This window comes from Staphylococcus sp. NWU MKU2, assembly GCF_033283605.1.
Classification (GTDB): Bacteria; Bacillota; Bacilli; order Staphylococcales; family Staphylococcaceae; genus Staphylococcus; species Staphylococcus haemolyticus.
Genome location: NZ_JAVSMH010000002.1, coordinates 1 through 115,343 on the forward strand (window position 1 = coordinate 1; position 115,343 = coordinate 115,343).

A 115,343-nucleotide genomic window follows, 5' to 3' on the forward strand; every position below is an offset into this window, starting at 1 on the left:
GGGGGCTTAGCTCAGCTGGGAGAGCGCCTGCTTTGCACGCAGGAGGTCAGCGGTTCGATCCCGCTAGTCTCCACCATATTAAATTTACAAACTAGATAACGGCGGTGTAGCTCAGCTGGCTAGAGCGTACGGTTCATACCCGTGAGGTCGGGGGTTCGATCCCCTCCACCGCCACTACTTATTAGTTGTAGAATTATAATTTGGACCTTTAGCTCAGTTGGTTAGAGCTAACGGCTCATAACCGTTCGGTCGCAGGTTCGAGTCCTGCAAGGTCCATATAATTTTGGAGGAATACCCAAGTCCGGCTGAAGGGATCGGTCTTGAAAACCGACAGGGGCTTAACGGCTCGCGGGGGTTCGAATCCCTCTTCCTCCGTATTTTATTGGTCTCGTAGTGTAGCGGTTAACACGCCTGCCTGTCACGCAGGAGATCGCGGGTTCGATTCCCGTCGAGACCGCCATTTAATAATTTTATAGTAATTTACATTTAATTAGTGGAGGAATACCCAAGTCCGGCTGAAGGGATCGGTCTTGAAAACCGACAGGGCCTTAACGGGCCGCGGGGGTTCGAATCCCTCTTCCTCCGCCATTAATTATTATCGCGGGATGGAGCAGTTCGGTAGCTCGTCGGGCTCATAACCCGAAGGTCGGTGGTTCAAATCCGCCTCCCGCAATTTATCTTTTAGGTCTCGTAGTGTAGCGGTTAACACGCCTGCCTGTCACGCAGGAGATCGCGGGTTCGATTCCCGTCGAGACCGCCATTACAAATTATGGTTCAGTAGCTCAGTTGGTAGAGCAATGGATTGAAGCTCCATGTGTCGGCAGTTCGACTCTGTCCTGAACCATTTTGTTATGCCGGCCTAGCTCAATTGGTAGAGCAACTGACTTGTAATCAGTAGGTTGGGGGTTCAAGTCCTCTGGCCGGCACCATCTCATGGAGGGGTAGCGAAGTGGCTAAACGCGGCGGACTGTAAATCCGCTCCTTCGGGTTCGGCAGTTCGAATCTGCCCCCCTCCACCATCTTAAATTAGGGACATAGTTCAACGGTAGAATAGAGGTCTCCAAAACCTTTGATGTGGGTTCGATTCCTACTGTCCCTGCCATGGCGGTTGTGGCGAAGTGGTTAACGCATCGGATTGTGGTTCCGACACTCGAGGGTTCGATTCCCTTCAACCGCCCTTAATTTTATTAATGGGCTATAGCCAAGCGGTAAGGCAACGGACTTTGACTCCGTCACGCGCTGGTTCGAATCCAGCTAGCCCAGTTATTGGCGGCATAGCCAAGTGGTAAGGCAGAGGTCTGCAAAACCTTTATCACCGGTTCAAATCCGGTTGCCGCCTCCATGCACGATGCGGGAGTAGTTCAATTTTAGAACACATTCCTTCCCGGAATGAGGTATAGGTGCAAGTCCTATCTTCCGCTCCATAATTTTTAATAATGCGGGAGTATTTCAACTCTTAGAATATGTTCCTTCCCGGAACAAGGTATAGGTGCAAATCCTATCTTCCGCTCCAATAATTTTTAATAATAATGCGGGAGTATTTCAACTTTTAGAATACGTTCCTTCCCGGAACGAGATATAGGTGCAAATCCTATCTTCCGCTCCAATAGTTTTTAATAATGCGGGAGTATTTCAACTTTTAGAATACGTTCCTTCCCGGAACGAGATATAGGTGCAAATCCTATCTTCCGCTCCATGTTTTTGCTTCCAAATGGAAGTTTTTTATTTATCAAAAATTGAGCCGGCGTGGCGGAATTGGCAGACGCGCGGGACTCAAAATCCCGTTCCTGTATTGGAGTGTCGGTTCGACCCCGACCGCCGGTATATATTTAAATTCTTTTAGGAATTTTTAGAGTGGAAATGTTGTTAAATCAACGTTTTCACTCTTTTTTTTATATTTTTAGACACTTTTAGAAACTATTTTTATGTCACATCTATGTCACAAGAGGGGACTAAATTAAAAATTTATGTCACAAGTTATGTCACAACTCATTAATGATTTTAAGAGCTTTCTTATTATCTTTTTCATAAGTTTCTTTTAGTAAATGACCATAATCTTTTAATGTTATATCAATTGAAGAATGACCTAATCTTTTAGAAATATAGTATATATTCAATCCTTCATGGATTAACAAAGAAGCATGTGTATGTCTAAATGCATGACTAGTAATATTTCTATCAATACTTAATTGACTACAAGCTTCACGTATAGATTTATTAACAGTTGAATTTGTTATTTGTTTACCTTTATTCACAAATACATATCCTTCAATTGAAGTTGTGTGATTATCTATATAATTTATAAGTAATTTTATTAATGACTTTGACACTGTTACCGTTCGTGCTGCTGATTTGTTTTTAGTGCCATTTAAGAAAATAGTGGAGTTCGCTTCGTTAATATCTTTTCTAGTTAAATTAATGCAGTCTGAAAATCTTCCACCAGTTTCAATCATTAATAATATCAGATGAGTAGATGCTGAATAATAACGTGTTTTATTTAAGTAATAAGTCTTTATTTGTTTTAATTCATCAATATTAAAATATTTATCAGTTTCTTTTTTGATAGGAGGTTTAGAAGATTCTATTTTTACATTAAATGTAAAATCTTTAGTTAATAAACCGTCAAATATAGCCGTTGATACTGCTTTTTTTATAAACTGGTTTAAACGTCCTAATTGATCTTGGCTTAAGCTATTTTTAAAACTTGTTATGAATAATTGATATTCATTTCTGGTTACCTTATTTATTGGTTTTTCTTTAAAATACTTTTCAACTTTAGAGCAGTATCTATCGTAATTATTATAAGTTTTAGCACCTACATAATCTTTAATATATATTTCTTTCCATTCTTTTAAATACTGTGAAAATGCTATTTTATTATAAGGATTTATCCCCTTAGTTAAATTATTTAACAATTCATTACCTGCTAGAGTAGCCTCACGTTTGGTTGTAAAAGAGCCTTTTCTATAACGTTTATTCTCAAAAAATAAATCATATTGCCAACTGTTACCACGTTTTGTTACTTTCATGATGTCTTTCCTCCTAAAAATAAGGTAGTCTAAGCTACCTTATAATGATGTTTATTCCTTTTCTAAAGTAACTGAATATAAATTATCATCTTTAAAAATAGAAGATAAGTCTGATAACAAAAATATATTCGAAGATATTTAGTAAAATTAATTTTTTGTGATTAAAATAATAATAATTAAAATGACCAACTATATATCAATTTCATGAATTTTTAAGCCTTTGATATGAAAATTATTTATAAAAGATAGATTAGAGTATTTAATTGAGTAAAAATAGAGATTTAGAAAAATAAAAGTAGTAGGTAGTTTGAAAAACGTACTGAGTTTTAGAAGGGAAGTACAGTTATATATAGTAACTGCATGTTCAATTTGATTTAAAGGGATTAATGAAGTAATTTCATTGCTTATAGAATAATAAGAATTAGATGTTTCTCTAATGAATACTGAAGATGATAAACGTTCATTAATGTATAAATCATTACCTGAAATTAAACATTCTAATTTACTAGGCATCTCCATATATTTAACATTAATATCATCAATCAGCTCCTTATATTGATGCATAATTCTCACTCCTTATTTAGTTTTAGTGATTATAAATTGTTTTTTTTTATCTAAACATCAACTCCTATATATGTTTAAATTATGCATAATTTATATAAAAAAAGAGAACACACTTAAACTAATACTTATTTATTAGTAAGTTAGCGTTCTCTTTATTTATCGCTATTTCTTTTGCTTTTTATATATTCTATGAAGTTTATAATTTCATTCATTTCTTTGTCATTAACGTCGTCACTAATATGTGCAGCAATAATTTCACCTTTGTGGCTTAATTTTCTCTCTTCATCGGTGGGTCTTTTAGGTTCTACATCATAACCTAATAACCAAGCCTCACTTACATTTAGTGCTTTAGCTAAAATATATAACTTTTGTTGGCCTGGAGAAGTTTTACCATTAACATATTGACTTAAATCAGTTTTAGTTACTTTAACACCATCACTATCTTTTAACATATTTGCTTTATTGATTACGTCAATTTGCTTCATTCCATTTTGCTTCATAGCTTCTTTTAGTCTAACGCTAATAGTACTTCTCATTTTTTAAGGGCCTCCTTAAAGTCTATAGACATATTATATATAAGATTGAACAAAAGTTCAATAATAAAATTCAAAATTATTGAATAAAAGTATTGCGCGCAAATTTATTCTGTGATAAATTAAACACAGGTTCAATAAAATTGAACAAAAATTAAAAGGAGGTGGATAATATGAAATTTGATTATTCAGCTTTAAATGGTCGTATTTTTTCAAAATATGGAAGTCAGTACGCATTTGCTAAAAGTATTGGACTATCAGAAAGAAGCCTTTCATTGAAATTAAATAATAAAGTTTCTTGGAAAGATAAAGAGATGGCGAAAGCTATTGATTTACTAGAACTTAAAGAAGATAGTATTCCAATATATTTTTTTAATCGCAAAGTTCAATAGTATTGAACTTTTTGGAGGTGAAAGAAAATGATTGATTTAGTAAATTTAGACGCCTTAAATAAACTCATTGATTCAAGAATTTTAGAAAAACTAACAGAAAATATTGATAAAGAAGAAATTTCAACATGGTGGGATATTGATGATTTAAAAAGAGAATGTAAGAAAGGGCGTCAATGGTGCATCGACATGTTAAATTATCCCCCTTTTAAAGAAGAGTTAAAAGAGTTAAATATAGTCTATTATCCAACAGCCAATAGAGAAGGTTACTCAATGATAGCTGACAAAATGAAAGAGTGGCTAGTAAAAAATCATTCAAGAATAAGAGCTTCAGCTAGAACTTTTAGAGCTAACTAAAGGAGGTAATTAAATGTGACTTATTCAGAATTAGCATTTTTAATAGCATATTTAATGTTTCTAAGTGCTTCATTTTTATTAATGCTATTAGGAGTTTATTTTACTACTGCTCTAGGTACTTCAGGCATTATATCTATATTTACCTTTATATTTTTTGATAGTTACTTTATTAAAACTTTAAAAAAAGACTGAATGCTAACGGCAATTAGCAAACAGTCAAATAAAAAATAATTTTTCAAATTTATTTTAAAGCAACTTTAGGAGGATATCAACATGCAAAACTTAAAAAATTTGAAACAAAATGAAATAAGATTTTTAGTAATTAATGAAGTTAATAAGTTGAGAGTGTTATTTGAACGCATTAAGAATGAAACTAATTATGAGCCAACTGCTTATATTCTTACTTCTATTAAGGGGAAAGATTATTCTGAAGGTGCAATATTTATACGAGGTAATAGTGAAAATATCATTGATATCATGCTTAATGATAAGAGTACAGAAAATATTGTTAGTGGCTATTGTGAGGCAAAAATTGCTAAATATTTAGGTAGTGATATTGATGAATAGTAAGATGAGTCTTCAACTTATATATAAAGAATTAATTGATGAATTTTTAGTTTCTAGTGAACGATGTTTATTAGAAATTGAGAGAAATAATAATGATCAATTAATAATTAACTTTTTACATTATAGCGATAAATATAAAACTAATAATAAATTAATACAAATTCTTGAAATTTATCCAGACTCTCATGTGAGACTAAAGAACTTAGTTATTGAAGTTTTAAGAGGACGAAAAATTATTCAAAAAGGAGTGAAGTGAAATGAATCAATTTCAAGAATTAGAACTACAAGAATTAAGAGAGTTAGATAATTTTGATATTAGAGAAACTTTTAAAATTAAAGATTTGAAAACAGCTAATTGGGCATTCAAAAAGTTAAACGCAATAAGTAATAAAGAGAATGAAATTAATAATTTGGCCGGAGATGAAATTGCTCGAATTGAAACTTGGCAAGAGAAAGAATTAAATCAAATTCAGCAACAAAAAGAATATTTGGAGCACCTTTTAAAAGAATACTATATTCAGCAAAAAGAAAATGATAAGAAATTTAAATTAAGTACACCCTACGGAAAAGTATCTTCAAGAGTTGGTGCTAAAGTATTACAGATTAATAATGAACAAGCAATTATTGATGAACTTGAAAAAAGAGGATTATACAAATTTATTAAGATTAGTAAAAAACTTAATCAAGCTGATATTAAAAAGGATTTTAATTCAACAGAAAATGGCACTTTAATTGATGCTAATGGTGAAGTTTTAGAAGGAATTTATTTAGTTCAAAAACCGACCACATATACAGTTAAAGCTGGTGATTAGTATGTCAGATATTTTAAATCAGTTAGGCGTCAAAGATATTAGTAAACAAAATTCTAACAAATATTATAAATTCGCAATATATGGAAAATTCGGCACAGGTAAAACAACATTTTTGACTAAAGATAACAATGCTTTGGTGTTAGATATACACGAAGATGGAACTACAGTTACCCAAGATGGAGCAGTTGTACAAAATAAAAATTATAAACACTTCACTACTGTTATTAGAAAATTACCAAAAGTTTTACTTGAACTTAGGAAAATAAATAAGCAGATAGATATAGTTGTGATTGAGACTATACAAAAGTTAAGAGATATAACGATTAAAGATATTATGGAAAATAAAACTAGAAAACCTAGTTTTAATGATTGGGGAGAATGTGCTGATAGAATTGTGAGTATTTATAGATATATTTCTAAGCTTCAAGAAGAATATCAATTTCATTTAGCTATTAGTGGCCATGAAGGGATAAACAAAGATAAAGATGAAGAAGGTAGTACTATTAATCCTACTATCACTATAGAGGCGCAAGATCAAATACGTAAGGCAGTAGTAAGCCAATCAGATGTCTTAGCGAGAATGACTATTGAAGAATATGATTTAGATGGCGAAAAAACTTTTAATTATATTTTAAATGCAGAACCTTCAAATTTATTTGAAACAAAAATTAGACATTCCCCGAATATAAATATTAGTAATAAAAAATTTATTAACCCTTGTGTTAAAGATATTGTAGATGCCATTAGAAATGGAAACTAATTTAAAGGAGAGTATTTAGGTATGAAATTTAACTTAGATTTAAATGGAGCAGAAGAAATAGGCAATTATATTCCAGCAGGACGATTTAGTGTGAGAATTAAAGATTTTGTAGCAAAGGAATCTAAAAATGAACACCCACAGTTTGCTATTACGTTTACTCATAAAGAAGAAGGAGAATTCACTCATTATGCTAATGCAGATCTTAATAATGAATTTGCAAGGAATTGGTTGTATACATTCTTAAGATTATTGAATATAACTAATAATAACTATCAGTTCTCATTTACAGAAAATGATATTATTGGCAAACCTATTAATATCGAGTTAAAGCGTGAATATAATGAATACACTGATAAATTCAGGAATAATTTAAAGAAGATTTGGAAATTCGATGGTACTCCTGTATTTGAAAAATTCACTGATAATAATGATGATGTTTCGTCAAAAATAAAAAGAGGAGAACAAAAATTTAGCATTGAAGACGACAATTTCCTTAATAATCTAGAAATCACTGATGATGATTTACCTTTTTAATGAGGTGATTTAAATGACAGGTTGGATAAGTTTACATCGTTCAATTCTAAATCATTGGTTATTCAAGGAAAAGAGAAAATTCTCGCGATTTGAAGCATGGATCGATTTGTTATTATTGGTAAATCATACTGAAAGTAAAATAATGGTTGATGGAGAGTTAATAATTGTAAAACGTGGACAAAGAATTACTTCACTTAGACAGTTGAGAGAGCGTTGGAATTGGTCAATAACCAAGGTGAATAATTTTCTAAAAGCGTTAGAAGACGAGACGATGATTGAGTTAAAAAAAGACACGAAAAAAACAATTATAACCATTGTGAAATATGACTTTTATCAACATGACAATTTAAAAAAAGAAAACAAAAAAGACACTGAAAAAACAGTGGAAGAACAGTCAAAAGACACTGAAAAGACACAGAAAGAAACAAACAATAATGATAATAATGTAAATAATAATAATAATGGGAATAATGAGAACAAGAGAGATGAGTTAAGCAACGACGCCCAATTTAAAGATGTATTCAATCTTTATCAAGAAAATATAGAACAAACTCCTAGTCCAATAACTATACAAAAATTCACTCAAGATTACGAAGAATTCGGGAAAGAATTATTAGGATATGCAATAGAAAAAGCAGCTTTATCAAACGTTCATAATTATCGCTTTGTTGACTATCTATTGAAGGATTGGCGTAAGCAAAATTTAAATAATCTCAATGCAGTAGAGCAATACGAACAGCAACGACTACAACAAAAACAACATAAAAATTTTAAAACATACTCAAGAGAAAAAACACCAAAATGGTTGGCTAATCGCAACCAAAATAATTATAAAAGCGAGGTAAACCCTAATTTCGAAAAAGAAAGAGCAGCTTTTAGAAAACAACTAAAAGAAGATTGGGGGGAGTCATAATTGTCTAATATCCGCAAAGTTATGCAATGTGCTGGCAAAAGACTTGAATTCACTGACGAAGAAATAACACGTATGCAAGAATTAAATATAACTCGAGCTACAATTACAGCTCGAGTTAAAAATGGATGGCCAAGATATTATATCATTAACCAGCCTAAAGAGATGTCTAGAGAAGAATATGATAAATTGCTTGAAATAAAAAAATTAGCTGAAAAAAACAGGAAAAAGAGAGAAATAAAAAAGCAACAACTTTTATTAAAAGAAATGAAAGCTAAAGAACATTTACAGAAATACCCTCAAAAAGTTAAAGCATCAAAATATTATTACAATTTATTAAATTATGCTCTAAAAGCTTTCAGATAATTTGCAAAGGAGAAAGATATGATCGATAAGAATTTTAACTTAAAAGAATTTAATCGAGATTATGAATTATATGATACTTATAAATTTCTAGATGAGTTACTCAGAATCAAAAGAAATTATACTTCATTGATTAATTATTTAAGGTTAAAACTAGAAATAAATCCTGCTAGTTCACAGTATTTGGGAATACTACATTATGTGGACGAGTTAGAAAGTAAAAGAAAAGTGAATCAATTAACTATTTTAGAAAAAGCCAATGCTTGGGATAAATATATTAGCGATGTACGAGAAAGACTAAAAATTTCGATAAAAAGCGATGAAGAGATAGAAAAGGAATTACAAGAACTAATATGTAACTATTTAAAGTGAGGTTATGAGTATAATGGAACTTTTAATTAAAAATATTGAATTATGGAGTAAAGATCGTTCTTTAAATACTGCGTGTCCTATGAAGCAGTATGACAAATTAATTGAAGAATATGGAGAACTAGTTAAGGGACTAAATAAAAATAATAAGCAATTAATTATGGATAGCATTGGTGATATGTTTATAGTTATGACAATAATGATGCAACAAACTAATGGAAATATAAAATTGGCTGAAGAAATTTCAAAATATTATGAAGGTGAATCAACAACTGTTAATTACATTAAACATCTTAGTAAATTAGGTGACATGTTGAATAAATTACTTAATGAAAATGCTGCAAATACTTATTTATTCACAAATATACAGACAGAAATATCTAATTTATTATCATTGTTGCATAAAACGGTAACCGAATATAAAACGAGTTTATCTTACTGTGTAAAACTTGCTTATGATGAAATTAAAAATAGAAAAGGGAAAATAATTGATGGTAAATTTATTAAAGAAGATGATTTAGATAATCTAAATTAATTACTTAATGACATCAGGGGTTATTACAGCATGAAAGATTTATTGGTTGAGTATAGGAAAACTAGATTAGCTGTATTGAAAAAAATTAAAGAGATAGAAAAAAGTGCAAATGAGATAGAAGATTTACCAATCTATAAAAACATCTTAAGTGATATAGAATACTCAATTGAATGGTTAAAAAAGGGACATGAACCTGGTAACTATAATGCTATTGATAAATCTCAATGCTACTTAGTTGATCAACAAGTGATTAACAAAGTAATAAGTGAATCTATTTATAAAAAAATATCTACAATTGAGTATTCAGATATTATAAACAATGTTAACCACAAAGTGAATTATGCATTAATGCGTCTAACAACTACTGAATTAGAGTGTTTTATAATGATAAAATGTGAAAAATTAACTTATAGAGAATGTGCAGATTTATTAAGTATCAGAATTGGAACTGTTCAAAAATATATTGAAAGAGCTCTAAATAAAATAAATACTGAATTGGAAACAAATATATTTATAAACTAAAATTTGTCTTAAAGATGATACATAAGTAGAAGGTTAAGTCCTTCTGGCATGTTCTCCTAAAGCCTACCTGTAATGATACGGGTAGGTATTTTAATTTTATAAAGCTAATAGCGTGAGAGTTGGTGGTAAAAGAAATGGCTAGAAAAGGTTTATATGAAAAGTTAGATATAGAGAGTAAATTAGGATTAGTTGAAGGTTGGAAAAGAGATGGATTAACAGATGAGCAAATAGCTAAAAATCTAAGCGTATCAAAACATACTTTAATTAAATGGAAAAAGAATATTCCAGACTTTTTAGACGCCATAAAAAAAGGAAAAGAAGTTTCTGACTATGAATTAGAAAATGCACTACACAAAAGAGCTGTAGGTTATTACTATGAAGAAGAAACAGTTACAAATACTGGAAAAGTAGTGAGAGTTAAGAAATATGAACATGCTAATCCTACATCCCTAATATTTGCGCTTAAAAATAGATTACCACATAAATATAGAGATAAAGTTGAACAAGAAATCACTCAGAAAAACATAGAAATTAACATCGGTGATTATGATGACGACGATTAGACTTAACTTTAAATATCCCAATAAAGTATTCAATAAAAATATATATGAAATTTTAGAAGATTATTCTAATTTTACTGAGGTTCATTATGGTGGTGGTTCAAGTGGTAAATCACATGGTGTAGTACAAAAGGTTATTATAAAGTCTTTAAAAAAATGGAAATATCCTAGAAAGGTATTATGGTTACGTAAAGTTCAAGCAACTATTACAGATAGCCTGTTTGAAGATGTAAGAAGTTGCTTGATCGATTTTAAGATTTGGGATTTGTGTAAATGGAATAAGACTGATAATAAAGTAGTGCTACCTAATGGCGCTATTTTTTTATTTAAAGGGTTAGATAACCCTGAAAAAATAAAATCAATTAAAGCAATATCTGATGTAGTTATGGAAGAAGCTTCTGAATTTACACTAGATGATTATACACAACTTACGTTAAGTTTAAGAGAAAAGAAACATGTCCAAAGACAAATATTTTTAATGTTTAACCCAGTTTCAAAATTAAATTGGGTTTACAAAGCATTTTTCGAACCTAGCCAACAACTTCATGATGTTCTAATAAGGCAGTCTAGTTATAAAGATAATAAGTTTTTAGACGAATTAACTAAAAATAACTTAAAACAGTTGGCCGATAGAAATCCTGCTTACTATAAGATTTATGCGCTTGGTGAATTCGCTACGTTAGATAAACTAATATTTCCAAAGTATACAAAACAATTTATTAACTTTGAAAAAGTAAAACATTTACCTTCATATTTTGGTCTAGACTTTGGATATATTAATGATCCGAGTGCTTTTATTCATGTGAAAGTAGATTTAGATAATAAAAAGCTATACATCTTATCTGAGTTTGTTAAAAAAGGGATGTTAAATGATGAAATAGCCAATTTAATTATTAATTTAGGGTTTGCTAAAGAAGTTATAATAGCGGACTCAGCTGAACAAAAAAGTATAGCAGAGATTAAAATAAAAGGCGTCAGTAGAATAGAACCAGCTATGAAAGGAAAAGATAGTATTTTAACTGGCATTCAATACATCAGTCAATTTGAAATAATTGTCGACGAAAGATGTTTTAAAACCATAGAAGAATTAGATAATTACACTTGGAAAAAAGATAAAAAAACAGGTGAGTACTATAATGAGCCAGTTGATTCTTATAACCATTGTATGGACGCATTAAGGTATGCAGTTAGTAAATTAATATTTAAAAATAAAACTGATAGCGCAGATATTAAAAGTTTAAAACAAATGAGAAGAATGTTTTAAGGATGTGAACTAATGACAATATACAACCGTGATATTAACAACATAAAGTTCTCTAAAGTTGCTAATGATGATTTTTTATTAACAAATGTAGAGCAATTACTTAAAGAAGAAGTATTGCTAAGTTTAATAAATAAGCATAAAACTGAACAGTTACCTAGATTGATTATGTTAGAAGATTATTATCTTAATAGAAATACAGATATATTAACTGATAAAAGAAGAGTTACTGATTTAAGTGATAAATCAGATCATAGAGCTGTACATAATTATGCTAAATATGTAACACGCTTTATAGTAGGATATTTAACTGGTAATCCTATCAGTATTACTCATAAAGATGAAAAGACAAATGAAGCCATAGCCAATTTAAATGTTACTAATGATGCAGATGCAACAAATAGCGATTTAGCACTTAATTTATCAATATATGGTAGAGCATATGAAATTGTTTATAGAGACAAAAATGATGTAGATAAATTTAAAGTGCTTGATTCTAAAAATACATTTGTAGTGTACGATAACACCTTAGAAAAAAAGATTATTGCAGGTATAAGATATTATATAGTTAAAGATAATGACAATTTACCAGTACAAAAGATAGAAGTATACACAGTTGATAGGATTTTTTATATTACTACAAAAAGTGGAAAGTTTTTAGCTATTGATTCAATTAAACATTATTATAATGATGTGCCTATAATAGAGTATTTAAATGACCAATTTAAGCAAGGTGATTTTGAAAATGTGATTTCTTTAATCGACTTATACCATAGTGCACAATCGGATACTGCTAATTATATGACAGATATAAATGATGCAATGTTAGCTATTGTAGGAAATGTTGAAATAGATGGAGATGATGCACATAAATTCAGACAAGCTAACATGGTGCATATTAAACCAAATATTAATTCAAATGGTTCTGATAGCAATGCTGAAGTAAAGTATATTTATAAACAATATGAAGTTAATGGTGCCGAAGCTTATAAAACGAGGTTGCAAAGAGATATTCATAAATATACAAATACTCCAGATTTAACTGACGAAAATTTTAGTGGGGTACAATCTGGTGAATCAATGAAATATAAGCTTTTTGGTTTAGAACAAGTGCGATCAATAAAAGAAAGATTATTTAAAAAGGGCTTAATGAGACGTTATAAAATTCTATTTAATAATCTTAATTTAACAAGTGTATATAACTACGACTACACAAAAATTGAAATTACTTTTACACCTAATTTACCTAAATCTTTATCTGAATTTATTGAAGCATTCAATGCACTTAATGGAGGAGTTTCAGAACAAACAAGATTGAAACTTTTGCCTATTATTGAGAATCCTAATGATGAGATTAAAAAAATGGATAATGAAAGAAAGAAATTAAGAGAAGAAAGTGATCATTCATCATTTGAATTACCCATTACTCACATAAAAGAAATGACTGATAGTTATGACAGATAGTCAGGATTATTGGTTAGAGAGGGCTCAAAATGTTATAGAAGCGGAGACATTAGCTGATGCCCAAGCTACTTCAGAAATAGAACGTATTATTATGTTAATGTATGCAGAAATAATGAGGGAACTACTCGCCTTTTATGCAAAATATGCAACGAATACAGGATTAACAATTCAAGAAGTCATGAAAAAAACAGATGACTTTGATGTATATGCGTTTCGAAACAAAGCTAAAAAATATGTGAAGCGTAGAGATTTTAGCGATGAAGCAAACAAAGTACTTAAACTGTATAACTTGACTATGAGAGTATCTAGAGAAAAATTATTAAAGCAACAATTAGATTTGATAGTCAAAGATTCCACTTTAGATATTCAAGATAAGATAGAAAATAAATTAGTTGATGCGGTTGATAGAGAAGTTGAAAGACAAGCACATATACTTGGTAAACATGTAAAAATTGATGAAACTGAAGTACAGGCAGTCGTTAACAGTAATTTTAAAGGTGTGAAGTGGTCTAAAAGATTATGGCAAGATATGGCTGTAGTTCAAAAAGAAGTGGAAAAAACGACGAGCAATGTATTACTTAGAGGGAGACATCCTAATGAGTATGTATCTGAGTTTAAAAAGCAAACAAATGCCACTACTTATAATGCTAGTAGATTGTTAGTTACTGAATCTGCACGTGTTCAGGCTGAATCACAGAAGCTAACTTATCTTAAAGAATTAGGTGAAGATGGCGAGTACAAGTATGTAGCAAAAATTGACAAGAAAACATCTAAAATATGTCACACATTAAATGGCAAAGTATTTAAAGTTAAAGACATGGTTCCAGGCATCAATGCTCCACCAATGCACCCTTGGTGCAGAAGTACTACAGTACCGCATGTGGGAAACTGGCGGGATAATTTCTTTACTGAGCGTAAAAGTAAGTATCAAGTGCAGAACAATGTATTAGAAAAAGAAAAATTACAAGAAAAAGCAAAAAAAGAAATGCTTGAAATGTTACGTAGTGGTAAAATAAAGATAGAATTGAATAATGAAAAGCAAGAACGCCATATTTTAAATACAAAAGCATACTATAATAAGAAATATAATTCTTCTATCTTGCCAAGTTATATTACGCTGGATCCCAAGGAGATTGAAAAAATAACTAAAAAAGAATTTATTAATTTTCCTGTTTTATTTGATGATGAAGGGAAATTTAGAAATAAACAAATTATTAACTACAACAAGATAATCGGCAAATCTTATGTAAATGATGAATATATTGAAACAAAATTAGGTAAAGTTCATTATTCTAAAACTGGTTTTCATGTGGTACCTTACATTAAAAAGGAGTGATTAATTTGAATTTACAATATTACTTAGGAAAAATTGTCAAATTAACTCTTACTAATAATAAAGTATTAGTTGGAAAAGTGACAGATTTTGATGATAAATATGATAATTTTGATGGATTTAATTCAATAGAAATAGATACAGGTAGTATTTTATACGATATAACAGAGAATAAAATTAAATCAATTGTTTTAAACTGAAAGCATCCTTTCTACCCATATAAATAGAAAGTGGTGCTATTTTTATACACTTTTTTAACCTTCCACGGAAGGTTATTTTTATGTCCAAAACGTGCTGATGACGTTATAAAAGCAAGTATGGAATGAAAAGTCGACAGACTATAAACGGAGGTATATCTCATGGAAAACAACCAAAGTAATATTACTGAAGAAGCAAAAAGCAATGAGAAATTAGAAACACCTAATGAACAAGCCCAATATAATGAGAAAACATTTTCCCAAGAAGAAGTATCTCAAATGATTAAAGACCGTCTAGCTAGAGAAAGAAGAAAATCTGATGAGTGTATTAAAGACGCTATTCAAGAAGCTGAAAAACTGGCCAAGATGAATAAAGACCAAAAAAGTCAATATGAGATAGAAAAACTTATGAAAGAGAATGAAGCATTAAAAGCTGAAAAGGCATTATCTCAAATGAGAAATGAAACGCGTTCAATGCATAGTGAATCAGGTGTAGAAAACTTTGATGATCAAATCATAAATGTATTAGTGAATTCCGATGCAGAAACAACAAAGAAAAATGTTGAATCATTTACTAACTTATTAAATAAAATGGTTAAAAGTAACGTTGAGAAAGCATTACGACAAAATTCACCAGTCAATACTCAAACAACTGGCATGACAAAGCAAGATATTATGTCAATTAAAGACGATGTACAACGGCAAAAGGCAATTGCACAAAATATAAATTTATTTTCTTAACTAAATGGAGGTTGAAAATATGGTAGCAGAAGAAAATGTAATTTTAAAAGAACATTTAAGTCAAGCAAAGTCGATTGATTTTGCGAATCGAATAGGGAACAATATTAATAAATTATTAGAAGTACTTGGAGTAACCAATAAATTACCTATGACAATTGGTTCAAGTATTAAATTATATAAATTCACAGTACAAGATCCAAGTTACTCTACTTATGAAGGAGATGAAATTCCTTTAACAAAAGTAAATAGAGAACTTGCACAAACTATTGAATTACAGTTTGATAAATATCGTAAGGCAACAACAGCCGAAGCTATTCAAGCTCATGGCTTTGATTTAGCAGTTAATAAAACGGATAATGAATTACTTAGACATGCACAAAAGAAAATAAAAACTGATTTTGCGCAAGTTATGAGTGATGCAGCTGGTACGGTATTAGATAGTAATAAACGTGCGCTTACATCTAAAAACTTACAAGGGGCATTAGCGAAAGGTAGAGCCAAATTATCAACTGTTATCGACAGTGATATTACACCTATTGCTTTCGTTAATCCAGATGATACAGCTGAACATTTAGCAAATGGATTAATTGTTTCAAATGGTTCTTTATTTGGAATGGGACTACTTACTAACTTTGTGGGAGTTAAACTTATTGAACTATCAGATGTTCCACAAGGTGAAGTTTGGATGACAGTATCTGAAAATTTAAATATTGCATATGCAGATCCAAGTGGAGAGTTAGGTCAAGCATTTAATTTTGCCACTGATGAAACAGGATTTGTCGGCGTCTTACATGATATTCAATCAAGTCGATTAACTGCTGAAACTATTTTAATGGCTGCACTTAAAGTATTTCCAGAAAATATTGATGCAGTTGTAAAAGTGAAACTTAAAGATGAAAAAGAAAAGGCAGTAAGTCCTGAATAAGTGGGTAAATAGATGAACTATTTAGATAGTGTAAAAAAACGTATCGGATTGATTGATAACTTTCAAGGTGAGCAGTTAAATGTTATTATTCATAATGTAAAAGATGAATTATTAGCACTATTGCCAGTAGTAAAGCAAGAAGTGCCGGAAGAAATTGGATTTATTGTAATTGAAGTTGCAACTAAAAGATATAATCGAATTGGAGCTGAAGGAATGTCTTCAGAAAATCAAGATGGTCGTTCAAGTAGCTATGAATCACACGACTTTGATGAATATAATGGTGTATTAAATAACCTTTTTTATAAACAAGAAAAGAAAGGCTTCGTTAAATTTTATTAATGAATTATAAAGATAGAGTTACATTATATAATCAAAGTGAATCTAGATACAATCCAGCTACTAAACGAAAAGAAGTTACAAGAGAATATATAGAAAATGTAGTTTGTAATCGTAATTGTCTAACAGCAGAGAACACAAGAGTTGAGTTTGGTGAAATTACTCAGGATATCAATGTCCTAAGAATACCGAAAGTAATAAATTATATACCCACTCATGCATTAATTGAAAACAGAGAATATAAAATCGTTAAGGTGAAACATTATCAACATACAACTTCGATATTTATTAGAGAGATTAATCCATGAAAGTTGAAGGTGCAGAAAAATTAAAAAGAAAACTACAAATGATGCATAATGACATAGATGAAGATATTGATTTTATTTTGAAAAACAATGCTAATGAAGGTGTTGAAATTGCTGTTAGAAATGCCCAACAAGCTTTTGTGAAAGGATATTGGACAGGTAATTTAGTTAGACAAATCAAAGCTAAAAAGACTGGACTATTACAGTATGAAGTGATATCTAATGCTCATTATAGTGGATATTTGGAATATGGAACGCGGTACATGAGAAAAGAACCATTTATTTTTCCAACCTACTTAACTTTGAAAAAACAAGTACATGAAGATATAGAAAGACTAATTCATGGATAGGAGTTAATTATGACAATTAAATATACGCCTGCACAATTACTATATGATGCTACTTTTACTGCACTAAAAGGATTAGGTATTGAAGTTATAGATTCAAAAGATATAACTAATAAAATACCTTATCCTTTTTTTGTAGTTGGACAATTTAAAACAATTAAAACAGAGTATACATTTAATTCATATCATGGCACTTTTAATGGAACTATTGACGTATGGAGTAATGATAATGATTTAGGAGAGCATAATCTTTGTGTAAATTATGCTGAAACTATTTTATCTGAAATTACTGAAATTGAAGATTACCAAATTAGATATAAAGAAATCACTACTAATACAATTATTGATTACTCTACTGATATAGAATTACTTCATACAATAATAAATATTGAATATGAAGTTTTATAGGAGGTTAATTTATGTACAAAGACAGTAAAGATAGACTTTACTTATTTAGAAAATGTGGTGAAAGAGTTAATGCCACTAAAATGATGTTTATGACTGAATTTGAGAATGAATTGGAAAATGATTTTGATATTGAAGAAACAATGGATGGAAGTTATACAAGTGATGGCAAATTAGAGAATACTCTGTCTGCAACTGCTAAAGCGAACTATACTGATCCTCTTTGCGATGAATTTGAAGATGCAGTAAGAGATAAAGTAGCTTATGAAGCTTGGGAAATAGAGAGTAAAATTGCTGGTGAAAATGAAAATCAAGGAAAATTTAAAGCTAAATATCATCAAGGACGTTTTAAAAAATTTAAACGTAAAGGTGAGAATGGTTCAGTAGAGGAATATGAAGTTGAATTTGCAGTACACGATAAATATCAACGTGGTTATGCAACTATTACAGAAGAAGTAACTCAAAAACTAGCGAAAGTAGGCTATAAGTTCCATGATACTACAAAAGAAGACTATGCTAATGATGGATTAGCACCAAAAATTATTACGCAACCAGTTGTTAATTCAAACAGAATCGATAATTCAACCGCATTAGATAATCGAGAGAATCTAGAAACACATGAAAATTCAAATGAGTTAACTCATTAATTTTAAAAATAGTTATTTTAAGTAAGTAGGTTTTGACGACCTACTTATTTTTATTAGGAGGATTTATTAATGATTACAATTAAAAACGGACAAAATGAATTAGAATTAAAATTTGGTTTAGGCGAATTAAATGCAATTGATAAAGAATTAGGTTATGAAGTTAGGGATATTAATTTAGGTGAAGGCTTAGAAACGTTACTACCTAAATTACAAACAGGTAATGTACTCGCCTTATCAAAAATTATTAAAGCTTGTACTAAAGGTCAAAAAGGAAGACCTAAAAATGATGAAGAATTAGAAAAAGTATTAAATGGCATCTTCAATGAATATGGCTCATTCAGAGCATTTGGAAAAGTATTAATTGAAGAATTGGGAAACAAACCTTTAACCCAAGATTTAGTAAAAACGAGATAATTGAAAATCCCAAAGAATCTACAAAAGAGAAAATGACTTACGATAGAATAGTTATTATTTGTATGAGTGAATTAAACATAAAAAGCTTGAAAGAGATTAATAATCTAACTTTATCTGAATTTAATTATCGTATGTACGCTTTAAGATTTGAAATTTTACGCAAAGAGTATGATTTATATAAATTGGCTTTTGCTATAAGAGACGCAGCTGCAACTAAGAATATTGGTACTGAAAAGAAACCTAAAGAAGCGTATGTTTTCAAATCTGTAAATGACATCATAGATTATGAATATAATTACAAACGCTTATTAGAAGGTAAACAAATTATGTTTACTAATGAGAAGAAAGAAATAGATCCTGAACAAAATGCTTTATTTGAAGTAATAGCAGAAATTAACAAACATACTTAAATTTGGAGGTGAGGATACTATGAGTGGAAATACAGGATATTCAGTTAGCACAACACTTAAAGCAAGCACTTCTAAATTTAAAAGTGAAATTGAATCTGCAATAAAAAAAATTGAAAAATTTGAGAAAATCGCTTTTAAAATTAATGATTTAGAATTGAAAGCTAATGATAAAGCATTACAGTCTAAATTAATAAAAGCAGAAAATTCATTGAAAAGATTAGAAAAATCTAAACATCTCGTGACTATAGATAGTAATACACAAAAAGCTATTTCCAAAATTAATCAATTAGAACAAGTCTATAATGTTTTAGATAATAGAAAAATTGATTCTATTATAGATATTTCCGATAATATGGCTAAAGTTAAATTGTCTAATTTCACAAGAATGATTAATGTACTAGATCAAACACAAGCTAATCCACATATAGATTTTAATGATAAAAAAGCTGTTGCAGAAATAAATCGTTTTAAGTTTGATTTAAATAATCTAGATGCTAAAAAAGTAAATACTGAAGTTGCATTAAATATAAGTAATGCAAAAGCAAAATTAAACAAATATAAAATTGCTACTGATGTACTAGATAATAAACGTATTAATACTGCAATTGATTTATCAGACAAGCTCTTTATGTTCAAAGCTAATCGCGTAAAAAGAACTTTACGATCTATAGAAAATAATACTAGTAAAACAAAAGTTGAAGTGGAAACTGCTGCTAGTATTGCTAAAATTTCTATATTTAAGAAGATACTTAAAAGTATTCCTAATAAAATTAAGGTTAAATCAGAAACAGAAACCAACATGTCTAAAAATGAAATAGACAGTTTGATTGCAAAAATCAACCAATTTAACCAAGTAATAAAGAGTAAAGTAAGTAATTCAATGGGGAACTTAGGAAGTAGTATTTCGGGTATAATTCGTGGTGTAGTTATGGCTTCATTTACGTCATTAATACCAATTGTAGCTAGTTTAATACCAGTAATTGCTATGATTGGTAATGCGTTAGCTGTCGTGAGCGGAGGTGCACTAGGCATGGCAGGTGCATTTGGAATTGCAACTGTAGGTGTCGGCTCATTCGCAGCTATAAGCTTGTCTGCGTTAAAAATGCTAAAAGATGGCACTTTATCAGTTACGAGCGAAGTGCAAAATTACCAATCTTCAGTGGATAATTTAAAATCTGCATGGCAAAGTATTGTGAGTTCAAATCAATCTCAAATTTTTAATACATTAGCAATAGGTGCCAATATTGCTAGAAATGCTTTAACGCAATTATCACCATTTATTAGTGAAGTTGCTAGCAAGGTTGAAGATAGTGCAGGACGCTTTCAAACATGGGTTGAGTCCTCTGATACGGCTAACAAGGCATTTAGCACTCTAAGAACTGATGGTATGACGATATTTGATAATTTACTTCAATCTGCGGGTAAATTTGGTGATGGTTTAGTAAGGATATTCACTCAATTTAGTCCACTATTTGTATTCATGGCTAAAGGATTAAATGATTTAGCAGAAAAATTTGATATATGGTCTTCTAAAGTTTCTACTTCTCAAGGTATTAATAATTTTATTAATTATGTAAAAACTAATCTACCTATTATAGGTAAAATATTTGGTGATACTTTCATAGGGATTGTAAGTATTTTTAAAGCTTTTGGTTCTAATTCTTCTTCATTATTAGGCTCTATTTCAACATTAGCTAGTCAATTTAGAACATGGGCTGAAAGTGTTGGTCAATCCAAAGGATTTCAACAATTTATTGATTACATTAATGAAAATGGGCCAATTTTAGCTTCGATAGTTGGAAATGTTGCAACAGCATTAATAAACTTTTTGACTTCTATGTCTCCAATTGGTTCAGTAGTACTTAGTGTTTTAAACGCAGTAGCAGGGTTTATTGCTACGCTATTTGAAGCTCATCCTGCAATAGCGCAAATATTAGGAGTCATTGGAATATTTGTTAGTATATTAATGACTGTTGTGCCAATAGTCATGGATGTAGTTGGTGTACTTTCCTTAGTGATAGAAGCTTTTTCAGCTATTAGTGCTCCAATACTTATAATTGTTGCTATAATCGGTGTTTTAATAGGAATATTTATTTATTTATTTATGGAATACGAACGAAACATTTAGAAACGCAGTTATATCAGTATGGAATACAATCACGACATATATATCTAATTGTATTAATGTAGTTACGACAGTGGTAATGACAATATGGGGAACTTTAGTTGTTTGGTGGCAACAAAACAATCAATTAATCATGGATACCATAATGATTATTTGGAATGGAATTTCAGTATATATTATGACAATAATTAATATAATAGTAGCAATTATTCAAACAGGTTGGAATATTGTAGTTACAGTTATACAAACTGTTTGGTCGAATATAACAGTTATTATTCAAACTGCTATTACTATCGTATTAAATATTATTACCCTAATTATGCAAATGATTACTGGAAATTGGTCAGGAGCATGGAATACGATTTTATCAATTGGTTCAACTATATGGAATGCTATTTGTACAATTGCAAATTCGTTATTTAATGGATTGTTAGGAATTCTAACATCAATTTGGCAAGGAATTGTTTCAATCGCTAGTGCATTATGGAATTATCTGAAAGAAGTAATAGTTAATAGAATTGTTGCGGCTTATCATTTAGTAGTTTCAATTGCACAACAAATTTGGTCAGCTATAGCATCAAAATTTAGTGAAATGGTTTCAACTGTTCAAGAAAAAATGAGTCAATTTTACAATGCAATTAAAGAAAAAATTCAAGTGCTCTTAGTGCTATACAAGGATCTGTAGGGAGCTTTTTAAGTGCTGGTAGAGATTTAATAATGGGATTAGTTGATGGGGTGGCGAGCATGGCGGGAAATTTAGTTGATAAAGTAAAAGATGTAGTAGGCAGGGCTATAAACGCTGCTAAAAGTTTATTACATATCGCTTCTCCATCAAAAGTGTTTAGAAGTATAGGTAACTATACAATGTTAGGTTTGATAGTAGGAATAAATGGGCAATCGGGAAGAGTGATTGATTCAGTATCAAGAGTTGCTTCAGGAATGGTAAACGCATTTAGTCCTAACTTTGAAACAACTAATATTCCTAATTTGACAGGAAGTTTTAGTGGCATTAATGGAAATATCAATACTATGGTTCAGCATAGTCATACAGTGGATATAAATCCTCGTATGAAAACAGTAAGAATTGAAATGAACGTTGATAACGATGCATTAACAAGTATTGTAAATGATCGCAACGCCTGAATCGTTCTATTTTTGAGTTATAAGGAGGTAATTAAACTGGATATTGAAATAACAAAATTAAATGGTGATAATTACCGACTGTCAGATTATGGAATTAATGTAAAAGACGTAGTAGTTGAAAACATTGAATCAGAAGACAAGTTTCAAGATTATGAAGGTATTCATGGTAGACATTTAATAAGTAGTGTTTATCGAAAAAGAAAAATCTTGGTACCTGTCTTTTTTATTGCTAGAGATAATATAGATTATTCTTTACAAAGAAACTTACTTTATGAACTTGTTCAAGACATTAATCCTTTTTGGATACGTGAATTGAGAAAAAGTAAAAAAGATAATTATATTTTTAAGGACACAGTGGCTAGTGAGTATCAAATTGTTGATAAAAATCAAAACCCTGTATACCAAAATAACACAGACCAGTTTGTTACAGCTAAAAGATATCTAGTTAAATTAACTAATATCTTGAATCCTACGCAAAAAAATTATACGGGCAATGTTCAATTAGAATTTGAAACAACGAAATTACCATTTGCAGAATCTATAGGAACAAGTTTAGAACTGCATCAACAATTTATTAGTGATTTATGGTCAATTGATGAAGAAATTGATCTAGAAGATGAAAGTAAACAAAAATATATTTTTGAAAAAGTTAATTCTGGTAGAGTTTATTACCATGGTTCTATTCCTAACAATCAATTTAATATGTATAAAAGGATAAAAATTATTTTAGGTCATAATACAAATAAATTTATATGGTCTTTAAATAATAAAATTATAATGAGTATTAAAGGTCTTGAACTTAAAAAGGGAGATCAAATTGAATATGACTCTTTAAGGATTTTAAAAAATGGAGAAAGTATAGTTCGTTATACAAATTCAGAATTACCCACATTTGAAAGTGGATATAATAACTTTGTTTTAAATCAAACAATTAAAAGAATTGAATTTGACATGAGGTTCTATAGCAAATAGGAAGTGGTAATAATTTGATTAAATTAATAAATTATATTAACCAAGCTTTTTTACTACCTGTAACTACAGAAGTTATTGAAAAAATAAGTGGAGAAAGCGAATTAAAGTTTGAATTTGTAGAAGATGAATATAATAAAACACTAATTGATAATATATCTAAAAAATGGAAAGTTACAAACGTAAATGGCTCTGAGGATAATAAAGAATTTGTGATTACATTTATAAAAAAAGAATCTAATTCAAAATCGGTAAAAGTATCAGTAGTAGCGAAAGAAAAGCAAATAGATGATTTGAAAAGCAGAATTATATATGAAAATTTAACAGGTAATTATACAGCTAAAAAATTTTTTGAAATTGTGTTTGCTGATAGTTTATATAATTTTGTATTAAAAGATAAGGTATATTCGAAAAAATGGGAAAATGCAGGCGACGGTGAAAATAAACTTGAAACTTTTAAAAAAGGGTTAGAACGATACGGTTTAGAATTTGAATATAAACCTGAGATTAAAACTTTTGTACTCAAGAAGAAAGTATTTCATTTAGCTAATTATTATATAAAAAATGGTACGAATGCTCTGAATTTTAAATTAGAAGAAGATTCAAGCGATCTTTATACGTATATAAAAGGATTTGGAAACTATAATAATAAATTTCAAAATGCAGGCTTAAAGCTAGAATATAAACATCCACTTATAGATACAATTGGTAAATATGAAGCACCCCCAGTAAAAGATGGTAAAATTAATGATAGTAAATATTTAATGTCGAAAATGAAGGAAATTGTTAATAATTCATTTAAATATTCATTATCGCTTGATTTTATAGCATTGCAAGATGAATTTCCTGAAGCAGTAGTACACGTTGGTGGTATTGTACCGGTTAAAGATAGTCCGCTATTGATTAATGATAATATTAGAATTATAGAAGTAAAAACAAAAAGAGATGAAAATAATAATATTTTTAAGCAAGAAGCTACTCTAGGAGATTATAAAAGAAGTGAACGATATTTATCGTTGGTAAATAATAGCGTTACCTATACTAAGGATTTAGCTAATAAAAATATTAATTTTGAAGCAAATCAAAATAAAGTTAACTCATTAATTAGCGATACAGAAAATTTAATTAGCATGGGGAATGCATTAAATGCTAATAGCAATGGTTTAACTTTAATTAATAAACTCAATATTATTGCATTAACTAAATCAAAAGGTATTCAAATTAGTAATAATGGAGGAGATAGTTTTAAAGCATTAATTAATGATGGTTTATTAAATACTGAATTAATACCATTAGCTACAAGTACTAGTGATGGAATTATGACTAAAGAGGATAAATTGTTGATTAATCAATTTCACAATCAAAATGTAAATAAAATGATTATGACAAATATAAATAAAATATTAAATAAAGATGACAGTATTTTACTAAGTAAGTCCGTTTCTGATACTAGAAATGGACTTATTTTAGATTGGAAAGATACAGAAAATAATATAAATTTTTATCAAATAATACCCAAAGAAGCATTATTACCAAAAGATGAAGTTTTATTATCATTTCAATTTAATAATTATATAAGTAAACGAATACATTTAAATAATCATTTTATAACTGGAAATGAAATAAATGTTTTAAATGAAGCAAATAAAATCATTTTGGAAAGTATATTTGAATATTAGGGAGGTAAAAGATGAAATTAAATTTATCGCCTATTTTTAGAGATTTTAAAAATGACGTTGAACAAAATTTTAAGGAACTTGCAGAAAAACTACCTGAAGTAAAAGAAAAAAGTATTATTGAAAAAATGATTAATGATTCTTTTAATAAGAAATATGATCAATTACAAAAAGAAATCAGAGCGATTGTACTTCCAGAAATGTCGCCACTGGAAATAACTAGTCAATTTGAGGATAGCAAAACGGATTTAAAAGGAATTAAACATCAAAATTTATCAGAAAGAATTCAAAAAGATATAAATAATTTAATTGAAAAATATCAACTTAATAGCTTTAAAGTAACACAAAATGGCTCAATGGTAACTGATTACTATAAATATTCAAGTGAATTAGAAAATATAACTAAAATTCATTGTATTGGAGATTCAGTAGCTAAAGGACTACGTGCAACAAAAAACTTTGGTGAATATTTGTCTGACAGATTAAATGCACCAGTTGTTAATTTAGCAGTTAGCGGTGCTACTATGTCAGAAACTTATTCAAATAGTATATTTAGCCAAGCTTCGAAAGTAAGAGAGGGGAATTTAGTTATTGTCCAAGGAACTGATGATGACTGGATAAAAAATATTGCTATTGGTACTAATAAGAGTGATACTTCTACATTTTATGGTGCTTTTATCCAAACTATTAGAAAGTTACAAGAGAATAATAACAACGTTAAAATAATTGTAATGACCGCAACTAGACAGCTACCAATAAACAGGGTGAAATATATAGAAAAGACACAGATAGAAACAATTTAGGATTGACTCTTGAAGATTATGTTAATGCTCAAGTATTAGCGTGTTCTGAACTTAAAGTACCAGTATTTGACGCATATCATACTACAATATTTGACCCTTATAATCCAGCGTATTGTCACAAAAATATGACTGATGGTTTGCACCCTAATGAATTAGCACATGAACTAATTGCATATGAGTTAATTAAGAATTTTTATTATTTTTATGGTTAAAAGGAGGATTTTGTAAATGGCAAATCAAGATTTGTTTTTTGATATTACTAAACAAGGTTCCGAACAAGAAAAACAACAATATTTAATCACAAGGGTGGGTGATGGAGGATTAAAAACAGTTACAATTACAGTATGGTCAAATGGATATCCTTACAATTTAACAGGTTTGACGCCAGTTTTTGAAGGGGTTAAACCAGATGGTGAGCGAATCATTGATACTACTGGGGCAATTGTATTAGATCCTAAAAAAGGCGTATTTAGATACACATTTCCTCAACAAGCTAGTACTGCAGAAGGACAATATAAGCAAGCATTCTTTAAACTTAAAAGGGATGAACAGACGGATTCAAGTCTTGAAGTAAAGATTAATGTACTTAAAAATAAAGTCGAATTTGGTATTAACTCGGAAAGTTACTACACAGAATATCAACAAGAAATTAACAAATTTAAAACAAAAATTAATGAAGAAGTTTTAAGACTTAATGATTTATTAGGCGGGATTAATACTCAAATTGAAGTAGACACAACATTAATGAATAGTTTACATCAAGGTTTTAACAATTTAAAAGAAAGTATCAATGAAAATGGTTTAGTAACAAAAAGTGAAGTTGATACTACTATTAATAATGTAAATAATAAAGTTGATACAGTTGTGCGAACTATTGATACGGTTAAGCAAGAAGTAAAAACTAAAATTGATGATCTAGATAAATCTAAAATGGATGTAAAAGTTATTCCTGGTGTTTTAGATGATGTGGCTAATATTACAAAAACAGGTCATTATTATTATAATGAGAACACTCTAAAGCTACCTACAAGAAATCCAGGGAATAGTAATGGATTTATTCAAGCTATTATGCAAGATGATAATAATGGAATGATAACTGTTTTAGGCACAGGACTTTCAAGAGAAAAATATAAAGGTAAATTATATAGTAGATGGAAAACTTCAATCCCTATCCTACTATGGGAGGGAAGTGCTACTAAAAATAATTTAATTAATCTACGTGGAAATGTTCATCAATTCGGACTGTTAATTATAAATGTAACATTTGTTAGTGATAGACATTCAACTAAATTTGTAACAATTCCTGCTAATGGAACTACATTATATTTAAATCAAACAGGAATGAGATCTAGTGAAGGTCATATGAAAAATGGATATCTAGAAGAAATTGAAATTTTAATAAAAGATGATACTCATTTAGAAGTAACCAAAACTCAAATAGCTTCTGATGGAAATGCTGCAACTGATTCAAATGCAACTATTACTGCAATTTATGGTATTTACTAATTTCTACCTATTTAAATAGGTAGTTTTTTTATTAAGAAAGGATGTATTGAATGGCTGATATAGCAGATAAATATAATATTGAAGTTGATAATTTTATGAGCTTGATTTATTCAGGAAATAAAGTGTTAGTTTATATTCTACTTTTATTGATTTTTGTAGATGTAATAACTGGAATGGTTACTGCGTTTAGCGAAGGTAAATTAATGAGTAAAAAAGCAATGCTAGGTTATGTAAAAAAAATAGCATTTTTATGTGTTATCATTGTAGCAAACGCATTAGATATTATTTTTCAAATGCACGGTTTATTAGTTAATGCTACTGTAATGTTCTTTATCATTGGTGAAGCGACTAGCATTGTAGAAAATTCAGTAAAATTAGGTGTACCTATTCCTGACCAATTAAAAAGCAGATTGAATTTTAATGAAGAAACAACTAAAAAAGATGAAGCGGCTAAATAAAGTCGCTTCTTTTTATATGGAGATGATTAAGTATGAGTAATAATAAAAAGTTTTTAGATACATGGAATGGTGTACCAGTATATTTAGATTTAATACCATACGGAACTAGACGTACTGGTCAAAAACTTGATACAAGCGAGCCGATTTTTGCGGTTTATCATGATACAGGTAATCCAGGTAGCACAGCGCAACAAAATGTTGATTATTATATCAATACTTATATGCAAGATTGGGCTTCAACCGCTTCAGCGCATTTCTTTGTAGATGATGAAGAATGTATTATTGATGTTCCTATTGATGAAAAAGCATGGCACGTAATATACGATACACCTAAAGATAATTATTACTTTGGTGATGATGCCAATGACGCAGCATTTGGTGGAGAGTTATGTTACTTCCCAAACGATAGAGAACGTTCATTAAAAGCATTAGACAATTTTGCTAGAGTTTGTGCAGTATTATTCGAATCATGGAATATCTACCATTACAATAAATGCCCTGGTCATCAAGATATTCAAGATGATAAACAAGATCCAGGTAATGCATTAGAAGCCTGTGGTAATGGTCGTCATGAAATTGATGTGATTGATAATTTAGTACAACATTATATGGATGGTACTGATATAGATAAAGATACAGTAATGGATTTACCTGAAGATGATGAAGTTATCGAGAAAAAACCTAAAGGCTGTGAACGTGTGAAAGTATGGTCTGAAGAACCTTATTACAAAGGTACAATTAAATATGATGCATCTTTACGTGAACGTGCAGGTAGTAGCTTTGATAACTATAGCTTTGCTAGAGAAAAAGATGTACTTGAAGCGGGTTCTTTAGTCTATATTTATGAAGAAATTCAAGATCCGCAGGGGAATATTTGGTGTAGAACATATTCACCTAGCAATAATGGTTGGGTTCATAAAGATACTATTGATGTAGAAGAAACATATAAAGAATAACTTAAAAAGGTGGTCAGAAATGGCCCCCTTTTTTATTTATAGATATTTATTAGCAACTCCATTTATCGATGTACCAGAACTTGAAAAATAATGCGATTTATAATAATTTACAAAGTTAGAAGAAACCCCTGTATTGTTTAATCCGTAACTTATAAGAGTATAAATGTCTAATATAGTTGTTAAAAAATCTTTAGCTTCTTTTTCACTCGCATTATAACCATTATGAACTATTTCATTTCTAAAATCATAATAGTCGTAATAATAAATGTTTAAGCAATTTTTAAGCGCTTCTCCACTAGGTAAATTTAACCCATCAATAACTTTTGGGAATAAGTGGTCGTAAATAGAATTTTTAAATTTACTGGTTTTATTTTTAGCATCATCTTTACTTAAATTTTTATCATATATATAATAATTTTCAACTATAAATTTAATAAATGTTTCTACGGAAGTTTGAGCATTAATTATTGTGGAATTATAATCACACAAATCGAAATTTCTTTGAGCATCTCCTAAAAGTAATACTGAATGTTTATTTGGAAAAATTTTATAATCCTCGTAATATTGGTTAATATGGAAGAATTTTTTTTATCTAGAGTTGCATTTTCGTTTATTTCCAAACCTTTGAAATAATCAAGAAATATGGCACCATGATTGAATTCTGTGCAAGTATCGGCATAGAAAGTATATGTTTTATATAAAGGTACGCTTGATAATTCTCCTTTGTTAAGTGAGTATAAATTATAATGATTAAATTTTATGATTGTACTTTCAATTAAATTGTTTAAAACCTTCAATTGAAAATCAAAAAGATTAGATATTTCTGATGTGTTCATAGAGCCACTATTAGCTTCTCTTTTGAGTCTTTTAAAATCATCTCTATTAAGAAAATTGTACTTTCGATTATAGTTCGTTTCAAAGGTCTATATATAAATACTCTGTCTTCCATAGAGTCGCGTTCAGAAGATTGTAAAAATTGGAATAACACAGCTTTTTCTTCAATGTCAATCATAGTAGTGTTTCCATTTATAAAAGGTATTCTAAAAGGTAGTAAGTAACGGAATGTAATTAAGTATAATTTATTATTAGCATTAAACTTTGGATTATACTTTTTGAAAGTTTTCTCTTGTATAGTATTAAATTCCTTGTCCACGTTAATTATTCACTTCCTATTTGATATATTATTTATATATAATACCCTCAAAAATAAAGATTTAGGCACGCTTTATTGTGAAAAACAATATTAAAGAAAGTATTTAAATCATTTAATTGTAATATACATATATAACTAACTTTTAAAATTTCCAATTGATGCTACACTAAACTTATAATTGAAAGAAGTTTTATCATGGATGATTAAGAAAGTAGGTTATTACATGAAAAACACTCAAACATACGCAAATTTGCTATCAAGAAATGTTGATGCATACATTAATACTTTTTATTATAAAGGTTACAGAGTTGAGGTTTATCAACTAAGTACAAACCGTAAAATTTATAGAGTCTGTAAAAGTTACACTTATAAAGCTTTGAACAATTTCTTTTTTAGAAACGAAGCGGTAGAATTTATAAATAGTTTAACTATTGATTAGAGTAGTATATATCTAAGAAAATCTTAGTATTTACACATGATATTTAATATTAGCCTCATAAGTTGATTTGCTTATTAACTTATGAGGCAATTTTTATGTATTAAAAAATTTATGACAAAAGCGAAAATCTAAATAGTAAATTTTATGGAGAAGAAATTGAAGAACCTACTCAATTTGATTATACATTGCAAGAAGTAAAAGATTACTTAGAAAACTTATAATTAAATGCCCCTCACATCTTTTAAAGTAATAAGTTAAGGTGTGGGGAGCTTTAAAATTGTATAGAATGATAGTTAGTTAAAAGTTTTTTGAATTTTTAGATTCAAATAATTTATTTTGAATTTTAATATAAATAGCATCCGCTTCAATTTCTTTTGAAATTTTAAATTCAATTTTATCATTGATTAATTTTGTTTTAGATTCGTATTTATTAAAATAACTTATTTCTAAATTGAAAGTGAAGTTTTTTTCAAAAGTAGTAATTGCTAATGAAGCGTTCTTAACTTTTTCTTTATATTCTAAATAATAAGCATATATATATACATAAATACTTTTAGGGCATGGAAATGTTAAAATATCATCTATTTTTTCATAATAATGATACTCTCTATCATTGATTGAATAAATAAGAGTAGTTTCATTGGTGTCAGGTTTTATACCGAAATATTCGGTATCTTTGTTATAATAATATTCAAATAGAAATTCATTAAATGATTTTAATTTATTATTTGTATCGACTACAGAAGTCTCTTTATTATATCTTTTTTAAATTTCGTCAATTAGAAAATTTATGTTATTATTTTTCGAAGGAGTTATAGAGACATGAACATCATAAATTGGTTGATCTGATGTTACTATTAAACTATATTTTAATTTATTATGCCTATACCATTTTCTTAAAAATTTATTGAACCATTCCAAAACGTGTAATTCCGAAGGGAGATTATCACTGTTAATTTTATACTCTTTTCTTGTCAATATAATATTTGGTGATTTTCGTTTTCTTTCATTTAAATTCTTTTTAATAGTAATACATAAAGTGATAAACGCTACAATAAATGAGGAAATTGCAGCAATAGCTGACCATATCGCTGGTAAATTTGAGGTAGCAGTTTCGTCTAGAATAAACATTAAATATCTTCCTCCAATATAATGTAAATAATTTATAATGTTTACATCAATATACCCTGTTTTTATTACAATCAATCTTGACCAATTTTCTAAATGTAAAATAAGGCTCTATCTCTTGATACATAAGGGATAGAGCCTAGTTACTTGACCATTTTTTAAAATTAGAAAAGTGGTCAAGTTTTTGGTCAAGTAAAATTAAATACCAATACTTATTATTAGGTATTAAGTCCTAATTTAATAGGATTTTAAGTTATAATAATTTAGTGTAATTTCTATTTGCTAAAACAGAACTCAAGTTTCTGAATGGGAACGCGATCAATACATGAAACAATATTAATTCGCTAAGCAAATCGGGGAAAGACTTAGTGGTATAAGGAGTTAAGGCATCTTGCCTTAGCTTCTTTTTTGTGTTGGAAAAGTTAAATTTACTTGACCATTTTTGTGAAGAAATTAAAAATTACTTAGATGAAAAAAGCTCGTAAATAATACGAGCTTATGAATTGATAAATTCACATATATAATGGTAGAAACTAGTTCAAAAGTTTTATGTCACACCAATGTCATGTATGCAAGATAAAGCTTAATTTAATAAGGTTTGTCGTAATTTAATTTGCCGACCGCCGGTATAATTCTCAATGTGGAAATGTTGTTTTAACAACGTTTCCACTTTTTTTGTTTTGTAATTGATTTGAATTTTTCAATTTTCTAGTCAGTGATTAAGTATCAGTTATTAAACTATTATATTTATAATTTTTTTTAACTTCTTATGTTAAGTTTTATCAATGGCTTTTTTTTAAATATTAGCATTAATTTTTGATTAAAAAGAAATGTTCATATTGTTAAACACATTAGTATGTACTAAGATAAAGCTAATGTTTAAAAACGGAGGCTACTATGAGTAAACAACGTGTAAGTTTAAAGTATTTTTTTAGTAATATTCTAAATGCGGTAGGTGCTGGAGTAGTATTAGCTTTATTGCCAAATGCGTTATTAGGAGAATTTTTGAAGTTATTTATGGATGCACATCCAATGCTCGAAACTGTGTTTCAATTAGTAATGATAATTCAATCATTCATGGCATTTATTATCGGTGTTTTAGCTGCACATCAATTTAAGTTTAATGGGGCAGGTTCTTGCATGGTAGGCGTAGCCGCTATGCTTGGATCTGGAGCGGTTCAATTTACAGCTAAGGGCATTGTTTTAAAAGGTATTGGAGATATAATCAATATCATATTAGTTGTAATTATAGCTTGTGCAATGTATATGTTTTTACAAGGGAAATTAGGCTCACTTGAAATGATTATATTACCAGTTTTAATACCTGTATTAAGTGGATTAATTGGTTTATTAACTTTACCTTATGTACAAACAATTACTAAAGGACTTGGCCATATGGTGAATTCATTCACTGATCTTAATCCTTTAATTATGTCTATACTAATTAGTGTGACTTTCTCATTGTTAATGGTTACACCTATTTCATTAGTCGCCATAGCAACAGCTATAAGTTTAACTGGTTTGGGAAGTGGTGCTGCTAACATGGGCATTGTCGCAGCTTGTGTGACTTTTATATTCGGTTCAATAAGAGTTAACTCTATGGGGGTTAATATTGTTTTACTTATAGGTGCAGCGAAGATGATGATTCCAGTCTATTTAAAACATTTAATTATTGCAGTTCCTTTAACTTTAAATGGTATCGTTTCTGGTGTATTGGCATATGCTATAGGTATTAAAGGTACACCTTTATCTGCCGGATTTGGTTATACAGGCTTGGTAGGACCGATTAATGCATTTAATAGAATGTCTGGAGACGCTACTATAAATATTATTTTGCTCGTTTTCGGCTATTTTGTTATTCCATTTGTGAGTGCATTCATTATACATGAAATATGCAAAAAATTAATACCAAGCTATCATGATGGTATATACAAATTCGAAATTCCTAAACAATAATAGCAATTAAGATGTATGTACAAAAGTTTAATTTATATAATGAAATAAATTTAATTCAAACCTTTTAACTGAATTGAGAAAGTGTTTATATTGACCTTTTCTCAACTCTAGTTAACCTGTCGGGGTGAGACAAAGATTCAAATCGAATTTTGTTTCACTCTTTTTTTAAAAATTTATATTGTATATTAATGCGTTTATATGTATAATAATGAATTAATTAAAGGAGGTTGCTTATGAAAAAATTAACAAAAGTACTTGCGATAGCAATCTTAATTAGTTTGACATTGATATACATACAACCAATGGCATTAGCTGATGAAGATGCAACTTGGAATAAAATTAAAGATAGGGGTGAATTAAGAGTAGGATTATCAGCTGATTACGCACCATTAGAATTTGAAAAAACTAAAAATGGTAAAACAGAGTATGCTGGTGTAGATATTGAATTAGCAAAAAAAATTGCCAAAGATAATCATTTAAAGTTAAAAATAGTGAATATGCAATTTGATAGCCTACTAGGAGCTTTGAAAACTGGAAAAATTGACATAATTATATCAGGAATGACAACAACACCTGAAAGAAAAAAAGAAGTTGATTTTTCCGATCCATATATGGAAACAGGAAATGTTATGTTAATTAGAAAAAACAATAATGATACCTTCCATAAGTTGAGTGATTTTAATAATAAAAAAATAGGAGCTCAAAAGGGCAGTGAACAAGAAAAAATTGCACAGCAAGAAATAGAAAATGCACAAATAAGTTCATTAAATCGTTTACCAGATGCAATTTTGGCACTTAAAAGTAAAAAAATTGATGGCTTAGTAATCGAAAAACCAGTAGCAGATGCTTATGCTAAGCAAAATAAGGATTTAAATATTGCCCATGTTTCTTTCAATGAAGAAAAGAAACCCACAGTTATAGCACTACCGAAAGACTCACCAATTTTACTAGAACACTTAAATCAGTCTATTAAAGATGTTAAAGATAAACATTTAATTAATAAATATATGGATATTGCTTCAGAACAAATGGTTGATGATGGAAGCTTTATTCAAAAGTATGGAACTTTTTTCTTAAAAGGATTACAAAACACTATAATAATCTCTTTAATTGGTGTTGTATGTGGAGCAATAATCGGGTCATTTATTGCACTTGCAAAATTAAGTAAGTTTAAAATTATTTCTTTACCCGCAACAATATATATAGAATTTTTAAGAGGAACACCGATGTTAGTGCAAGTGTTTATCGTATTTTTTGGCACTACCGCGCTTTTAGGATTAGACATTTCAGCTTTAATTTGTGGGACGATTGCCTTAGTTATTAATTCTTCAGCCTATATTGCTGAGATAATTAGAGCTGGAATTAATGCAGTTGATAAAGGTCAAACTGAAGCTGCACAATGCTTGGGGTTAAACTACTCAAAAACAATGATTCATATCATATTGCCTCAAGCTTTTAAAAATATATTGCCAGCGCTAGGAAACGAATTTGTAACTTTAATAAAAGAATCATCAATCATATCTACAATTGGGGTTGGTGAAATTATGTTTAATGCACAGGTTGTTCAAGGTATTTCATTTGATCCATTTACGCCATTAATCATAGCAGCATGTATGTACTTTGTATTAACTTTTTCATTATCAAGATTAATGAGTTTAATCGAAGGGAGACTGAAAGCAAGTGATTAAAATTGAAAATTTAAATAAAAAATTTGGAAAAAATGAAGTGCTTAAGGATATTAATTTAGAGATTAAAAAAGGTGAAGTATTAGCGATTATAGGACCATCAGGAAGTGGAAAAAGCACTTTATTAAAATGTATGAATTTGTTAGAAACACCGACAAATGGAAGGGTTATATTCGAAGGTAATGAACTCTCCAATCACAAAAATAACTTAAATAAATTACGTCAAAAAATGGGCATGGTCTTTCAAAATTTTAATCTATTTCCACATAAGACTGTATTAAATAACATCATATTGGCACCTAAGTTATTAAATAAAAACGATTTAAATCAATTGAAACAAGAGGCATTAACTTTATTAGAAAAAGTTGGACTTGAAGATAAGGCAAATGTATATCCTTCTCAATTATCTGGAGGACAAAAACAAAGAGTTGCGATTGCAAGGGCACTGGCTATGCATCCAGATATTATATTGTTTGATGAACCTACGTCTGCATTGGATCCAGAGGTAGTGTATGATGTGCTAAAGGTAATGAAAGATTTAGCTAAAGAAGGAATGACAATGGTTGTTGTTACACACGAAATGGGATTTGCAAAAGATGTGAGTGATAAAGTTATATTTATGGCAGATGGGTATGTTATTGAAGAAGGTTCACCTCAGCAAATATTTCAATCACCAACACATCAAAGAACGCAAAACTTTTTATCAAGAGTTTTATAATAAGTAAACAAATAACAGCGAGTCTGAGACATTATTTCATGTTTCAAACTCGCTATTTTTAAATTGAACTGGAATATTTACTAGGAAAGTGTTCAATTATTATATAAATAAATAACGATTTCATAATGTGGATTATGTTAAAATGTCATATGTATCATTTTTAAGGAGGCAAATGAATTGGATTATAATTGGCTTAAACAAGAAATCATCGATTATGCATATTCAATAGGTATTGATAGTATAGGTTTTACTACTGCCGATCCATTTGATGAACTTAAAAAGAAATTAGAAGATTATCATGCAAATGGCTATGCTTCGGGTTTTGAAGAGTCAGATATTTCATTAAGAACTGAGCCAAAATTAAATTTGCCTACCGCACGCTCAATTATAGCAATTGCTGTTGGATATCCGAATAAGCTTAAAGGTGCGCCTAAAAGTGTCAGAGGTGATCGCCGAGGTATGTTTGCTCGTGCCTCTTGGGGGCAAGACTATCACTCTATTATGCGTAAACGTTTAGATAAACTTGCTGATTTTATTCAATCTAAAGTTCCTGATGTAGAATTAAAAAGTATGGTTGATACTGGTGTATTATCAGATAGGGCCGTTGCTGAACGAGCAGGTTTAGGATTTGCTGGACGTAATGGTTTTATTATTAATCCACATTTAGGAACATGGAGTTATTTAGGTGAATTGTTAGTGAGTATCCCATTTGAACCTGATGATCCATTACTTGATAGCTGTGGAGATTGTACAATTTGTGTAGATAGATGTCCTACAGGGGCGCTTGTTGGAAATGGTCAATTGAATTCTCAAAAATGTATTAGTTTTTTAACTCAAACTAAAGGATATTTGCAAGATGAATATAGATATAAGATAGGCAATCGCTTATATGGATGTGACACGTGCCAACAAGTTTGTCCTAGAAATAGGAGAATCAATACAACACATGATGACATTATACTAGAACCTGAGATTCTAAAACCAAGATTGGTACCGTTATTACAAATGAGCAATAAAGAATTCAAACAAACATATGGGCATTTAGCTGGTGCTTGGCGAGGTAAAAAACCAATTCAACGTAATGCAATCATAGCTTTAGCACATTTTAATGAAGAGACAGCAATACCAGAACTTAAGGAAGTTGCATTAAATGATCCAAGACCTATGATAAGAGGGACGGCATACTGGGCGATTGGCCAAATTCAAGGTGAAGATGCACGTGAATTTATAGTTGCAAACTATGAAAATGAAATTGAAGAAGTTCAAAATGAAATGATAAAAGGACTAGAAATGAGGAAAATTTAAATGACAAACCATATTGTTTTATTTCAACCAGAAATTCCTGCAAATACTGGTAATATTGCACGTACCTGTGCAGGAACGAACACACATTTACATTTAATTAAGCCTTTGGGCTTCAGTACTGATGATAAAATGTTAAAACGTGCTGGCCTTGATTATTGGGAGCATGTAAATATTACTTATCATGAAAGTATTGAAGACTTTTTCGATGCTACTCAAGGTGAGTACTACTTACTAACTAAATTTGGAAAACTAACGTATAGTGATTTTGATTTTTCTAAAGAAGATACAGATTATTATTTTATATTTGGAAGAGAAACGACTGGATTACCGGATTGGGTAAAAGAGAAATACGCTGACACGGCATTAAGAATTCCTATGAGTGAAAATATCAGATCGTTAAATTTATCTAACACAGCCGCTTTATTAATTTATGAAGCATTGCGACAACAAAATTTCCCAGGCTTATCCTAATAAGTAGTTTGTTAGTTAAAATATAATGCATCTATTTATTAAAAAATGTTATATTTAATAGTGATTTATAATAACATTTTTAAAATAGTTTGATTTAGTGTCTAATAGGGTAATTTAACGAATAATACGTTATTTATATGACATTGATGAACTAAGAGGAGTGTAATGACAATGGCAATGAACTTTAAAGTATTTAATGATGTAGAACATGTAGCTGAGTACACAGCAGATATCATTAGAAAGCAATTTAATAATAATCCTACAACTATTGCGGGAATTCATTTAACAAAGGATGCTGCACCTGTTTTAGATGAGTTAAAGAAAGATGTAGATCATAATGCGGTTGATTTTAGTCAAGTAAATATCTTAGATTATGACGATAATCGCTCTTACTATGAAGCATTAGGTGTACCTGCTAGTCAAATTTATCCAATTAATTTTGACGATGATGCAGAATCTTTAATTGATGATAAAATTAAAACTAAAGAAAATAAAGGTAAATTAATTTTACAAGTTACTTCTATTGATGAATCAGGTAGTTTAAATGTAAATGTAAGACAAGGATTATTAAAAGCGCGTGAAGTAGTATTAGTTGTGACTGGTGCTAATAAACGTGAAGTTGTTAAAAAACTTTATGAAGAAAATGGTAAATCTAGCTTTGAACCATCTGATTTAAAAGCTCATAGAATGGTAACAGTTGTTTTAGATAGAGCAGCTGCAGAAGGTTTACCTGAGGATGTTAAAGAATATTTCACTGCTAGATTTGCTTAAATTTAAAAGTGAGGTCTGAGTTATGACTAAAAATAAAGATTCAGAATTGAATTATCATGAGGAAGAAAATGCGATGGTTCAAGATTTAGATGACTTGAAAACATTGGGCAAAGAAATGGAACAAATTTCTGAAGAAAATGACGAGGACAAGTTGAATCAATCGCATGAGTAAATTAAAACTTGATGATAATTAACAAAAAAATATTAGTTATGAACTAAGTAACCTAAGATGTTAAAGATGTCTTAGGTTATTTTTTTAATGAAGCAATATACATTGTCAATTGAGTGCGTAATTTCATCAATCAATCATTTAATTCAATTTAATGCTATAAAAATTATGGTAAAATAAAATTCAATGAAAATGTATAAGGAGAGCTTAAAATGTTACATAGATATTGGCTTCCACTTACGATTGCCACAATTATTATTAGTTTACTTTCTATAAAAGGATTTCCAATAGCATTCGGTGCACTTTACTTACCTATTTTATTTAAAATCATAAAATTACAATTAAGTTTATCTAAAGGCTTAATTGATAATATTAGTGCTCAGCCTTTTATTAAGAGTAATCAAACAGGTGTGTTCATAAGTGTGTTGTGTTGTATTTTAATAACTGGTATTTTAATTTATTCTTTAAATGATATTTATGCGCAATTCACTGGTTTTATAGGATTTCTAGTTCAAATTAGTCCTATTACAATAACTTTAAGTATAATATTTTATATTTTGAGTGCTTTAGCTGTTATTAAAGCAGTAAAAGTTAAATATCAAGTCTAACTTAAGCAAGTAACGGTCAATTACAATAAGACAAAATTTTTCAAAAATAATAGCGATTGGGACATTAAATCATTGTTTCAATCGTTATTTTTTTATATTTATGAAATGAATTTGTATTATTGAAACCGCTTTAGTAATGCATTGCCCCTTTAATTTAAATAATGCTATACTATGAATAAATAATTGTATAAGGGGAGATTATCGCATGTCAGTAAGAATTGAACACGATACATTCGGAGAGATTGAAGTACCTGGTGATAAATATTGGGGTGCACAAACGGAGAGAAGTAAACGAAACTTTCCTGTAGGTAAAGAACGTATGCCAATTGAAGTAGTATATGGATTTGCTCAATTAAAACGAGGTGCAGCATTAGCAAATCATGAACTAGGAAAACTAAGTGATGCTAAAAAAGATGCAATCGTTTACGCTTGTGATTTAATTTTAAAAGGGGAACTAGATGAACATTTCCCATTAGTTGTTTGGCAAACAGGAAGCGGTACGCAAAGTAACATGAACGTTAACGAAGTAGTCAGCTTTGTAGCAAATAAATATTTAAAAGAACAAGGTATCGATGAATCGATTCATCCTAATGATGATGTGAATAAATCTCAAAGTTCAAATGATACATTTCCAACAGCAATGCATGTTGCATTATATCATGAAGTTGAAACGAAACTTGAACCTGCTTTAAAACATTTACGTGATACTTTTAAAGAAAAAGAAGATAAATACCAATCAATTATTAAAATTGGACGTACTCACTTACAAGATGCGACACCCATTAAATTAGGTCAAGAAATTAGTGGCTGGCGTTATATGTTAGATAAATGTGAAGAATTATTAGCTGAATCAAAAAAACATATCTTAAGTTTGGCTATCGGTGGAACTGCCGTAGGTACAGGTATTAATGCGCATCCAGAATTTGGTAATAAAGTTGCTAAATTTATCTCAGAGAATACTGGATATAATTTTGTATCATCTGAAAATAAATTCCATGCGTTGACTTCACATGATGAAGTCGTGCAATTACATGGTACGTTAAAAGCATTAGCAGCAGATTTAATGAAAATCGCTAATGATATTAGATGGTTAGCTTCTGGTCCTAGAGCAGGACTTGCAGAGATTTCAATTCCTGAAAATGAACCAGGATCATCAATCATGCCTGGTAAAGTAAATCCAACACAATGTGAAATGTTAACTATGGTTGCAGTACAAGTTATGGGTAATGACACTACAGTTGGAATTGCAAGTTCTCAAGGTAATTTTGAATTAAATGTATTTAAACCAGTAATTCTTCATAATACATTACAATCAATTTACTTACTTGCAGATGGTATGCAAACGTTTAATGATAATTGTGCAGTCGGCATTGAACCAATTGAAGAAAACATTAATAATTATTTAAATCAATCATTAATGTTAGTTACTGCGCTAAATCCACACATTGGTTATGAAAAAGCTGCTCAAATTGCTAAGAAAGCACATAAAGAAGGGTTAACATTAAAAGAATCTGCTATTCAATCTGGTCATGTTACAGAAGAGCAATTTGAAGAATGGATTAAGCCTGAGGATATGGTGGACCCCCACTAAAAAACAACCACATAAAACTAATAAAGGGAGTAACTGTCTATGAATCGATAGTTACTCCTTATTATTTATTCATCATCCAAACTAACTGATATTAATTCTTGAGTGAGTGGATGTTTAAATTCAATTTTATGACTATTAAGTTCTAGTTGGCGTAATGTAGAATCACCATACAAAGGATCGCCTATAACAGGATGACCAATTTCAGCTAAATGAACTCTAATTTGATGGGTACGACCCGTATCTAATTTAATATCCAATTGGCATACGCCTTCTTTAATCATTTTAGAGGAAAGAATATGCGTAATCGCTCGTTGACCTGTATTAGAAATTCGTCGTTTATTAGGATGGAATTTATCCTTACCTATAGGACTATCAATAGTTTGAGGTTTAATTGGTAATAATGACTTAACGTTAGCCTTATATATTCTAGTAATTTCATTTTCTTCCAACATACGATCTAGAATTTTTTTCATTAGAGGATTTTTAGCTACAATGAGTAAACCAACTGTTTCTTGGTCTAAGCGGTGAATAGGTTCGACATAATCACTATCTAACGTATAAATAACATGATTCATTAGAGTGTTACTCTCTTTTAAATCATTTGGATGAGTCTTAACGCCTTTAGGTTTCATAACTATAGCTAAATCATCATCTTCATAACTAATTTGTGCGTAACGATAACTAGGTAAGTAATTACTTTTTTCTACTGGTGTTGGAATGTAAATATCATCCCCGGTAACCACTTTATCTGTTAATTTCGCAGGGTGATTGTTTATAGTTATATCTTTTGACATATTTAACTGATGTAAGTCTTTCTTAGGCAATTTCAATGATTGAAAAATTTCTCTCAAAGTTTTTTGATTATAATTCTCATGTATTTTAAACTTCATAATTTCCTCCTAATAGCATTCGCATTAATCATACCATATCTTAGATTGCTAATAACGTATATTAATCACAATCTTACGAATTTCATAATAAATAATAGTATATAACTTATACATTTTTACATTTTTAAAAATGTAAATCTCACTGTATAATAAGACTAATGCAAATATGAGTAACTGAGGCGATTTCATGGAAAAACCAACACGCTTAGCATTATTAAAAGAAATAGCAGAATATCTCAATGAGGAAACAGAATTATATAACATGATGCACGGTGCTTTGAATTATTTAATAAATGGTAGTAACTTTACAACTGGTTGGATCTTCTTTATAGATAATAACGGCCATCATGAGATGGTAGCTGATGTTGATCTCCCAGGTGCTTTAAAGAAGGATAATTGTTGTTATATGAAAGAGGGATCTTGTTGGTGTGTCACTGCGTATCATAATGAGCGTTTAACGAAGGCTTCTAACATAATCAATTGTTCTAGAATAAATTTAGCAAATCAAGCATATAAAGCAGAAACAGAAGGTGTAACACACCATGCTACAGTGCCACTACGCTCTGGCACAGAACAATATGGTTTACTCAATGTTGCATCACCGTATACTACGCGTTATAGCGAACAGGATTTAGCCCTATTAGAATCTGTCGCTTTACAGATTGGCTCTGCAATTAAACGCATTTATTTAACTGATCAAGAAAAAGAGGCAGCTAGATTAAATGAACGTAATCGGTTAGCAAGAGACTTACATGATTCAGTAAACCAATTATTATTTTCATTAAAATTGACCGCTCATGCAGCACATGACATAACGACAGATGAAATTGCGAAAAAAGCTTTTAAGACTATTGAAGAAACAAGTCAAAATGCGGTTAATGAAATGCGTACATTAATTTGGCAACTTAAACCAGTAGGTCTTGAGCATGGTTTGGTGCAGGCATTAAATCAATATGCGCAAATTCTAAATATAAAACTAACAATAAATGTTGATGGAATTATTAGTTTATCGAATATCGTAGAAGAGAACGTTTATAGGATATTACAGGAATGTATGAATAATACTAAAAAACATGCTCAAACTGATTCAGTACATATTATTCTAAAACAAGATAAAGAAAAGTTGATCATTATTGCAAAAGATGAAGGAATTGGTTTCGATATGAACAAAGAAACTAATACTTCATCACAAGGGTTAAAAAACATAAGTCAACGAATTTATGCATTAAATGGACAAGTTAAAATAGATACAATGCCTAACAAAGGAACAACGCTATCTTTAAAGATTCCTTTGTAAATTGGTGAAAGGAGAAAAATTGTGGCTAAAGTCATATTGATTGATGACCATCATATTGTAAGACAAGGATTGGAATTCCTTTTATCGACGGTGGCTGATTTGGAAGTTTTGGCAAGCTTATCGGATGGTCAATCTTTAATTAATTATTTAAATGAACATGCTATACCAGATATCATCCTTCTTGATTTGGTAATGCCTGAAATGAATGGTATTGAAGTGACAGAATACGTGAAACGTCATTTCCCTGATATTAAAGTATTGGTATTAACAAGTTATGTAGATGATGAACACGTTATTTCAGCTATTAATAAAGGGGCAGATGGATATGAAATGAAGGATGTTGAGCCTCAAAAATTAATTCAAACGATACATGACGTTTTAAATAATAAACGGATTATTCATCCAGAGGCACAAAGTGTAATAGACACCGTGTCTTCAAAACCACATAATACTAATAAGCTATCTAAACGAGAAATAGAAGTATTAGCTGAAATGGTAAAAGGTAAAACGAACAAAGAAATTGCAAATACGTTATTTGTTTCTGAAAAAACAATAAAAACACATGTTAGTCATATATTTAATAAGTTAAGTGTAACAGACCGTACACAAGCAGCAATTTATGCTATTGAAAATAAACTTGTATAGAGTGTAATATAATAAATCGTTAAAGAGATAGGAATGAAAATACAATTAAAATGTCAAGGATTATTAGAAGTGAGTTAGCAAATAAATTAATTTAATTATTTTGATAATTTCGCCATTAATAAAATTGTATATAAAACAAAAATTCCTCTTTTCATTTTATTGAAAATATATTAAGATGTAATTTGTGTTTCAAGAAATGTGTATTATTGCAATTTCTTGTGTCCGGATAAATTAACCCCTATTAGAAAGGTAGAGAATAAAATATGGATAGACAGAGTTTCACAGATTTAATTCAAACAAAATTTAAAATGGTAAGAATTGAAGCGGGCTATACGCAAGATACTATGGCTCAAACAATTGGCCTTTCAAAAAAAACATTAGTTCAAATTGAGAAAGAACGTGTGTTACCAAACTGGACAACATGTGTTTCAATTTGTGCATTATTCAGAGATTCAGATGTTTTAAATAATACGTTCGGTTGCGATCCTTTAGAAATTGTTCAAACTATTTCACGTAATCATTGTGCATATCCAAATCATTCAACAACTAGTGATATTTATTGGAATACTATCGAAACACGTAATGGTTTTATGTTACAAAGTAATAAAGTAAGCAACATATATAGAGTTTTAAATTCTGAAAAGCAACCTATCTTTGGCACTTCAAAATTAAGAGAAGCTGAAACATACTTTAACAGAAATGCTAAAGAAGAATTAATGCACGTTTAATAGTAGCTAAAATATTATGATTTAATATGAAAGTGATAGAAGAATCACACCAGATTTAATCACTTTTAATTTATATACATTCAAGGTGTGTGGTTATTACTTGTGGCGAACATATTGTTTTGAGACTACATAGCTTAATTGTAAAACTGACTGTACTGAGATTATTCTTATATCAAGAAATTCTCAGCTTAAGTTTAACTTGATATTAATTAAAAGACGAGCCTAAGATATTTGATATCGCGGCTCGATTTTTTTATTTTCAAAACAATTCAGCATTTTCAATTTTAATGCAAAGTAAAATTAAGGAACCATATATTCCAAAGTGATATAATCATCATATTGTGAAAATAATTTTTAAGGAGAAATCGAGATGCAAGCTTTTTTAGTTATCTTATTTATGGTAGTAGTAGGGGCTGTAATTGGAGGCGTAACAAATGTAATTGCAATAAGAATGTTATTCCATCCATTTAAACCATATTATATATTCAAGATGCGTATACCATTTACACCTGGTCTAATTCCTAAAAGAAGGGAAGAAATTGCTACAAAGATAGGTCAAGTGATTGAAGAACATTTGATAACAGAGTCAGTTATACATCAAAAGTTAAATGAACCAAATACGCGTGAAGCAATCAATGATTTAGTAATAAAGCAATTGTCTAAATTAAAAAGTGACGATGCTACAATACGAAAGTTTGCAAATCAATTTGATTTTGATCTTGATGACCTCATTAACAATAAGCTAGATAAAACCATAATAAATAAATTGAATAATTATTACTATGATAAACAGGCAAAATCAATTAATGAAATTCTTCCTGCAGAAGTAGTTACAATGGTCGATGAAAAATTAGACCAAGCAGGTGATTTAATTCGAGAACGTGCACGTAATTATCTTTCTTCAGATAAAGGTGCTAGAGATATTTACGATATGCTAGATACATTTTTTGCTGAAAAAGGTAAAATCGTTGGATTATTACAAATGTTTATGACTAAAGAAAGTATTGCTGAACGTGTTCAACATGAATTAATACGTTTAACAAGACATCCTAAAGCAAAAGTTATTATTGACAAAGTGATTCGAGATGAATATGAAACTTTAAAATCTCAACCTTTAAGTCACGTTGTAAAAGAAGAACAATTTACAAATATAAGTGAATCCCTGGTGCATTTGATCATGACAAATTTACAATTAAATGAAAAAATGGATACTCCAATCAGTAAGTTAACACCAAAATTAGTTGATCAAATTCAAGTAGGAGTTGCTAATACAATTACTGATTTAATAATTAAACAAGCATCTAATCATTTATCAACGATAATGACAAAAATAAATTTACGTCAGATGGTAGAAAATCAAATTAATACCTTTGACTTAGATTATATTGAAAGATTAATTATTGAAATCGCTAATAAAGAGTTAAAACTTATCATGTCATTAGGTTTCATTTTGGGTGGTATTATAGGATTCTTCCAAGGTATAGTCGCAATCTTTGTCTAACTATAAATAATATGTTATGGTAATAAAGAGTTGTCAAAATTACTTTTCACTAAGGAGTGCAAACAAACATGGCAGTAAATTTATATGATTATGCAAATCAACTAGAACAAGCATTAAGAGATAGTGATGAATATAAAGCTATTAAAGATGCTTTTTCTAAAGTTAAAGATAATGAAGAATCAAAAAAATTATTCGATGAGTTCCGTGAAACTCAATTAAGTTTCCAACAAAAACAAATGCAAGGTGAAGAAATTCCTGAAGAAGATTTAGCAAAAGCTCAAGAACAAGCTCAAGCAATTGAAAAAGATGAAAATATTTCTGAATTAATGCAAGCTGAGCAAAAAATGAGCCAAGTATTCCAAGAAATTAATCAAATCATTGTTAAACCATTAGATGAAATTTACGCTGACTAATTGTTAACACAATAAGCTACAAAGCTTTCAATTGAAAGCTTTGTAGTTTTTTTATTATATAAGTTCATCGACCCCAATAAATAAGTTATGGTAAAATAAAGGAATACATAAAGATAAACGAAGATGCAATTAAGGAGCTAATTTCAATGATAAAATTTATTCACTGTGCAGATTTACATCTCGACAGCCCCTTTAAATCTAAGAGTCATTTGGCGCCATCAATTTTTGAAGATGTTCAAAACAGTGCTTATGAAAGCTTTAAGAAGATTGTCGATACAGCATTAAAAGAAGAAGTTGATTTTGTTCTCATCGTTGGAGATTTATTTGATAGTGAGAATCGTACGTTGCGTGCTGAAGTATTCTTGAAAGAACAATTTAAGCGATTAGAAAAAGAACAAATTTTCGTATACATAAGTCATGGTAATCATGATCCACTTACTGAAAAAATTACTAATGATTGGCCAGATAATGTTTCAGTCTTCTCAAATAGAGTAGAAACATATCAAGCTATCACAAAAGATGGAGAGACAATTTTTGTTCATGGTTTTAGTTATCAACATGATACAAGTTATGAAAATAAAATTGATGAGTATCCATCTAGCCAAGGTAAAAAAGGTATTCATATTGGAATGTTACACGGTACTTATAGTAAATCTTCAACTAAAAATCGCTATACTGAATTTATTTTAGAAGATTTGAATCAAAAACTATATCATTATTGGGCACTTGGCCATATTCATGAAAGACAGGAATTAAGTGATATGCCTCCAATTCACTATCCTGGAAACATTCAAGGACGTCACTTTGGTGAGCAAGGACCTAAGGGATGTTTATTGGTAGAAGGTGACCATTTACGATTAAACGCTACTTTTATTCCAACGCAACAAATTAGATTTGAAGAAGCTACTATCAATACTGATAAACTTACTAAACAAGGTATCTATGAAGCAATTCAATCCTTCAAAGAAAGCGTACGTTCTAATGGAAAGGCTTTTTATAGAATAACTGTAAATGTTGACAGTGATAGACCCATATCTTCACAAGACATTAGTCAAATCAAAGAAATGATTGATGACTACGAAGAAAATGAACATCATTTCGTAATCATAGAAACGCTCACATTTAATTATATGCAAATGGATGAAGTACCTCTTGTAAGAGAATTTTCAGCTGATTTAATCAAAGATAATAAAGTGTTTGAAGAGGCGATGACTGAATTATATTTAAACCCTAGAGCATCCAAATATTTAGAAGATTATACTGAGTTTGATACTGTTGAACTTGTTAATCGCGCTGAGAACATTTTAAAGGCAGACATGAGAGGTGAAAGTGATGATCATTAAATCTTTAGAGATCTATGGCTATGGTCAATTTGTGCATCGCAAAATAGAGTTCAACCGTGAATTTACTGAAATTTTTGGTGAGAATGAAGCTGGTAAATCAACGATTCAAGCTTTCATACATTCTATACTTTTTGGCTTTCCAACGAAAAAAGAAAAAGAACCTCGACTTGAACCACGTATGGGTAATCAGTATGGGGGAAAACTTACGCTTATACTAGATGACCAATCAGAGATCGTAGTAGAGAGAGTTAAAGGTAGCATTTCAGGTGATGTAAAAGTTTACCTAGAAAATGGTTTGATTCGAGACGAAGCTTGGCTCAAGAAAAAATTAAATTACATTTCTAAGAAAACTTATCAAGGTATATTCTCGTTTAATGTGCTTGGATTACAAGATATTCACCGTAACTTAGATGAGGACCAATTACAAAGTTATTTACTTGAAGCAGGTGCATTAGGTTCTTCTGAGTTCACAATGATGAATAAAATGGTCAGTCAAAAGAAATCCACGCTTTATAAAAAGGCTGGAAAAAACCCAATACTCAATCAACAGCTTGATGAATTGAAAAGCCTTGAAGCCCAAATAAGAGAAGGAGAGGCTAAGTTAGATGAATATCATCGTTTAGTTGATGATAGAGATAAATCACAACGTCATTTAGAACATTTAAAAGCCAATCTAAACCAATTATCAAAAATGCATGAAAGTAAACAAAAGCAACTTGCTATTCATGAACAAGCTCAAGAATGGAAAGATTTAGAGCAAAAACTTAATATTGAGCCATTAAGTTTTCCGGAAAAAGGGATCGAGCGTTATGAAACAGCTTCAAATTACAAACAATCTCTAGCTAGAGATATAAGTTTGCGTGAAGAGAAATTAAAACAATTAGAGAATGAATATAATGCAATTCCTGCTTTGAATGAAGATACAGCTAATCATATTTATCATTTAACTCGTGATGAAAATGAAATTCAACAAGCTGAAATGAAATCTTCTTCACTTAAGCAAGAAATTGATGATTACGAGCGTCAAGAAGCTGATTTGAAAACAAGTATTGGTTGGCAAGAAGTTTATCACAATACAGATACCTCTGAATCTATGAAGAATTATGTTAGTGAAACTATCAAGACGCGAAATGAGCAAAAAGTGTTAAAACAACAAATTGAAAGAGCTATTGATGAAAATCAAATTGAACAAAATACGTTATCTCAGGAAATAGAAAACTTGGAAAAAGATTTAGTTTCTGAAGATTCACTGGATAAAAAGAAACAATATAATCAACAAAAGTTAGAACTACATGAGAAAGAGAATCTGTATAACAAACTTAAAGATACTTTTAATTCTGATAAAGAAAGAAAGCAAAAGCGAAATTGGTGGCTTAGATTAAGTTTTATAGTGTTATCTATAGTTGGTCTGGGTTTAACATTATTCTCATTTGTGACACAAAATTTAATTTTCGGAGTTATATTTGCAATCTTAACTGTCATATTTATCGTTGGTACTTTCTTGGTTAAGACAAAAGAAATTGATTACAGTGAATCAATTAGTGAAGAAATTAATGATTTAGAACAACAAATTAATGATTTGGAATCTAATTACGATTTAAACTTCGACTTAGATCAACAATTTCAACTACGTGAACGTTGGAGTAATGCAAGTAACAATAAAAGTGTATTAGCTAATAAATTAAATCATCAAGAGAATTTACTGCAAAAAACAGAACAACAAATCAATGACTTAACTCAAAAATTAAATGCAGTTAAAGAAAATGTGAAAGTACCTAATGAAATGACAGATGATTTATTACTAGATAGCTTTAAAACTATGAATCAACTTAAATCAAATGACAGTTACCGCAGTAAATTATTAGATCAACATCAACAAGTAAATCAGAAATTGACACATTTTTATGATAAAGCGCTTAAAAATACTGAAAATGAAATCACACCATTTAATAAAGCTTCACTATTTAATGATATGAAGAGCTGGATTTCTAAATACGAGAGTAATAAAGAGAAGAAAGAACAACTTAAAAGTCAAATCGAGTTATTAAGTAATGAATTGAAACAATTAAAAGAACAATTAGAAGAAAATGAAAAAACTATAAATACATTATTTACTTATATCAATGTTTCAAGTGAAGAAGCGTATTATCAATCTTACGAGCAATATCAATTGTATCACCAACAACTTGCAAGATTTAATGATTTAACTGCATATCTCGAAAATCAAAATTTCTCTTATGAAGATAGTTCGAATTTGAGCGAAAAAACAACTGCTCAATTGGAAGAAGAAGATGCGCTTCTTGCTAAACAAGTTGATGCATATAACGATCAGTATTTAGATAAACAAACTGAAGTTAGTGACTTAACCGCTCAAATTAATTACATGGAGACAGATAAAACATTATCTAAGTTAAGACATGAGTATTATAACTTGAAGAATAGAATGAATGATTTAGCTAAAGATTGGGCTAGTTTAAGTTACTTAGAAGCATTAATAAATGAACATATTAAGCAAATTAAAGATAAACGATTACCTCAAGTAATAAATGAAGCTGTAAATATATTTACGGCTCTGACACAAGGGAATTATAATATGATAACTTATGAAAATGATACAATAATGGTTAAACATAATAATGGCCAAATGTATCATCCACTTGAACTAAGTCAATCAACGAAAGAATTATTATATATTGCACTTAGAATTAGTTTGATTAAGATTTTAAGACCTTATTATCCTTTCCCAATAATTATTGATGATGCTTTTGTTCATTTTGATAAACAAAGAAAATCAATGATGTTAAACTATTTAAGAGAATTAGCGAAAGATTATCAAGTGTTATACTTCACTTGCATGAAAGATGCTGCAATTCCTTCTAAAGAGATGCTAATATTAAATAAACTAGAGGAAGGCGGAAAACGATGAGAAATGTAGAAAAGCTAAATCCAGGAGATTCGGTTGAAAATTTCTTCTTAATTCATAGAGCTACACAAGGTGTTACTGCTCAAGGAAAAGACTATATGACTTTATTCTTACAAGACAAAAGTGGTGATATTGAAGCCAAACTATGGACTGTTAGTAAAGAAGATATGCAGATTCTTAAACCTGAGACAATTGTTTGGGTTAAAGGCGACGTGATTAATTATCGAGGTCGTAAACAGATGAAAGTCAATCAGTTTAGATTAGCTAATCCAGAAGACGGATTTAAGACTCAAGATTTCGTTGATGGTGCACCTTTATCTCCGGATGAAATCCAAGAAAACATTTCACACTATATTTTAGATATTGAAAATGCTAATTTACAACGTATAACACGTCATCTATTGAAAAAATATCAAGATAAATTCTTTACGTATCCTGCAGCAAGTTCACACCATCATAATTTTGCAAGTGGACTAAGTTATCACGTACTTACAATGCTAGAAATAGCTAAGTCATTATGCAACATTTATCCATTGTTAAACCGTAGTTTGTTGTATAGTTCAATTATTTTGCATGATTTAGGTAAAGTAAGGGAATTAAGTGGTCCAGTAGCTACAACATATACAGTTGAAGGTAATTTGCTAGGACATATATCAATTGCAAGTGATGAAGTTGCCGAAGCGGCGAAAGAATTAGGAATTGATGGTGAAGAAGTGATGTTACTTCGTCATATGATTTTAGCACATCACGGCAAAATGGAATTTGGATCACCTAAGTTACCACATTTAAAAGAAGCAGAAATATTATTCTTTATTGACAATATCGATGCGAAAATGAATATGTTTGAAAAAGCATTTAAGAAAACTGATAAAGGTCAATTTACTGAACGAATTTTTGGTATGGAAAATAGACAGTTTTACAATCCAGAAAAATTAGACTAATTAAAAAGCGTTTTTACCTTACAATGTCAATTAATGAATAGACATTGTAGTGGGTAAAAACGCTTGTTTTATATAATTTTGAACACGTGAAAGGGAGCAAGCCTAATTCTTAACGAATTGATTGACTTGCTCCCTTACTATTTAATGTTAATACTATGAAAATTATGAAGATAAATCTGATGCAGCTGAAGAACTATCTGAAGATGACTGTTGTTGTTTAAGTTTCTCAGGATTTAAAATAGTGTTTTCTACAGCTTTCTTGATATCACTGTCTTTATAATCTACATCATATTCTTTCAATAAATCTTTATACGCATTTGTTAAAATCTTAGGATCTTTTTGTACTTTTTGTTCGATTAGTTTGGCTTTAAGTTTAGATTTTTGTTTATCAAAATCATTCTCTTTATCGGCTTTAATGACATGGTAACCATAGTCTGTTTTAACCACATCTGAAACTTGACCTTCTTTTAGTTTAAATAGTGCTTTTTCAAATTTACTTACCATTTGTCCTTTAACTACATAACCTAGAGAACCATCTTTTTTGGCACTTGAAGAATCCATAGATTCTTTCTTAGCAATTTCTCCAAATTTATCTGGGTTCTTTTCAACTTCTTTTTGAATTTTTTCAGCTTTCTCTTTAGCTTTTTTGTCTGATAAACCTTCTTTATCGCTACTGCTTGATTTAACTTTTATTAAAATATGAGAAGCTTTTTTAGTGTTTTCTTTAAGTTCTTTGTCTGACACTTTAACTTTATCAGCTAATAATTGTTTTTGATATGCGGCAAGTTTTTTTTGTTCTTTATAATCATCTAAAGACATACCTTGTTGTTTAAGCATACTTTCAAATTGATCTTTGCCACCATATTGTTTTTGTTCTTTTTTAATTTCATCATCGATATCTTTTGTATCGACTTTATCTTTATATTTATCAGCTAGAATTTTATTCAACGCAATGCTAAATGACGTACTAGCAATTTGTTCGTCACCAATTTTATTCATTACATCTTTTACTTTTACATCTCCAGCTTTAGAAGAGATTAATGTATTACTTTCTGAATCTGTTGCATTTGAACCGCATGCACCTAAAAGTAAAGCACTCGCAGTTACTGGAACAATTAATTTATTCATAATTTTCATAGTTGATAGCTCCTTTTACATTAATAACAACGTTACTATAACATATTATGAAAACATCACCAATTAGAAACAGGCTAGATACTGCCAAAGTATGAGATTAAATAGGGCTTAAGTATTAAAAAAGTATCAAACTTGAGGCATAATATATGTTTCAAGCTCGATACTATGATACTTAATGAAAAGATTGATATGGCACTCTGTTTAATATATTTATACCTGTTTGATGCTCCTCGATAAAATGACCTTCATTTGAAAAAATAATAATCTTAAGATATAAAAAATCCATTACAGATATGCCAAAATTTAACGCAAGTAAAAACATAAAATAGTGTCCGTATTGCGGAAAATGCATCGTTAGAAAAATCAAAAATATAGTTATTAAAATAAAAGGTAAAATTAAATTAATACAAAAGTATATCTTATGTACAGGCGTACTTACATACGTATTAAAATAGGGTAACCAACGCTTTTTGTTTAATTTATGAATTCTAAATGAATTAACATATGGTAAGAAAAAGAGAAGGTGTAATGCTTTATGGATAGGGTACATAAGTGCAACAAACATTAATAGGATAATAAAATGTCGATCTGATAAAGGCGTATCTACAAAATAGTACATTATTTCATAACTAATTAAAAATGCGATGACTGTAATAGTAAAACTTAAAAATGCAATTCTTGGTACACCAAATCGTGCATGAATATCAATTTGACGTTTACATAGAAACATACTGACACCTCTTAATAGGTCTTATTTATATATGCTACGTATTATCTAACTATCAGTAACAACAGTCAAGTCAATTTTGGCATTAAAAAAGAGAGTAGCGAAATATTCATAATGATTTCAACGCCACTCCCATATCACAGTTTAATCTAATGATTAAACTTTATTTATTATCTTTTGAAAAAGTATTACTTATTTCTTCGCCACGATTTTGGAGATTTTCAATGTGTGATTGTAATTTTTCGATATTAGGATTAATATCCGATTTAAAATCACCAATTAGTGTTTTAAATTCATCACCAATTTCGCTACCATATGAGACACCATCATTTTTTACTTGCTTACCATAATCAATAATATTAAAGAAATTACGTTTAAGTGACTCAATTTCACGTTCTAATTCAGAGCGAGACCCAGTAGGTTCTTTAGAATCAATCGTGTTATTCTTTACGCTTTGATCATCACGGTTTAACCAAGAAACAGCAATTCCAGATGCTACTCCCGCAGTAATACCAAATAATACGCGTGATATTTTCATGTTCTATTCTCCTCACTTATTATGTCGTTAACGGATAATAATAGAATAAGAAATGAAATAAATTTCAGATTCTACAACAATCATATTTCGACAAGTTAATTATAATTGTATATTACCCTAAAATGACATTCAATATGCAGAATTAATCAAATTGTGCTTTGATTTGATCAGCGATAGCTTGTTTTTGTTCATCTTTAATTTCGTTCTCATGTGTTTCCCAATGGTATCCGAAACCGTCGATATCATTTTCGTATCGTGGTAAGAAATGGAAATGAATATGGAATACTGATTGATCTGCGAAATCACCATTATTTTGTATGATATTTAGTCCATCAGGATTAAAAGCTTTCTTAATTGCATTAGCGACTTTAGGTAAAGCTGCACCAATATGAGCCATTGTCTCTTCATCAGTTTCAAAAATATTTGGTGACGCTTTTTTAGGGATTAATAACGTATGACCTTTAGTCACTTGTGAAATATCTAAAAATGCATAAACAAAGTCATCTTCATAAACTTTAAAGCTTGGAATCTCTCCAGATAAAATTTTACTAAATACAGTTTCAGCCATTTGAATGCACTCCTTTAACGTATTTATAGCTTATTATAGCATTAGTAAAATAAAATTTCGTTAGTGAAGTAAATGTAATTTTAGTAGTTAAAAGCTAATTTTGGTACAATGTTATTCATGGAGGTGCCTTATGACAGTAAAAGTTGAACATTTAACAGGTGGTTATGGGAAACGTCCTGTTATTGAAGATATAAATTTTGAATTAAAAGCAGGGGAAATTGTTGGTTTAATTGGATTAAATGGTGCAGGCAAAAGCACAACTATTAAACATATGCTAGGTTTATTAACGCCAACTGAGGGTAATCTCTCTATTTCAAATACAGAAATTACAGATGACATCGAAGTTTATCGAAAAAAGTTATCTTATATACCTGAATCACCAATTATTTATGAAGAATTAACATTAGAAGAGCATATTGCGATGACTGCAATGGCATATCAATTGAGTAAAGAAGAAGCAATGAAACGTGCAAGACCTTTACTTAAAACATTTAGATTAGAGAATGAATTAAAGGTCTTTCCTAGTCATTTCTCTAAAGGTATGAAACAAAAGGTGATGATAATATGTGCATTCATTGTTAATCCAGAATTATATATTATTGACGAACCATTTTTAGGACTTGATCCACTAGGGATTCAATCTATGTTGGATTTAATGGTAGAAAAGAAAAATGAAGGACGTACTATTTTAATGAGTACGCATATTTTGGCAACTGCAGAACGTTATTGTGATCGTTTTATTATTTTAGATAAAGGTAGAGTGGTTGCTTTCGGTGATTTAGAGGAGCTACGTAAACAAACTGGTTTAAGTGGTCACACACTTGATGACATCTATATACATGTCACACAAGGTGGTCAAGAAAATGGATAATTCAGCTACTTCATTATTTAAATCTAGATTGAACACCATTCAAAAAGAAAAGCGTTATTATAATAAATTTATTTTTAATGGCCATTTTTCAGTATTTTTATTAATTTTATTGGGAGCATTTATATTAGGTTATGGTCAATGGTTGCAACATATACCTAAACATATAGATTATGCGTTATGTGCAAGTATAATATTAGCTGTAACATCTATCTTTCCAATACGAACATTTTTAAAAGATGCAGATAGAATATTTTTATTGCCTTTTGAAAAACATATGAAAGATTATATGAACCTAAGCATTCGCTACAGTTATTTCAATAGAATAGCGATACAATTAGTAATACTCATTATATTGTTTCCATTATTTTCTAAATTAGATGGTGATTTCATAACACCATTTATCATCTTGAGCATTTTAACATTGATACATCCATGGATTGGATTGAAAGTGAGATGGCAATGGTATCAACTAAAGCAATCAAGTTGGAGTATAAGTTTAATTTTAATTTTGATTAATTTAGTGACATATGACTTAATATTGGGTTACCAAATATACTGGGGAGTTATCTTTACACTTATATTACTTGGTGGAATGTTAGCGTTACCTAAATTAAATCGAGTTAATTTATATCCATGGGAACGAATGATAAATATTGAAGAAAGACACCATACAAATTATTATAAATTCGTAAATATGTTTACGGATGTTAAACATTTAAAAGAGTCTGCAGTTAGACGTAGATATTTAGATTTCTTATTACCTACACCTAAAGGCCGGAAATTTAATTCTAAAAATATGTATTTATATCTGTTCACGCGTAGCTTTGTAAGAGGTAGAGATGCTTTTAGTATAATATTTAGACTGATTGTCATTGCATTAGTGCTAATGATTTGGCTATCGTTTCCGATTGTTTCAGCAATTATTGGATGTCTGTTTATGTACATTACATTATTGCAAATGTCTCAATTTTATAAGCAACAAGCCTATGGATTATGGCCTCAAGTTTGGCCAGTATCAGATGTCGAAGTGATTAAAGGCTATGAAAAATTTCTTTATCGCTTGATGTTAATTATAGGATTAATTTTTTTAATTGTATTTATCAGTATTTACCCACAATATTTCTTTTTCGCTCTAATCTTCTTTATAGTAGGGTGGTTAACGATTAGAAGCACAATTAAGAAATTACATTATCAAGAATCACTACTTAAAGATTAAAAAGGTTGCCTATAACTAGAACAAGCTAAACTACATCTAGTTAACAGGCAACCTTTTTATTATTCCTTGATTGGATATAAATATCTCTCAAAGTAGCTAGAATGTTGGCTACTAGAACCAAAATAATGTCTTAATGCATCTTTTGAAAAATAATCCTTAAATGTATCTGTTTCTTTAAAATCTTCGTAAGTTTGGCGATTAGCAAAACCAAAATAAACTTTGTAAGTTGTTCCTTGCACTGGTTTTAAAAATCGATAACTTTTAAAACCGGCAAATTTATCGAAATTTAATTCCAAATTTGCAATACGTTTTTCTAATTGATGAACATGATCATCAGAAGAAGGGATAAATATTGCTGAGTAAAAATGTGTTTGATCTAAGTCATTAATAGCATTAACAGTTGTATAAACAGTTGGATGTTTTAAAATTGATTTTTCATTTGATTCTTCAATAATTACAGAAGAATCATTTGTTGAAAATAAAAATAGATTTCTGTCAGTATTATTTGTTCGGATTTGATTTAAGTAACCATAAGTCCCATAAGTTGTATATATGTTCATGACTCATACCTCCTTTGTTGTTTATATTATACGATTAATTAATGATACTAGCTATAATAATTGTATGTATTGTTTAAATATTTTAAAAATTCATTTAGTCTTATTGAGGGATATTTTTAAGCATATAAATATACTATAATTATGGTTAATAAATTATTATAATTTAATGAATTGAAATGTACATTTATGCTTTGTCTTTTTTATGACATTTAAGTGTAGATAAACGATAATTATATCAGCATATGATATTATAGATAAGAATGATTTTAATTTAGGAGGACTATAAGGTGCATAATAAAAATAATACAATTTTACAAACGATTAAAGGTGAAAAAACATCTCATACACCTGTATGGTTTATGCGCCAAGCTGGCCGTTCACAACCAGAATATCGAAAATTAAAAGAGAAATATTCACTTTTCGACATCACACACCAACCTGAATTATGTGCTTATGTAACTCAATTACCAGTTGATAATTATAATACTGATGCAGCAGTTTTATATAAAGATATAATGACACCTTTGAAACCAATTGGTGTTGATGTTGATATTAAATCAGGTATTGGACCAGTCATTAGCAATCCAATTAAATCTGTATCTGATGTAGACAAATTAACTCAAATTGATCCAAAACGTGATGTACCGTACGTACTTGAAACAATTCAATTGCTAACACAAGAGAAATTGAATGTACCATTAATTGGGTTTACAGGTGCGCCATTTACATTAGCTTCTTATATGATTGAGGGCGGTCCTTCAAAAAATTATAATTATACTAAAGCAATGATGTATGGAGATGAGGCAACATGGTTTGCCTTAATGAATCATCTCGTACAAGTATCAATTGACTATGTGGTTGCTCAGGTTGAAGCGGGCGCAGAGCTGATTCAAATTTTCGACTCATGGGTTGGTGCTTTAAATGTTCAAGATTATCGATATTATATTAAACCCTCAATGGATAAGTTAATTAATGGAATTAAAGCTAAATATGATGTTCCTGTCATAATGTTTGGAGTGGGTGCAAGCCATTTAATTAATGAATGGAATGACTTAGCAATAGATGTCCTTGGATTAGATTGGCGTACGTCTATCTCATCAGCTACAAAAATGGGTGTTAATAAAACTTTACAGGGTAATTTAGATCCTTCATTGTTACTCGCGCCTTGGGACGTAATAGAGCAAAGAGTACGTGAAATTTTGGACGAGGGTATGGAAAGAGGTAAACACATTTTTAATTTAGGACACGGTGTTTTTCCTGAAGTACAACCTGATACATTAAAGCGAGTTACTCAATTTGTTCATGATTATACAAGTAAATAGTATTAAGAATACAAAGATTAAGGAAGGTTTTATTTAATGACTAAGACGGTAGGTTTATTAGTTATGGCATATGGAACACCATATAAAGAGAGTGATATTGAACCATATTATACAGATATTAGACATGGTAAGAGACCAACTGATGAGGAATTACAAGATTTAAAAGACCGATATGAATTTATTGGTGGTCTTTCTCCTTTAGCTGGCACTACTGATCGTCAAGCTGAAACATTAAAAGATGCTTTAAATCAAGTTTATGAAGATGTTGAATTTAAATTGTATTTGGGTCTAAAGCATATTTCTCCTTATATTGAAGAAGCTGTAGAAAAAATGTATAAAGATGGCATTAAAGAAGCGGTTACTGTTGTTTTAGCGCCACATTATTCTAGTTTCTCAGTTGGATCATACAATAAACGTGCTAAAGAAGAAGCCGATAAATACGATATTGCTTTACATCATGTTGAACATTATTATCACCAACCTAAATTTATTGAGTATTGGACTAATAAAATCAATGAAACTTTAGAGCAAATTCCCCAAAATGAACATGATGAGACAATCTTAGTTGTATCAGCTCATAGTTTGCCTAAAGGTTTAATTGAAAAAAATAATGATCCATACCCTGATGAATTAAAAGATACAATGAATCGTTTACAAACATCTTCAAATATTAAACACGTTGCTCAAGGCTGGCAGTCTGAGGGTCACACAGGTACACCTTGGTTAGGACCTGATGTACAAGATTTAACAAGAACATTGTACAACGAACATCAATATAAACACTTTATCTACACGCCAGTAGGTTTTGTATGTGAGCATTTGGAAGTACTGTATGATAATGATTATGAATGTAAAGTTGTTTGTGATGAGATAGGAGCAAATTACTATCGTCCAACAATGCCTAACACGGATCCATTATTTATTAATGCTATCGTGGATGAAATAAAAACAGTTTTTTAATAAAGGAAGGGACTCAATGTGAGTAAAAAAGTTGCAATTATTGGTGCAGGTATAACTGGCCTCTCAAGCGCATATTATTTAAAACATTATAAACCAGATATAGATGTAACCATTTTTGAAGCGACAAATCGTCCAGGTGGAAAGATACAGACGTATCGTAAAGATGGATATACTATAGAACTAGGCCCTGAATCTTATCTTGGACGAAAAACAATCATGACTGATATAGCAAAAGATATTGGACTTGAAGATGATTTAATTACTAATGAAACAGGTCAGTCATACATTTTCGCAAAAAATAAATTGTATCCTATACCAGGTGGTTCGATTATGGGCATCCCAACTGATATTAAACCGTTTTTAAAAACAAGACTTATTTCACCAATTGGTAAGATAAGAGCGGGACTAGATTTGGTAATACCTCCAATAAAAATTGAGGATGATATATCAGTTGGAGCGTTTTTTAGAAGACGATTAGGAAATGAAGTGCTTGAAAATTTAATAGAACCCCTCATGGGTGGTATTTATGGTACCGATATAGATCGATTGAGTTTAATGAGTACATTTCCTAATTTTAAAGAACAAGAGGAAAAGTACGGTAGTTTAATCAAAGGTATGCAACACGAAAAGGCTGAACGTATTAAACAACGTCAATTATATCCTGGTGCCCCTAAAGGTCAATTTAGACAATTTCGTCACGGATTAAGTTCATTTATTGAAGCATTAGCTAAAAATGTACAAGATAAAGGCGTAAAGATGAAATATCAAACATATGTAGAAGATATCATTATTAACAATGACAATTATGAAATAGTAACTGATCAATACAGTGAACAATTTGATGGTATTTTAATTACTACGCCTCATCAAGCATTTATGAAATGGTTCAATCACGATCAAGCTTTTAAATACTTTAACGAGATGGATTCTACTTCAGTTGCAACAGTTGTATTTGCATTTGATGAGAAGAATATTGAAAACACATATAACGGTACTGGTTTTGTCATCGCGAGAACAAGTAATACAAATATTACAGCTTGTACTTGGACTAGTAAAAAATGGCCTTTTACTACACCGCAAGGAAAAGTTTTAATTAGAGCATATGTAGGTAAACCAGGTGATACAGTTGTTGAAGATCATACTGATGAAGAAATTGCGACTATCGCACGTCGTGATTTAAATAAAATGATGACTTTTCATGGAGATCCGGAGTTTACAATTGTTAATCGTTTGACTAAAAGCATGCCTCAATATCACATTGGTCATATTGGTCAAATAAGAAAAATTCAACAGCACGTTAAAAATACTTATTCTGCGCTCAGAATTACAGGAGCACCATTTGAAGCGGTTGGGCTTCCAGATTGTATTCAACAAGGTAAAAATGCTGTGGAAGAATTGCTTGATGAAATATAATAATTTAAACACTTTTTTTGAGGCGAATTTGCCTCTTTAAAAGTGTTTTGTTATATAAATTGAGAATTATTATTTAAGTTTAAGGAGGTAAAAATATTAATGACTAATGTAATTATAGTTCATTCACAATTAGGAAATTCTCATAACCACTGGTATAAGTGGTTGCAACATAATTTAGAACTAGAAGGTTACGATGTTCAACTATTCCATTTAGATGAAAGTAAGAATGATGATATAGACAATTGGGTCTTCGAATTAAATCAACAAATTGAACTTTTATCTAAAGATACTTATTTTGTCACTCATGGGTATGGTTCATTGGCTACTTTGAAATACATTGAAGGTCTATCAATTGATGGACCATTTGAGGGGTTCTTCAGTATAGCAGGATTTAAAGAAGATGCGAAGAAAATAGACGATTCAATAAAAGTAGGGGAGTTTAATATTGATTATGACTTGATTAAAACTAAAGTTAACCACTTTTATGGACTAGCTTCAAAAGATGATTCTTATGTTTCTTACTTAGAAACTCAAAACTTAATTGACGAATTAGGTGGTAAGACTAAAATTGTTAATGAAGGTGGACATTTCTTAGAAGAAGAGGGCTTTGTATCCTTTACTGAATTACAAGAGAAAATGCAACATTACATGACTAAATAATAAAACATGTGATTTAATTATTAATAGTCATATATTTAAACTAATTTAAGTAGGGAGTTAAAGCTACCTACTTTTTATTATCATTAAGGTTGATAATTAAATATAGAGATACTTTCAAGTGCAATTAGATATCCAATTGGTATCTTTAATTAAAATATTTTAAATGTAGCGTTTTTTTACACAAAATAGTTTGCGATACTTATTGACTAAGTTAATGATACTATATATACTAATAAAGTATTCGAAAGGCGATAGCTATTAGTCAATTGTCGCATTTCAATATGAAGATTCGATTAAATGAATGTAAAATTTATTTAAAATAATTATTGACATTAGATAATATAAAATGATATACTTGTTAAGTACTGATTTTTGAGACGTAAATAATATTAGCGCGGGATGGAGCAGTTCGGTAGCTCGTCGGGCTCATAACCCGAAGGTCGGTGGTTCAAATCCGCCTCCCGCAATACATAGTTTTAATAGGTCTCGTAGTGTAGCGGTTAACACGCCTGCCTGTCACGCAGGAGATCGCGGGTTCGATTCCCGTCGAGACCGCCATTACTTATTACGGTTCAGTAGCTCAGTTGGTAGAGCAATGGATTGAAGCTCCATGTGTCGGCAGTTCGACTCTGTCCTGAACCATTCAATCATTTTGGCGGTTGTGGCGAAGTGGTTAACGCATCGGATTGTGGTTCCGACATTCGAGGGTTCGATTCCCTTCAACCGCCCCATAATCGTTTACTACGCGGGTGTAGTTTAATGGCAAAACCTCAGCCTTCCAAGCTGATGTTGTGGGTTCGATTCCCATCACCCGCTCCATCATATTATTCCGCAGTAGCTCAGTGGTAGAGCTATCGGCTGTTAACCGATCGGTCGTAGGTTCGAATCCTACCTGCGGAGCCATGGCTCCTTGGTCAAGCGGTTAAGACACCGCCCTTTCACGGCGGTAACACGGGTTCGAGTCCCGTAGGAGTCATACAAACAGAAGTGAAATATCGCTTCTGTTTTTTTATGTATATATATAACTAATATTGAGGAGAGCTGTCCGAGTCTGGCCGAAGGAGCACGCCTGGAAAGTGTGTAAGCGCCATAAGCGTTTCAAGGGTTCGAATCCCTTGCTCTCCATATGATAAGCCTTATACAATAGGGTTTCGAGTTAGCAAGTGTCAAAACGTGTCAAGAAAACAATTTACTGACACGTTGACCTTGCTTTTTTATTTTTAGTAAGTTGTAATGTATAGGGGAGTGGGACAGAATTTTTTTTAAATTCGTCATCCGCTCCCAGCTTGCTTTGCTTGTGGAATTTCTTATTGAAATTCTCTCTTCTGGGGTCCCGTCCCCAACTTGCTTAGCTTGTAAAATACTTTCGTGATTTTTTGTGTTGGGGCTCCGCTCACCTCCGCAAGGGTGACTAGAATTGAAAAAAGCTTGATTTAAGCGCATTTTCAATTCAGTCAGCTACTGCGAATTTGCAAAATAGCTTCATTATATTATTTTTGTCCCACTTCCAATGAGATAAGATGGAATATTTAGTATTTAATTTATATTGTTTTTATTATATAAAAACAATATAATATATTTAGGTCAACGACAATGCGTGGAGCTTATAAAACGAAATACATTGATTTTCAAGGATTTGAAATGAAAATTTCAACATAAGCAGAAAATGGAGTTAGAGTAATGGGTACTCTAGCTCTCTTTTATATCAAATTAAAAATACTGATAGATTTAAAAAATAGAATATCTTTAAGTTACAATCATGATCGCATTATTCAATTATCGATTGAAGGTGAAATGGAAGAATTAGTGGATAAAATTTATGTTGGTTTTATTATATAAAAATATTATAATATATTTACGTCAACGACAATGCGTGGAGCTTATAAAACGAAATACATTGCAACCAGTAGCCAGCCTACTATGAGGCTAGGCAATAATTGAATATCATAGCTTATCAGAGTTTGAAGTGGTAATCATCACTTTAAACTCTTTTTATTTTTTTAAAATAAAAGTAGCTTATTATTTATAGTTAAAATACACTTTAAATCTTTATAGTTATTAGTTAATGGCATTAAAATATGCTGCTTCTTAAACACAACCAATGCTAACTAACTCAAATATCGTTATAATTATAATGTATGTATATGGAGGAATGAAAAGTGGATTTTTGGTTAAAAGAGCAAAGTATTAAAAATAGAGATAAGATAGCAGTTACAGATGGAAATCATTCTATAACATTTAAAGAATTATATGATAAAGCACTTTCAATTTCAGAACATATAGTTTCTTTGAATTTGAATAGAGTAGGATTGTACATTAAGAATGATATTGAGTCTATTACGCTTATAAACGCGTGTTGGTTAGCTAATGTTGAAATAGCAATGTTAAACACACGATTAACAGAAACTGAAATGATAAATCAAATGAATTCCATTAATATTACAACTATATTTACGACGCAACCTTTTCATTTGTCGCATTTCAATGTGATACATTTATCTGAATTAGAACAATATCCAAGTCATACCAATGACGAAACATTTAATGATGAACGTATTGCATCAATCATGTTTACATCAGGTACGACAGGGCCTCAAAAAGCAGTACCACAAACATTTAAAAATCATTATGCAAGTGCGATTGGTTGTAAAAAAAGTTTAGGATATGATGAAACTACGAAATGGTTATCTGTTTTACCGATATATCATATTTCAGGGCTCAGTGTGTTGTTACGTTCTATAATCGAGGGTTTTACGGTACGTATACTGGAAAAATATAATACGCAAACGATGTTAGCGATTATTAAAGAAGAAAGACCTACACATGTATCTTTAGTGCCACAAACACTTAAATGGCTTATGGATGCAGGATTAAATCAGCCTTTCTCACTTGAAAAAATACTACTTGGAGGCGCCAAATTGTCATCTATATTAATTGATGAAGCGCTAAATGATCAGTTGCCGATATACAATTCATTTGGAATGACAGAAACGTGTTCTCAATTTCTAACTGCTACACCCGAGATGCTTGCACAACGGTATGATACTGTTGGCAAACCAAGCGAAAACGTTAATGTACGTATTAAACATCCAAATAGTGAAGGTCATGGCGAACTTCTCATAAAAGGGAACAATGTAATGAACGGTTATTTATATCCAACAGGGTTGAGCGATACTTTTGAGGATGGATACTTTAAGACTGGTGATATAGCAGAAATTGATGAGGAAGGATTTGTGATGGTTTATGATCGTCGCAAAGATTTGATCATAAGTGGTGGGGAAAATATTTATCCTTATGAGATTGAAACAATTGCTAAAACACACTCAGATATTAATGACGCTGTATGTGTAGCGCAAGAGGATGCGACGTGGGGTCAAATACCAGTACTATATTATGTTTCAGATGATACAATTCCAGAAATAGAATTAACTAAATATTTGAAAACGTATTTGGCAAAATATAAAGTACCCAAAGCCTTTCATCAGGTTGAAAGTTTACCATACACTTCTACAGGTAAATTACAACGCAACAAAATGATTAATAAAGGACAATAATATGAGGATTAAAGCAGTAAATTTTTATCTTTACAATCAGGAATTTAAAAATCCAATTGTAACTCCTAAAGTTAAAATGACATACCGAAAAGCACTTATTGTTGAAATCTTAAGTGAAGATGATCAATCTTTTTTTGGAGAGTGCAATGCATTTGAAACAAATTGGTACAACGAAGAAACGATTGAAACTGTACAAGAAACACTTTCTCAATGGGCGGAAAGCGTCATACATAAGTCATTTCATGTATATGAAGATTGGAAACCATATTTAGATATACTTGACAATTATCCCACAGCGAGAAGTACTGTAGTTATGGCGATTTATCAGATGTATCATGATTTACCGAAGTTTAAAGTAGCATATGGTGCAACGATAAGTGGCTTAAGTACACAACAACTTGAGTATTTAAAACAAACTCAACCCAAACGTATAAAGTTGAAATGGACAGGTCAACTGAATGATGACATCACACTTTTAGATGACATATTGCGTTATGATTTTGAATTAGCATTAGATGCTAATGAGTCACTAGATGTTTCTGATTTTCAAAAACTAGAATCTATAAATGACCAAAATATACTTTATATAGAAGAACCATTTAAATCGTTGTCTTCAACTTTAAACATTGATCATACGCAATACCCTGCAATTGCAATCGATGAAAAAGCTACTGATATCAATAGTATTATCTCAATTGTTAACCAATTCCCGGTTAAAGTAGTGATTGTTAAACCATTTAGAGTGGGTGGACTTGATAGAGTACAATCATTGATTCGTGAATTGAAATCAATTGATATTAAAGTGGTTATCGGTGGAATGTACGAATATGGACTAAGTCGTTACTTTACTGCATTATTAGCTCGAGAAGGTGATTATCCTGGGGATGTAACCCCAGATGGTTATTATTTTACTGACGATTTCACGCAAGGTGTCGGTAAATTAAAAGAGGGGATGATTTCATTTCATCCCCCTCAAATCGATAAATCAAAATTATATAAATTAAATTAGTGTCTATGTTTATGTTTATCCTTTTTTAAAGGAACTGGATCAAACCCACCTTTATGTAGTGGATGACATTTAAGAATGCGACGTATTCCCATGTAGCCGCCTTTGAGTGGGCCGTAAACTTCAATCGCTTCTCGTGTATATTCTGAACACGTAGGATAAAATCGGCATGTGGGTGGTGTCATAGGTGAAATATAGCGTTGATATATATGGATTATTCCAAGAAATAATTTTTTTAACATTATAGGCCTCCAACAAGTAATACGATTATAAATAAGTTTAACATATTGAAGGGAGTAGTATGGAACATGGAGTTTCTAGATAAAGATAATAGACGTGTCACAATGTGTTACAAAACGAACAACGACCATCCAGATGGTAATCATGTTTTAGCTATTCCGTTATATCAGAGTCAGTTACTATTTACCCAACATAAATTACGTGGCATAGAGTTCCCGGGTGGCAAGGTTGAAAAAGGAGAAGAAAGCATACAAGCTATCAAGAGAGAGCTTTTTGAAGAAACAGGAGGTATACCTGAAACGATAGATTATATTGCTCAATATCAGGTTCATACATTCGATAACTCAATTTTCAAAAAAGATGTATATATCGTGAAGATTAAATCATTTAAAGAGAAAAGTGATTATTTAGAAACGAGAGGGCCATTATTATTTGATAATATTAATTCCATTCCATTAGATAAACAAAGTTATTTAATACAAGATAATGCAATTCTTAAATGTGTCGAGAGGATGATAGAACTTGGATATTATCGCGACTAAAAAAATGCCTATAGCATCAAGAACGCATCAATTTGATGAAATTACTTATAAAGTTGATGGCTTAAAAGTAAAAGCATTACAGATGTGTCCTTTAACGAAGACAGTAAAAAGAATCGTAGTATATTTGCGAGGAGGTAAGGGACAAGTCGGACGTGTACGTGCAGCAAGACTAATGCAGTTTGCAAATGATAATACCTTAGTTGTAGGTCCTTATTATAGAGGAAGTAATGGAAGTGAAGGTAGAGATGAGTTTGCTAACGCTGATTTAAAAGATGTTACCTATCTCATAAAGATACTTAAACAACGATTTCCTAATGCATATATACACATGATTGGTTTTTCAAGAGGTGGAATACAAGGACTACTTACATATCAAGATTACCCAGTCGATAGTTACATCATCTGGGGTGGTGTATCAAGCATGCACTTGATGTATGAAGAACGTGCTGATTTAAGAGGGATGTTGCGTCGAATGGTAGGACATCCTTCCAAAAATAAAGAATCTTATGACCAAAGAGATGCGATAAAACTTATTGATTCTAATAGTCCACCAATTTTAATCGTTCATGGTGGCAAGGATAAACAAGTAGGTATTCATCATGCCTATTACTTAGAAGAACAATTGAAATTAAAAGGTGTTGTTCATGATACATTTTATCAACTTAATGAAGGGCATGTACCTAGACCACAAGCAATGAAATTAGCGCTCGATTATGTGAATCAATGGATGACGAAATGTGAAGAAATTTAATAAGACAACGTATAAGGGTTCAGTACAGTATGCCTTATACGTTGTCTTTTTAATAAATATTTAATTATTTGTTAAAGCCACCAGTGTTAGCAATTTCTTCAACTTCTGGACCGAATTTCTTGAAGTTTTCTTCAAAACGTTGGATTAAGTCATCCGCTTGAGCGCGATATTTATCAGAATCACTCCAAGCATTAATTGGATTAAGTATTGTTTTTGGAACATCTTCCATTTCAGTAGGAATACTTAAACCGAATTTCTCATCTTTTGTAAACTCTGCATTTTTCAATTTACCTTTAATTGCTTGATCTACCATATAACGAGTGTAATGTAGACTAATACGTCTACCTACGCCGTATTTACCACCAGTCCAGCCAGTGTTAACTAAGTATACATCAACATCATGTTTATCTATTAGCTCACCTAATAAATCTGCATATTTAATAGGGTTAAGTGGTAAGAAAGGTGCACCAAAACAAGTTGAGAATGATGGTTCTGGTTCAGTAACGCCTCGCTCAGTTCCAGCTAATTTAGAAGTGAAACCACTTAAGAAATGGTACATCGCTTGAGATTTAGTTAATTTAGCAATAGGTGGAAGTACACCAAATGCGTCAGCAGTTAAGAAAATTATTGTATTAGGATGTGCTGCTTTAGATGGTAATACAATATTATCAATATGATGAATTGGATAAGCAGCACGTGTATTTTCAGTATATGAATTATCATCGAAATCAACAACACCACGCTCGTTAACCACAGTATTCTCTAATATAGTACCGTATTGAATCGCGTTATAAATTTGAGGTTCTTTTTCTTTAGAAAGGTTGATTGCTTTTGCGTAACAACCGCCTTCAATATTGAAAATACCATTTTTATTCCAACCGTGTTCATCATCGCCAATCAATTTTCTATCCGGTGCTGCTGATAAAGTTGTTTTACCTGTACCTGATAATCCGAAGAATAAGGCTACGTCTCCTTTATCTCCAACATTCGCAGAACAATGCATACTCATAATATCTTGCATTGGAAGCAAATAGTTCATTACTGAGAAGATACCTTTTTTCATTTCACCAGCATACTCTGTACCACCAATTAAAATGGTTTTATGTTTGAATGAAATAATAACAAAAGTTTCAGATTTAGTTCCATCAACTTCAGGATCAGCTTTAAAGTGAGGTGCTGAAACAATTGTGAAGTTAGGTTTTATATTACTAGCTTCTTCTTTAGAATCTGGGCGGATAAACATGTTTTGAGCAAAAAGGTTGTGCCATGCAAGTTCGTTGATAACTGTAAGTTTTAATTGTGTGTCTTTGTCACTACCTGCATAACCATTAAAAACGTAAAGTTCGTCTTTTTTATCAAGATAGTCTAAAACTTTAGAGTAGAGATTTAAGAAAGTTTCTTCATCGATAGGTTGATTGATATCTCCCCAATGAATATTATCTTTATAAGAAGGTTCTGTAACAATCAATTTATCTTTAGGTGAACGTCCAGTGTATTTACCAGTGCTCGCATTGATAGCACCAAGTTCAGTTAATTCTCCTTCATTATTATCCATAATTTTGTAATAAAGTTGAGTTGTTGAAAGCTGAAAAAGAGAGCTTTCTTTTTCCAATAATTTTTTTATTTTAGGTGTTTCGCCGTATGTATCTACTGACATACCCAATCCCTCCAGCGTGTGTTATAAAAATTCAATATTGTAAGCCTTTACATGAAAATAGTATAACATAATGCCGTAATTATTCCACCTGGAAAAGACAAAAAAACATGTAAAAACAAAATTGACATTAATAAATGAATTAGGTAGTATAGTTCTTAACGGATTCTCTTATCCTGAGTGGTGGAGGGACATGGACCCAATGAAACCCAGCAACCTCTTTTTTAAAAGAAAGGTGCCAAACCGTTTGCAGACATATACTCGTCTGAACGATAAGAGCGAATGGACGTTTAAGAGCCTTCTCTCTGTCTTGAATAGTGAAGAAGGCTCTTTTATTTTTGAGCTCACATTTAAAAGAGAATTTTCGTAAATATAGTTATAAAAGGAGCAAATCATGACTTACAATAAACGTTTATTTACTTCAGAATCAGTGACAGAAGGACATCCAGATAAGATTGCTGACCAAGTATCTGATGCCATTTTAGATGAAATCTTAAAAGATGACCCTAATGCACGTGTTGCTTGTGAAACTACTGTAACAACTGGAATGGCTCTAATTTCAGGTGAAATATCTACATCAACATATGTAGATATCCCTAAAGTTGTAAGAGAAACAATTAAAGGTATTGGCTATACTCGTGCTAAATATGGTTATGATTACCAAACTATGGCAGTTTTAACTGCAATCGATGAGCAGTCACCAGATATTGCACAAGGTGTTGACAAAGCACTTGAATACAGAAATGATATTTCAGAAGAAGAGATTGAAGCTACTGGTGCCGGTGACCAAGGTTTAATGTTCGGATATGCTACAAATGAAACAGAAACATATATGCCTTTACCTATCTTTTTATCTCATCAATTAGCTAAACGTTTATCTGATGTACGTAAAGATGGAATTTTAGACTACTTAAGACCGGACGGTAAAGTTCAAGTAACAGTTGAATACGATGAATCAGATAAACCTAAGCGTATTGACACGATTGTAGTATCATCTCAACATGCTGATGACATTGAGTTAGAACAAATTCAAAGTGACATTAAAGAACATGTTATATACCCAACAGTTCCTGAAGGATTAATTGATAATGAAACGAAATTCTTTATCAACCCAACTGGAAGATTTGTTATCGGTGGACCTCAAGGTGATGCTGGATTAACAGGACGTAAAATCATTGTTGATACTTATGGTGGTTATGCACGTCATGGAGGAGGTTGCTTTAGTGGTAAAGACCCAACTAAAGTAGACCGATCAGCAGCTTATGCGGCAAGATATGTAGCTAAAAATATTGTTGCTGCAGGACTAGCAGACCAATGTGAAGTACAACTTGCTTATGCTATTGGCGTGGCTGAACCAGTTTCAATTTCAATTGATACATTTAAAACGGGCAAAGTTTCAGAAGCTCAACTTGTTGAAGCTGTTAGAGCTAACTTTGATTTACGTCCAGCAGGTATCATTAAAATGTTAGATTTAAAGCATCCTATATACAAACAAACTGCTGCTTATGGTCACTTTGGTAGAACAGATGTATTGTTACCATGGGAGAAATTAGATAAAGTCAATGTATTAAAAGATGCTGTTCAAGCTTAATAAACGCTTTAAATAATATAAAGAAATTGTCGAAATTATAGATAGTTTCCATTATAATTAGATTTACTGATAGATTAAAGGAGCGTTGATTTAATGAATTCATTTGGACCAATCGAAATTGGTTTAATCGTAGCAATTGTAGTTGCAATTATCTGTTTAATATTATTCTTAGTTACACTTAAAAGTAAAAATAATATTAAACAGAAAACAAAAGAAGAATACGACTTAAAAGAAAAGCAAATGAAAGCGTCACATGACGAAGCCCTAGAGAAAGAACGCATACAAAATAAAAAGCAAGTTACTAAACAAAAAGAAGATTTTGATGCAACTGTAAACGGTAAAGATCGTGAAATTGATGCATTGAAACTATTCTCAAAAAACAAAAGTGAATATGTTACAGATATGCGTTTAATTGGAATTAGAGATCGTTTAGTGAAAGAAAAACGTATTAGACCTGAAGATATGCATATAATGGCAAACATCTTCTTACCAAGTAATGAATTCAATGATATTGAACGCATTAGTCACCTTGTACTTACGCGTACAGGTCTATATATTATAGATTCTCAACTATTAAAAGGGCATGTTTATCAAGGTATAAGTGGTAAGCAATTTAACGAATTGCCTATGATGGAACAAGTATTTAGTACTTTAGATTTAGATGCTAAGTCACCTCAAACACTAGTACTCGATCAAAATGAAGATAAATCTTCATTGTCATTCGTTAATTACTCAGAGCAACTTACTTCAATTGAAAAGTTAGCGTCAGACTTGCAAACACAATTAGGTGCTAAATATACGCCAACTGCGATTTTATACTTTAATCCTAAACACGATGGAGACGTAACGATTTCAAATTATGCACAAAGTTCAAGTGTTAAAGTTCTAGTGGGACCTGACCAATTAGATGAGTTCTTTAATAAGTTTGTATTCCATGGACGTATTCAATATAACGTAGATGAATTACAAAATGTTATGGATAAAATTGAATCATTTAATTAGTATTAATCCGAGATATGGTTATATCTCGGGTTTTTTATTTTGAGGAGAAGCTTATTAAAATAATAAACTAAACTAATATTAAAGTTTTCAATATGGACAATTATGGGAATAGAGTAGTAATTATTAAAATATAAAGAAAAGAGGTTTCTTTTATGGAAACAATTGAATTTTATAATGGTCACACAATGCCTAAAGTTGGAATTGGTACCTTTAGAGTAGAAAATAACGATGAATGTAAGGAAGCAGTTAAACATGCAATTGTCACAGGTTATCGTAGTATTGATACAGCTAAAGTATATGGTAATGAAGAACAAGTTGGTTTAGGCATTAAAGAGGGTCTGGAAGCTACTGGGTTAGAACGTAAAGATTTATTCATTACATCAAAACTATATTTTGAAGATTTTGGGCGTGAAAATGTTGCAAATGCTTATGAAACAAGTATCAATAAATTAGGACTAGATTATTTAGATTTATATCTTGTTCATTGGCCTGGTACTAATGAAGCAATAATGATTGATACATGGAAAGGTATGGAAGATTTATATAAAGATGATAAGGTTAAAAATATTGGTGTAAGTAACTTCAATGCAGAACACTTTGAAGCATTATTAGCTCAAGTTTCTATTAAGCCAGTCATCAACCAAGTAGAATTTCATCCATATTTTACTCAAAATAAACTACGTAAATATTTAGAAGTACAAAATATCCATATGGAGTCATGGTCACCATTTATGAATGCCCAAATCTTAGATGATGAAACACTTAATCAAATTGGTAAAGAAGTTAATAAATCGGCAGCACAAGTCGTCATTCGTTGGAACATGCAACATGGTGTCATCGTAATTCCTAAATCAGTTACACCTCAAAGAATAGAGGAAAATATTAATGTTTTTGATTTCGAACTAACAGATGAACAAATGGAACGAATTGATTCTCTAAACAAAGATCAACGCATTGGTCCTGATCCAGCAACATTTGAGGGACATTAATAAAAATGTAAAAATATAAAAATACACTTCATAGTTGCAAGATTTAATCTTAAAACTATGAAGTGTATTTATTTATATCGAATAACCAATAAAGCATGAGATAAACCCTATTACAAATTGTAAAATAGAATAACTAAAAAATTGAACAGGTTTAAAACTTGGCGAAATAAATTGGACGAGTTCATAAGACATAGTTGAAAAGGTTGTTAACCCTCCAAGGACGCCAGTTATAAAAAACAGTGAAAATAATTGATAATCTTGAGCTATCCCAAATACGAAGCCAATTAAGAAACTACCAACGAGATTGACTATTAAAGTTGCAATCGGTATAGGTGACGTTGTTTTACTTTTAAAGACATCTGTTAACCAAGCTCTGATAACAGCACCAATGCCACCACCTACCATAATAAGTAATATATGTATCATGTAGGTTGCCCTCCTAATTTAACACCTAACCAGCAGAAAAGAATGCCTCCTATATAACTGGTTAAGCCATAGATAAAGAGCAAAGTGATACTATTATTTTGTGACATTGTAACTAATTCAAATTGGAAGGTTGAAAAGGTAGTTAAAGCACCTAGTAGTCCCGTTGTGACACCTTTTTTAATTAGTGGGTTGTTTTTAAAAAATTGAATGGATAACGAAGATAAATATCCCATTAAAATTGCACCCACAATATTCGCAATTAATGTACCGAGTGGTAATCCAGAATCGGCATTAAGAGTTGATAAGACATATCTTAGTAATGCTCCAAATAAGCCCCCAATAAACACAAATAAATATTGCATTTTGTCACACCTATTCATTATTTTTATTACGTTAAACACTAATGGTTAATTATTTTTTTAATTAGAAAGTTAGTTCTGGCATTTAAAAAAGTTTACGACAATATACCAAATGTCTTAATTGAGGCATAGATATGGAATAAAATCACCAATAAAATGATTATTGGCAAAATTTTACTCGCAATTCTTATCCATCCTTGTTTATCACCTAAATGTTTAATCGCTTTATCTGAAAATATAATAGAAGCAATTAATATAATCACATTAATGATACTACACGCAATAAGTAAATATTTAACAGAAGTAATTTGCTGACTTAATAGCGGGTTGAATGTATTAAAATAAAAACTTATGATGAGTAAAATTGTTGAGATATAGAAGTATTTTTTTGGCTTAGACATAATGTTCCTCCTACCTAATATCATCTAATCATATTACCATATTTTAATTAACATTTAATAGTGACTAGTGAATTTGATAATTAATTTTGTTAAAAAGCAAAACATTCGCCAAGTGTTTCTAAGAATGATATAAATAATTTATAAATATTTTATTGATGCGGAATAGTCTGATCATCATATGAAAAGAAGCATATACATATAAGAAATCTATTGTGATGTAATTTAACTATCATCGTAATCGAACTTAAAGGAGGAAGAATGAAATGGCAAAATTAAATGTCGAAGTATTTGCAGATGGCGCAGATATTGAACAAATGAAAGCAGCATATAAAAATAAAGAGGTAGACGGTTTCACTACTAATCCTAGCTTAATGGCTAAAGCAGGTGTAACAGATTATAAATCATTCGCTGAAGAAGCGGTTAAAGAAATTCCAGACGCATCTATTTCATTTGAAGTATTCGCTGATGATTTAGAAACTATGGAAAAAGAAGCTGAAATATTAAAACAATATGGTGATAATGTTTTTGTTAAAATTCCAGTTGTGAATACTAAAGGCGAATCAACAATTCCGTTAATTAAAAAATTATCAGCGGACAATGTGCGTTTAAATGTTACTGCAGTGTACACTATTGAGCAAGTAAAAGAAATTACTGAAGCGGTAACTGAAGGAGTACCTACATATATTTCAGTATTTGCGGGTAGAATAGCTGATACTGGTGTTGACCCATTACCTTTGATGAAAGAATCAGTAGATGTGGCGCATAGTAAAGAAGGCGTTAAATTATTATGGGCAAGTTGTCGTGAACTATTTAATGTTATTCAAGCAGATGAAATTGGTGCCGACATTATTACATGTCCAGCAGATGTAGTTAAGAAAGTAAATACTAATTTAGGTCGAGATATTAATGAATTATCAGTTGATACTGTAAAAGGTTTCGCTAAGGATATTCAAAGCTCAGGTTTATCTATTCTTTAAAATTTAAAAAATAAAAATAACTCCGTTCTATAAGATATTGATTAGAACTTCTACATACAATTAACATTTTCATGTCTGTGTGTAGTGTGTAGATTCTTTAAATCAACCTCTTTCATATAGAAACGGAGTATTTTTATATAATAAAGCTTTTGATCTTTAACTTGTAAGTAAATGAGAACTTCGCTAAAATTTAAAAGAAATAATATTAGAAGGAGATAACCACATAGTATGAAACATACAGAATTTGAAGAGAAAGTTAAAAAGCAATTGTGGTTTTTAAATAAAAAGGAAAAAAAACTATTACAAAATAATTTAACGCATTACCATAATGAGGTTGAGGATAATGAAGGGGATATTCAGTCAAAGAAATATCGCAAACCAATTCAGTACGCAAATCAATTTTTAAAAAATAACATATTTAAACAAAAAGAAGTAGCAAGTTCCACATTGTTATTTTTACTAATAGGAATGGTACTCATTTATGCTTTCTTGCTAGGGTTATTTTTAGCAGGGTTTATTACAAGTCTTACTGCAGTGAATTATTTTATAAATCCACAAGTTACAATGCCAGTTATAAATGTGATCTTAATTTTAATAGGTGCAGTACTTCTTGCAATCGTAAGTTTATTACTCATTAAATCAGTTACTGCATTTTTTACAAAAAAATTATTAGAATATAAATTTAATAAATCTGCATAGTTTTTTGTACTAAATGATGCAATAATGTACTTTCTTGCCATTTTTTATAAATTAACGAATAGGGTTCATCAACGCGTAATTGGATATTATTTTCAAAAGTAATGATGACGCCATTTGTAGTAGAAGTTAATCCGATAATTGTTAATGCGTTGATGTAAGTTTGTAAAGGTGCACGTTGATGTTTTATAGGGAAGAGGACAACTTTGTCAGATATATATAAAGGTACTAATTTATTAATTGCTAATAATCGTTTTGCCAACTTTAGCCTTTGCAAATACGATTGATTATGCTGTTCGAAATAATAAATTAGTACCTTTTTAATTGGAAAAGGTAGCACCATGTCATAAGTCGAAAAGCAGCATTTAGTTTTATGTTCACTATGTTGCAATGTTTGAATATAAAGCAAATGGTAAGAATTGTGTGGAATCATATTATTCACCTTTAAAATAGTAATCGGTGAGCTTTTTTATAGAAGAGGATTTATACTTTTTAATACTCGATAAAGAGACATGCATTAAGTCGGCAATTTCGAATTGTTTATAGCCTTGAATAAAATAGTTATACCATGCGAGTTCTTGTGCATTTAAAATTTTGGAAATGTCATTATAGTCGAAGTAAGTTGTTTCTCTATTAATAGAAGGAATTTGAGGAGTTTGTAAATCATCGACTTCAACTATTTCTGGTTTCAAATTTTCTTTTCTAAATAAGTCAATTAAGTAAAAATTGAGCCGTTGATAGAGATAAGAGGATAAACAAATATTTGAATTCTTATTGTAATTCTTAGATAATTGCCACAGTTTAATAAGCAATAACTGATAAAATTCATCATAATTATACTTGACGTAATAACGTTTTAACAAATAATGAATAATTCTATGATATTTATGATATATGTCATCAAAATTCATTGTATTTGGAATTCGCTCCTAGTTTAAGCACTTAAACAAAATTTCCGGATATCTAAAATTTAAACTAACTTATTTAAATTATCATTTGCGTAATTTGAAAAAAGGGTGTTAAATAGTAAACATAGAATAATGAAAGTATGCAAGATAATGGTTTAAGACATAAGTAACTCAGTAATGCGACAATTAATTATGAACATACCTAACATTCATAAATATATTTAAGTTCTAGTCAATTTTTAACGAGGGAGGTATAAATTTGGATTACGCACATTTAAATCTAGAGCATTTTTTTGCAAGAAATGATGATCTAGACATAATTAGGGATCGTTCTGAATTTGTAATGATTAATAATTTCACAAATGAAATGATGTATCGAGATGGTGAAATAGAAGGAACAGTTGATTTGAATCAATATTATTACAAGAATAGATCTCAAGCAGCTAGTTTTATCATGATGGATTATCGCAAAGATAACTAACAATAAATAGTTATTCTTTATAGAATCAAGTAATGAAATTCTATATGTTTCATTACTTTTTATTTTGCAAAGTTTCATTTTGATTACTTTTATTTTATGAATATGTAACATTGCAAGTATAAAATTGTTTATAAGAATTAATAATGTTAAACTTTATTATCATAAAGATTTTAAAGAAAAAACAACATTGACCTAAGAGGTGTGAATATGACGAAGCACAAAAAAGGCTCAATTATTAGCCTAGTGGGGTTATTGATTGTTTTAGTCGCAGCAGGTTTTATTTTCTTTACTATGATTTCAGATCAAATATTCTTTAAAAAAGTAAATGAAGAAGAAAAAGTAGAGCATTTAAACGTTACACTAAATAAAGCTGCCGATAAACAAATTGATAATTACACAAGTCAACAAGTCTCTAACAAGAATAATACTGCTTGGAGAGATGCTTCAGATAATGAAATAAAAGCTGCAATGGACAGTAGTAAGTTCATTGATGATGACAAACAAAGGTATCAATTTTTAGATTTATCTAAATATCAAGGTATTGATGAAAACCGTATTAAGCGTATGTTATTCGATCGACCTATGTTATTAAAGCATACTGATGCATTTATAAGTGCTGCTAAGGAGAAACATGTGAATGAAGTTTATTTAATTTCTCATGCTTTATTAGAAACTGGTTCAGTTAAAAGTGAATTAGCCAATGGTGTAGAAATTGATGGTAAAAAATATTATAACTTCTATGGTGTAGGTGCTCTCGATAGTGATCCTATTAAAACTGGTTCAGAATACGCAAAAAAACACGGTTGGGATACTCCAGAGAAAGCCATCAAAGGTGGGGCTGATTTTATTCACCTACACTTCCTATCACATGATGATCAAAATACGCTATACAGTATGAGATGGAATCCTAAAAATCCAGGTGAACATCAATATGCTACTGATATTAAATGGGCAGAAAGTAATGCTCAAATCATCGCAGATTTCTATAAAGAGATGAAAACAGAAGGTAAATATTTTAAATTATACGTATACAAAGATGATAATAAACATCAAAAATAAATAATTGTAAGTAAACTAAAGCCAACGATCACACTGTTTCAAGCAAGTGATGACGTTGGCTTTTTCTTTAATATAATTTGTGTTCACAAACATTTATTCGGCTTTATTTTTTCGAGTTATCCAATTAAATGCTATAACAAATACGACGAAAACTTTTAAGAGAAATTTCATTTTAGTTCACCTCATTAACTCAATATTAACATATCAATATAGGATAAAGAATAATGGAGAATGCTAATTGCATATAAGTATAAATTATTTTAAGCAAATTATGATATTGATATAATTAAATTATTAAAAATCTTGATAGAGAAAATTAAAAGGATGATGAATATATGCGTGTAGCAATTATAGGGATGGGCACAGCAGGTGTTAGTGTTCTAAGGCAATTAGTCAAAAATGAAGCGTTTAAAAATCTAGAAGTTGATGTATATGATCATGATAAGAATATGGGGCAGGGTGTACCTTTTCAAAATGACAGTAGCCAATTATTAATTAATTTGCCAACTAAGCAAATGAGTTTAAATTTGGATGATGATGAAGAGTTCTGGAAATGGTATCAAGAACAATCAGAATTTAAATTCGATAATCCTAAATATCTTCCTAGGTTTGTATTTGGTCATTATATGAAGTCATACCTATCTAACTACGACTTGTTATTTAATAATTTAACCATTATTAAGCATCCAGTTCGCGAAATTTTTACAAATTCAGAAATTGATGAGACTACATTAAAATATTATGTATGTACTTCAGAAGATATGAGTCAATGGAAAGAGTATGATTATATATTTTTAACGACTGGTACATTTGCATATCATGATCCATATAATCTAAAAGGGAATAAAGGTTATATTCAAACACCTTATCCTACATATAATACATTAGATGAAGTGTCTCAATCAGACGATATTGCAATTATAGGCACTGGATTAGCCAGTTTAGATGTAGTTAGATACGTGGCTACACATCATCCTAAATTACCAATAACTATGACTAGTCGTTCAGCACATTTACCTAGTGTTAGAGGAAATATGATAGATGTTGAGTTTAAACATTTAACTAAGCAAAAGTTTAATGAATTGAAGTCGCAATATTATGGAAATGTACCTTTAGAATTAGCTTTTGAATTATTCCAATTAGAATGTAAAGATCATAATATTGATTTAGAGAAACTAGTATATCGTCGCACAGGAAATACAATTCAAGATTTACAGTATGATCTTGATAGACCCGATGAAATTGGTGTGTTTCAAAGTTTAATTGAAAATATTAAAGAAAATCTAAACTGGATATGGAATAGCTTTAGTCGAGAAGATCAGCAAGACTTTGATAAACGTTTCTCAAAAATTATTCAATTAAATTCTAACCCTATGCCACCTTGTACTGCAGAATTAATTATAGACTTAATAAATAATCAATCATTAATTGTTAAAAGAGGATTAGAAGATATTACTTATAAAGACAACCATTATTTATTGAAATTCAACAATGATGATGATGATTATCTATATGATGTCATTATTAATACGACTGGATCAAAAACACATTTATCAGATTTAGATGAGGAAGATCAGCTTATTCTTAATCTCCAAAACAGACAAATTGTTCAACCACATCCAATGGGAGGTATACAAATTATTCCAGAAACCAATCAAGTCATAAGTCCAAGATATGGAACTCTCAACAATATGATAGCTATTGGGCAAGTAACTAATGGCGTTAATAAATTGCGTAATGGAGTGAAGATGATCGTTGATCAAGCGGTCAATTCTGTAAATTATTTATACGAAAACCAAAGTAAATTTGACCATTTCAACTCATAATGTAGACATTTACACTTAAATAACTAAATTCCATTATTAGTTACTCTGTTAAATAATATGTAGCGTTGACGGTTTGTATTTTTTTAATAAAAAGCGTATGATTAATGTTGTAGTTATTAAACTACGTTAACTCAAACAATCACAATTTCATATGAATTCTTTCGGGGCGGGGTGCAATTCCCAACCGGCAGTAATATAAGCCTGCGACCTGTCAAAGTGAAAGGTAATAACTTTGATGGCTGATCTAGTGAGACTCTAGAGCCGACAGTGAAAGTCTGGATGGGAGAAAGAATGAGACGTCATTATTTGATAATTATGACGGTTATTTAGCATACACATTTACTAATGTTGTAAGCTTATTTGAATATACATTTGATCTCCCTATGCCTTTATGCACTTTATTGGTATAGGGAGTTTTGATTATGAGGTGATTTATTGAGTAATTTTATGAAATACGCTATACAACTCGCACAAATGGTTAAAGGGCAAACGGGTATCAATCCTCCAGTTGGTGCGGTCGTTGTTAATAACGGCCGAATAGTTGGACTCGGTGCTCATCTAAAACAAGGTGAGAAGCACGCGGAAGTACAAGCACTTGATATGGCTGGAAAGGAAGCAAAAGGTGGAACAATCTATATTTCGCTAGAACCATGTACCCACTTTGGCTCAACACCACCATGTGTGAACAAAATTATTGAATTTGGACTAAGCAAAGTTATTTACGCTGTTAAAGATACGACATTACCTTCTGAAGGGGACGCTATTTTAAAACAAGCTGGGATTGATGTAGAACATCAATACTCTGAAAAAGCAGCTGCCTTATATAAAGACTTTTTTAAAGCTAAGTCAGAGCAGATCCCTGAAATTACGATGAAAGTGTCTGTATCATTAGACGGTAAACAAGCAACAGATTTAGGTCAGAGTAAATGGATTACTAATTCAGAAGTCAAACAAGATGTCTACCATTTAAGACATACGCATGATGCTGTGTTGACAGGTAATGGCACAATTAATGCTGATAACCCACTTTACACGACTCGTATTCCAAGTGGTAAAAATCCAATCCGAATAGTGCTGGCTAAAAGTGGCAATGTTGATTTTACGAAACAACTTTTTCAAGATTCGTCCAGTGAAGTCTGGATTTACACTGAAAATCAAACGCTTGAAAGTCCAAATCGAAACATAAAGGTTATCTGTATAGATAAATGCGATTTAAAAGATATTCTTAAAGATATTTATAAGCGAGGTATTGGTTCATTATTAATTGAAGCTGGTCCTCGTATAACTTCCAAATTTCTCCAAACTGATTTTATTAATCAACTTATTATTTATTACGCCCCGAAAATAATAGGTGGTTCTGGAAAAAATCAATTCTATCAAACTACAGATATTATTGATTTAAATGAAACCACTCAATTTGAAATTTCTTCTACTGAGTTAATTAATCAAAATTTAAAAATGATTTTGCGAAAGAAGTGACAACTTATGTTTACAGGTATTGTTGAAGAAATAGGTACTGTCAAAAATATTCGTACTCATCAATCGGTTAGAACATTGGATATAGCTTGTCAAACTATCACAGAAGACATGAACATCGGTGACTCTATTAGTGTGAATGGAGCTTGTTTAACAGTGATTGACTTCACAAGTCATTTTTTTTCTGTTCAAGTTATAAAAGGTACTGAAGATAAAACATATCTATCTCAAATCAATAAAAATGATGAAGTCAACTTAGAAAGAGCAATGTTAGGAAATGGACGTTTTGGAGGCCATTTTGTTTTAGGTCATGTTGATGACAAAGGTGTTATAACACAAGTTAAGGAAACACCTAATTCAAGGATAGTTTCGATTAAAGCATCTACAAATATCATTAATCAAATGGTCAAACAGGGTTCAATTACTGTGGATGGTGTGAGTTTAACAATTTTCGATTTACGACATGATAGTTTTGATATTCATTTAATACCTGAAACAAGACGTTCAACGATTTTATCTTCTAAATACAATGGCGACCAAGTTCATTTAGAAACGGATGTTCTTTTTAAATATGTTGAACGAATGGTAAGTAGAAATGAGTCAGAGCTTACATTAGATAAGTTAAAAGCATTTGGCTTTTAGGAGGCGTAATTATAGATGGAATTTGACGAAATTAAGGATGCATTAAGTGCTTTAAAACGTGGTGAAAGTATTATTGTTGTGGATGACGAGGATCGTGAAAATGAAGGAGATCTTGTAGCTATAACACAATGGATGAATGATAATACTATTAATTTTATGGCTAAAGAAGGTAGAGGGCTAATTTGTGCACCAATTAGTAAAGACTTGGCACTCAAATTTAATTTAATACCTATGGTAGAACATAACACGGATGGTTTTGGAACTAATTTCACAGTAAGTATCGATCACGCTACAACATCAACCGGTATAAGTGCATTTGATAGAATGGCAACGGCACGCGCTTTAATTAATCCAGAATCTGAGCCCGAAGATTTCCATAAACCTGGACATCTTTTTCCACTAATAGCTAAAGAAAACGGTGTGTTGGAACGTACTGGTCATACAGAAGCAGCTGTAGATTTAGCGAAACTAACGAAAGCAGCTCCAGCAGGTGTTATATGTGAGATCATGAATGAAGATGGGACAATGGCTAAAGGTGAGCAACTAGAAGCGTTTAAACATCAACATGGTCTTAAAATGATTACTATTGAAAGTTTAGTTAATTATCGAAAAGACAAAGGCACTGGTGTTGAGTTAAAAGCAAAAGTTAATATGCCAACAGATCATGGAGCTTTTGAAATGTATGGATTCGAATCATCATTAACTAAAGAAGAAATTGTTGTACTTGCTAAAGGAGAACCCCGTGCCACAGAGAATGTGCGTATTCATTCTGCATGTTTAACAGGTGATATTTTCCATAGTCAAAGATGTGATTGTGGTGCACAACTAGAATCAGCGATGAAATATATAAATGAGCATGGTGGCATGATCATTTATTTGCCTCAAGAAGGAAGAGGCATAGGGTTAATCAATAAATTAAGAGCATACGAATTGATTGAACAAGGTCATGATACAGTAACTGCCAACCTAGCTTTAGGATTTGACGAAGATTTAAGGGATTATCATATAGCTGCTCAAATTTTAAATTATTTCAATGTACAACAAGTGAATTTGTTAAGTAATAATCCTAAAAAATTTGAGGGATTATCTGAGTATGGTATTAAAGTTGCGGACCGCACACCAATTATTGTAGCTGAAACAGAACATAATCATGATTATATGAATACTAAAAAAATAAAAATGGGACATTTAATTTAGGAGGAATAAAGATGAATTTTGAAGGTAAATTAGTAGGAACAGATCTAAAAGTAGCTATTGTTGTAAGTCGATTTAATGATTTTATAACGAACCGTTTATTAGATGGTGCGAAAGATACACTTGTTCGTCATGGTGTGGAAGATAGTAATATAGATGTTGCTTATGTACCTGGTGCCTTTGAAATTCCTTTAGTTTCTAAAAAACTAGCTCAAAAAGGTGAATATGACGCAGTCATCACTTTAGGTTGTGTAATTAGAGGTGCAACATCTCATTATGATTATGTATGTAATGAAGTTGCTAAAGGAGTATCAAAGGCAAATGATGTAAGTGATATTCCAGTTATATTTGGCGTATTAACCACTGAAAGTATTGAACAAGCGGTTGAAAGAGCTGGAACTAAAGCGGGTAATAAAGGTGCTGAAGCAGCAGTAAGTGCTATTGAAATGGCAAATTTATTAAAACAATTTTAATTAAAAATATAAATCCTCGACAAAGCTTTAGCAGTGTCGAGGATTATTTTTTATCTTTTTAATAATCTTGTAAAACCAGAAATAATAAATGCTACTCCAAGGCCTAGGCTAGTGAAAAGACCAATTTTCTTCAATGTTTTAGTTGAAACAAATTCTTGATATGCAAGAGCAAGGTTTTGAGGGCGTTCAGCTAATCTACGCATGAAGTAACCGAACCAATCATTGCCATAAGGAACATAAATTGTGAAATGGTATCCTTGACGAGAAATATCCTCAGCTAACTCACTACGGAATCCGTATAACATTTGGAATTCAAATTGATCTCTATCAATATTATGTGATTTAACAAATTGTTTAACGTGATTAATTATTTGATCGTCGTGTGTAGCGATTGAAGTATAGTTTTTCGCATTTAAAAGACGTTTCTCAATGATTTTTATGTAATTTGCATCAATCTCTTCTTTAGTTTGATATGCAATTTGTTCATCTTCTTTATATGCACCTTTAACTAATCTTAAGCGCAAATTAGGATATTTTTCAATTAAGTCAATTGCATCATAAAGGTAAGCTTGTATTACTGTTCCAACGTTTCTGAATTCCCCTTTAAGTCTATCTAACACTTCAACGATTTGCTGTAAACTGTCATATTTTTCAGTGTCGATATTAATATGCATATTATCAAATTCGTTGGCTTTAAGTAGAATCTCTCTTAAATTATTATAAGCTAGCTCAGTATCAAATTCACCACCAAGAGAACTTAATTTTACAGACATATGAGCATCAACATTATAATCTTTAATAGCTTGCATAACTTCTAAAATTTCATTCTTAGCTTGAGTAGCCTCTTCAACCGTTCCTACAAACTCTCCAAGATTATCAACTGTAACAGCTATATTTTTATCGTTGAGTCTCTCAATTGTGTCAATTAATTGTTCGATAGTATTACCAGCCACAACTTTATTTGCACCCATTTTAGGACCTACTTTTTTTGCTGTTTCATTTAAATAAGTGCTATTTGATAATGCAATAAAAAAATTCTTAAAAAGTGACATATCCCATTCCTCCATATTACATAAAACTTATAATTTATTAATAGTTTAGCATGAATAGGTGATTGTAGAAAGCGTTTTCAATTATCTGAATACTATAAAAAAAGGTATAATTACAATATCGAACTAAAATTTGTAATCACTTTGTCTTTAAGATTTACACCAGTCCAAACCAATAATCTGATATAATACATTTATTGAAATATAAGTTAGAGAGGAATTATACATATGTGGAAATGGGAAACTGAACACGATGCTAAAGGTGTCGTGGTTATAGTACATAACATTTTAGAACACACTGGCAGATATGCGTACGTCATTACAATGTTAAGACGCAATGGCTATCACGTTATAATGGGTGATTTACCTGGTCAAGGTCAAACTTCTAGAGCAAACAAGGGACAACTTGAGCATTTTGATATCTATCATGAAACACTAATAGAATGGGTTAGAATTGCTAATGAATACAAGATTCCTACTTTTGTCATGGGTGTTGGACTAGGTGGATTAATTTTATTAAATGTACTTGAAAAAACAGAATTACCTATCGAGGGTATGTTACTCCTTTCTCCATTGTTAGAATTTAAAAGAAATAATAAGACACGTAAAAATATGTTAATTTCAAATGTAGGTAAAGGTTCTAAGGACGCACGATTCAAATTAGGTATTGAAACTAAAGATTTAACGCGAAATGATGAAGTTATTGAAGAAACTAAACAAGATGGATTAATGTTAAGAAAAGTAACCTACAAGTGGTATAACATTGTGTTGGAAACAATGAAAGATACAGTTCAACATTTTAAAGATATACAATCTATGCCAACGTTACTAATGTATGGGACTGAAGATAAATTATTGGAATTACGCTCATTCAATGAACTTAAAAATAATTTAAACTCTAATGAATTTTATTTTAAAGTATGGGAAGGCTTCTATCATGAAATTCATAATGAACCTGAACGTGATCAAGTGATGCGTTACGTGTTGACGTTTTTAAATAATAGTGTGAATACAATGGGTTTTATAGTAAATGAAGAAGAAATAGAAGAATTTTAAAAATCAGAGTGTATGATGAAGTAATATTTCATTACTATAACGCAAATTCGTCGTAATTGATCAAATTAAGAAATAATTTATAATATTTCTTAATTTCTAGTCATCCTTGAGGGGCTGGGACTAAGAATTCGATAAGAATTCTGTTCTGGCTCTTTTTTTTATAAATAATTATATGTAATGCAATTGATTAATGCACAAAGGTAATTCAATATTTATGAGTTGACATATTTTAAATTAAAGTAAAAATATAATATAATGTAAATAGTATATGTTTTTAATTTTAATTACATTTAGTTGAATTACCAATACAAATTTAAAGTAATTTAACATATGCTTTAATGTAAGTTAATTTTTGGGAGTTATTATAAATTGTTTAATTACAACGAGAATAATTGGGTAAATATATAATGATAGTTAATTCTATAATTATTTAATCGGGATGTGTACAATTATTTAGGGAGGGAGCAGCATGAATAATCAAGCAGGCGAGAATGTTTCTATGATTTTGCAGCTTGAAGAAGTGTGTAAAGAAATCAATTCGATTTTTAAAGTAATTTATGAAACTTATGATTTGACTTAAGAAGAGGTTCTTATTTTACTAACTTTATGGGACAAAGGGTCCATGACGTTAAAAGAAATGGATAGTTACGTTAATATTAAATCGTATAAACGTACACGTACATATAACAAACTTGTTCAATCTGAATGGATATTTAAAGAGAGACCATTAGATGATGAACGAACTGTAATTATTCATTTTAATAAAGAGAAGCAAGAACTTAAAAATGAACTACTAAATTTCATTACTTCTACTATTAAGAAACGGTATGAAATACTTGAAAATAGTCTAAACTCATTAATGCGTGTTTAATCAATTTGATATTTTAGTTTATATCGTTTTAAATATAATTTAAAGAGATTTTTCGACAAAACAATCCACTCCATAATTAAAATATGGAGTGGATTTTATATGATATTTAAAATTTTGTCAGAGATGATGTATGATGTTAGGTTTAGCGTTTCTCAATCGCACATATAAATGGCGCGTGATTCACTTGATTCATAAATTGATATTTAAGAATATGAGCTTTTTCTTGATCAAAATGTTCTAAGAAACCTAATAAAGCATCTCGTTCAATTTGTCCTTCAGCATGCCCATGGTATATAACTAACACGATAATACCTTCAACACTTAAATAATCAAAAATGCTATTAATTGCTTTTATTGTAGTTTCAGGTCTCGTAACAATTGATTTATCACCCTTAGGTAAGTAGCCGAGGTTAAATATCGCTGCATCTATATGACCTTTAAATTTAATGTCAATGTGGTTCTTAATGTTTTCATGGCCATCACGAATTAATGTTACATTATGAAATGCTTTTACTTTTTCGAAAGTTAACTGAATTGCTGAGTCTTGTATATCGAAACCAAAAACATGACCATTTGGAACCTGTTGTGCAAGAAACAACGTGTCATTACCATTCCCACAAGTAGCATCAATGACAATACTATCTTGTTTAATATGGTCTTTTATTAAAGTTTTTGAAAAGGGGAGAATACGTTCTAATTTCATGAGTTAACCTTTACCTCAGATGAATAATGTTTACCTTGATAAGAGTTGCGTCGTGCTAATTCATCATCAATTTCATTTAAAACTTCCCATTTATTAACACTCCACATAGGACCAACCATTAAATCAATTGGACCATCTCCAGTAATTCGATGAATAATCATTTCAGGTGGTAATATTTCTAATTGATCACATACTAGATTGGTATAGTCTTCTTGAGACATAAACTCAAGCATCCCTTTTTCATATTGTTTAACCATTGGTGTCCCTTTTAATAAATGAAGTAAATGTATTTTTATGCCTTGAACATCCATTTGAGCTACTTCACGTGCAGTTTCCATCATCATTTGATAGTCTTCGCCAGGTAGTCCATTAATAATATGTGTACACACATTAATATTGTGTTTTCTTAGTTTAGCAACACCATCATAATAAGTTTGCATATCATGAGCACGGTTAATTAAGTCTGAAGTTTCTTGATGTACAGTTTGTAAACCTAATTCTACCCATAAATAAGTACGTTCATTTAACTCGGCTAAGTATTCTACTACATCATCAGGTAAACAATCTGGTCTGGTTGCTATAGATAAACCTACAACACCTTCTTCTTTTAAGACAGGCTCATACTTTTCTTTTAATACTTCTACTGGTGCATGCGTATTTGTGAAAGCTTGGAAGTAGGCAATATATTTACCCTCACTCCATTTTTCATGCATCCTATCTTTAATTTGTTGAAATTGAACTTCAATTGGATCAGCTCTGTTACCAGCAAAGTCACCGCTACCTGCGGCTGAACAGAATGTGCATCCACCATGTGCAACTGTGCCATCTCGGTTAGGACAGTCAAATCCACCATCAAGTGCTACTTTAAAAATCTTTTGACCAAATTTATTTTTTAAATGGTAATTCCATGTATGATATCGTTTATTTTCAAAGGCATACGGGAAATAGTTACCCATAACACATTTTCCTTTCTATCTAACTTAGTTCTAAGTAAAAATTTTAACATACTTTAATGTTATAGTGTTTAATGTAATTCAACAAAAATATAAAGAGGGGACTAAAAATATGAATATACCTAGATCAGTATGGTGGCTAGTTATAGGCATGGCGCTAAATATAACTGGCTCTAGCTTTTTATGGCCTTTAAACACAATTTATATGAAAGAAGAGCTTGGTAAGAGCCTGACAATTGCTGCGATTGTTCTAATGGTTAATTCATTCGGAATGGTAGTCGGAAATTTACTAGGAGGTTCATTGTTTGATAAATTAGGTGGTTATCGAACAATTATGATCGGTACCGTTACATGTTTAATCAGTACTACGCTTTTAAACTTCTTCCATGGATGGCCATGGTATGCTGTTTGGTTAGTATTGTTAGGCTTTGGTGGCGGAATGATAGTTCCCGCGATATATGCAATGGCTGGTGCCGTTTGGCCTAACGGGGGGAGAACGACTTTCAATGCAATATACTTAGCTCAAAATATTGGTGTAGCAACCGGTGCAGCTATGGGTGGTTTCGTTGCGGAATTAAGCTTTAATTATATTTTCTTAGCAAACTTGATTATGTACGTCTTGTTTGGAATTGTAGCGATAACTCAATTTAATCTTGAATATCATGCTAAAATAAGAACACCTGATAGTCTAGATATCCATAGTAAAGAAAATAAAAAACGTTTCATTGCACTCTTACTACTATGTGTAATGTTTGCAATTTGTTGGATTGCTTACATTCAATGGGAAACTACAATTGCATCATTCACTCAAGAATTAAATATTTCTATGTCGCAATACAGTATATTATGGACAGTGAATGGTATTATGATATTAGTTGCTCAACCGTTAATAAGACCAGCAATTATTTTATTAAAAGGTAATTTAAAATATCAAATGTTAGTTGGTATTTTAATTTTTATGCTTTCATTCTTTGTGACTAGTTTCGCTGAACAATTTACTGTATTTTTAATTGGAATGATTATATTAACTTTTGGTGAAATGTTTGTTTGGCCAGCAGTACCAACTATAGCTAATTATTTAGCACCAGAAGGAAAACAAGGTCAATATCAAGGTGTCGTGAACTCAGCTTCAACTGTTGGTAAAGCATTTGGTCCATTAATAGGTGGGGTATTAGTTGATACCTTTAATATGAGTGCGATGTTCATTGGCATCATGTTCTTATTAATTGTAGGAATTATTTTCCTTTCAATCTTTGATAAAGGACTGCCTAAAGGAAATCAATCGCGACAATCAAGATAGAAATTTTATTTATACATGAGTTTAAACAAAATAGTAACTACCACTTGCAATTAGTACTTGAATCTCATAATATTAAAATGTATTGGAGTAGTAACTTAAGTACTTTTCATCAGAGAGCTAGTGGTGGTGAGAACTAGTGTTAAGAATTAAGTGAACTTACCGTTATTCGATTAAATTATAAACATCTCTTACTATTATAAAGTGCACAATTTTTGTGAATTAGGGTGGTACCGCGGCTAAAAGTCGTCCCTTTAATAAATAATAGTTTGAGGTGTTTTTTTATTTATAGGAGGAAAAAGATTTGGGATATAATCACAAGGAAATTGAGAAAAAATGGCAAAATTATTGGGCAGACAACAAAACGTTTAAAACGAGTGATAATCTAGGACAAAAGAAATTTTATGCATTAGATATGTTCCCTTATCCATCTGGAGCTGGTTTACACGTAGGGCATCCAGAAGGTTACACAGCTACTGATATTGTTTCTAGATATAAACGTATGCAAGGTTATAATGTACTTCATCCAATGGGATGGGATGCTTTTGGATTACCTGCTGAACAATATGCATTAGATACTGGTAATGATCCTAGGGAATTTACAAAGCAAAATATTCAAACTTTTAAACGTCAAATACAAGAATTAGGTTTCAGTTATGATTGGGATAGAGAGGTAAATACTACTGACCCTGAATATTATAAATGGACACAATGGATTTTTATCCAACTGTATAATAAAGGTTTAGCCTATGTAGATGAAGTTGCTGTTAACTGGTGTCCAGCTTTAGGAACTGTTCTATCTAATGAAGAAGTTGTTGATGGAGTTTCTGAACGTGGAGGACATCCAGTATATAGACGACCTATGAAGCAATGGGTATTAAAAATTACTGAATATGCTGACCGATTATTAGAAGATTTAGATGAACTAAACTGGCCAGAATCTATTAAAGACATGCAACGTAATTGGATTGGACGTTCAGAAGGTGCGCGTGTTTCTTTTAAAATTGAAAATGAAGATGCTAGTATCGATGTGTTTACAACGAGACCAGATACAATTTACGGTACAACTTTCTTAGTATTAAGTCCGGAACATGATCTCGTAAATGCTATTACTTCTGAAGATAAATTAGAAGAAGTAAAAAAATATCAAGAAGACGCATCTAAAAAATCTGACCTTGAACGAACAGATTTAGCCAAAGATAAATCAGGTGTCTTCATAGGTGCTTATGCTATAAATCCATTATCAGGTGAGAAATTACCAATTTGGATTGCGGATTATGTACTTTCTAACTATGGTACAGGCGCAGTCATGGCTGTACCCGCGCATGATGAACGTGATCACGAGTTTGCAACTAAATTTGATTTACCTATTATCGAAGTCATTGAAGGCGGCGATGTGCAAAAAGAGGCATATACTGGTGAAGGTCAACATGTTAACTCAGGAGAACTTAATGGTTTAGATAATGAAGCGGCTATTACTAAAGCAATTGAATTACTAGAAACGAATGGTGCTGGAGAGAAAAAAGTAAATTATAAATTAAGAGATTGGCTATTCAGCAGACAACGTTATTGGGGTGAACCAATACCAGTTATTCATTGGGAAGATGGTACTATGACTACAGTTCCAGAAGATGAGTTACCACTTTTACTACCAGAAACTAATGAAATTAAACCTTCTGGCACAGGTGAATCTCCATTAGCTAATATCGATGAGTTTGTGAATGTTGTTGATGAAAAGACAGGCATGAAGGGTCGTCGTGAAACTAATACTATGCCTCAATGGGCAGGAAGTTGCTGGTATTACTTAAGATATATTGATCCTCATAATAGTAATATGTTAGCTGACCCAGAAAAATTAAAACACTGGTTACCAGTAGATTTATACATTGGTGGGGTAGAACATGCTGTACTTCACTTACTTTATGCTAGATTCTGGCACAAAGTTCTTTACGATTTAGGTGTAGTACCTACTAAAGAGCCATTCCAAAAATTATTTAATCAAGGTATGATACTTGGTGAAGGAAACGAGAAAATGAGTAAGTCTAAAGGCAACGTAGTTAATCCAGATGATATTGTAGATTCACACGGTGCTGATACATTACGATTATATGAAATGTTTATGGGACCATTAGATGCAGCTATTGCTTGGAGTGAAAATGGTCTTGATGGTTCAAGACGTTTCTTAGACCGTGTTTGGAGACTATTCATTAATGAAGACGGTTCATTATCAAATAAAATAGTTGAAAATAATGATAATGGATTAGATAAAGTGTATAACCAAACTGTTAAAAAAGTTACAGAAGACTTCAACACATTAAACTTTAATACTGCGATAAGTCAATTAATGGTATTTATTAATGATTGCTACAAAGCAGAAACGATTTATCAACCATATGCTGAAGGGTTTGTAAAAATGTTGGCTCCTATTGCGCCACATATTGGTGAGGAATTATGGAACCGTTTAGGTAATGAAGACACTATTACTTATCAACCATGGCCAACTTATGATGAATCATTACTTGTAGATTCAGAGGTTGAAATTGTAGTACAAGTGAACGGTAAAGTAAGAGCAAAATTAAATATTCCTAAAGATACTTCTAAAGATGAAATGGAAACATTAGCATTACAAGATGAAAATGTTAAACTATCGATTGAGGGTAAAGACATTAAAAAAGTAATCGCAGTCCCTCAAAAACTTGTTAACATCGTTGTAAAATAATAATATAAGGAGTTTTAATAATGGAATCTATTACAGTAGATCAATTAAAAGAAAAAGTATTAGAATCTAATCCAGTGAATATTGTGGACGTTCGTACTGAAGAAGAAACTGCAATGGGAGTTATTCCTGGAGCTAAAACAATTCCAATGGATCAAATTCCTGACAACTTAAATCATTTTAATAAAAGTGAAACCTATTATATTATTTGCGCCGCAGGAATGCGTAGTGCAAAAGTTGTAAAATATTTAGAAGATCAAGGTGTACATGCTATTAATGTTGAAGGTGGCATGAATGAGTGGGGTACTGAAGGTACAGTTATTGATAGCATCTAATTAACATTAAGAGGCTGACTAATATGTCAGTCTCTTTTTTGCGATCATATTTTATTATATTTTTAAAAGAATAATTAAATATACACTAGCGTACAATAATTAATAATGATAGAATAATTTCGTAAGTGGTCAAATAGTGTACAGACTATATTTTGACTAATTCATTAAATCAAAGACATCAAGATCAGACTACAAGGAGGATATTTAATAAATCTATTTAAAAAACAAAAATTCAGTATACGTAAATTTACAGTTGGGACGTTCTCAACAGTGATTGCTACTCTAGCATTTATCACTCACACAGGACATGCAGCTGAATTAGATGAGCATAGTCAATCAGCTCAACAAAAAATTACTGAATCAAAAAATACGGAGGATTTAAATCAACATCAATCAGATGCTATTAAAGATTCATCTAAAAGTGAATCTAAGATAAATGCTAATCCTACTTTGAATAAAGAGGCTGTTAGTGAGACTACTGAAGTTCCAAATAAAACTCAAACTACAAATAGCACAGAAAATAAAAATAGCACTGAAATATCTGACAAAGATATAGATAAGTCAAAAGTTAAAGGTAATAATGTTGACACAAATCAACCAATTTTAGATAACAATGAATCTAATAAGAATAGTAAATCGGCACCAACTCACAAACGAGTGAAACGTGATGCTAATGATGCAACTTCAAATACTCAAACACAACAAGACCCAATGGCTATCAATGAAACAAACTCTGGTCAAATCATTAACGGTAACTTTACTGATACATCTAACGGAGCTGAAATTCCTACAGCAGCTACAGAATCTGCTATGGATGAAGCAAGTAAGATTCCTGGATGGAAAGTAGTGAATAGCCAACAAACACAAATACCACTAGTATGGGGACCAAAAGTATTACCATCATACACTTATATCACATTCGACAAGACTAATAACAAAATTGGTGCTGTATTATCTAAGTATAGCTATAATTTATCTTACGGAAGACCAGATAATAGTGTAGGACCGATATATCAAGATATCGATGTTACACCTGGTTCTGAATTACAATTCCATTACTTAGGTTCCTCAATAGGTAATATTTCAGGGTTTAATAGTGCACGCATGTTTATATATGATGCTAATAATCCATCAACATTATTGTATAAAGGTACGCCTAAAACAAGTAGCCAACCTTTCGGTATTTTTAAAGGTGTTTTTAATGTACCTGAAAACATTTCAAGAATCAGATTACAATTTGAGTCTTTAGTGAATGTCAGTCATGACACTTATAATGGACATCGTTTACTTAAAGGTCCTAATAACTTTGGTGGTGGTGTAGTTGCGGATGTTTCTGTTAATACTGGTGCATATTTAAAAGTGAGTGCAGCTCAAACTGAATACCAAGCTAACTCTACATCTAATAGTTCACCTGATGTAAATGCTAAATTAAATGTTTCTATTGAGAACAAAGGTCACTCTAGTTCTAACAAAACACAATATAAAGTTGTATTACCTGAAGGGGTGACTTTTGTCTCAGCTGAGAATGCAACTGGTACATTTAATGAAGATACTAGAGAACTTACACTTAATATTAATCCAATAAATGCTGGTACTACACGTGATATTTCTTATACTGTATCATTACCTACTACAGTTCCAATTAAAAAGGATTTTAATGCGAATCTAATTTATCAAACTGAAGGAATTAACATGAACCGTCAAAATGGTTCAAGAGACCTTGCTGTGCAAACACCTGGTGACAACAACTACTTAAGATATGGTGGTAATAATGAATTTATTATTACTGAGAGCGATCAAAGACAAGGTAGTACAATAGCTCCAACGCAATCTGTAACTGTCAATATGTATAAAGATGCCATTAATAGTAAAATAAGTGAGATTGAAACTGAGCTTGCACAAGTCAATCAAAATGATTATTCTACAGAAGCATGGAACAACCTACAAACAGCACTAACAAATGCAAAGGTTGTAAAAAATGAAACAGATGCTACACCATTAACCGATAGAAAGAACCAAGCAGAAATCAATAAATTATTACTTAACTTAGAGAAAGCAAAAGCTAAATTTGATATAGATAAAGCAGCTAAAGCTAGAGAAAGTGTTATCAATAGTAATACTGAAGCCACAACTGAAGAAAAACAAGCTGCTTTAACTAAATTACAAAATAAATTTAACGAGAATAAAGCTGAAATTGATAAATTAACTATTAGTAATGATATCGCTCCACTAAAAGAAAGCAGTATCTCTCAAATTAATTCAATTAATGTAACGGCTACTAAAAAAGCTGAAGCAAAACAAGCAATTGAAGCGGCTTTAACCCAACGTAAAGTATTCATTGACGGTCATTACGATGCAACACAAGAAGAAAAAGAGGTAGCAATGAATAAAGCTACTGAAGAAGCAAACAAAGCAAAAGCTTTAATTGATCAAGCTACATCAAATAATGATGTAGATCAAGCGCAAACTAATGGTATAGATATTATTAATACTATTGATGCGGTTGTTATAAAAAAAGCAAATGGTAAAAAGGCTATAGAACAAGCAGCTGAAGCGAAAAAAGCTTTAATTAATCAAATGAGTGATGCAACTCAAGAAGAAAAAGATGCAGCTATTCAAAGAGTAACTGATGAAGTTAGAAAGGCAGACAGACTCATAGATATGTCAACAACTAATAATGGTGTTGATGAATTTCAAGCGCGTGGTATTAGTGCAATTAACAATATTCAACCAGAAATAGTTAAAAAATCAGATGCGAAACAATCGATTGATATAGCGGTCTTAAATCAAAAGGCATTAGTCAATAATAACAATGAGGCAACATAAGAAGAAAAAGATGTAGCTTTAGCCAAAATTGATGAAGCAGCTAAACAAGCAAAGGCTGCAATTGATGCTGCAACTACAAATAACGCAGTAGATGAAGCAATAACCAACAACACTACAATAATTTCTGGAATTCTTCCTGAGACGGTTAAGAAAGCAGCAGCAAGAAAAGCAATTGACGATGCTGCAACTGCTAAAAAAGAAGCTATAAATAATACGCCAGATGCAACACAAGAAGAAAAAGATGAAGCAATTGAGAAAGTTGATGCCGCTGTCTCAGCAGCTAAACAAGCAATTACACAAGCTACAACAAATGATAGTGTTGATCAAGAACAAACTAATGGTAATAATACAATTGCTAGTATCCAACCAGAAGTTACTAAAAAGGCAGCAGCAAGAAAAGCAATTGATGATGAAGTTGTTGCTAAAAAAGCAGCAATTGATACTGTTGCTGATGCTACAGATGAAGAAAAACAAGCTGCAAAAGACAAGGTTGATGCTGAAGCTACAAAAGCGAAAGCAGCGATTGATCGAGCTAATACAAATAGTGATGTAGAACAAGCTAAGTCATCTAGTGTGTCAACTATTGAAGCTATCCAACCAGAAACAATTAAGAAATCATCTGCTAAAAGAGCAATCGATGATAGTGCTAATGCTAAGAAAGCAGCAATCGACAATAATAGTGACGCAACACAAGAAGAGAAAGACGCGGCAAAAGCAAAAGTAGATGCCGAAGTTACTAAGGCCAAAGCAGCGATTGATCAAGCAACAACAAATGATGGTGTAGATCAAGCGAAAGACTTAGGTAATAACGCTATTTCAATTATTCAACCTGATGTTGTTAAAAAAGTAGCAGCAAGAAAAGCAATTGATGATGCAGCAACAGCTAAGAAACAAGAAATTGATCAACATCCAACAGCTACGCAAGAAGAAAAAGAAGCAGCAAAAGCAAAGGTAGATGCTGAAGTACAAAAAGCGAAAGATGCAATTAATCAAGCAAATTCAAATAATGATGTAGATCAAGTACAAAATTCTGAAACTGCTACAATAGCAGGTATTCAAGTAGATGCAGTTAAAAAAGCTACGGCTAAACAAGCTATCGATGTGGCATTAGCTGCTAAAAAACAAGAAATTGATAATAATGAAAATGCTACACAAGAAGAAAAAGAAGCAGCAAAAACAAAAGTGGATGAAGAAGCCACTAAAGCAAAAGCAACGATTGACCAAGCATCTACAAATAGTGATGTAGAACAAGCTAAATCAACAGGGGAAGCAATAATTTCTTCAATCCAACCAGAAGTTGTTAAAAAGTCAGAAGCTAAACAAGCCATCGATGATGCAGTGACAGCTAAAAAGGCAGAAATAGATCAAAATCAAGAAGCAACAAAAGAAGAAAAAGATGCAGCAAAAGCAAAAGTGGATGAAGAAGCCACTAAAGCAAAAGCAGCGATTAGCCAAGCATCTACAAATAATGATGTAGATCAAGCTAAAACATCAAGTGTAACAACTATTTCTTCAATTCAACCAGAAATAGTTAAAAAGGCAGAAGCTAAAAAAGCAATTGAAGATGAAGTAATAGCTAAAAAGGCAGAAATAGATCAAAATCAAGAAGCAACAAAAGAAGAAAAAGATGCGGCGAAAGCAAAAGTTGATGAAGAGGCAACAAAAGCAAAACAAGCAATTGATAATGTGACAACAAATGAATCAGTAGATCAAGCTAAAAATCAAGGTGTTACAACTATTACATCTATTCAACCTGAAACAAATAAAAAAGCAGATGCCAAACGTGCTATCGATGAAGTAGCCAAAGCTAAGAAACAGGAAATTGATAGTAATATTAACGCGACTAAAGAAGAAAAAGATGTAGCCAAATCTAAAGTCGACGAAGAGGTTACTAAAGCTAAAAATGTGATTGACCAAGCAACTACTAATGACCAAGTTGACCAAGGAAATAATAATGGTTATACAGCCATAACTGCTATTCAACCTGAAACAGTTAAAAAACCTGAAGCTAAACAAGCAATTGATGAAGTAGCAAAAGCTAAAAAAGATTTAATAGATCAAACACCAAATGCAACAAAAGAAGAAAAAGATGCAGCAAAAGCTAAGGTTGATGAAGAAGTTACTAAAGCTAAGAAAGCAATAGACCAAGCATCTACAAATAGTGATGTTGATCAAGTCAAAGATAAAGGAACAAATGATATTAATAGTGTTGTAGTTGAAGTATTGAAAAAAGACGAAGCTAAAAAAGCAATTGATGACTTAGTGAAAGCTAAGAAATCAGCGATTGATAGCAATCATAATGCGACTAAGGAAGAAAAAGAGGCAGCGAAAGCGAAAGTTGATGTAGCAGTAACAGAAGCGAAGAAAGCAATAGACCAAGCAACAAATAACACCGGTGTAGATAACGCAAAAACAAATGGTTTAGATGCAATCAATCACATCCAACCGACAGTTGTTAAAAAAGATGAAGCAAAAGCAGTGATTGATAATGCAGCTAGAACTAAAAAAACTGAAATCGATCAAACGCCTAACTCGACGGATGAGGAGAAAGCAGAGGCAAAAGCGAAAGTTGATGAAGCAGCAAACAATGCGAAAACGTCAATAGACCAAGCGACAAATAACACTGGTGTAGAAACTGCGAAAACAAACGGTGTAGAAGTAATCAATCACATCCAACCGACAGTTGTTAAAAAAGATGAAGCAAAAGTAGCGATTGATAATGCAGCTAGAACTAAAAAAGCAGAAATCGATCAAACGCTAAATACGACAGAAGAAGAAAAAGTAGCGGCAAAAGCTAAGGTCGATGATGCAGTAACAGAAGTGAAGAAAGCAATAGACCAAGCAACAAATGACAATGGTGTAGAAACTGCGAAAACAAGTGGCGTAGAAGCAATCAACAATATCCAACCAACGGTCGTTAAGAAAGATGAAGCGAAAACAGAGATTGATAATGCAGCTAGAACTAAAAAAGCAGAAATCGATCAAACGTCAAATGCGACAGAAGAAGAAAAAGTAGCGGCAAAAGCTAAGGTCGATGATGCAGTAACAGTAGCGAAGAAAGCAATAGACCAAGCAACAAACAATGCTGGTGTAGATACTGCGAAAACAAACGGTATAGAAGCAATTAATCACGTCCAACCGACGGTTGTTAAAAAAGATGAAGCAAAAAAAGCGATTGATAATGCAGCTAGAACTAAAAAAGCAGAAATCGATCAAACGCTAAATGCGACAGAAGAAGAAAAAGTAGCGGCAAAAGCTAAGGTCGATGATGCAGTAACCGAAGCGAAGAAAGCAATAGACCAAGCAACAAACAATGCTGGTGTAGATACTGCGAAAACAAACGGTGTAGAAGCAATCAATCAAGTGCAACCAACGGTTGTTAAGAAGGACGAAGCAAAAAAAGCGATTGACAAAGCAGCCGAAGCGAAGAAAGCGGAAATTGATCAAACACCAAATGCGACGGATGAGGAGAAAGCAGAGGCAAAAGCGAAAGTCGATGGTGCAGTAACAGAAGTGAAGAAAGCAATAGACCAAGCAACAAACAATGCTGGTGTAGAAACTGCGAAAACAAACGGTGTAAAAGCAGTCAACAATATCCAACCAACGGTAGTTAAGAAAGACGAAGCAAAAGCAGCAATCGACAAAGCCGCTGAAGCTAAGAGAATTGAAATTGATCAAACACCAAATGCGACAGATGAAGAAAAAGCAGAGGCAAAAACGAAAGTCGATGAAGCAGCAACCAATGCGAAAACGGCAATAGACCAAGCAACAAACAATACTGGTATAGACATTGCTAAAACAAATGGCGTAGAAGTAATTAATCACGTCCAACCAACGGTTGTTAAGAAAGACGAAGCAAAAAAAGCGATTGATAATGCAGCGCAAGCTAAAAAAACTGAAATCGATCAAACACCAAATGCGACAGATAAAGAAAAATCAGTAGCCAAAGCCAAAGTTGATGAAGCAGTTAGAATTGCGAAAGAAAATATTGATAAATCTTTAAACAATAACGAAGTCGACGAGTCTTTAAATAAAGGTGAATTGCAAATTAAAAATGTTCATACTACAGTTATTGCGAAAGAAAAAGCGCTCAAACATCTTATGGATATTGCAACAAAACAAAAAGCAAAAATTGATTCAAATCAATTTGCAACTGATGAAGAAAAATCGCGTGCTAAACATAAGATTGATCAAATTATAAATAAAGCTTACACAGCAATCAAAAAAGCAAAAAGTAATAGTGAAGTAAATAATATTGATGATAAATATAGTAAGTTAATTTCAGAAACAAATACTATAGCTAAAGCTAAACTAAATGCTAAAAAAATAATTTTAAATAAGGCAAGTGAAGCAAAAAGAAATATAGAAAATTCTCAAAATATTTCTAATGAAGAAAAGAATAAGTTAAAAGCACTTATAGATGATATTGTTAAAAGTTCATTACAACAAGTTGCTAAAGCTAAACATGATATTCTATTAAAGCAAATTGTTGAAGAAACAAAGGTTAAACTTAATAATATTAAATTTAATATTGTGCAAAGTACTGAAAAAGAGAATGAAATACAAAAAGAAGAATCTAAAAATAAAAAAGAAAAAGTAAATTCTAAATTAGAAGTAACTAAGTTTAATGGAAGCACACAACTGCCTAATACAGGTGTGAATATGACATATAACGTCGTACCATTAACTCAACTATCCTTAATAAGTGGATTATTCTTGCTATTAATATCAAAACGAAGAAAAAATGCTAAATAAGATTGAATTGCACTATTTTTGACAATCAAATTAAAGTTTAATAAAACTTCCTTCAAACATTTTGAATACCAATATGTTTGAAGGAAGTTCTTTTATTCTATTTGAAATATGGCTGCTTCATTTCCCGCTACATGGCCGGTAACTAACGCACTTGTGATATTATATCCTCCAGTATAACCGTGAATATCTAAGACTTCACCACATAAAAATAGTCCTGGTTGAATTTTAGACATCATCGTTTTTGGCCAAATTTCTTTTAAACTTACACCACCACCAGTTACAAACGCTTTATCAATTGGTAGTGTACCATTAACTTCAAAAGTAAACGCTTTAAAGCATTCAACTAATTGTTTAAGTTGCTGATTTGATAAATGATGAAAAGTAGTATTTTCATCAATTTGAGCTTGTTTTAGCATAAATAGAAGATACCTTTCTTCTATTAATCTTCTCAAACTATTTTTTATATATTTGTCAGGTTCTTCACTTAAGATGGATGTTATCTTCTCTTCTAATAGGTGATTTTTAAATTCTGGAAACACATCTAATTGCATTTTAATCTCTTTTTTATTTTGGCTTTTTTGTTCTTTATAAACAAATTGACTACATCTTAGCGCTGCAGGACCACTTATACCAAAATGAGTGAATATCATATCCATTTTATGACTTATTCTTTTTTTACCATTTTTCTTAAGTACAGATAATTCTACGTCTTTTAGGCTTAAACCTTTAAGTTCTTTAGATTTAATAAAGGCCTCTGCTGAAGTTATAGGGACTTCAGTAGGGAAGAGTTCAGTGATACTATGTCCTAATTTTTGAGCAAACTTATAGCCATCACCCGTTGAACCTGTTTGAGGCACACTAGTTCCACCAGTTGCAATAATTACACTTTTACTTGAAAAAATACCTTTATCAGTTATAACGCTAAAAGTCCCGTTATCTTCTACATTAATATCATTTACGATAGTTTCCTCTTTTATGTCAACTTTATTTTGTTTAATGGTATTTACAAGTGTATCAACTACATCTTGAGATTTATTTGAGACAGGGAACATACGTCCATGGTCTTCTTCTTTTAATTTGACACCTCTAGATTCAAAGAAGTCGATTATCGATTCATTATCAAACACTGAAAAGGGGCTATATAAAAATTTTCCATTACCAGGGATATTTTTTATTATTTCTGCATAAGGTAAACGATTTGTAACATTACATCTACCACCACCTGAAATTTTAAGTTTTCTACCTAGACCTTTTTTCTTCTCCAATAAAAGTACATTTTGACTTTGTTCTGATGCAGCAACGGCTGCCATAAGCCCACTAGGTCCACCACCTATAATAATCGTTTGATACATAGAGTAACCTCCATTTGTTAATCATAGTTCTCTTATTATAAATTAAAATACGTTTGAATTCTCAATAAATTTAGTTATAATTTAAGATTGGTTCATCATTAATCAATTATATATCTTGATTTATTATGGGCTTAAACTTAAATTTAGCAAAACTATTAAAGTAATTAGTAAACAATTAGTATTTTGTGATATATTTTATAGTAATGCAAGCCCTTAAAAATTACAGGTTTTAAATTAAATAATTTGATTATTAAAAAGGCAGGAAGATTAAATATGAGTGAAAATAAGGAAATGGTAAGAGGTACCTTTCTCATTACATTAAGTATTCTTATTACTAAAATTTTAGGTGTACTTTTTGTAATTCCTTTTTATGCCATTATGGGTGCAAATGCGGAAGAAAAGTTAGCACCATTCAACTATGCTTATGTTCCATATAATATTGCAATTGCTGTAGCAACCGCAGGCATACCGTTAGCTGCTTCAAAATTTGTAGCTAAATATAATGCTTTAGGTGCGTATAAAGTCGGACAAAAATTGTATAAATCGAGTTTTATAGTGATGTCCATTTCTGGAATAATTGGATTTTTAATATTATTCTTCTTAGCACCAGACATCGCTGCTTTAACGTTAGGACGTAAAGAAGGTAAAGGCGGTTGGACAATCGATGATATCACATGGATTATCCGAGTTATTAGTATGGTAGTTATGTTTATACCATTACTTGCTACTTGGCGTGGAGTATTTCAAGGTTATGAATCTATGGGTCCTACAGCAGTTTCAGAAGTAACAGAACAAATTGCTAGAATAGTTTTTATTCTTATAGGTAGTTTTTTAGTATTAAATGTTTTTCATGGTTCTTATCTACAAGCAAATGGTATAGCAACATTTGCAGCTGCTATAGGTGCAATTGCTGGTTTGTTAACGCTTTGGTATTACTGGCGTAAACGTAAACCACATATTCAAAAAATGGTAGCTTTTGATCATACCGGTTTGGACGTGCCATACACAAAAATGTATAAAGAAATTATTTCATATAGTATTCCATTTGTTATTGTAAGTTTGAACTTTCCTCTATTTAATTTAGTGGATCAATTCACACATAATAACGCGCTAGATGCAGCAGGGTTTCATGCGAATAAGGACTATTTCTTTACAATTTTAAACTTTACAACAAATAAAATTGTTATGATTCCAACATCTTTAGCTGCTGGATTTGCTGTTAGTTTAATACCATTTATTACCAAAACTTTTGCAGAGGGTCGCTTAAATGAAATGCATCGCCAAATTAAAACTTCAATTGGTGTATTGATGTATATAACAGTTCCGGCAAGTCTAGGTATAATGGCATTGTCTTCACCGTTGTATACTGTATTTTATCAATACAATCCATATGGTAATAAAATATTATTTTATTATGCGCCTGTTGCAATATTAATTTCTTTATTGAGTGTTACTGCCTCAATGTTACAAGGAATAAACAAACAAAAATTAACAGTTTTTGTAATTTTAGGCTCAGTATTTGTTAAATTAATCTTAAATATTCCTTTAATTATGATATTCCATACATCAGGAGCTGTTTTAAGTACTGCAATCGCATTAACGGTTGCCAATGTTGCAAACTTAATGATTTTAAAAGTTTATGCCAAGTTCCACTTTACAGACACATTGGTTCAAGTTGCTAAAATTTTCATTTATAGTTTAATCATGATGATAAGTGTTGAAGTAGTCTACTTCTTACTAAGCTTATTTATTTCTGTAGATCGAAAATCTGGTGCATTTATAATACTAATTATAGGTGTTATAGTTGGTGGACTGATTTATGGAACAATTACAATCAAGAACAGATTAGCTGATGAGTTTTTAGGGGATTTACCTGGTAAGATTCGTCGAAAAGTTGGATTCCTAAGATGAGATTAGATAAATTTTTAGCAAATATGGGTGTTGGAACGCGTACTGAAGTTAAACAACTTTTAAAAAAAGGAAAGGTCACAGTTAACACCTCAGTCGAGAAGTCACCTAAATCTCATATTAACCCCACAGAAGATATAGTTTGTGTAAATGAAAAGCAAGTTGAGTTCGTTAACAATGTTTATATTATGCTTAATAAGCCAAAAGGTTACATTTCAGCTACACACGATGAATCAAATCGTACTGTAATTGATTTAATTCCGGAATACCAACATCTAAATATCTTTCCTGTTGGAAGGCTAGATAAGGATACTGAAGGTTTACTACTCATTACTAATGATGGTCAATTTAGTCATGATTTAATGAGTCCCTCTAAACATGTTTCTAAGACATATGAAGTGACATCGCAAAATCCCGTTACTAAAGCTGATATTGACGCATTTAAGAAAGGCATCATACTTTCTGACGGTCCAGTCAAACCAGCACAATTAACTAGAATAAATGAAACTACATCACAGGTTACTATCTATGAAGGTAAATATCATCAAGTTAAAAGGATGTTTCACGCCATTGAAAATGAGGTATTAGAATTAAAACGTCTTAAAATCGCTAATTTGGCGTTAGATGAAAATCTCAAATCTGGAGAGTATAAGTTACTTTCAGATAAAGAATTAAAACTTTTACAGCATTAACAAAGGAGAAGGTGTTTAATATGGCTAAAACTACAGGTTTATTTAGAATAATTGCTGGTGTTGGCGCTGCAGCTGCAGCAGTAGTATTATCTCGAAAAGAAAGCAGAGATAAATTAAAAGAACAATATAATAAATATAAAGAAGATCCAGAGGGATACAAAGAAAACGCAAGAGGCTTAGCAAGTCAATTAAGTTCTAAAGCTAATGAAACAATTCAAGAAGTTAGAAATAATCCTCAAGACTATGCTAATCGTTTAAAAAATGATCCAAAATCATTTTTAGAAGAAGAAAAATCAAAATTTACTAATTTAGATGCTAATAAAGAAGATTCATTAGAAGAAGGTAAATTTGATGATGAAGGTGGCGCAACTGTTAATAACAATTTAAGAGTTGTCACTGAAGAAGACTTAAAGAAAAATAATAATGCATTAGAAGATAAAGACTAATCTTGATTTTATCTAAGATGTTTTTGAACCTGAACATTGAAAAATGTATCAGGTTCTTTTTTATTTAATAAGAAGATACGTTTGAAAATAAGTAACTATAATTATTACTAAACATGCTAACGTACAATCTTGTTAAATATAACTCCATAAAAGGGTGTCAAATGTATAAACTCAATATAGTTAATAATATTTTTTATAAAATCTATAAATATTCTGACATCTTACTGTAATTTATCGCCATAGTTATGTAAAATAATATGTATATCTATTGAAAAGGAAGTTGATCTCGAATGTGGAAAGAAAAAGTTCAAGAATATGAAGGTCAAATTATCGATGATTTGAAAGGTCTGCTTTCAATTGAGAGTGTCAGAGATGATTCAAAAGCATCTGATGAAACTCCAGTTGGTCCTGGACCACGACAAGCACTCGATTATATGTACGAAATTGCACAAAGAGATGGTTTTTCTACCCATGATGTAGATCACATTGCAGGCAGAATTGAAGCGGGCGAGGGTGACGATGTATTAGGCGTTTTATGCCACGTTGACGTTGTACCCGCCGGAGATGGTTGGGATTCAGACCCATTTAACCCAGTTGTAACTGATGATGCAATTATTGCTAGAGGTACGTTAGATGATAAAGGCCCTACAATAGCTGCTTATTATGCAGTTAAAATTTTAAATGATATGAAAGTTGATTGGAAGAAACGCATTCATATCATTATAGGTACCGATGAAGAATCCGATTGGAAATGTACTGAAAGATATTTCCAAACTGAAGAAATGCCTACATTAGGATTTGCACCGGATGCAGAATTTCCAGCTATTCATGGTGAAAAAGGTATAACAACTTTCGATTTAGTCCAAAATAGCACTTCTGAAGACCAAGATGAACCAGATTATGAATTAATATCGTTTGAATCTGGACAACGTTATAATATGGTGCCAGATCATGCACAAGCTAGAGTATTTGTAAAAGAAAATATGACAGACGTTGTACAACATTTTGAACACTACTTAGACCAACATAAATTACAGGGTGAGAGTGTTGTTGATAGTGGTGAGTTAGTTTTAACGCTTGAAGGTAAAGCTGTTCATGGTATGGACCCTTCATTAGGAGTTAATGCCGGTTTATATTTATTAGATTTCTTATCAACATTAAATTTAAATCAAACGGCAAGAGAGTTTGTAGACTTTAGTAATCGTTATCTTCATGAATCACACTTTGGTGAGAAAATGGGTATGAAATTCCATACAGACGTCATGGGTGATGTAACAACAAATGTTGGTATAATTTCTTACGATAATAAACAAGGTGGACGTTTTGGCATAAACTTACGCTATCCTCAAAAATTTGAGTTTGAAGAAGCAATACAACGATTTACAAAAGAAATTAAAGCATATGGATTTGACCTTGAATTAGGAAAAATTCAACAACCTCATTTTGTAGACAAAAATGATCCATTTGTACAAAAATTAGTTAAAGCTTATAGAAATCAAACTGGTGATATGTCTGAACCATATACAATAGGTGGGGGAACATATGCTAGAAATCTTGATAAAGGTGTGGCGTTTGGGGCTATGTTTGAAGATTCAGAGGATTTAATGCATCAAAAGAATGAGTATATTACTAAAAAACAATTGTTCAACGCGACAAGTATCTATTTAGAAGCAATTTATTCACTATGTGTGGAGGGATAATCTATGACAAAAGTTTTTATTAACGGCGAATTTATCGACCAAAATGAAGCTAAAGTATCTTATGAAGACCGTGGTTATGTATTTGGTGATGGAATTTATGAATACATTAGAGCATATGATGGGAAATTATTTACAGTAACAGAACATTTTGAACGATTTATTAGAAGTGCAAGCGAAATTCAATTAGATTTAGGCTATACTGTCGAAGAATTAATAGATGTAGTTAGAGAATTATTAAAGGTAAATAATATTCAAAATGGTGGTATCTATATTCAAGCTACGCGTGGTGTAGCACCAAGAAATCACTCGTTCCCAACTCCAGAAGTAAAGCCAGTTATTATGGCATTTGCTAAAAGTTATGACCGTCCATATGATGATTTAGAAAATGGTATTAATGCAGCTACTGTTGAAGATATTAGATGGTTACGTTGTGATATTAAAAGTTTAAACCTTCTAGGAAATGTACTTGCAAAGGAATATGCGGTTAAATACAATGCTGGTGAAGCAATTCAACATAGAGGAGACATTGTTACAGAAGGCGCTTCTAGTAACGTATATGCGATTAAAGATGGTGCTATTTATACGCATCCCGTTAATAATTACATTTTAAATGGTATTACTCGTAAGGTTATTAAATGGATTTCTGAAGATGAAGATATTCCTTTTAAAGAAGAAACATTCACTGTTGAATTCTTAAAAAATGCCGATGAAGTCATTGTTTCTAGTACATCTGCTGAAGTGACACCAGTTGTTAAGATTGATGGTGAACAAGTTGGTGACGGTAAGGTAGGTCCTGTGACTCGTCAATTACAAGAAGGCTTTAATAAATATATTGAATCTAGAAGTAGTTAATTCATTAAAATAATTAAATTGAAGAGCGTACTAATTCTTAAAAGATAGAATTTTAGTACGTTCTTTTTTATTTTTCAGTGTGAATAAATTAAATGAATTAAATTAAAAATACTCAGTTTAAAGATATGAAAATGTGTTATAATGAAACCTAAAGATTGAAACGAATTTTAGCAAGTATCGACTAGTAAAATGTATCTTTTTGTTTCTCATTTTCAGTTGAAAAAGAAGGCTAAAAATTATAAAATCAACATTGAGTGATAAAAGAGACGTATTTATTTAAATAAGTGTTAGGGGACAATAACATATTATTTAAAATTATGACTTATAAGTAAAAACATAACTATTTTGAAATATATAATCTATTTTCCAACAAATGATTATAATAAATTAGAATATATGGCTCTTGAAAACTATATTTCTCGAGCCATTTTCTAATTGAAAGTGAGGTGAACGAGTTGGAGCAGTTTTATCAATTAGGGTGGACACTTGATTCTGCAGGTGGCGCTTCAGGTGAAGCATACATGGCTGAACAAGATGGACAAAAGCTATTTTTAAAGCGTAATTCTAATCCATTTATAGCAGCGCTTTCAGCTGAGGGGATTGTACCTAAATTAGTTTGGACTAAACGTATTGAAACAGGTGAAGTAGTTACAGCACAACATTGGAAAAATGGCCGAGAATTAGAACCTGATGAAATGTATCAATCACGAGTTGCTGCATTATTAAAAAAGATTCATGGTTCAAAACCTTTACTCAATATGCTTAAACGAATGGAAATGGAACCAATCACACCTAATATTATGTTAAAAAAGATTAATGCTTCATTATCAAGAGAAGTATTAACACATCATATTATTCGTAAATCATTAACATATTTAGAAGAACACATACCTAACCTAGATTCTCGCTTTTTTACTGTTGTACACGGTGATGTGAATCATAATAATTGGTTATTATCTGATAGGGATGAGTTGTTCTTAGTAGATTGGGAAGGTGCAATGATTGCTGATCCTGCAATTGATATTGGAATGCTGCTTTATAACTACGTTCCCGAAAAAAACTGGTCAGACTGGTTTAAAACATACGGTCTAGAAGAGAGCATTGAATTAAATAAGCGTATGAAATGGTATACGGTAATTCAATCAATTGGAATGGTTCAGTGGTATGAAGAACAGAAAAGATTTAAAGATATGAATAATTGGTTGAAATTCTTAAATGAGGTTATGAATAGTAATTTATTTATCTAAGGGAGAATTCGTGTATGAGAGTTCGCTATAAACCATGGGCGGAAGATTATTTAAAAGAACATCCTAATTTAGTTGATATGGATGGGGCGCATGCTGGAAAAATGTCAGAGTGGTTTGATAAAGAGCAACCGATTTATATAGAAATTGGATCTGGTATGGGGCAATTTATAACAACACTAGCTTCTAAATTCCCAGAAATAAATTTTGTTTCTATGGAACGTGAGAAAAGTGTAATGTATAAAGTGTTGGATAAAGTGAAGGAATTAAACCTGACAAATTTAAAAATGATATGTAATGACGCTATAGAATTAAATGAGTATTTTAATGATGGTGAAGTCTCTCGAATCTATTTAAATTTCTCAGATCCTTGGCCAAAGAAAAGGCATGCTAAACGTCGATTGACATATCATACTTTTTTAGCTTTATATCAACAAATTTTAAAAGAAGATGGAGAAATTCATTTTAAAACGGATAATAGAGGTTTATTCGCTTTCAGTTTAGAAAGTATGTCGCAATATGGGATGTACTTTACGAAGTTAAATCTAAATCTACATGACGAAGATGATGAAGATAATATTTTGACAGAGTATGAAAAGAAATTTTCTGAAAAAGGTTCTAGAATTTATCGTATGGAAGCGAAATTTCATAAATCTATTAAACATTAGTTAGTAAAATTTCAATAATAAATACCATTGAAATAATATGTTACAAATATTAAATTAGTGATAGAATAGTGAAGTTAACAACAATAAAATTTACTCAGTTCTAATCACCTTACAGGAGTGGTACAATGATTCATTATGAATGATGTACCACTCCTGTTTATTTATTTTTAAAGTGGATATTGTATTGTAAGTTAGATTGATATCTGAACACTTGATAGATAAAAAGACAAATGGAAGGTGTTTAATATGAAATTAGGCGCATTTAACATCAATTATTTAAATGGTGGTATGACGCAAATGGATGGTGGGGCCATATTTGGAGTAGTTCCTAAACCATTATGGACTAAACGATATGCTGTTAATGAGAAAAACCAAGTTCCAAATTTAACTTACCCAATTTTAATTCAAACAGGGGATAAAAATATTTTGATTGATGCTGGAATTGGTAATCATAAATTAACTGATAAACAACTCAAAAATTATGGTGTCACGTATGAAAGTCAAATACATTATGAACTAGAAAAATTAAATTTAAATGTTGAAGATATAGATATGGTACTTATGTCCCACATGCATTTTGATCATGCCACAGGTCTAACAGATGTTGACGGCAACTCAATTTTTTCGAAAGCTACTCATTTTGTGCAACAAGACGAGTGGCATGAATTTACAAGCCCTAATATCCGTAGTAAGGCAACTTATTGGGAAATCAATAGAGGTACTTATGAAAATAAATTAATACTTTTTGATAAAGAGGTTGAAGTTTATCCAGGCATTCATATGAAGCATGTGGGTGGTCATAGTTATGGACAATCAATTATTACGATTGAAAGTGAAGGAGAGAGAGCTGTCCATATGTCTGATATTATGCCTACGAATGCACATATTAATCCATTATGGGTTATGGCATATGACGATTATCCAATGCAATCCATTCGAGAAAAAGAAAGATTAATTCCCTATTACATTTATCAAGATTATTGGTTCTTGTATTATCATGATAATGTATTCTTCGCGGCTCAGTATGAACTTGATGGCAAAACAATCAAGAAGTCAATTAAGCGTTTATGATTGACTAGTGAAATGTTGGATTTAGGCTTGCTTTAATAATAGAAATTACATGTAAAATAAAAATGGTAAGAGGAGCGGGCATATTTTAATTCCAACTCCTCTTACCATTTACTTTATTATAATTCTACAATATTAATGATTTCTCCCGATTTAGCATCCGCATAAAATATATATTCAACTTGCTGATTATTCTTACTTTGAGTTATGCCACCTTGAAAGATTAATCTGTTTGGATATAAATTGTCATCTACATACGGCTCATGAAGAATAAATGAGCCTTTAATATTCATAAAGTAAGATTTGGCTTCTTTCAGAACATTACTAGGATTTTGGATTTTATTCTTTTCTCTAAGAAAATAGATAAATATAATGGTAGCAATACTTGTAAGTAAAGCAACTGAAATTGAGATGTATTTGTAAGTTTGACGTGTCATAATCTTTACCTCTCTATTAATAGTTCTTATCATTAGTGTACCATATTCAAAATGATATAATACATTTAAGGAGTGTGTTAGTTAAGATGGACAAGAATAAAACTTTAGAGCGAATTAAAGCTTTAACTGAATTACATGGTGCGCCAGGTTTTGAAGAAGACGTACGAAATTATATGAAAAAAGAAATGGCACCATATGTTGATGAATTTATTGTAAATCATATGGGTGGTTTCTATGGAGTCAAAAAATCTAAAAAAGCTAACGCCAAGAGGGTAATGATAGCTGCACATATGGATGAGATTGGATTTATGATTACAAATATAACAACAAATGGTATGTTACAGTTTACCAATCTTGGAGGAGTAGCAAATGATATATGGCAGGGTCAACGCCTTCAAGTTAAAAATAGAAAAGGAGACATTATTGTAGGGATTGTTTCTAATATACCTAAACACTTTAGAACTGGAAATGAAGCGGTACCTGAAATCAAAGATTTATTGTTAGATATAGGTGCAAGTTCTGATAAAGAAGTAATGGAATTAGGTATTGAAATAGGAGATACAATAGTTCCAAATACTGAATTGACGCAGTTATCTGAATATCGATATAGTGCTAAAGCATGGGATAATCGATATGGTTGTGTCATTGCAATTGAAATACTAGAATTGTTGAGTGATGTAGAATTGGATGTCGATTTATATGTTGGTGCTAACGTTCAAGAAGAAGTAGGATTACGTGGTGCTAAGCCAGCTGCTGAATTAATTCAGCCTGACGTTGCTTTGGTTGTAGATTGTTCACCTGCGAATGATATTAAAGGTGTAAACCAATTATCAGGTGAATTAGGTGGTGGAACATTAATCCGTATTAAAGACGGCACTATGATTCTACAACCAGAATTTAGAGATTATCTAATTAAGTTAGCAGAAGACAATCATATTAAATATCAATACTACATATCTCCAGGAGGTACAGATGGTGGAGAAATACACAAAGCTAATATTGGTATTCCAACTGCAGTAATTGGTGTTTGTGCTAGATATATTCATAGTACGAATGCAGTTTTTGATATTAGAGATTACTATTCTGCTAGACAACTACTTGAACAAGTTATATTAAATTTAAATATAGAACAAATTAACAAATTACAATTCCAAGATTAAGGAGTAGATTAAATGATAAAATTAGAATCTGAATCTCAATTTAATTCACTTAAGAAAGAAAACACAGTATTTGAATTTACAGCAGGATGGTGTCCTGATTGTCGTATCATCGAACCTGATTTACCTCGATTAGAAGAGAAGTATAAACATTTTAATTTTGTTTCAGTTGATAGAGATGAATTTATAGATTTAGCTATTGAAAATGATATTATGGGTATCCCAAGCTTTTTAGTGTATAAAAATGATGAATTAGTAGGTAGTTATATTGGAAAAGAACGAAAATCTATTGAACAAATTGATGAATTCTTGAGTAAATATGTTTAATTAAAAAGTAATTTAAAAAATAGTAGAATTTAAACTCTAACTTATTTTTTCTGTAATTGACTACAAATTTATTGTAAAATAGCATAAGGTGCGAATATAGGAGTGTTAAACATGAATGTTTTTCAAATAAGAGATAAATTAAAACAACGTTTAGCGCATCTAAATGTTGATTTTAAATTTGATCGTGAAGAGGAAACATTACGTATATATAGACAAGACAATTATAAAGGTGTAACAATCAAGTTAAACGCTATTGTCGCTAAATATGAAGTCCAAAAAGAGAAAATAATAGATGAAATTGTTTATTATGTCGAAGAAGCAATCGCTCAAATGGATGATGAAAGCATTGAAAAAATGACTAACATCCAGATTATGCCTGTCATACGTGCTACAAGCTTTGATAAAAAAACAAAAGAAGGTCATCGTTTTATTATTGAAAAGCATACAGCTGAAACCAATATTTATTACGCACTTGATTTAGGTAAATCTTACCGACTAATTGATGAAAGTATGTTGGAGTCACTTGGTTTAACTGAACAACAAGTTAAAGAAATGTCATTATTCAACATACGTAAACTCAAAAATGAATATAAAACAGATGAAGTTAAAGGAAACATTTTCTATTTTGTAAATTCAAATGATGGGTACGATGCTAGTCGTATCTTGAATACGAAATTTTTAGATGATATCTATCAACAGTGTGAAGGTGAAATGTTAGTAGCTGTTCCACATCAAGATGTCTTAGTTATTGCTGATATACGCAATAAAACTGGTTATGATGTAATGGCTCATTTGACAATGGAATTCTTCACTAAGGGATTAGTTCCAATCACATCATTATCATTTGGTTATGAAAAAGGACATTTTGAACCTATATTCATTTTGGGTAAAAATAATAAACAAAAGCGAGATCCAAATGTTATTCAACGATTAGAAGCAAATCGTAAAAGATTTAATAATAAGAAATAATTGATATAGAGGAGATTTCAAATGAATTTATTTTACAATAAAGATGGAGTAGGGGATGTAGCTTTTCTACAAATAGAACCTACTGATGGACCGTTTGAATATAAAAAACAAGGCGATATTGTTGAAATTAGTAAGGAAGGAACAATTGTCGGTTTTAATTTATTTGAATTTTCAAGATATAACAAAATAAGTGGAAACGGACATATTAAATTAACTTCTGAACTAGTGGATGCACTTCAGAAAGCCATAAATAAATCAGGATTAGACTATCAATTAAATGCAGATCTATCTCCTAAGTTTGTAGTGGGATATGTTGAAACTAAAGAAAAACACCCAGATGCTGATAAATTAAGTGTTTTAAAAGTAAATGTTGGTAATGAGCATTTACAAATCGTATGTGGTGCACCAAATGTTGAGGCAGGCCAAAAGGTGGTTGTCGCAAAAGTAGGAGCAGTAATGCCAAGTGGTATGGTTATTAAAGATGCTGAATTACGTGGTGTAGCTTCTAGTGGAATGATTTGTTCTATGAAAGAATTAAATTTACCAAATGCACCTCAAGAAAAAGGTATAATGGTATTAAGTAATGACTATGAAATTGGTCAAGCATTTTTCGATTAATATAGGAAGGAAGTGAATATATGAGTTGGTTTGATGATTTATTTAGTAATAAAGAGAATTCTGATGAAGAATTGCTCAGACGCAAAAGTAAACGTCGCAATGGCGATCTAACTCAAAATAAAGATGATTCATTACTTCCTGAAAACAACGATATATATGATCGTCCAAGAGGTAAGTTTCGTTTCCCTATCGATGTGGGTCAAGACGAGAATTATGAAGAAGCAATTTATCGTGACAGTAATGATGATATTGATAGTTATAGACCACATTCTAGTAATGACCATAGTTCATATGATTCATTTGATTACGATGGTCATACAAATCAATCTAATAATTATGCTAAGTATGATAGTTCAGAAGATTCAAGAAGACGACGTAGAAGAAATCATATAAATCAAGATGATACTGGTATACCTTCTATTAAATCAAGAAGTCCTAAGTCATCAAATAAATATACTGATACACGTGAGTCACAACGCTTTAACAAACATCAAAACAATTACTCTAGTACCAATGTTTCAAATTATTCAAAAGCTAATTCTAATCACCAATCTAGAGTTAAGTTACAATCAGAGAGATTTAAATCAAATTATCATTTAAGTTCTGAACCTACATATCACCGTTCAAGTTTTAAAACATCGGAAGTACCATCTGCTATTTTTGGAACTAAAAAGCGTAGACCCATCGAAAACGGTGTAATACCACCTGTTAAAGATGATGAAGATTCAAAAGAGTCTACAACAAAATATAGTTCAAGCACAGTTGAACATGTTCCCCATGAAAGTAATCATGGTATAGCTGGCATTTCAAATAAGGAAGATACTAAACGTTCCTCACAATTAGATTCATCAAATAACAATGAAAATGAATCAACTATAGAATCAAGTTCTAATACCTCTAATAATAATGAGCGTACTCCAAATTATTCAAAACGTGATAACACGGTGAATATTGAAAATATTTATGCATCTCAGATTGTAGAGGAAATTAGAAAAGAAAGAGAGCGTAAAGTTCAACAAAAGCGTAAATTTAAAGAAGCCTTACAAAATAAACGACAACAAACTGATGAAGAGGATAGTATACAAAGAGCAATCGATGAAATGTATGCTAAGCAAGCAGAACAATATACTGGTGAAAGTTCACTTAATCAAGGTGACAATGTAAGCAACAAATCGAATGAAGATGAAATCGATGAAAGCAAGCATAGTTATTATAGTAAGGACAA

Annotated in this window: 121 protein-coding genes, 28 tRNA genes, 4 pseudogenes, 2 riboswitches and 1 other annotated feature (1 of these 156 running past the window's edge); of the genes and pseudogenes, 128 read left to right on the plus strand and 25 right to left on the minus strand. The window is 30.9% G+C overall.

Annotation, left to right across the window (positions count from 1 at the left end):
* From SBL15_RS03295 to SBL15_RS03390, 20 genes are all read left to right on the plus strand, one after another.
* Positions 1 to 76 (plus strand) — tRNA-Ala (locus SBL15_RS03295).
* 24 nt (positions 77 to 100) lie between these two features.
* Positions 101 to 174 (plus strand) — tRNA-Met (locus tag SBL15_RS03300).
* Positions 175 to 202: 28 nt separating this feature from the next.
* A tRNA-Ile gene (locus SBL15_RS03305) sits at positions 203 to 276 on the plus strand.
* 9 nt (positions 277 to 285) lie between these two features.
* Positions 286 to 375: transfer RNA gene (locus SBL15_RS03310), tRNA-Ser, on the plus strand.
* A 9-nt stretch (positions 376 to 384) separates the two neighbouring features.
* Positions 385 to 460 (plus strand) — tRNA-Asp (locus tag SBL15_RS03315).
* Positions 461 to 495: 35 nt separating this feature from the next.
* Positions 496 to 588, plus strand: a tRNA-Ser gene (locus tag SBL15_RS03320).
* Between the two features lie 11 nt (positions 589 to 599).
* Positions 600 to 673, plus strand: a tRNA-Met gene (locus SBL15_RS03325).
* 11 nt (positions 674 to 684) lie between these two features.
* Positions 685 to 760 (plus strand) — tRNA-Asp (locus SBL15_RS03330).
* Positions 761 to 771: 11 nt separating this feature from the next.
* Positions 772 to 844, plus strand: a tRNA-Phe gene (locus tag SBL15_RS03335).
* 9 nt (positions 845 to 853) lie between these two features.
* A tRNA-Thr gene (locus tag SBL15_RS03340) sits at positions 854 to 929 on the plus strand.
* 6 nt (positions 930 to 935) lie between these two features.
* Positions 936 to 1,019 (plus strand) — tRNA-Tyr (locus SBL15_RS03345).
* A gap of 9 nt (positions 1,020 to 1,028) precedes the next feature.
* Positions 1,029 to 1,102: transfer RNA gene (locus SBL15_RS03350), tRNA-Trp, on the plus strand.
* A 2-nt stretch (positions 1,103 to 1,104) separates the two neighbouring features.
* Positions 1,105 to 1,177: transfer RNA gene (locus SBL15_RS03355), tRNA-His, on the plus strand.
* A gap of 14 nt (positions 1,178 to 1,191) precedes the next feature.
* A tRNA-Gln gene (locus tag SBL15_RS03360) sits at positions 1,192 to 1,263 on the plus strand.
* Positions 1,264 to 1,268: 5 nt separating this feature from the next.
* Positions 1,269 to 1,342 (plus strand) — tRNA-Cys (locus tag SBL15_RS03365).
* Positions 1,343 to 1,350: 8 nt separating this feature from the next.
* Positions 1,351 to 1,424: transfer RNA gene (locus tag SBL15_RS03370), tRNA-Gly, on the plus strand.
* Positions 1,425 to 1,438: 14 nt separating this feature from the next.
* Positions 1,439 to 1,513, plus strand: a tRNA-Gly gene (locus SBL15_RS03375).
* An 18-nt stretch (positions 1,514 to 1,531) separates the two neighbouring features.
* Positions 1,532 to 1,606: transfer RNA gene (locus SBL15_RS03380), tRNA-Gly, on the plus strand.
* Positions 1,607 to 1,621: 15 nt separating this feature from the next.
* Positions 1,622 to 1,696: transfer RNA gene (locus SBL15_RS03385), tRNA-Gly, on the plus strand.
* Between the two features lie 44 nt (positions 1,697 to 1,740).
* Positions 1,741 to 1,824, plus strand: a tRNA-Leu gene (locus tag SBL15_RS03390).
* Positions 1,825 to 1,982: 158 nt separating this feature from the next.
* Here SBL15_RS03390 and SBL15_RS03395 read toward each other — a convergent pair.
* The 3 genes from SBL15_RS03395 to SBL15_RS03405 form a co-directional block, all read right to left on the minus strand.
* Positions 1,983 to 3,029, minus strand: coding sequence for a tyrosine-type recombinase/integrase (locus tag SBL15_RS03395; protein ID WP_233641476.1), 1,047 nt, complete (start codon positions 3,027 to 3,029; stop codon positions 1,983 to 1,985).
* Positions 3,030 to 3,218: 189 nt separating this feature from the next.
* Positions 3,219 to 3,593, minus strand: a complete 375-nt coding sequence (locus SBL15_RS03400) for a hypothetical protein (protein ID WP_317955134.1) — start codon at positions 3,591 to 3,593, stop codon at positions 3,219 to 3,221.
* A gap of 152 nt (positions 3,594 to 3,745) precedes the next feature.
* On the minus strand, positions 3,746 to 4,129 hold the full coding sequence (locus SBL15_RS03405; protein WP_142837013.1) for a helix-turn-helix domain-containing protein: 384 nt from the start codon (positions 4,127 to 4,129) through the stop codon (positions 3,746 to 3,748).
* 170 nt (positions 4,130 to 4,299) lie between these two features.
* On the opposite strand from SBL15_RS03405, the gene SBL15_RS03410 reads away from it, so the two are divergent.
* The 37 genes and pseudogenes from SBL15_RS03410 (at position 4,300) to SBL15_RS03585 (ending at position 29,225) form a co-directional block, all read left to right on the plus strand.
* The gene (locus SBL15_RS03410) at positions 4,300 to 4,518 is read left to right on the plus strand and encodes a DUF739 family protein (protein WP_317955137.1); all 219 of its coding nucleotides are present in this window, start codon (positions 4,300 to 4,302) and stop codon (positions 4,516 to 4,518) included.
* A gap of 27 nt (positions 4,519 to 4,545) precedes the next feature.
* Positions 4,546 to 4,872, plus strand: coding sequence for a DUF771 domain-containing protein (locus tag SBL15_RS03415; protein ID WP_107637860.1), 327 nt, complete (start codon positions 4,546 to 4,548; stop codon positions 4,870 to 4,872).
* A gap of 15 nt (positions 4,873 to 4,887) precedes the next feature.
* Positions 4,888 to 5,064, plus strand: a complete 177-nt coding sequence (locus SBL15_RS03420) for a DUF1270 family protein (protein WP_107637861.1) — start codon at positions 4,888 to 4,890, stop codon at positions 5,062 to 5,064.
* A gap of 81 nt (positions 5,065 to 5,145) precedes the next feature.
* Entirely contained in the window at positions 5,146 to 5,439 is a 294-nt protein-coding gene (locus SBL15_RS03425; protein ID WP_107637862.1) for a DUF2482 family protein, read from the plus strand.
* A complete protein-coding gene (locus SBL15_RS03430; RefSeq protein WP_411861491.1) occupies positions 5,432 to 5,695 on the plus strand; it encodes a hypothetical protein in 264 nt (87 codons plus the stop codon). Before SBL15_RS03425 ends, SBL15_RS03430 begins: the two co-directional genes overlap by 8 nt.
* A gap of 1 nt (position 5,696) precedes the next feature.
* Positions 5,697 to 6,251, plus strand: coding sequence for a host-nuclease inhibitor Gam family protein (locus tag SBL15_RS03435; protein ID WP_233641474.1), 555 nt, complete (start codon positions 5,697 to 5,699; stop codon positions 6,249 to 6,251).
* Between the two features lies 1 nt (position 6,252).
* On the plus strand, positions 6,253 to 7,011 hold the full coding sequence (locus SBL15_RS03440) for an ATP-binding protein (RefSeq protein WP_317955143.1): 759 nt from the start codon (positions 6,253 to 6,255) through the stop codon (positions 7,009 to 7,011).
* 21 nt (positions 7,012 to 7,032) lie between these two features.
* A complete protein-coding gene (locus tag SBL15_RS03445) occupies positions 7,033 to 7,545 on the plus strand; it encodes a DUF669 domain-containing protein (protein ID WP_317955145.1) in 513 nt (170 codons plus the stop codon).
* A 13-nt stretch (positions 7,546 to 7,558) separates the two neighbouring features.
* Positions 7,559 to 8,458, plus strand: coding sequence for a DnaD domain protein (locus SBL15_RS03450; RefSeq protein WP_317955147.1), 900 nt, complete (start codon positions 7,559 to 7,561; stop codon positions 8,456 to 8,458).
* Entirely contained in the window at positions 8,459 to 8,821 is a 363-nt protein-coding gene (locus SBL15_RS03455) for an SA1788 family PVL leukocidin-associated protein (protein ID WP_317955149.1), read from the plus strand.
* Positions 8,822 to 8,839: 18 nt separating this feature from the next.
* Positions 8,840 to 9,190, plus strand: coding sequence for a hypothetical protein (locus tag SBL15_RS03460; RefSeq protein WP_233641471.1), 351 nt, complete (start codon positions 8,840 to 8,842; stop codon positions 9,188 to 9,190).
* A 13-nt stretch (positions 9,191 to 9,203) separates the two neighbouring features.
* Positions 9,204 to 9,722: a MazG-like family protein gene (locus tag SBL15_RS03465; protein ID WP_233641470.1), complete on the plus strand. Its 519-nt coding sequence runs from the start codon at positions 9,204 to 9,206 to the stop codon at positions 9,720 to 9,722.
* 30 nt (positions 9,723 to 9,752) lie between these two features.
* Positions 9,753 to 10,244 carry a sigma factor-like helix-turn-helix DNA-binding protein gene (locus SBL15_RS03470; RefSeq protein WP_107637870.1) on the plus strand — a complete coding sequence of 164 codons (492 nt, stop codon included), beginning with the start codon at positions 9,753 to 9,755 and terminating at the stop codon, positions 10,242 to 10,244.
* A gap of 134 nt (positions 10,245 to 10,378) precedes the next feature.
* Positions 10,379 to 10,807: an HNH endonuclease gene (locus SBL15_RS03475; protein WP_075109284.1), complete on the plus strand. Its 429-nt coding sequence runs from the start codon at positions 10,379 to 10,381 to the stop codon at positions 10,805 to 10,807.
* Positions 10,794 to 12,068, plus strand: a complete 1,275-nt coding sequence (locus tag SBL15_RS03480; RefSeq protein WP_317955154.1) for a PBSX family phage terminase large subunit — start codon at positions 10,794 to 10,796, stop codon at positions 12,066 to 12,068. Before SBL15_RS03475 ends, SBL15_RS03480 begins: the two co-directional genes overlap by 14 nt.
* 12 nt (positions 12,069 to 12,080) lie before the next feature.
* The gene (locus SBL15_RS03485; RefSeq protein WP_317955156.1) at positions 12,081 to 13,529 is read left to right on the plus strand and encodes a phage portal protein; all 1,449 of its coding nucleotides are present in this window, start codon (positions 12,081 to 12,083) and stop codon (positions 13,527 to 13,529) included.
* Entirely contained in the window at positions 13,519 to 14,865 is a 1,347-nt protein-coding gene (locus tag SBL15_RS03490; protein ID WP_233641468.1) for a minor capsid protein, read from the plus strand. Before SBL15_RS03485 ends, SBL15_RS03490 begins: the two co-directional genes overlap by 11 nt.
* A gap of 5 nt (positions 14,866 to 14,870) precedes the next feature.
* Positions 14,871 to 15,062, plus strand: coding sequence for a hypothetical protein (locus SBL15_RS03495; protein ID WP_037560577.1), 192 nt, complete (start codon positions 14,871 to 14,873; stop codon positions 15,060 to 15,062).
* 72 nt (positions 15,063 to 15,134) lie between these two features.
* Positions 15,135 to 15,231 (plus strand): annotated as a pseudogene (locus SBL15_RS12975) (hypothetical protein); the annotation flags it as partial.
* A complete protein-coding gene (locus SBL15_RS03500; RefSeq protein ID WP_317955162.1) occupies positions 15,222 to 15,800 on the plus strand; it encodes a DUF4355 domain-containing protein in 579 nt (192 codons plus the stop codon). The pseudogene SBL15_RS12975 and the gene SBL15_RS03500, both read left to right, overlap by 10 nt.
* A 19-nt stretch (positions 15,801 to 15,819) precedes the next feature.
* Positions 15,820 to 16,725, plus strand: coding sequence for a capsid protein (locus SBL15_RS03505; RefSeq protein WP_107637875.1), 906 nt, complete (start codon positions 15,820 to 15,822; stop codon positions 16,723 to 16,725).
* Between the two features lie 12 nt (positions 16,726 to 16,737).
* On the plus strand, positions 16,738 to 17,064 hold the full coding sequence (locus tag SBL15_RS03510; protein ID WP_317955165.1) for a phage head-tail connector protein: 327 nt from the start codon (positions 16,738 to 16,740) through the stop codon (positions 17,062 to 17,064).
* A gap of 301 nt (positions 17,065 to 17,365) precedes the next feature.
* Positions 17,366 to 17,716, plus strand: a complete 351-nt coding sequence (locus SBL15_RS03515) for an HK97-gp10 family putative phage morphogenesis protein (protein ID WP_317955167.1) — start codon at positions 17,366 to 17,368, stop codon at positions 17,714 to 17,716.
* A 9-nt stretch (positions 17,717 to 17,725) separates the two neighbouring features.
* Positions 17,726 to 18,121 (plus strand): hypothetical protein, encoded by a 396-nt coding sequence (locus SBL15_RS03520; protein WP_107637878.1) that lies wholly within the window; start codon positions 17,726 to 17,728, stop codon positions 18,119 to 18,121.
* Between the two features lie 11 nt (positions 18,122 to 18,132).
* Positions 18,133 to 18,765, plus strand: a complete 633-nt coding sequence (locus tag SBL15_RS03525; RefSeq protein ID WP_317955170.1) for a phage major tail protein, TP901-1 family — start codon at positions 18,133 to 18,135, stop codon at positions 18,763 to 18,765.
* Positions 18,766 to 18,834: 69 nt separating this feature from the next.
* On the plus strand, positions 18,835 to 19,179 hold the full coding sequence (locus tag SBL15_RS03530) for a tail assembly chaperone (RefSeq protein WP_317955172.1): 345 nt from the start codon (positions 18,835 to 18,837) through the stop codon (positions 19,177 to 19,179).
* A 62-nt stretch (positions 19,180 to 19,241) separates the two neighbouring features.
* A complete protein-coding gene (locus SBL15_RS03535) occupies positions 19,242 to 19,589 on the plus strand; it encodes a hypothetical protein (RefSeq protein WP_107637881.1) in 348 nt (115 codons plus the stop codon).
* Positions 19,590 to 19,608: 19 nt separating this feature from the next.
* Positions 19,609 to 21,717 carry a hypothetical protein gene (locus SBL15_RS03540; RefSeq protein WP_317955174.1) on the plus strand — a complete coding sequence of 703 codons (2,109 nt, stop codon included), beginning with the start codon at positions 19,609 to 19,611 and terminating at the stop codon, positions 21,715 to 21,717.
* A gap of 70 nt (positions 21,718 to 21,787) precedes the next feature.
* Complete coding sequence (locus SBL15_RS03545; protein WP_317955176.1) at positions 21,788 to 22,399, plus strand: hypothetical protein; 612 nt, start codon at positions 21,788 to 21,790, stop codon at positions 22,397 to 22,399.
* A 59-nt stretch (positions 22,400 to 22,458) separates the two neighbouring features.
* A complete protein-coding gene (locus SBL15_RS03550; protein WP_317955178.1) occupies positions 22,459 to 22,857 on the plus strand; it encodes a hypothetical protein in 399 nt (132 codons plus the stop codon).
* 12 nt (positions 22,858 to 22,869) lie between these two features.
* Entirely contained in the window at positions 22,870 to 23,829 is a 960-nt protein-coding gene (locus tag SBL15_RS03555; RefSeq protein WP_260677833.1) for a phage tail family protein, read from the plus strand.
* A gap of 14 nt (positions 23,830 to 23,843) precedes the next feature.
* The gene (locus SBL15_RS03560; protein ID WP_317955181.1) at positions 23,844 to 25,505 is read left to right on the plus strand and encodes a hypothetical protein; all 1,662 of its coding nucleotides are present in this window, start codon (positions 23,844 to 23,846) and stop codon (positions 25,503 to 25,505) included.
* An 11-nt stretch (positions 25,506 to 25,516) separates the two neighbouring features.
* A complete protein-coding gene (locus tag SBL15_RS03565) occupies positions 25,517 to 26,305 on the plus strand; it encodes an SGNH/GDSL hydrolase family protein (protein WP_317955183.1) in 789 nt (262 codons plus the stop codon).
* Positions 26,306 to 26,307: 2 nt separating this feature from the next.
* Positions 26,308 to 26,517: an SGNH/GDSL hydrolase family protein gene (locus tag SBL15_RS03570; protein ID WP_233641459.1), complete on the plus strand. Its 210-nt coding sequence runs from the start codon at positions 26,308 to 26,310 to the stop codon at positions 26,515 to 26,517.
* 16 nt (positions 26,518 to 26,533) lie between these two features.
* Positions 26,534 to 27,811 (plus strand): phage baseplate upper protein, encoded by a 1,278-nt coding sequence (locus SBL15_RS03575; protein ID WP_317955186.1) that lies wholly within the window; start codon positions 26,534 to 26,536, stop codon positions 27,809 to 27,811.
* Between the two features lie 50 nt (positions 27,812 to 27,861).
* Complete coding sequence (locus SBL15_RS03580; RefSeq protein WP_233641458.1) at positions 27,862 to 28,269, plus strand: phage holin family protein; 408 nt, start codon at positions 27,862 to 27,864, stop codon at positions 28,267 to 28,269.
* Between the two features lie 32 nt (positions 28,270 to 28,301).
* On the plus strand, positions 28,302 to 29,225 hold the full coding sequence (locus SBL15_RS03585) for a peptidoglycan recognition family protein (protein WP_317955189.1): 924 nt from the start codon (positions 28,302 to 28,304) through the stop codon (positions 29,223 to 29,225).
* Positions 29,226 to 29,261: 36 nt separating this feature from the next.
* Here the strand turns inward: SBL15_RS03585 and SBL15_RS03590 are convergent, their stop codons facing one another.
* Both SBL15_RS03590 and SBL15_RS03595 read right to left on the minus strand, forming a co-directional pair.
* Positions 29,262 to 29,714 carry a hypothetical protein gene (locus SBL15_RS03590; RefSeq protein WP_317955191.1) on the minus strand — a complete coding sequence of 151 codons (453 nt, stop codon included), beginning with the start codon at positions 29,712 to 29,714 and terminating at the stop codon, positions 29,262 to 29,264.
* Between the two features lie 343 nt (positions 29,715 to 30,057).
* Entirely contained in the window at positions 30,058 to 30,237 is a 180-nt protein-coding gene (locus tag SBL15_RS03595; protein WP_317955193.1) for a hypothetical protein, read from the minus strand.
* Positions 30,238 to 30,601: 364 nt separating this feature from the next.
* Between SBL15_RS03595 and SBL15_RS03600 the strand changes: the two genes are divergently transcribed.
* Entirely contained in the window at positions 30,602 to 30,817 is a 216-nt protein-coding gene (locus SBL15_RS03600) for a hypothetical protein (RefSeq protein ID WP_317955195.1), read from the plus strand.
* 765 nt (positions 30,818 to 31,582) lie between these two features.
* On the opposite strand, the gene SBL15_RS03605 is transcribed toward SBL15_RS03600, so the two are convergent.
* Positions 31,583 to 31,948, minus strand: a complete 366-nt coding sequence (locus SBL15_RS03605) for a hypothetical protein (RefSeq protein WP_317955197.1) — start codon at positions 31,946 to 31,948, stop codon at positions 31,583 to 31,585.
* Between the two features lie 894 nt (positions 31,949 to 32,842).
* On the opposite strand from SBL15_RS03605, the gene SBL15_RS03610 reads away from it, so the two are divergent.
* From SBL15_RS03610 to fumC, 9 genes are all read left to right on the plus strand, one after another.
* Positions 32,843 to 33,901 (plus strand): PTS transporter subunit IIC, encoded by a 1,059-nt coding sequence (locus tag SBL15_RS03610; RefSeq protein WP_053016830.1) that lies wholly within the window; start codon positions 32,843 to 32,845, stop codon positions 33,899 to 33,901.
* Between the two features lie 233 nt (positions 33,902 to 34,134).
* Positions 34,135 to 35,589: an ABC transporter substrate-binding protein/permease gene (locus SBL15_RS03615; RefSeq protein WP_142813610.1), complete on the plus strand. Its 1,455-nt coding sequence runs from the start codon at positions 34,135 to 34,137 to the stop codon at positions 35,587 to 35,589.
* The gene (locus SBL15_RS03620; RefSeq protein WP_107612293.1) at positions 35,582 to 36,304 is read left to right on the plus strand and encodes an amino acid ABC transporter ATP-binding protein; all 723 of its coding nucleotides are present in this window, start codon (positions 35,582 to 35,584) and stop codon (positions 36,302 to 36,304) included. Before SBL15_RS03615 ends, SBL15_RS03620 begins: the two co-directional genes overlap by 8 nt.
* Before the next feature lie 177 nt (positions 36,305 to 36,481).
* Positions 36,482 to 37,609, plus strand: coding sequence for a tRNA epoxyqueuosine(34) reductase QueG (queG, locus tag SBL15_RS03625; RefSeq protein WP_317955202.1), 1,128 nt, complete (start codon positions 36,482 to 36,484; stop codon positions 37,607 to 37,609).
* Positions 37,610 to 38,080 (plus strand): tRNA (uridine(34)/cytosine(34)/5-carboxymethylaminomethyluridine(34)-2'-O)-methyltransferase TrmL, encoded by a 471-nt coding sequence (gene trmL, locus SBL15_RS03630; protein WP_317955204.1) that lies wholly within the window; start codon positions 37,610 to 37,612, stop codon positions 38,078 to 38,080. It begins immediately after the preceding gene.
* 171 nt (positions 38,081 to 38,251) lie between these two features.
* Positions 38,252 to 38,851 (plus strand): 6-phosphogluconolactonase, encoded by a 600-nt coding sequence (locus tag SBL15_RS03635; protein WP_107612295.1) that lies wholly within the window; start codon positions 38,252 to 38,254, stop codon positions 38,849 to 38,851.
* Positions 38,852 to 38,873: 22 nt separating this feature from the next.
* On the plus strand, positions 38,874 to 39,023 hold the full coding sequence (locus SBL15_RS03640) for an SAS053 family DNA gyrase inhibitor (RefSeq protein ID WP_011275410.1): 150 nt from the start codon (positions 38,874 to 38,876) through the stop codon (positions 39,021 to 39,023).
* Between the two features lie 209 nt (positions 39,024 to 39,232).
* On the plus strand, positions 39,233 to 39,628 hold the full coding sequence (locus SBL15_RS03645) for a hypothetical protein (protein WP_317955206.1): 396 nt from the start codon (positions 39,233 to 39,235) through the stop codon (positions 39,626 to 39,628).
* 205 nt (positions 39,629 to 39,833) lie between these two features.
* Entirely contained in the window at positions 39,834 to 41,219 is a 1,386-nt protein-coding gene (gene fumC / locus SBL15_RS03650) for a class II fumarate hydratase (protein WP_011275412.1), read from the plus strand.
* Positions 41,220 to 41,284: 65 nt separating this feature from the next.
* On the opposite strand, the gene SBL15_RS03655 is transcribed toward fumC, so the two are convergent.
* Complete coding sequence (locus SBL15_RS03655; protein ID WP_107613588.1) at positions 41,285 to 42,109, minus strand: RluA family pseudouridine synthase; 825 nt, start codon at positions 42,107 to 42,109, stop codon at positions 41,285 to 41,287.
* 187 nt (positions 42,110 to 42,296) lie between these two features.
* On the opposite strand from SBL15_RS03655, the gene SBL15_RS03660 reads away from it, so the two are divergent.
* The 8 genes from SBL15_RS03660 (at position 42,297) to yhaM (ending at position 51,900) form a co-directional block, all read left to right on the plus strand.
* On the plus strand, positions 42,297 to 43,406 hold the full coding sequence (locus SBL15_RS03660; protein WP_037538639.1) for a GAF domain-containing sensor histidine kinase: 1,110 nt from the start codon (positions 42,297 to 42,299) through the stop codon (positions 43,404 to 43,406).
* Positions 43,407 to 43,427: 21 nt separating this feature from the next.
* Positions 43,428 to 44,051, plus strand: a complete 624-nt coding sequence (locus tag SBL15_RS03665) for a response regulator (protein ID WP_037538638.1) — start codon at positions 43,428 to 43,430, stop codon at positions 44,049 to 44,051.
* A gap of 263 nt (positions 44,052 to 44,314) precedes the next feature.
* Positions 44,315 to 44,779, plus strand: a complete 465-nt coding sequence (locus tag SBL15_RS03670; RefSeq protein WP_011275416.1) for a helix-turn-helix transcriptional regulator — start codon at positions 44,315 to 44,317, stop codon at positions 44,777 to 44,779.
* A gap of 370 nt (positions 44,780 to 45,149) precedes the next feature.
* Positions 45,150 to 46,280: a DUF445 domain-containing protein gene (locus tag SBL15_RS03675; RefSeq protein WP_107612297.1), complete on the plus strand. Its 1,131-nt coding sequence runs from the start codon at positions 45,150 to 45,152 to the stop codon at positions 46,278 to 46,280.
* Positions 46,281 to 46,348: 68 nt separating this feature from the next.
* The gene (locus SBL15_RS03680) at positions 46,349 to 46,693 is read left to right on the plus strand and encodes a YlbF/YmcA family competence regulator (RefSeq protein WP_011275418.1); all 345 of its coding nucleotides are present in this window, start codon (positions 46,349 to 46,351) and stop codon (positions 46,691 to 46,693) included.
* Between the two features lie 146 nt (positions 46,694 to 46,839).
* A complete protein-coding gene (locus tag SBL15_RS03685; protein WP_317955208.1) occupies positions 46,840 to 48,036 on the plus strand; it encodes a DNA repair exonuclease in 1,197 nt (398 codons plus the stop codon).
* Entirely contained in the window at positions 48,026 to 50,962 is a 2,937-nt protein-coding gene (locus SBL15_RS03690) for an ATP-binding protein (protein ID WP_233663981.1), read from the plus strand. The genes SBL15_RS03685 and SBL15_RS03690 overlap by 11 nt, the downstream gene beginning before the upstream one ends.
* Complete coding sequence (gene yhaM, locus SBL15_RS03695) at positions 50,959 to 51,900, plus strand: 3'-5' exoribonuclease YhaM (RefSeq protein ID WP_037538631.1); 942 nt, start codon at positions 50,959 to 50,961, stop codon at positions 51,898 to 51,900. Before SBL15_RS03690 ends, yhaM begins: the two co-directional genes overlap by 4 nt.
* 162 nt (positions 51,901 to 52,062) lie before the next feature.
* Here the strand turns inward: yhaM and SBL15_RS03700 are convergent, their stop codons facing one another.
* The 4 genes from SBL15_RS03700 to SBL15_RS03715 all read right to left on the minus strand — a co-directional run bounded on the left by SBL15_RS03700 (position 52,063) and on the right by SBL15_RS03715 (position 54,870).
* Positions 52,063 to 53,037 (minus strand): peptidylprolyl isomerase, encoded by a 975-nt coding sequence (locus SBL15_RS03700; protein WP_107613592.1) that lies wholly within the window; start codon positions 53,035 to 53,037, stop codon positions 52,063 to 52,065.
* A gap of 172 nt (positions 53,038 to 53,209) precedes the next feature.
* A complete protein-coding gene (locus SBL15_RS03705) occupies positions 53,210 to 53,767 on the minus strand; it encodes a DUF3267 domain-containing protein (RefSeq protein ID WP_107612301.1) in 558 nt (185 codons plus the stop codon).
* Between the two features lie 160 nt (positions 53,768 to 53,927).
* On the minus strand, positions 53,928 to 54,302 hold the full coding sequence (locus tag SBL15_RS03710; protein ID WP_037538626.1) for a YtxH domain-containing protein: 375 nt from the start codon (positions 54,300 to 54,302) through the stop codon (positions 53,928 to 53,930).
* 142 nt (positions 54,303 to 54,444) lie between these two features.
* Positions 54,445 to 54,870, minus strand: coding sequence for an HIT family protein (locus SBL15_RS03715; protein WP_317955210.1), 426 nt, complete (start codon positions 54,868 to 54,870; stop codon positions 54,445 to 54,447).
* A gap of 130 nt (positions 54,871 to 55,000) precedes the next feature.
* Between SBL15_RS03715 and ecsA the strand changes: the two genes are divergently transcribed.
* Positions 55,001 to 55,741, plus strand: a complete 741-nt coding sequence (gene ecsA / locus SBL15_RS03720; protein ID WP_107612303.1) for an ABC transporter ATP-binding protein EcsA — start codon at positions 55,001 to 55,003, stop codon at positions 55,739 to 55,741.
* Positions 55,734 to 56,957: an ABC transporter permease EcsB gene (gene ecsB / locus SBL15_RS03725; RefSeq protein WP_107612304.1), complete on the plus strand. Its 1,224-nt coding sequence runs from the start codon at positions 55,734 to 55,736 to the stop codon at positions 56,955 to 56,957. Before ecsA ends, ecsB begins: the two co-directional genes overlap by 8 nt.
* 59 nt (positions 56,958 to 57,016) lie before the next feature.
* Here the strand turns inward: ecsB and SBL15_RS03730 are convergent, their stop codons facing one another.
* Positions 57,017 to 57,517, minus strand: a complete 501-nt coding sequence (locus tag SBL15_RS03730; protein ID WP_107612305.1) for a signal transduction protein TRAP — start codon at positions 57,515 to 57,517, stop codon at positions 57,017 to 57,019.
* 287 nt (positions 57,518 to 57,804) lie between these two features.
* Between SBL15_RS03730 and hemE the strand changes: the two genes are divergently transcribed.
* The 15 genes from hemE (at position 57,805) to menC (ending at position 66,435) form a co-directional block, all read left to right on the plus strand.
* Complete coding sequence (gene hemE, locus SBL15_RS03735) at positions 57,805 to 58,839, plus strand: uroporphyrinogen decarboxylase (protein WP_011275429.1); 1,035 nt, start codon at positions 57,805 to 57,807, stop codon at positions 58,837 to 58,839.
* Positions 58,840 to 58,875: 36 nt separating this feature from the next.
* A complete protein-coding gene (gene hemH, locus SBL15_RS03740) occupies positions 58,876 to 59,799 on the plus strand; it encodes a ferrochelatase (RefSeq protein WP_107612693.1) in 924 nt (307 codons plus the stop codon).
* An 18-nt stretch (positions 59,800 to 59,817) separates the two neighbouring features.
* A complete protein-coding gene (gene hemY / locus SBL15_RS03745) occupies positions 59,818 to 61,212 on the plus strand; it encodes a protoporphyrinogen oxidase (protein WP_119472316.1) in 1,395 nt (464 codons plus the stop codon).
* A gap of 99 nt (positions 61,213 to 61,311) precedes the next feature.
* Positions 61,312 to 61,872 (plus strand): RBBP9/YdeN family alpha/beta hydrolase, encoded by a 561-nt coding sequence (locus tag SBL15_RS03750; RefSeq protein WP_107612689.1) that lies wholly within the window; start codon positions 61,312 to 61,314, stop codon positions 61,870 to 61,872.
* Positions 61,873 to 62,265: 393 nt separating this feature from the next.
* Positions 62,266 to 62,339: transfer RNA gene (locus tag SBL15_RS03755), tRNA-Met, on the plus strand.
* Between the two features lie 15 nt (positions 62,340 to 62,354).
* Positions 62,355 to 62,430 (plus strand) — tRNA-Asp (locus SBL15_RS03760).
* 11 nt (positions 62,431 to 62,441) lie between these two features.
* A tRNA-Phe gene (locus SBL15_RS03765) sits at positions 62,442 to 62,514 on the plus strand.
* A 13-nt stretch (positions 62,515 to 62,527) separates the two neighbouring features.
* A tRNA-His gene (locus tag SBL15_RS03770) sits at positions 62,528 to 62,603 on the plus strand.
* Between the two features lie 14 nt (positions 62,604 to 62,617).
* Positions 62,618 to 62,691, plus strand: a tRNA-Gly gene (locus SBL15_RS03775).
* Between the two features lie 9 nt (positions 62,692 to 62,700).
* A tRNA-Asn gene (locus SBL15_RS03780) sits at positions 62,701 to 62,775 on the plus strand.
* 1 nt (position 62,776) lies between these two features.
* Positions 62,777 to 62,848 (plus strand) — tRNA-Glu (locus SBL15_RS03785).
* A gap of 59 nt (positions 62,849 to 62,907) precedes the next feature.
* A tRNA-Ser gene (locus SBL15_RS03790) sits at positions 62,908 to 62,997 on the plus strand.
* Positions 62,998 to 63,552: 555 nt separating this feature from the next.
* Complete coding sequence (locus SBL15_RS03795; RefSeq protein ID WP_158260785.1) at positions 63,553 to 63,711, plus strand: hypothetical protein; 159 nt, start codon at positions 63,553 to 63,555, stop codon at positions 63,709 to 63,711.
* A 320-nt stretch (positions 63,712 to 64,031) separates the two neighbouring features.
* Entirely contained in the window at positions 64,032 to 65,426 is a 1,395-nt protein-coding gene (menE, locus tag SBL15_RS03800) for an o-succinylbenzoate--CoA ligase (protein WP_317955211.1), read from the plus strand.
* Position 65,427: 1 nt separating this feature from the next.
* Positions 65,428 to 66,435 (plus strand): o-succinylbenzoate synthase, encoded by a 1,008-nt coding sequence (gene menC / locus SBL15_RS03805; RefSeq protein ID WP_317955212.1) that lies wholly within the window; start codon positions 65,428 to 65,430, stop codon positions 66,433 to 66,435.
* On the opposite strand, the gene yidD is transcribed toward menC, so the two are convergent.
* On the minus strand, positions 66,432 to 66,674 hold the full coding sequence (gene yidD / locus SBL15_RS03810) for a membrane protein insertion efficiency factor YidD (protein ID WP_037538598.1): 243 nt from the start codon (positions 66,672 to 66,674) through the stop codon (positions 66,432 to 66,434). The genes menC and yidD overlap by 4 nt on opposite strands.
* A gap of 66 nt (positions 66,675 to 66,740) precedes the next feature.
* On the opposite strand from yidD, the gene ytkD reads away from it, so the two are divergent.
* Complete coding sequence (gene ytkD, locus SBL15_RS03815) at positions 66,741 to 67,214, plus strand: RNA deprotection pyrophosphohydrolase (RefSeq protein WP_107612546.1); 474 nt, start codon at positions 66,741 to 66,743, stop codon at positions 67,212 to 67,214.
* Entirely contained in the window at positions 67,195 to 67,965 is a 771-nt protein-coding gene (locus SBL15_RS03820) for an alpha/beta hydrolase family protein (RefSeq protein WP_317955214.1), read from the plus strand. The genes ytkD and SBL15_RS03820 overlap by 20 nt, the downstream gene beginning before the upstream one ends.
* 64 nt (positions 67,966 to 68,029) lie before the next feature.
* On the opposite strand, the gene pckA is transcribed toward SBL15_RS03820, so the two are convergent.
* Complete coding sequence (gene pckA / locus SBL15_RS03825; protein ID WP_317955216.1) at positions 68,030 to 69,622, minus strand: phosphoenolpyruvate carboxykinase (ATP); 1,593 nt, start codon at positions 69,620 to 69,622, stop codon at positions 68,030 to 68,032.
* Positions 69,623 to 69,787: 165 nt separating this feature from the next.
* Positions 69,788 to 69,898, plus strand: a riboswitch (SAM riboswitch).
* Between the two features lie 115 nt (positions 69,899 to 70,013).
* On the opposite strand from pckA, the gene metK reads away from it, so the two are divergent.
* From metK to SBL15_RS03840, 3 genes are all read left to right on the plus strand, one after another.
* Positions 70,014 to 71,210, plus strand: coding sequence for a methionine adenosyltransferase (gene metK / locus SBL15_RS03830; RefSeq protein WP_037538587.1), 1,197 nt, complete (start codon positions 70,014 to 70,016; stop codon positions 71,208 to 71,210).
* Between the two features lie 93 nt (positions 71,211 to 71,303).
* Entirely contained in the window at positions 71,304 to 72,212 is a 909-nt protein-coding gene (locus tag SBL15_RS03835) for a hypothetical protein (RefSeq protein WP_317955218.1), read from the plus strand.
* 152 nt (positions 72,213 to 72,364) lie between these two features.
* Positions 72,365 to 73,201 carry an aldo/keto reductase gene (locus SBL15_RS03840; RefSeq protein WP_317955220.1) on the plus strand — a complete coding sequence of 279 codons (837 nt, stop codon included), beginning with the start codon at positions 72,365 to 72,367 and terminating at the stop codon, positions 73,199 to 73,201.
* A 72-nt stretch (positions 73,202 to 73,273) separates the two neighbouring features.
* Here SBL15_RS03840 and SBL15_RS03845 read toward each other — a convergent pair whose 3' ends face one another.
* The 3 genes from SBL15_RS03845 to SBL15_RS03855 all read right to left on the minus strand — a co-directional run bounded on the left by SBL15_RS03845 (position 73,274) and on the right by SBL15_RS03855 (position 74,387).
* On the minus strand, positions 73,274 to 73,627 hold the full coding sequence (locus tag SBL15_RS03845; protein WP_053018779.1) for a fluoride efflux transporter FluC: 354 nt from the start codon (positions 73,625 to 73,627) through the stop codon (positions 73,274 to 73,276).
* Positions 73,624 to 73,989 (minus strand): fluoride efflux transporter CrcB, encoded by a 366-nt coding sequence (gene crcB, locus SBL15_RS03850; RefSeq protein WP_107612534.1) that lies wholly within the window; start codon positions 73,987 to 73,989, stop codon positions 73,624 to 73,626. Before crcB ends, SBL15_RS03845 begins: the two co-directional genes overlap by 4 nt.
* 92 nt (positions 73,990 to 74,081) lie before the next feature.
* Positions 74,082 to 74,387, minus strand: coding sequence for a hypothetical protein (locus SBL15_RS03855; RefSeq protein ID WP_107612532.1), 306 nt, complete (start codon positions 74,385 to 74,387; stop codon positions 74,082 to 74,084).
* Between the two features lie 263 nt (positions 74,388 to 74,650).
* Between SBL15_RS03855 and SBL15_RS03860 the strand changes: the two genes are divergently transcribed.
* Positions 74,651 to 75,364, plus strand: a complete 714-nt coding sequence (locus SBL15_RS03860) for a transaldolase (protein WP_011275446.1) — start codon at positions 74,651 to 74,653, stop codon at positions 75,362 to 75,364.
* A 228-nt stretch (positions 75,365 to 75,592) separates the two neighbouring features.
* The gene (locus SBL15_RS03865) at positions 75,593 to 76,063 is read left to right on the plus strand and encodes a hypothetical protein (RefSeq protein ID WP_107612530.1); all 471 of its coding nucleotides are present in this window, start codon (positions 75,593 to 75,595) and stop codon (positions 76,061 to 76,063) included.
* Here the strand turns inward: SBL15_RS03865 and SBL15_RS03870 are convergent.
* Both SBL15_RS03870 and SBL15_RS03875 read right to left on the minus strand, forming a co-directional pair.
* Positions 76,047 to 76,493, minus strand: coding sequence for a competence protein ComK (locus SBL15_RS03870; RefSeq protein WP_107612528.1), 447 nt, complete (start codon positions 76,491 to 76,493; stop codon positions 76,047 to 76,049). The two genes, SBL15_RS03865 and SBL15_RS03870, sit on opposite strands and share 17 nt — an antisense overlap.
* A gap of 1 nt (position 76,494) precedes the next feature.
* Entirely contained in the window at positions 76,495 to 76,971 is a 477-nt protein-coding gene (locus SBL15_RS03875) for a sigma-70 family RNA polymerase sigma factor (protein ID WP_053018781.1), read from the minus strand.
* Between the two features lie 256 nt (positions 76,972 to 77,227).
* On the opposite strand from SBL15_RS03875, the gene SBL15_RS03880 reads away from it, so the two are divergent.
* The 7 genes from SBL15_RS03880 to ribE all read left to right on the plus strand — a co-directional run bounded on the left by SBL15_RS03880 (position 77,228) and on the right by ribE (position 84,119).
* Positions 77,228 to 77,449, plus strand: coding sequence for a hypothetical protein (locus tag SBL15_RS03880; protein WP_011275450.1), 222 nt, complete (start codon positions 77,228 to 77,230; stop codon positions 77,447 to 77,449).
* A 207-nt stretch (positions 77,450 to 77,656) separates the two neighbouring features.
* Positions 77,657 to 78,508 carry an N-acetylglucosaminidase gene (locus SBL15_RS03885; RefSeq protein ID WP_317955223.1) on the plus strand — a complete coding sequence of 284 codons (852 nt, stop codon included), beginning with the start codon at positions 77,657 to 77,659 and terminating at the stop codon, positions 78,506 to 78,508.
* A gap of 335 nt (positions 78,509 to 78,843) precedes the next feature.
* Positions 78,844 to 80,334 (plus strand): FAD/NAD(P)-binding protein, encoded by a 1,491-nt coding sequence (locus tag SBL15_RS03890; protein WP_317955225.1) that lies wholly within the window; start codon positions 78,844 to 78,846, stop codon positions 80,332 to 80,334.
* Positions 80,335 to 80,487: 153 nt separating this feature from the next.
* A riboswitch (FMN riboswitch) is annotated at positions 80,488 to 80,629 on the plus strand.
* 140 nt (positions 80,630 to 80,769) lie between these two features.
* Positions 80,770 to 81,813 carry a bifunctional diaminohydroxyphosphoribosylaminopyrimidine deaminase/5-amino-6-(5-phosphoribosylamino)uracil reductase RibD gene (gene ribD / locus SBL15_RS03895; RefSeq protein ID WP_107613809.1) on the plus strand — a complete coding sequence of 348 codons (1,044 nt, stop codon included), beginning with the start codon at positions 80,770 to 80,772 and terminating at the stop codon, positions 81,811 to 81,813.
* 6 nt (positions 81,814 to 81,819) lie between these two features.
* The gene (locus SBL15_RS03900) at positions 81,820 to 82,452 is read left to right on the plus strand and encodes a riboflavin synthase (protein ID WP_317955227.1); all 633 of its coding nucleotides are present in this window, start codon (positions 81,820 to 81,822) and stop codon (positions 82,450 to 82,452) included.
* A 15-nt stretch (positions 82,453 to 82,467) separates the two neighbouring features.
* The gene (gene ribB, locus SBL15_RS03905) at positions 82,468 to 83,649 is read left to right on the plus strand and encodes a 3,4-dihydroxy-2-butanone-4-phosphate synthase (RefSeq protein WP_107612405.1); all 1,182 of its coding nucleotides are present in this window, start codon (positions 82,468 to 82,470) and stop codon (positions 83,647 to 83,649) included.
* Between the two features lie 11 nt (positions 83,650 to 83,660).
* Positions 83,661 to 84,119, plus strand: coding sequence for a 6,7-dimethyl-8-ribityllumazine synthase (gene ribE, locus SBL15_RS03910; RefSeq protein ID WP_011275457.1), 459 nt, complete (start codon positions 83,661 to 83,663; stop codon positions 84,117 to 84,119).
* 50 nt (positions 84,120 to 84,169) lie between these two features.
* Here the strand turns inward: ribE and SBL15_RS03915 are convergent, their stop codons facing one another.
* Positions 84,170 to 85,171, minus strand: coding sequence for a proline dehydrogenase family protein (locus SBL15_RS03915; RefSeq protein ID WP_070581345.1), 1,002 nt, complete (start codon positions 85,169 to 85,171; stop codon positions 84,170 to 84,172).
* A 225-nt stretch (positions 85,172 to 85,396) separates the two neighbouring features.
* On the opposite strand from SBL15_RS03915, the gene SBL15_RS03920 reads away from it, so the two are divergent.
* Together SBL15_RS03920 and SBL15_RS03925 are read left to right on the plus strand one after the other, a co-directional pair.
* Positions 85,397 to 86,224, plus strand: a complete 828-nt coding sequence (locus SBL15_RS03920) for an alpha/beta hydrolase (RefSeq protein ID WP_317955229.1) — start codon at positions 85,397 to 85,399, stop codon at positions 86,222 to 86,224.
* Between the two features lie 469 nt (positions 86,225 to 86,693).
* Positions 86,694 to 87,095: pseudogene (locus SBL15_RS03925) on the plus strand (transcriptional regulator, SarA/Rot family).
* 142 nt (positions 87,096 to 87,237) lie between these two features.
* Here SBL15_RS03925 and SBL15_RS03930 read toward each other — a convergent pair.
* Both SBL15_RS03930 and SBL15_RS03935 read right to left on the minus strand, forming a co-directional pair.
* Positions 87,238 to 87,798 (minus strand): class I SAM-dependent methyltransferase, encoded by a 561-nt coding sequence (locus SBL15_RS03930; RefSeq protein ID WP_053018786.1) that lies wholly within the window; start codon positions 87,796 to 87,798, stop codon positions 87,238 to 87,240.
* Complete coding sequence (locus SBL15_RS03935) at positions 87,795 to 88,754, minus strand: TIGR01212 family radical SAM protein (RefSeq protein WP_037536920.1); 960 nt, start codon at positions 88,752 to 88,754, stop codon at positions 87,795 to 87,797. The genes SBL15_RS03930 and SBL15_RS03935 overlap by 4 nt, the downstream gene beginning before the upstream one ends.
* A gap of 109 nt (positions 88,755 to 88,863) precedes the next feature.
* Here SBL15_RS03935 and SBL15_RS03940 point away from each other — a divergent pair, with 109 nt between their 5' ends.
* The 5 genes and pseudogenes from SBL15_RS03940 to SBL15_RS03960 form a co-directional block, all read left to right on the plus strand.
* The gene (locus SBL15_RS03940; RefSeq protein ID WP_037536918.1) at positions 88,864 to 90,051 is read left to right on the plus strand and encodes an MDR family MFS transporter; all 1,188 of its coding nucleotides are present in this window, start codon (positions 88,864 to 88,866) and stop codon (positions 90,049 to 90,051) included.
* A 68-nt stretch (positions 90,052 to 90,119) separates the two neighbouring features.
* Positions 90,120 to 90,305, plus strand: a binding site (T-box leader).
* A gap of 47 nt (positions 90,306 to 90,352) precedes the next feature.
* On the plus strand, positions 90,353 to 92,767 hold the full coding sequence (gene leuS / locus SBL15_RS03945; protein ID WP_317955231.1) for a leucine--tRNA ligase: 2,415 nt from the start codon (positions 90,353 to 90,355) through the stop codon (positions 92,765 to 92,767).
* A 20-nt stretch (positions 92,768 to 92,787) separates the two neighbouring features.
* Positions 92,788 to 93,099, plus strand: a complete 312-nt coding sequence (locus SBL15_RS03950) for a rhodanese-like domain-containing protein (protein WP_107612418.1) — start codon at positions 92,788 to 92,790, stop codon at positions 93,097 to 93,099.
* A 237-nt stretch (positions 93,100 to 93,336) separates the two neighbouring features.
* Positions 93,337 to 95,925 (plus strand): SasC/FmtB family protein, encoded by a 2,589-nt coding sequence (locus SBL15_RS03955; protein ID WP_411861505.1) that lies wholly within the window; start codon positions 93,337 to 93,339, stop codon positions 95,923 to 95,925.
* A gap of 12 nt (positions 95,926 to 95,937) precedes the next feature.
* Positions 95,938 to 96,243 (plus strand): annotated as a pseudogene (locus SBL15_RS03960) (DUF1542 domain-containing protein); the annotation flags it as partial.
* A gap of 5 nt (positions 96,244 to 96,248) precedes the next feature.
* On the opposite strand, the gene SBL15_RS03965 reads toward SBL15_RS03960, so the two are convergent.
* On the minus strand, positions 96,249 to 96,413 hold the full coding sequence (locus SBL15_RS03965) for a hypothetical protein (RefSeq protein WP_317955233.1): 165 nt from the start codon (positions 96,411 to 96,413) through the stop codon (positions 96,249 to 96,251).
* Here SBL15_RS03965 and SBL15_RS03970 point away from each other — a divergent pair.
* Both SBL15_RS03970 and SBL15_RS03975 read left to right on the plus strand, forming a co-directional pair.
* Positions 96,361 to 96,471: pseudogene (locus SBL15_RS03970) on the plus strand (DUF1542 domain-containing protein); the annotation flags it as partial. The gene SBL15_RS03965 and the pseudogene SBL15_RS03970 sit on opposite strands and share 53 nt — an antisense overlap.
* A gap of 27 nt (positions 96,472 to 96,498) precedes the next feature.
* Positions 96,499 to 100,680, plus strand: coding sequence for a DUF1542 domain-containing protein (locus SBL15_RS03975; protein WP_317955235.1), 4,182 nt, complete (start codon positions 96,499 to 96,501; stop codon positions 100,678 to 100,680).
* A 92-nt stretch (positions 100,681 to 100,772) separates the two neighbouring features.
* On the opposite strand, the gene SBL15_RS03980 is transcribed toward SBL15_RS03975, so the two are convergent.
* Entirely contained in the window at positions 100,773 to 102,032 is a 1,260-nt protein-coding gene (locus SBL15_RS03980; RefSeq protein WP_107611775.1) for an NAD(P)/FAD-dependent oxidoreductase, read from the minus strand.
* Between the two features lie 273 nt (positions 102,033 to 102,305).
* Between SBL15_RS03980 and SBL15_RS03985 the strand changes: the two genes are divergently transcribed.
* From SBL15_RS03985 to SBL15_RS04020, 8 genes are all read left to right on the plus strand, one after another.
* Positions 102,306 to 103,943 carry a polysaccharide biosynthesis protein gene (locus SBL15_RS03985; protein ID WP_107611774.1) on the plus strand — a complete coding sequence of 546 codons (1,638 nt, stop codon included), beginning with the start codon at positions 102,306 to 102,308 and terminating at the stop codon, positions 103,941 to 103,943.
* Positions 103,940 to 104,632 (plus strand): pseudouridine synthase, encoded by a 693-nt coding sequence (locus SBL15_RS03990; RefSeq protein ID WP_037536906.1) that lies wholly within the window; start codon positions 103,940 to 103,942, stop codon positions 104,630 to 104,632. The genes SBL15_RS03985 and SBL15_RS03990 overlap by 4 nt, the downstream gene beginning before the upstream one ends.
* Positions 104,633 to 104,652: 20 nt before the next feature.
* Positions 104,653 to 105,078, plus strand: coding sequence for a YtxH domain-containing protein (locus tag SBL15_RS03995; RefSeq protein WP_037536904.1), 426 nt, complete (start codon positions 104,653 to 104,655; stop codon positions 105,076 to 105,078).
* Between the two features lie 290 nt (positions 105,079 to 105,368).
* Positions 105,369 to 106,778 (plus strand): dipeptidase PepV, encoded by a 1,410-nt coding sequence (pepV, locus tag SBL15_RS04000; RefSeq protein ID WP_107611773.1) that lies wholly within the window; start codon positions 105,369 to 105,371, stop codon positions 106,776 to 106,778.
* 3 nt (positions 106,779 to 106,781) lie between these two features.
* Positions 106,782 to 107,630, plus strand: coding sequence for a D-amino-acid transaminase (gene dat, locus SBL15_RS04005; protein ID WP_107613584.1), 849 nt, complete (start codon positions 106,782 to 106,784; stop codon positions 107,628 to 107,630).
* A 455-nt stretch (positions 107,631 to 108,085) separates the two neighbouring features.
* On the plus strand, positions 108,086 to 108,877 hold the full coding sequence (locus SBL15_RS04010; RefSeq protein WP_107613862.1) for a phosphotransferase family protein: 792 nt from the start codon (positions 108,086 to 108,088) through the stop codon (positions 108,875 to 108,877).
* 14 nt (positions 108,878 to 108,891) lie between these two features.
* Positions 108,892 to 109,542 carry a tRNA (guanosine(46)-N7)-methyltransferase TrmB gene (trmB, locus tag SBL15_RS04015; RefSeq protein WP_107611770.1) on the plus strand — a complete coding sequence of 217 codons (651 nt, stop codon included), beginning with the start codon at positions 108,892 to 108,894 and terminating at the stop codon, positions 109,540 to 109,542.
* 246 nt (positions 109,543 to 109,788) lie between these two features.
* The gene (locus SBL15_RS04020) at positions 109,789 to 110,613 is read left to right on the plus strand and encodes a YtnP family quorum-quenching lactonase (RefSeq protein ID WP_107611769.1); all 825 of its coding nucleotides are present in this window, start codon (positions 109,789 to 109,791) and stop codon (positions 110,611 to 110,613) included.
* 116 nt (positions 110,614 to 110,729) lie between these two features.
* Here the strand turns inward: SBL15_RS04020 and SBL15_RS04025 are convergent, their stop codons facing one another.
* Positions 110,730 to 111,047 carry a hypothetical protein gene (locus tag SBL15_RS04025; protein WP_107611768.1) on the minus strand — a complete coding sequence of 106 codons (318 nt, stop codon included), beginning with the start codon at positions 111,045 to 111,047 and terminating at the stop codon, positions 110,730 to 110,732.
* An 86-nt stretch (positions 111,048 to 111,133) separates the two neighbouring features.
* Between SBL15_RS04025 and SBL15_RS04030 the strand changes: the two genes are divergently transcribed.
* The 5 genes from SBL15_RS04030 to SBL15_RS04050 form a co-directional block, all read left to right on the plus strand.
* Positions 111,134 to 112,207 (plus strand): M42 family metallopeptidase, encoded by a 1,074-nt coding sequence (locus SBL15_RS04030; protein WP_317955240.1) that lies wholly within the window; start codon positions 111,134 to 111,136, stop codon positions 112,205 to 112,207.
* A 12-nt stretch (positions 112,208 to 112,219) separates the two neighbouring features.
* Positions 112,220 to 112,531, plus strand: coding sequence for a thioredoxin family protein (locus SBL15_RS04035; RefSeq protein ID WP_070440099.1), 312 nt, complete (start codon positions 112,220 to 112,222; stop codon positions 112,529 to 112,531).
* A gap of 111 nt (positions 112,532 to 112,642) precedes the next feature.
* Complete coding sequence (locus SBL15_RS04040) at positions 112,643 to 113,500, plus strand: DUF1444 domain-containing protein (RefSeq protein WP_033080129.1); 858 nt, start codon at positions 112,643 to 112,645, stop codon at positions 113,498 to 113,500.
* 21 nt (positions 113,501 to 113,521) lie between these two features.
* Positions 113,522 to 114,118, plus strand: coding sequence for a YtpR family tRNA-binding protein (gene ytpR / locus SBL15_RS04045; RefSeq protein ID WP_107611766.1), 597 nt, complete (start codon positions 113,522 to 113,524; stop codon positions 114,116 to 114,118).
* A gap of 20 nt (positions 114,119 to 114,138) precedes the next feature.
* Positions 114,139 to 115,343, plus strand: partial view of a DNA translocase FtsK gene (locus tag SBL15_RS04050; RefSeq protein WP_317955242.1) — the 5' end (the start) only. Its footprint extends 2,689 nt past the window's final position; only the first 1,205 of its 3,894 coding nucleotides appear in the window; the start codon lies at positions 114,139 to 114,141; its stop codon lies beyond the right edge, outside the window.

Bases quoted from the DNA above. Each gene is read 5' to 3' on its own strand.
- SBL15_RS03395 (WP_233641476.1), bottom strand. From the start codon at position 3,029: ATGAAAGTAACAAAACGTGGTAACAGTTGGCAATATGATTTATTTTTT.
- SBL15_RS03400 (WP_317955134.1), bottom strand. From the start codon at position 3,593: ATGCATCAATATAAGGAGCTGATTGATGATATTAATGTTAAATATATG.
- SBL15_RS03405 (WP_142837013.1), bottom strand. From the start codon at position 4,129: ATGAGAAGTACTATTAGCGTTAGACTAAAAGAAGCTATGAAGCAAAAT.
- SBL15_RS03410 (WP_317955137.1), top strand. From the start codon at position 4,300: ATGAAATTTGATTATTCAGCTTTAAATGGTCGTATTTTTTCAAAATAT.
- SBL15_RS03415 (WP_107637860.1), top strand. From the start codon at position 4,546: ATGATTGATTTAGTAAATTTAGACGCCTTAAATAAACTCATTGATTCA.
- SBL15_RS03425 (WP_107637862.1), top strand. From the start codon at position 5,146: ATGCAAAACTTAAAAAATTTGAAACAAAATGAAATAAGATTTTTAGTA.
- SBL15_RS03430 (WP_411861491.1), top strand. From the start codon at position 5,432: ATGAATAGTAAGATGAGTCTTCAACTTATATATAAAGAATTAATTGAT.
- SBL15_RS03435 (WP_233641474.1), top strand. From the start codon at position 5,697: ATGAATCAATTTCAAGAATTAGAACTACAAGAATTAAGAGAGTTAGAT.
- SBL15_RS03440 (WP_317955143.1), top strand. From the start codon at position 6,253: ATGTCAGATATTTTAAATCAGTTAGGCGTCAAAGATATTAGTAAACAA.
- SBL15_RS03445 (WP_317955145.1), top strand. From the start codon at position 7,033: ATGAAATTTAACTTAGATTTAAATGGAGCAGAAGAAATAGGCAATTAT.
- SBL15_RS03450 (WP_317955147.1), top strand. From the start codon at position 7,559: ATGACAGGTTGGATAAGTTTACATCGTTCAATTCTAAATCATTGGTTA.
- SBL15_RS03460 (WP_233641471.1), top strand. From the start codon at position 8,840: ATGATCGATAAGAATTTTAACTTAAAAGAATTTAATCGAGATTATGAA.
- SBL15_RS03465 (WP_233641470.1), top strand. From the start codon at position 9,204: ATGGAACTTTTAATTAAAAATATTGAATTATGGAGTAAAGATCGTTCT.
- SBL15_RS03470 (WP_107637870.1), top strand. From the start codon at position 9,753: ATGAAAGATTTATTGGTTGAGTATAGGAAAACTAGATTAGCTGTATTG.
- SBL15_RS03475 (WP_075109284.1), top strand. From the start codon at position 10,379: ATGGCTAGAAAAGGTTTATATGAAAAGTTAGATATAGAGAGTAAATTA.
- SBL15_RS03480 (WP_317955154.1), top strand. From the start codon at position 10,794: ATGACGACGATTAGACTTAACTTTAAATATCCCAATAAAGTATTCAAT.
- SBL15_RS03485 (WP_317955156.1), top strand. From the start codon at position 12,081: ATGACAATATACAACCGTGATATTAACAACATAAAGTTCTCTAAAGTT.
- SBL15_RS03490 (WP_233641468.1), top strand. From the start codon at position 13,519: ATGACAGATAGTCAGGATTATTGGTTAGAGAGGGCTCAAAATGTTATA.
- SBL15_RS03500 (WP_317955162.1), top strand. From the start codon at position 15,222: ATGGAAAACAACCAAAGTAATATTACTGAAGAAGCAAAAAGCAATGAG.
- SBL15_RS03505 (WP_107637875.1), top strand. From the start codon at position 15,820: ATGGTAGCAGAAGAAAATGTAATTTTAAAAGAACATTTAAGTCAAGCA.
- SBL15_RS03510 (WP_317955165.1), top strand. From the start codon at position 16,738: ATGAACTATTTAGATAGTGTAAAAAAACGTATCGGATTGATTGATAAC.
- SBL15_RS03515 (WP_317955167.1), top strand. From the start codon at position 17,366: ATGAAAGTTGAAGGTGCAGAAAAATTAAAAAGAAAACTACAAATGATG.
- SBL15_RS03520 (WP_107637878.1), top strand. From the start codon at position 17,726: ATGACAATTAAATATACGCCTGCACAATTACTATATGATGCTACTTTT.
- SBL15_RS03525 (WP_317955170.1), top strand. From the start codon at position 18,133: ATGTACAAAGACAGTAAAGATAGACTTTACTTATTTAGAAAATGTGGT.
- SBL15_RS03530 (WP_317955172.1), top strand. From the start codon at position 18,835: ATGATTACAATTAAAAACGGACAAAATGAATTAGAATTAAAATTTGGT.
- SBL15_RS03535 (WP_107637881.1), top strand. From the start codon at position 19,242: ATGAGTGAATTAAACATAAAAAGCTTGAAAGAGATTAATAATCTAACT.
- SBL15_RS03540 (WP_317955174.1), top strand. From the start codon at position 19,609: ATGAGTGGAAATACAGGATATTCAGTTAGCACAACACTTAAAGCAAGC.
- SBL15_RS03550 (WP_317955178.1), top strand. From the start codon at position 22,459: ATGGCGGGAAATTTAGTTGATAAAGTAAAAGATGTAGTAGGCAGGGCT.
- SBL15_RS03565 (WP_317955183.1), top strand. From the start codon at position 25,517: ATGAAATTAAATTTATCGCCTATTTTTAGAGATTTTAAAAATGACGTT.
- SBL15_RS03575 (WP_317955186.1), top strand. From the start codon at position 26,534: ATGGCAAATCAAGATTTGTTTTTTGATATTACTAAACAAGGTTCCGAA.
- SBL15_RS03580 (WP_233641458.1), top strand. From the start codon at position 27,862: ATGGCTGATATAGCAGATAAATATAATATTGAAGTTGATAATTTTATG.
- SBL15_RS03585 (WP_317955189.1), top strand. From the start codon at position 28,302: ATGAGTAATAATAAAAAGTTTTTAGATACATGGAATGGTGTACCAGTA.
- SBL15_RS03595 (WP_317955193.1), bottom strand. From the start codon at position 30,237: ATGATTGACATTGAAGAAAAAGCTGTGTTATTCCAATTTTTACAATCT.
- SBL15_RS03600 (WP_317955195.1), top strand. From the start codon at position 30,602: ATGAAAAACACTCAAACATACGCAAATTTGCTATCAAGAAATGTTGAT.
- SBL15_RS03605 (WP_317955197.1), bottom strand. From the start codon at position 31,948: ATGTTTATTCTAGACGAAACTGCTACCTCAAATTTACCAGCGATATGG.
- SBL15_RS03610 (WP_053016830.1), top strand. From the start codon at position 32,843: ATGAGTAAACAACGTGTAAGTTTAAAGTATTTTTTTAGTAATATTCTA.
- SBL15_RS03615 (WP_142813610.1), top strand. From the start codon at position 34,135: ATGAAAAAATTAACAAAAGTACTTGCGATAGCAATCTTAATTAGTTTG.
- trmL (WP_317955204.1), top strand. From the start codon at position 37,610: ATGACAAACCATATTGTTTTATTTCAACCAGAAATTCCTGCAAATACT.
- SBL15_RS03635 (WP_107612295.1), top strand. From the start codon at position 38,252: ATGGCAATGAACTTTAAAGTATTTAATGATGTAGAACATGTAGCTGAG.
- SBL15_RS03640 (WP_011275410.1), top strand. From the start codon at position 38,874: ATGACTAAAAATAAAGATTCAGAATTGAATTATCATGAGGAAGAAAAT.
- SBL15_RS03645 (WP_317955206.1), top strand. From the start codon at position 39,233: ATGTTACATAGATATTGGCTTCCACTTACGATTGCCACAATTATTATT.
- fumC (WP_011275412.1), top strand. From the start codon at position 39,834: ATGTCAGTAAGAATTGAACACGATACATTCGGAGAGATTGAAGTACCT.
- SBL15_RS03655 (WP_107613588.1), bottom strand. From the start codon at position 42,109: ATGAAGTTTAAAATACATGAGAATTATAATCAAAAAACTTTGAGAGAA.
- SBL15_RS03660 (WP_037538639.1), top strand. From the start codon at position 42,297: ATGGAAAAACCAACACGCTTAGCATTATTAAAAGAAATAGCAGAATAT.
- SBL15_RS03670 (WP_011275416.1), top strand. From the start codon at position 44,315: ATGGATAGACAGAGTTTCACAGATTTAATTCAAACAAAATTTAAAATG.
- SBL15_RS03675 (WP_107612297.1), top strand. From the start codon at position 45,150: ATGCAAGCTTTTTTAGTTATCTTATTTATGGTAGTAGTAGGGGCTGTA.
- SBL15_RS03680 (WP_011275418.1), top strand. From the start codon at position 46,349: ATGGCAGTAAATTTATATGATTATGCAAATCAACTAGAACAAGCATTA.
- SBL15_RS03685 (WP_317955208.1), top strand. From the start codon at position 46,840: ATGATAAAATTTATTCACTGTGCAGATTTACATCTCGACAGCCCCTTT.
- SBL15_RS03690 (WP_233663981.1), top strand. From the start codon at position 48,026: ATGATCATTAAATCTTTAGAGATCTATGGCTATGGTCAATTTGTGCAT.
- yhaM (WP_037538631.1), top strand. From the start codon at position 50,959: ATGAGAAATGTAGAAAAGCTAAATCCAGGAGATTCGGTTGAAAATTTC.
- SBL15_RS03700 (WP_107613592.1), bottom strand. From the start codon at position 53,037: ATGAAAATTATGAATAAATTAATTGTTCCAGTAACTGCGAGTGCTTTA.
- SBL15_RS03705 (WP_107612301.1), bottom strand. From the start codon at position 53,767: ATGTTTCTATGTAAACGTCAAATTGATATTCATGCACGATTTGGTGTA.
- SBL15_RS03710 (WP_037538626.1), bottom strand. From the start codon at position 54,302: ATGAAAATATCACGCGTATTATTTGGTATTACTGCGGGAGTAGCATCT.
- SBL15_RS03715 (WP_317955210.1), bottom strand. From the start codon at position 54,870: ATGGCTGAAACTGTATTTAGTAAAATTTTATCTGGAGAGATTCCAAGC.
- ecsA (WP_107612303.1), top strand. From the start codon at position 55,001: ATGACAGTAAAAGTTGAACATTTAACAGGTGGTTATGGGAAACGTCCT.
- ecsB (WP_107612304.1), top strand. From the start codon at position 55,734: ATGGATAATTCAGCTACTTCATTATTTAAATCTAGATTGAACACCATT.
- SBL15_RS03730 (WP_107612305.1), bottom strand. From the start codon at position 57,517: ATGAACATATATACAACTTATGGGACTTATGGTTACTTAAATCAAATC.
- hemH (WP_107612693.1), top strand. From the start codon at position 58,876: ATGACTAAGACGGTAGGTTTATTAGTTATGGCATATGGAACACCATAT.
- SBL15_RS03750 (WP_107612689.1), top strand. From the start codon at position 61,312: ATGACTAATGTAATTATAGTTCATTCACAATTAGGAAATTCTCATAAC.
- SBL15_RS03795 (WP_158260785.1), top strand. From the start codon at position 63,553: ATGGGTACTCTAGCTCTCTTTTATATCAAATTAAAAATACTGATAGAT.
- menC (WP_317955212.1), top strand. From the start codon at position 65,428: ATGAGGATTAAAGCAGTAAATTTTTATCTTTACAATCAGGAATTTAAA.
- yidD (WP_037538598.1), bottom strand. From the start codon at position 66,674: ATGTTAAAAAAATTATTTCTTGGAATAATCCATATATATCAACGCTAT.
- ytkD (WP_107612546.1), top strand. From the start codon at position 66,741: ATGGAGTTTCTAGATAAAGATAATAGACGTGTCACAATGTGTTACAAA.
- pckA (WP_317955216.1), bottom strand. From the start codon at position 69,622: ATGTCAGTAGATACATACGGCGAAACACCTAAAATAAAAAAATTATTG.
- metK (WP_037538587.1), top strand. From the start codon at position 70,014: ATGACTTACAATAAACGTTTATTTACTTCAGAATCAGTGACAGAAGGA.
- SBL15_RS03835 (WP_317955218.1), top strand. From the start codon at position 71,304: ATGAATTCATTTGGACCAATCGAAATTGGTTTAATCGTAGCAATTGTA.
- SBL15_RS03840 (WP_317955220.1), top strand. From the start codon at position 72,365: ATGGAAACAATTGAATTTTATAATGGTCACACAATGCCTAAAGTTGGA.
- SBL15_RS03845 (WP_053018779.1), bottom strand. From the start codon at position 73,627: ATGATACATATATTACTTATTATGGTAGGTGGTGGCATTGGTGCTGTT.
- crcB (WP_107612534.1), bottom strand. From the start codon at position 73,989: ATGCAATATTTATTTGTGTTTATTGGGGGCTTATTTGGAGCATTACTA.
- SBL15_RS03855 (WP_107612532.1), bottom strand. From the start codon at position 74,387: ATGTCTAAGCCAAAAAAATACTTCTATATCTCAACAATTTTACTCATC.
- SBL15_RS03860 (WP_011275446.1), top strand. From the start codon at position 74,651: ATGGCAAAATTAAATGTCGAAGTATTTGCAGATGGCGCAGATATTGAA.
- SBL15_RS03865 (WP_107612530.1), top strand. From the start codon at position 75,593: ATGAAACATACAGAATTTGAAGAGAAAGTTAAAAAGCAATTGTGGTTT.
- SBL15_RS03870 (WP_107612528.1), bottom strand. From the start codon at position 76,493: ATGATTCCACACAATTCTTACCATTTGCTTTATATTCAAACATTGCAA.
- SBL15_RS03875 (WP_053018781.1), bottom strand. From the start codon at position 76,971: ATGAATTTTGATGACATATATCATAAATATCATAGAATTATTCATTAT.
- SBL15_RS03885 (WP_317955223.1), top strand. From the start codon at position 77,657: ATGACGAAGCACAAAAAAGGCTCAATTATTAGCCTAGTGGGGTTATTG.
- SBL15_RS03890 (WP_317955225.1), top strand. From the start codon at position 78,844: ATGCGTGTAGCAATTATAGGGATGGGCACAGCAGGTGTTAGTGTTCTA.
- SBL15_RS03900 (WP_317955227.1), top strand. From the start codon at position 81,820: ATGTTTACAGGTATTGTTGAAGAAATAGGTACTGTCAAAAATATTCGT.
- ribB (WP_107612405.1), top strand. From the start codon at position 82,468: ATGGAATTTGACGAAATTAAGGATGCATTAAGTGCTTTAAAACGTGGT.
- ribE (WP_011275457.1), top strand. From the start codon at position 83,661: ATGAATTTTGAAGGTAAATTAGTAGGAACAGATCTAAAAGTAGCTATT.
- SBL15_RS03915 (WP_070581345.1), bottom strand. From the start codon at position 85,171: ATGTCACTTTTTAAGAATTTTTTTATTGCATTATCAAATAGCACTTAT.
- SBL15_RS03920 (WP_317955229.1), top strand. From the start codon at position 85,397: ATGTGGAAATGGGAAACTGAACACGATGCTAAAGGTGTCGTGGTTATA.
- SBL15_RS03930 (WP_053018786.1), bottom strand. From the start codon at position 87,798: ATGAAATTAGAACGTATTCTCCCCTTTTCAAAAACTTTAATAAAAGAC.
- SBL15_RS03935 (WP_037536920.1), bottom strand. From the start codon at position 88,754: ATGGGTAACTATTTCCCGTATGCCTTTGAAAATAAACGATATCATACA.
- SBL15_RS03940 (WP_037536918.1), top strand. From the start codon at position 88,864: ATGAATATACCTAGATCAGTATGGTGGCTAGTTATAGGCATGGCGCTA.
- SBL15_RS03950 (WP_107612418.1), top strand. From the start codon at position 92,788: ATGGAATCTATTACAGTAGATCAATTAAAAGAAAAAGTATTAGAATCT.
- SBL15_RS03980 (WP_107611775.1), bottom strand. From the start codon at position 102,032: ATGTATCAAACGATTATTATAGGTGGTGGACCTAGTGGGCTTATGGCA.
- SBL15_RS03985 (WP_107611774.1), top strand. From the start codon at position 102,306: ATGAGTGAAAATAAGGAAATGGTAAGAGGTACCTTTCTCATTACATTA.
- SBL15_RS03990 (WP_037536906.1), top strand. From the start codon at position 103,940: ATGAGATTAGATAAATTTTTAGCAAATATGGGTGTTGGAACGCGTACT.
- SBL15_RS03995 (WP_037536904.1), top strand. From the start codon at position 104,653: ATGGCTAAAACTACAGGTTTATTTAGAATAATTGCTGGTGTTGGCGCT.
- pepV (WP_107611773.1), top strand. From the start codon at position 105,369: ATGTGGAAAGAAAAAGTTCAAGAATATGAAGGTCAAATTATCGATGAT.
- dat (WP_107613584.1), top strand. From the start codon at position 106,782: ATGACAAAAGTTTTTATTAACGGCGAATTTATCGACCAAAATGAAGCT.
- trmB (WP_107611770.1), top strand. From the start codon at position 108,892: ATGAGAGTTCGCTATAAACCATGGGCGGAAGATTATTTAAAAGAACAT.
- SBL15_RS04020 (WP_107611769.1), top strand. From the start codon at position 109,789: ATGAAATTAGGCGCATTTAACATCAATTATTTAAATGGTGGTATGACG.
- SBL15_RS04025 (WP_107611768.1), bottom strand. From the start codon at position 111,047: ATGACACGTCAAACTTACAAATACATCTCAATTTCAGTTGCTTTACTT.
- SBL15_RS04030 (WP_317955240.1), top strand. From the start codon at position 111,134: ATGGACAAGAATAAAACTTTAGAGCGAATTAAAGCTTTAACTGAATTA.
- SBL15_RS04035 (WP_070440099.1), top strand. From the start codon at position 112,220: ATGATAAAATTAGAATCTGAATCTCAATTTAATTCACTTAAGAAAGAA.
- SBL15_RS04040 (WP_033080129.1), top strand. From the start codon at position 112,643: ATGAATGTTTTTCAAATAAGAGATAAATTAAAACAACGTTTAGCGCAT.
- ytpR (WP_107611766.1), top strand. From the start codon at position 113,522: ATGAATTTATTTTACAATAAAGATGGAGTAGGGGATGTAGCTTTTCTA.